The organism is Campylobacter sp. FOBRC14 (genome assembly GCF_000287855.1).
Taxonomy (GTDB): domain Bacteria; phylum Campylobacterota; class Campylobacteria; order Campylobacterales; family Campylobacteraceae; genus Campylobacter_A; species Campylobacter_A curvus.
Genome location: NZ_ALJJ01000018.1, coordinates 1 through 113445, shown reverse-complemented (window position 1 = coordinate 113445; position 113445 = coordinate 1). Strand labels below are relative to the sequence as shown.

The window sequence follows — 113445 nt, the reverse complement described above, 5'->3', positions numbered from 1 at the left end:
AAGGTTTTTGCAGGGATGCTATTCGCATTCTCTTGCTTTGAAAGTCGAAAATCAATACTTTGTCAGAACAGAACATTTTGATTTTTAGTGTCCGTAAGCCCTAAATTCTATCTCAAACCAGCCCGACTTTTAGCCTATGCTCGCTTAGGCTTTGAGGCGTATCGCCGTTTGCTAGCGCTATCAGCTCGCTTTGTCTAAGTATATAAAATCCGTCCAAATCTCTTCCGCAAAATTTCGATAGCTTTGCACTAAGAGTATCAAACATATAAAATTGCGCCTCGTTTAGGGCCAGTAAAAAGTCCGCCCCGCTATCAAACGCCTCGAATAAAATTTTACTTGCCAGCTTGTAAGCTAGCTCGTCATTTAGCCCCAACACATCAAACCCGCACGGTAGATTCGCGCTTTGTGGCTTTATAAATTTAGTTTTTAGCTTTTTTAGCTCGGGTGAGATCTCTCCTGTAAAGGCTATTTTAAACCCGTTAAAATCGTGCCTCATATCTAAAATTTTGCCCGTGTCGGGCTCTGATGCTAGAGCCTTTCTCTCACATTTTGGCTGCTTTAAATTTGAGCTTGCAAACTCTACCGCCGTATCGTAAATTTCGCTACCATGCACTATAAAATCGCTCAAATTTCGCGCTATCCAGACGCCCGTCTTTTTATCCGCGACAAGCTGTAAAATTTCATCTTTTTTTTGCGGGTATTTTTCGCATAGGATTTTGGCCAACATTATCGCGCTAGCTCCCACAAATCCGCTCTCGTAGTCCTTGATAAAATCGGCGTAAAAATATGGTGCGAGCTGCGCGTATGCCGCCTTGTCGCTTGCATCGCAAAATTTGGCGAACGGCTTAAATTTGTCCCAAAAGTCGCCATCGTCTATCGCCAGATCCTTGACGGCCCGCTTTGTGCTAAGCGGCTCGATCGTGAGCTTGTCGCCAAAACGTCTCAAGATATCATCAAAATCCCAATCTATCGGCACTACGACACCGTTTATTTTGATATGCGAACTCTTGCCGCACTCAAAAAACGGATCTTGCTTTTTGACCTCCTTTAGCAAAATTTCAGGCGTTTTAAAGCTCGGTTTATCAAAAAAATACGGTTTATAATATCTTAAAACGTCGTGTTTCGCGTCAAATCTAAAAATCCTGACTTCAAGCATGAGCGCTCCTTTTTTGGCTAATTTTAGCGGTTTTTGCTTTAAATTTAAAACCAAATTTAATATAATCGTCAAATGGATAAAGAAAATTTCACGATCGGATGCTTTGATAGCAAATTTATCGGCGATGACGGTGCGGCCATCGGTCGGCAGGTGTTTAGCAAGGATTTGTTTGCGCAAAATTCTCACTTTAAGCTGGGCTGGCTAAATTTAGAGCAGATCGGCTATAAGGCGATGATCGTAAATTTCTCCGACTGCGTCGTGATGAATGCAAGACCAAAATTTGCGCTGCTTGGGCTGTCTTTGCCGCGAAATTTCACGCGCGCGCAAATAACGGGACTCACGCGCGGTATAAAAAAGGCTTGCGATGAGTTTAGTGTGCAGGTCATCGGCGGCGATACGATCGGCTCTGACGCGCTAAATTTAAGCGTCACTATCGTGGGCGAGCTCGCGGGCAAGGCTGTGCGTCGAAGCGGTGCGAAAAAGGGTGACATCGTGGCTCACACGGGGTGGCTCGGAGGCAGTCTAAAAGGGCTTCGCGCGCTGCAAAATGGCGGGCAACTCGGGGCGAATTCGCGCTTTGTAAAGCCCGTGCTAAGAGAGAGATTTTTTTACGCAGCGGCAAAATTTATAAACGCCGCGATGGACGTCTCTGACGGGCTGGGGGCGGATCTAGCCAAGCTTTGTGCGGCTAGTGAGTGCGGAGTGAAATTTAGCCAAAAATTTAGCCAAATGCAGCTAAAAAGCGGCGAGGAGTATGAAATTTTATTTACTTTTAGTCCGCGTCACGCCGCTCGCGTCAAAAACGAAGCCAAAAAAGCCCGCGTCAGGCTAAATTTGATAGGAAAAATCACAAAAGGAAGATACAAAAATCATGCAAGAGGACACCATTTTTAAGCCGCTTTACACGCTCACGCACGCGCCGATAAACGCGCATTTTAGCAAAAATGCCGACGACTTCGTCGTGCGCGAGCTACCACTTTACAGTTTTAGTGGGCAGGGCGAGCACCTAATCATCGAGATTGCCAAAAAGGACATGACAACGCAGGAGGCGCTACGCGCGCTTAGCGACGCTACTGGCGTGAAGCTACGCGAATTTGGCTACGCGGGGCTAAAAGACAAGCAGGGCATGACGACGCAGTTTGTCTCGATACCGCGTAAATTTGAGGCGAATTTGGCAAATTTCAGCCACGAAAAGATAAAAATTCTAAGCACCGTCGCGCATGAAAATAAGCTTCGCGTCGGGCATCTGCGCGCAAATAACTTTTTCATCCGCTTAAAAAAGGTCATGCCAAGCGAGGCGGTAAAGCTGGAGGAGGCGATCAAAACGCTTGATGCGTCGGGCTTTGCGAACTATTTTGGCTATCAGAGATTTGGTAAATTTGGTGATAACGCCGCGAGCGGGCAAGAGCTGCTAAAATCGGGCACGCTAAATGGCAAGCGGCTGAAAAATCCAAAAATGAGCGAGTTTTTGATCTCGGCGTATCAAAGCGAGCTTTTTAACCGCTGGCTTAGCAAACGTATTGAAATTTCACGCTTTGCGCAGGATTTTAGTCTCGCTGAGTTAGCTGAAATTTATAAATTTATCCCGCGCGAGGAGCTAAAAAGCTTAAAGGCGCAAAGGCAGTTTTTTAAGCTGATCGCGGGCGAAGTTTTAGGGCATTATCCGCATGGCAAGTGCTTTTTGTGCGAGGATTTGGACGCGGAGCTGGCGAGATTTGCCCGCCGTGACATCACGAGCTGCGGGCTCATCGTGGGAGCAAAGGCCTACGAAGCGACCCGCACGGCGCGCGTGATCGAGGATGAGATTTTTAGTCAGGCGCGCGAATTTAACGCCAAAATGAGTGGCTCGCGGCGTTTTGCGTGGAGCTATCTTGAAAACGTGGAGTATAAATATATCCCTGAAAAGGCGCATTTTACGATGAGCTTTACACTGCAAAAGGGGTCGTATGCGACGGTGGTGTTAGAAGAGATTTTACATAAAAATATCTTTGAGTGATTCCCCGTAAATGACTGATTTTAAATTTTAATTCCCAAGCTCGGAGGATTTTGTTTGAAATTTTACTCTGCTTTCAATCACGGACGACCAGTCCGCTTATTCGCAGAGTAAAATTTCAAACAAACCAATTGCAATCTGTCTTGAATATTTTTAAAATCCTCCAAATTTTCGCTATAATTGCCTCGGCACGGCAAGTGATCGCTTGAAAAAGAGGAAAGTCCGAGCTGCGATAAGACAAAGTTCCATCTAACGGATGGCTAGGGCAACCTAAGGGAAAGTGTAACAGAAAGCAAACTGCCGCTAAACGCGGTAAAGGTGAAACGGCGGGGCAAGAGCCCACCAGCGCGCTTGGCAACTCGCGCGGCTTTATAAACCCAACTTGCAGCAAGAGGGGACGGTTTTAGTCTTATATTTAAACCCTTCGCTAGAGCTAAATTGTAAAATTTAGAGTAGATAAATGATCACTCACGACAGAACTCGGCTTATCGCCGTGCCTTAATTTTTTATGTATTTTTGAGCTTTTTGTAGCTTTGAAAGCTCTGCTTGGATGTGAGAGGATTTGCTTTCAAAAAACGATCTGGCTTGAGCTATCAGGGCTTGCGCCTCTTGCATATCCTCTAAATTTTTAAAGTCGCTCTCGTTAAATTTATCCGAAAGGGCTGTGATGGCGTCAAGGTCTTCGTTTAGCAAGGCTAGCTTCAGATCTTTGATCCACTCATTCATCTGCGGTCACCTCTCTCCAGGCCTCGGAGAGCTGTTTTACCACGTTTGTCACTTCATTTAGTGCGTTCATGTCGTTGTTTATGTTTGCCATGGCTAGAAGCTGCATCTGCCTCGCGTAGAGTCCGCTTAGGTAGTGAGCTACATCTCCTTGGCTGTAATCAAGCGAATTTAAAAGCTCTACGAATATCGCATTGGCGCGATTTATATAATAAACTTTTTTCTCTATATCGCCGACCTCTATGGCCTTTTTCGTGCGAAATATAAATTTTAAAATTCCGTCGTAAAGCATTTCGATGAGCTTAGTCGGGGACTCGATGCCCCCGAAGCTTGACTGAGCGTATGCATTATATGCTGCTGATTTCATCTATCTCTTTCTTATTTTTTGCTATTCATTTCTTGCTCGATCATCTGCTTTAGCGTAGAAAATTGATTTTCTAAATTTGCGATAATGGAGTTATATTTGATAAATCTATCTTTCATCGTGTTATATTTTTCATCTAGCAGCTTTTGAGTGTTTTCTTTGTCTGTTGTCAAAGACTCGCCTTCTTCTTTGAGCTGTTTAGCTAAAACGGTCAATGTGCCGTCTTTTCTATTGTCTATACCGACGATATCTTCTAGCTTTGAGCTCAAATTTGTAAAAAGTCCGGCCGTCTTAGTCGTCACTGCATTTACGGTAGCCGTGCTCATACCAAGCTGATTTAGAGCCGAGGCATCGCCTTTGATCTCGATATTTTGACCGTCACTTCGCTTTAGCACTATCCTCTCGCCGCTACTATCGAGGCTAGCGCTTACTCCCTCTATACCGGCGCTATTTATGGCTTGTTGAAGCGCTAGAGCGTTTTGTGCGGCAGTCGATCCTACTGCGGTTTGAAATTTCACGGCTTTGCCGTTTATAGAGAGATCACCCGTTTTAATGTCTAGCTGCCCGCCGGCGACTTTATTTACGCCCATGTAGCTTATCGGCTCGATCTTGCTTGAGCCCATGAAAAACTTTTGCACCTCTTCGAGATTTGAGCTTAGAGCTTTGCTTAGTGTATTCTTATCATCAAGCATCAATTTACCGTCTTTGTCGGTAATTATGCCGAATTTACTTAAAGCTTTGCCTTCGTCGTTTTGTCCGGTGACTAGGCGACTGACGGTTGAGCGGATACTCGTTATCTCGCTTCTTCCCTGAAAAGAGCCCGAGCCCTTTTCCTCATCGTAGTTTGTCGCTATACCTAAATTTGTTACCATCAGGTTGTAGTCTTTGATAAATTCTTCCACAGCCTTTGCAACGTCGGTAGTGTCTTGACCGATGCTAAAAGATGACTTTCCGGCCTCTTTTAGGGTGATAGTGACGCCTGGGCGCAGATCGTCGATCGTATTTTTGGTGCGCGTTACATTTACGCCGTTGTAGTTAAAGATCGCATCTTGCGCCGACATAAGCTTGTTTTTTTCTAAATTCGACGTAAATTTTTGCGTACCGTCGCTGTTGTATACCGGGTTGCCGCTATCGTCGGTCACCGGTATTTGGTTGCTGTCCCAGCCCAGCTTTTCTAAAACTCCGGCCGTGTCGTTTGAAAATTTTATCGTTTGAGTAGCTCCCGTGTCGGCTGATTGAAGCATTATTTGATAAGGGTTGCTTCCGCCTACGTTTAGGATACGAGCTTGTAAATTCCCGCCGCTGACTTCGTTTATCTTATCCACAATATCTTGATATGTCGTTGATTTAGTGACTCCGATAGAGTATTTATTTCCGTTTATTTCAACGTCGAAAGAGCCGTTTTGTGTGAGGCCGAGCAAGCTTGTAGAGCTATAAAATTTCGAGCTTTGATAAGTATCTCTTTGAGCTACTTGCTTGACATCAAGATCAAAGCTTTGTATGCTGACACCGCTTGCAGCCGTTATGCTAGCGGCCGTTCCAGTGGAGCTTACTTGCCTTTTTAGATACAAAGTCTCGCTTGCTAGCGACTTTGCACTGACATTGACGTTGCTGACGAGAGTTTTTAACGCAGCCAAGTCTTTTTGTCTTATCTCGTTTTTTTCTATGCGGCTTGTTATAGGCTTTATTTGAGCCTCTTCGTCGGCCTTTTTTAGCTTATTTACGAGCTCGTCGTTTAGTGCGCTGTTGTTTGTACCAAATCCTAAATTTGTTATGCTTCCGACTGCCATCTTAACTCTCCTTGTCAAAGAGTATGCCGATACTCTCTTTGAAATATTCGCTTATTTTTATCGCTTGTTTGCTTGGTAGCTGTGTCACTAAGTCGCCTGTTTTTGCGTCTTTTACCTGAACGACCATCAAATTTAGCGTATCGTTGTAGGCAAATCTCACGTTCGTATCGAGCTGCTCCATTTGGAAATTCAGCTTATCGGTCACTTCTTTAGTCCTTTTGGCGAGCTCTTCATTGCTGAGTCCGTCAAGCTCCTTGTCAAGTGCATCTTCAAGTTTTGATTTTTTATTGGCAGTGACGTTTTCTTCGATGTCCGTGTGCTCGATCTGTCTAGTTTCTATTTGATTTTGCTGCGACGGATTTATGTTCGCGTTCATCGCTTGATTCGCAGCCGCCTTGAAAATTTCCATAGTTTTACTCCTTAAAACTTCTATTTGCCTCTACATCGGATTTTTTTAAAATTCCTTTAGCTATTTAATGCAAATTTCTATAAATTTTAGTTAGAATGATACCAAATTTTGAAGGAAAGATATGAAAATTTCATTTGAATGCGAGTGTATTTTGCTGCAAAAAACATTGCTTTTGTTTTGTAAAAATGAAGCCGCTCATCACAAGGACTGTGACTTTGTCGTTTCCGATAGGCATATAAATACGCAAAAGCCGCTGTTTCTCATCAGCGATGATTCGCCATATCTTAGCGTGCCGTTTAGTAGGCAAACGCTTTTAAACACGTTTGAAGAATTTTACTCGGCCATTCAGATAAAGCAGCCAAATTTTGACGACGCTAAAAGCGAAGTAAGCCTGGAAGAGCGTATCGGCGAGCTTGTGGATAGCTTTAAAAAAGAGCTTATCGAGCTGATAAGGTCACGAGCTTGAGCAAAATTTTCACCGCTATTTCAAGCGGGAAATTTAAAGGTAAAAAGCTGGAGCTTCCAAGCCTTAGCACCACTAGAAGCACGAAAAATATCGTGAAGGGCTCGTTTTTTGATACGCTTAGAGATGAGCTCGCGGGCAAAATTTTCATCGAAGGCTTTGGTGGGAGTGCGGTGATGGCGTGTGAAGCGCTAAGTAACGGCGCAGATAGCGCGATAGCCATCGAAAAAGATAGGGTTGCCTTTAAGCTCACGGCAAAAAATATGGCGAGCGTAGATGAGCTAAATTTACGAGCCATAAACGGCGATAGCTTTGAAATTTTAGCTGATATCGTAAATTCTCAAACAAAACCGGTCTTGCTCTACTTGGATCCGCCATTTGATACGAGAGATGGTTTTAATGGCGTCTATGACGCACTTAGTAAGCTTATAGCGGACCTTAAGAAAGATAAAATTTTCATGATAGTGTTCGAGCATGCCAGCAGCTTTAAATTTAGTGACAAGATCGCAAATTTCACCCTTTTAAAATCAAAAAAATTCGGTGCTACCACGCTTTCTTATTTTATTTATAACGATAAGCTCGCTGATAAATTTTAGTTATGCTTGAGTGTTTAAAATTTAAATTTACTTTGGAACGTTTTTTGCTTTAAAAGCCATAAATAGCTAAATTTTAGGAAAAATGATGAATAAAATTTTATCTTTGGTTGTGGCTTCCTTGCTTTCAAGCGGTGCATTTGCCGCGCAAATAAAAGATATAGCTAGCGTCGTTGGCGTGCGTGACAATCAGCTCATCGGCTATGGTCTGGTCGTCGGACTAAACGGCACGGGAGACGGCTCTACATCTAAATTTACGATCCAGTCGATCTCAAATATGCTTCAAAGCGTGAACGTAAAGATAAATCCCGACGATATCAAATCAAAAAATACCGCAGCCGTCATGGTAACGGCGAAGCTGCCTGCATTTGCGAGACATGGCGACAAGATCGATGTCGTGATCTCATCTATCGGCGATGCTAAGAGCTTGCAGGGTGGCACACTTTTGATGACGCCGCTTAAGGGCGTGGACGGCGATATATACGCCCTCGCGCAAGGATCGCTCAGTATAGGCGGCAAGAGTGCCGGTAGAGCGGGCTCGGGGGGCAATCACGTGACCGCAGGCTCGATCCCGGGAGGCGCTTTAGTCGAGCGTGAGGTGATTTACGATATTTACAATCAAAACACTATAAATTTAAGCCTCAAAAATACGAATTTTAAAACCGCTATGGATGTTCAAAACGCCATCAACGCAAACATAGGCGATGATGTGGCAAGGGCGATAGACCCCAGGACGATCGTCGTTAAAAAGCCCGACGAAGCGGACATCATAGAGCTGATGAGCGGGATATTGGAGCTGCAAGTTGATTATAAAGCCGATGATAAAGTCGTGATAGACGAGCGCACCGGCACTATCGTAAGCGGCATCGATACGGTCGTAGACCCGGTCGTTTTGACTCACGGAAATATAACTCTTAAAATAGAACCTGACAGCTACCGCGAGCCAAACGATACCGACGTCGATATAGGCGGCGATACGGCTATCGCTCCAAATACGAACCTGCTTAAAATTTCGGGCGAGAAAACGACGGTGGCAAACGTAGCTAGAGCCTTGAACAAGCTTGGAGCGACGCCTACGGATATCATTTCCATACTTGAAAATTTAAAGCGTGTAGGCGCGATACATGTCGATCTGGAGATAATCTGATGCAAATAGATAATCAAATGGCGCTAAACTCATATAACGCCTTAGGCACGGACGTCATAACCAAAAAGCAAAATTTTAACAAGACGCAGCAAGATAAGCTTTTAAAAGAGCAGACCGATGCGTTTGAGGCGTTTATGATAAAGGCGGTTTTGGACATCGCGCTTAAAGAGGATGATAAAAATTCGCTCTTTCCAAAGGCTGCCGGCGAGGATATTTACCGCTCGATGTATAACGATACGATGAGCCGAGCGCTGAGTGGCGGGCTAGGATTTTCTCAGCTTTTATACGATTTTTTAAAGCGAGACTCTTAAGAAATTTCATTTTATGCCGATGTAATGGCATAGATATTTTATTTTAAGAGGTGTAAAATGATAAATTCACTAGGTTCAAGACCAAGTTTCGGGGCAAATACGCTGACAAAAAGCGCAGATGTCAAGAAAGAACAAGCTGTCCAAAACACGCAATCAAAGCAAAGCGACAAAGTAAGTCAGATCGCAGCTGCGATAGCTGATGGAAGCTACAAGGTCGATATCTCAAAAACCGCAAAGGCTATTGCAGATACGATCGCGTAAATTTAAGGAAGATAGATGCTAAAGAAGTATTTGGACGATGCGATAAAAGAGCTTGACGATCTGATAAATTTGACGATTCAAGACATCGCAAACATAAAAGAGGCTAAACATTCGACCGTCGATGAGAGCGTGAGAAAGAAAAATGCGCTCGTTCGCGAATTTGAAGCGACAAAAAAGGCTCTAGACAACGAGCTAGTGCGTGTTTCTAAAGAAAACGGCACGGCTACGCTTGCCGGAGTGCTCGACGAGGAGATAAAAGAGAGATTGGTCTTGATGCGTTCAAAGCTTGAAGAGCTGCATGAAAAAAACAAAGAGTATGCAAAGCATGTCGTCGTGGTGAAGGAATTTTTCGACTCTCTTAGCAAAAGAGTGTTTGGAACGCATGATAGCGAATACGGACAAGACGGCAATTCAAAAAATATTTATAAAACGAGGGTTTAAGTATGGCGAACATTTTTATGTCTTTAAATACGGGCGTTTCCGGGCTAAATGCCGCACAAACGCAAATCAGCACGACCGGTAACAACATAGCAAACGCCGATAGTGCTTATTACACAAGACAACGAGTCGTTCAGTCCGCTTCGCCAGCTATGAACACGGTCCCGGGAGGCGTAGGCACCGGTACGCAAGTAGATACCGTAAAGCGCATACATGATGAATTTACGTATTCAAGACTCAAAACCGCCTCGTCAAATTTAGAAAACACAGCATACAAACAAAGAATTTTGCAAGAGGTCACGAAATATTTTCCCGATCTTAACGACAAAGGCATGATAAAAGATATCCAAGAGTATTTTGGCGCTTGGAACGACTTCGCCTCAAACCCGGACGAAGGCTCTCAAAAGGTAAATTTGCTGAATAAAGCGAGCGTTTTGACATCAAATTTAAGCCAGTCCGCAAAGACGCTTTATGCGCTACAAACCAAAGTAGACGAAACCATAAAGATAAATATAAAAGAGATAAATTCCTTAGCAAAGCAGATCGCTAATCTAAACGCTCAGATCCAGCGCGTGGAGGCCGGTGCTGACGCGGGCATAAAGATAAACGCAAACGACCTTCGCGATAAACGTGACGAGCTCGAGCTTGCGATGTCGAAGCTAGTAAACGTCTCAAGCTTTAAAAGCGATCTAAAGAGCGACGCGACCGTGGATACGGGCATAACTGATCAGGGCAAATTTTACACTCTAAACATAGGTGGCGTAAATATAGTAGACGGTCCAAACTATCACGAATTATCAATGAGCTCTACCGATACGGGAGAATTTACTAAAATTTATTACGAGCGAGAAGACGGCAAACGCATACCGATGGAAGATAAGATAACAAACGGCAAGATCGGTGCGTCGCTGGACCTTCGCGGTAGAAACTACGACGTCAAAGAGCAAAAATTTACCGATGGGGCTATACAAAAATATATCGACAATCTCGATACCTTTAGCAAAACGCTGATAAATAGCACTAATAACATCTATGCCGAGTCTGCCGTCGAGAGGTCGAATTCCGATGAGATAAGCTACCTTGAAGACGATAAAACGCTTATGAATTTTAGCAACAGCATAAGAGAAGGCAGCTTTGAAGCCGTAGTATACGACAACAAAGGCAATGTCGTCGCCAGAAAAACGATAAACATAAACGGCACTACCACGATGAACGACACTACTTACGGAAATTCTATCGTGAGCGACTTTAATTCGGACTCAGATGACAACAACGATAACAATATGCTAAACGATGTAAATGACTATTTTCAGGCATCATACGACTACGACAAGACGACGAACAAGGGCACCTTTTCTTTGATACCAAAACAAGCTCAAGGGCTATACAGCATCTCTCTTGTCGATAAGGGCACGAATTTCCCTGGCGTAGTTGGAGTGAATAGATTTTTCAAAGGCACGGACGCTAAAAGCATCGGCGTAAATAACGACTTTGCGCAAGATCACACCAAGATAAGGGCATACTCAAAACCGGTAGTGGGCAATAATGAAGTAGCTAACAAAATGGTGCAGCTACAATACACCAAACAAACATTTTACTCAAATGGCACCGCACTTGATAGAGACGAGACGATAGAGGGGTATTATCGCTACTTCACGACCGATATCGCAAGCGATACGGAGGCAAACAACACCACTCACGATACAAATACCGCGCTGCAAAAGACTGCGGAAGAGGAATTTCAATCTATCAGCGGCGTAGATACGAACGAGGAGCTCACTAACCTCATACGCTTTCAAGCCAGCTACGGCGCCGCAGCAAAGATCATAACGACCGTGGATCAGATGCTGGATACGCTTTTGACACTTAAACAATAATGGATCTAAAAGCCCTACTTGAGGCCCATGTTTTGGTAAAAAATACCGACATCGGGCTTTTTACGGCTGCTGATCCACTGCAAGTAGCTACTAAATTTAAAGAGCCAAACATCGCTTTGATATGCGCATTGTTCGCTTACGGCAATGCAAAGCTCATCGTTAAATTTCTAAATTCGCTGGAATTTTCCTTGCTTGAGGAGAGCGAGAAAACGATAGCTTTAAATTTGCAAAATTTCAAATACCGCTTTCAAAGCTGCGAAGACGTGAGGCAGATCTTCATCACTCTTTCGCGCCTCAAAAAAGACGGCGACATCGAGGCTTTGGTGAAAAAAGGCTTCGAGAGGAACGACCTTATGCAAGAGGGCGTAAACGAGCTCATAAAATTTATCTATTCGCTCAACCCATACCGCTCGGACGGATACGAATTTTTCTTTGGCAGAGCGTATGAGGATAGGCCAAATTCACCTTATAAGCGCTACAATATGTTCCTACGATGGATGGTCAGAGATACCGACATCGACCTTGGACTTTTTAAAAATTTACCAAAGAGCGAGCTGCTTATGCCGCTTGACGTGCACACGCATAGAGTATCGCTAAATTTAGGACTCATAAAGCGAAAAAGCTATGACTTTGCGGCTGTTAGCGAGCTAACGCAAAAGCTACGCGAATTTGACGCTAACGATCCCATAAAATACGACTTTGCACTTTATCGCATAGGCCAAAGCGGCGAGCTGGAAAACATCATACGAAATTTTAAACGGTAGGTTTACAATCTTTTGATATAGTTACAAACAAGTAACTTTTTAAAAGGAGAAAGTATGAAAAAGATAGTTTTACTTAGTGCCGTGCTTTGCGGCTTGTTGTTTGCTCACGAGGGGCATCATTTCGATCCAAAAGACGGAAAACATCTAGTCATAGAGATGAACGAGCTTGGCGAAAAAGGCGATAAGAAAGTTGGTGAAGTCGTAGCGGTCGAGACAAACTACGGTGTAGCGTTTTTTCCGGATATTAAGGGCATTAAAAGTGGAATTCACGGATTTCACGTTCATCAAAACCCGGACTGCGGCGCGACTGGAAAAGGACTGGGCATGAAAGCCGGTGGGCACTGGGATCCGATGGATACAAAAATGCACTCTTTTGCATGGGACGACAAGGGGCATAAAGGCGACTTGCCTGCGCTTTACGTCGATAGCGAAGGAAACGCCGTTTATCCGGTCTTGGCTCCAAAGATCAAAAGCCTTGACGAGCTAAAAGGTCACTCTTTGATGGTGCACGTCGGCGGAGATAACCACAGCGACAATCCTAAAGCTCTTGGCGGTGGCGGAGCCAGGATGGTCTGCGGGATCATCAAATAAATTTTAGCCCGCTTAGGCGATGAGCGCTTTTGCGGGCGCTTAAATTTCATATCTGATTTAATTACTTCGTAAATTTTGCTTATCTTTGTAAATTTCTTTTATTTATCGGTCATAGCGCGAGTTAAATTTGGCTCTGTTATAATAAATAATTGACACTTGCTTCGCTTCTGCTTTGCAGTTGTGAACGAAGTGAAGCAAAAACCCTGTTCGCTCCAGGAGCGACCTAGCACAGACGCGAACAGCGTTTCAAGGAAATCTTTTTGCTTCGCAAAAAACTACTCAGCCCCTGCGGGCTTCCCTAATTTTTCGTTTCGTTGCACTCACGACTGCTAGCAGAAGTGCGGGAGCGAGTAGCCGTTCTCGAGCTTGCGAGAGTAGCGAGCGAAGCGAAACTAAGCCTTAGCACGATTTTTTCTGCTTCGCGTTGCTCGCAGCTTTTCAAGACGCTTCGTTGCACTCGCAACTGCGAGCAGACCGCGGTTAGCTACCGCTTCCCTGTCCTCGTAGCGAAGTTTTGCTTCGACTTCGTCTCGCAACTGCAAGCAGAACGTTACGAGTGCGTAGCACAAAGTAAAAATTGGCGGCGATAGCGTCGCTTCACAAGGTTTTTACAGGGATGCTGTTCGCATTCTCCTGCTTTGAAAGCTGAAAATAAATGAAATATTGTAATAGAGCCTAAAATTTATAAATTTTTTTGTAAAATCGTGCCTTAATTCAAAAAAAGAGCTTGAAATGGAATTTGACCTTCTTTCGTATCTCGTATTTTTTGTGGCTGCATTTTTAGGCGGCTTTATCGACTCTATCGCAGGCGGCGGAGGACTTATTACACTACCTGCCATTATGGCTATGGGTGTTCCGCCACATCTAGCGCTTGGTACGAACAAGCTTCAAGGCTCGTTTGGCAGCTTCACCGCGACTTTAAATTTTGCCAAAAAGGGGATGATAAATTTTAAAGAAGCCGGTCTTGGTATCGTTTTTACCTTTATCGGAGCCTGCGTCGGTGCGGTGCTTATTTTGTTTTTAAATCCCGATTTTCTAAGGCTTGTCATACCGTTTTTACTTATAGCTATTTTCGTATATACGATATTTATGCCAAAAGTTGGCGAGAGTGACCGCAGGGCTAGGATGGATAAAAGAATTTTCTACGTCGTTTTTGGTATGATTTTAGGCTTTTATGACGGATTTTTCGGGCCGGGAGCCGGGTCGTTTTGGACCTTTGCGATGATAGCGCTCATAGGAGTGAATATGAAAAAAGCGGTCGCTCACACGAAGCTTTTAAATTTCACGAGCAATGTAGTCTCGCTTGGCATTTTCATAATCGGTGGGCAAGTGCTTTGGCTAGTCGGTATCTTGATGGGCGCAGGCCAGATACTTGGCGCATATATCGGCTCAAATTTAGTCATCAAAAAAGAGGTGAAATTTATCCGAGCCATGTTTTTAGTGGTAGTCGCAGCGACGATTTTAAAGCTTGTTTACGATTATTTTGCCAAATGATTTTGAAATTTCGATCAATGGGCGTAAAATTTAGCGACCTTAAAAAAGGATTAATTAAAATTTCGCTATCATCACGTCAAAATTTATAAATTTAAGGTTAATGCATGAAAGATTTGTTTCTTTTTTCTGATCTGATCTACCACAACCATCTATTCGTTTATGCTTTTCACTTCTGCCTTGTCGCCATCATCGTCGTTTTAGTAGCAAAGCTCGCTACTTCTAAGATGCAGCTGGTGCCAAGAGGGCTTCAAAATATCGTCGAGGCTTATCTCGAGGGCGTCATATCTATGGGTCGCGATACACTTGGTAGCGAGGCTTTAGCAAGAAAATATCTACCTCTTGTAGCGACGATCGGCTTTGTCGTGTTTTTTTCGAACGCCATCGGCATAATACCTGGCTTCGAGTCCCCGACTTCTAGCTTAAATTTGACCCTTACGCTCGCTCTCATCGTGTTTTTTTATTATCATTTCGAGGGCATTAAAAAGAACGGATTTTTCAAATACTTCGGACATTTCATGGGCCCTAGCAAGGCGCTGGCTCCGCTGATGTTTCCAGTAGAGATCATCTCTCACCTTTCGCGCATTGTTTCGCTATCTTTCCGACTTTTTGGAAACATCAAAGGCGACGATTTGTTCTTACTAGTCATGTTGACTCTTGCGCCTTGGTTTGCGCCGCTACCTGCGTATGCGCTACTGACTCTTATGGCCGTTTTGCAAACGTTTATCTTTATGATGCTGACTTACGTTTATCTAGCCGGTGCCGTAGCCATCGAAGAACACTGAAATTTAAAGCCACGATTTCGTGGCTTTTAGATAACTTAAAACAAATACCTGATAAAATACACCTTTAAATTCGCATTTTAAGCATTAAAGGTTATCTATGTTCGAAGTCGTTATAGGACTTGAGGTTCATACCCAATTAAACACAAAAACGAAAATTTTCTGCTCTTGCTCTACCAGCTTTGGCGACGAGGCCAATACTCACGTTTGTCCGACTTGCTTGGCATTGCCGGGAGCTTTGCCCGTGCTAAATAAAGAAGCCGTAAAAAAGGCGATCAGCTTTGGCACGGCCATAAACGCTAAAATAAATAAAAAATCCGTTTTCAATAGAAAAAATTATTTTTATCCCGATTTGCCAAAGGCATATCAAATTTCGCAGTTTGAGATACCTATCGTCGAGGGCGGCGAGCTCATCATAGACGTAAACGGCGAGAAAAAACGCATCGGCATAACGCGCGCTCATCTCGAGGAGGACGCCGGTAAAAACATCCACGAAAGTGATCATAGTCTAGTCGATCTAAACCGCGCTGGCACACCGCTACTTGAGATCGTGAGCGAACCTGATCTAAGAAGCTCCGATGAAGCGGTCGCGTATCTGAAAAAGCTGCACTCTATTTTGCGCTTTTTAAACATCAGCGACGCAAATATGCAAGAGGGTAGCTTTCGCTGCGACGCAAACGTCTCGATCCGTCCAAAGGGCGACAGCAAGCTCTACACGCGCGTCGAGATCAAGAATTTAAACTCGTTTAAATTTATCCAAAAGGCGATCGACTACGAGGTAGAGCGCCAAAGTGCGGCGTGGGAAGATGGCAAATACGACGAGGAAGTCTATCAAGAGACGCGCCTTTTTGATACGACAAATTTGGTCACTCGCTCGATGAGAGGTAAAGAGGATAGCGCCGAGTATAGATATTTCCCGGATCCCGATCTACTACCGGTTTTGGTCGATAAAGCGATGTATGACGAGGTGATAAAGATCCCTGAGCTGGCCGATGAGAAAGTGGTGCGCTATCAAAAGGAATTTGGCGTCAAAGAGGATGACGCGCTAAATTTAGTAAGCACTATCGAGATGTCGCGATATTTCGAGGATCTGGTAAATTCCAAAATTTCACCAAAGCTTTGCGTGACATGGCTGCTTGTGGAGCTAAACGGACGCCTTAAAAATGGCGTCACCATCGAGACCAGCCCGATAAATAGTGCCAAGATGATCGAGTTTTTAAAGCGCATAGAAGACGGCACGATAAGCGGCAAAGCCGGCAAAGAGGTGCTTGACTATCTCATGGAGCATCCCAGTGAAGACGTCGATGCCGTCATAGAAAAGCTGGGGCTAAAGCAAGTCAGTGACGACTCGGCGATAGTAGCGATAATCGATCAAATTTTAGCCGCAAACGCCGATAAGGTCGCAGAATACAAAGCCGGTAAGGACAAGATGTTTGGCTTTTTCGTCGGTCAGGTGATGAAAGAGGGCAAGGGCGCGTTCAACCCTGCTAAAGTAAACGAGCTTTTAAAATCAAGGCTGGCTTGAGATTGAGATCGAAATTTAGGGCACGAAAATGAAAATAGCAGTGATTGGAGCGGGCAAATGGGGCAGTGCGTTATTTCACGCGCTCGGGCAAAACAACGACTGCGTGATCAGCTCCAGGACGCCGCGCGATATCCCAAATTTCGTCAGTCTTGAGGACGCTTTAGCCTGCGAATATCTAGTCTTTACGATCCCTACCCAGGCTACCGCCCAGTGGCTGGAGCAAAATTTCAAAAACAACGGACAAAAAATTTTAGTCGCTTCCAAGGGCATAGAGACCAAAAGCTCGAGGTTTCTTAACGAAATTTACGAAGGTTATGTCAGCGCGCAAAATTTAGCATTTCTTTCAGGTCCGACCTTTTCAAAGGAGGTCGAGAAAAAATTACCCTGCGCCCTTGTCATAAATTCTCTAAATTTAGACCTTGCAGCGCGATTTGCGAGCTTTTTCCCAAGCTATATCAAGGCCTACACCTCAGACGATGTCATCGGTGCTGAGGTGTGCGGAGCGTATAAAAACGTGATCGCTATCGCAGGCGGGATCTGCGACGGTTTAGGGCTTGGCAACAATGCTCGCGCCAGCCTCATCTCGCGCGGACTTGTCGAAATGGCTAGATTTGGCAAATATTTTGGTGCAAAGGATGAGACTTTCATAGGTCTTAGCGGTGCGGGAGATCTTTTTTTGACGGCTTCTAGCATACTTTCTAGAAACTACCGCGTAGGGCTTGGCATCGCCAGGAACGAGGAGCTCGAAAAAATTTTAAATGAGCTAGGAGAGGTCGCCGAGGGCGTGGACACCGCAAGGGCGATAAGCAAGCTCGCAAAAGAAAAAGGCATCTACGTGCCCATAGTCGATGAAGTAGTAAAAATGCTTGAGGGCAAAGACGTTTACGAGAGCCTAAAATCGCTTCTGGGGCGCAAATGAAATTTAAAATTTTAGCCGCCTTATGCTTTTTGACATTGAATTTATCTGCGGCGGACGTGAGCCTAAGGGCCAAGGCCTCGCAGATGGTGATGGTAGGCTTTAACGGCACTAGCACTAAAGATGCCAGTGTCAGAGCTATGCTCAGTGACATAGGATACGAGCGCTTTGGCGGCGTGGTGCTACTTGGCAGAAACGTAAAGGACAAGGCGCAGCTGCGAGCTCTGACAAAGGCGATCAAAGATAAAAATCCTAAAATTTTCATTGCTATAGACGAAGAGGGCGGCAACGTCACGCGTATGAAAGATGCGAGCTTTGGCGGGCCCTATCCTAGCGCGAAAGAGGTCGCAGCTACGCTTGACATAAAGCAAGCGGCTGAAATTTACGAGCAAATGGCCGATGAGCTAAAGCAAAGCGGCATAAATGTGGATCTAGCACCAGTGGTCGATCTGCACGATGAGGCGTCGCCGATCATCGGGGCTAAAGAGCGGGCTTTTAGCGAAAATGCAAGCAAAGTGATATTTTATGCAAACGCCTTTATGGACGCATTCAAAAGAGATGGCATCATCACGACGCTAAAGCATTTCCCGGGTCACGGCGGCTCAAAAGAGGACTCGCATAAAAGTAAAAGCGAAGTCGTGCTGACAAAAGAGGCGCTTTTGCCATATCGTGACGCCATAAGTACGAACCGAGCCAAGCTCATCATGGTCGGGCATTTGTATGTAAAAGAGCTTGACGAGGCCAATCCCGCGACCTTGTCTAAAAAGATCATAGGCGATCTTTTGCGCGGAGAATTTAAATATGACGGCGTGGTCATCAGCGACGACATGCTGATGAAAGGCGCTGGAGACGGGCCTTTAAAGGAAAAGATCATAAAATTTATAAACGCTGGCGGTGACATTCTCCTTTTTAGCGAATTCAAGATAGGCGAACGCAGGACTGCCGAGCTTGTAGTGCAGTATATCCTTGATGCGATAAATGAAAATAAGATAAGCAAAGAGCGTATAGACGAGTCTTATAAGCGTATAATGGCGCTTAAAGCCGCTCTTTGAAATAGTGCGTAAAATTTTATGTATTTTGATTGTATAGCCAGCTAAAATTTAAAAGGCTCTGTTAAAATATCTCATTAATTTTCGGCTTTCAAAGCAGGATAATGCGAACAGTATCCCTGTAAAAACCTTGCGAAACGACGCTATCGCCGCTAGAGCGTGCTACGCACTCGTAACGTTCTGCTAGCAGTCGTGAGTGCAACGAAACGAAAAATTAGGGAAGCCCGCAAGGGCTGAGTAGTTTTTTGCAAAGCAAAAAGATTTCTTTAAATGCTTGTTCGCGTCTGCGCTAGGTCGCTCCTGGAGCGAACAGGGTTTTTCTGCTTCGCGTTGCTCGCAGCCCAAAGGGACGCTTTACTTCGTTTGCAACTGCAAGGCAGAAGCGAAGCAAGCGTCAATGATTTATTATAACAAAGCCTTTAATTTCGCCCGTTTGAAGACAAAGGCACGGCGATAAGCCTATCGCAGCTTGGACTTTCCTATTTTTCGAGCGATCACTTGCCGTGCTAGAGCAATTATAGCAAAAATTTGAAGGATTTAAAGGGCGTTTTGCGACGACTGACTAAAATTTCAAAGCCTTGTAAATTCCTCTTTCAGACTCTCTCTGATTTTATCGTTCGTCTCTTTTGGCTCTTTGAAATTTTCATCTACCAGCCGCTCGATCCTGCCTAAAATTTCCATCAGCTCGCTCTCCCATTTGCCGCTGTCTTTGGTGTTTGCGTTCATCGTCTGCACGAAGGTCAGCTTCTTGCTGATATTGCTTAGCTCCTCTAGGAATTTCTCCTGCGTATCCTCGTTTTTTAGCGCTTTGTCGTAAAGGGCATGTTGCTTTAGCTCTCTTAGATGCGCGTCGATACTATCGCAAAATTTTTGATATTTTTCGCTGCTGTTTTGTAGTGTCAAAGCGCCTATTTGTGAGCGCGGAGCGCCAAATTCCGCTTCCTCTTCATCAAGCCTTTTTGTAAATTTTTGTATCTGCAGATAAAGCAAGACGCCAGCCACCACCGCGATGATTATGTAAATTTCCATTTGATTCATTGTGTTTTCCTTTTATAAGTGTAAATTCCTTGCAAGCTCATGATGCCAAGCGCTAGCCAGATCAGGCAAAACGACACGAGTTTATAAAATTCTACCTTTTCGCCGTATACGAATATCGCTAGAAGCATCGATATAGTCGGGTTTATGTATTGTAAATAGCCCATAAGGCTTAAATTTATGCGCGTCGCACCGGCTGTGAAAAACAAGAGCGGCACGATGGTGACCGGACCGCAAAGCATAAGCAAAGCGCCGTTTAGATCGGCTAGAAAGTGATTTTGCCCTGAGACGACGACATAGAAAATATAAACCAGGCCTATTGGCAAGATCAGTAAATTTTCTACGAACAAGCCCTCAAGCGCAGGCACTTTGACCTGTTTTCTTATTAGCCCGTAGGCTGCCACTATGAGCGCTAAAAGTATCGATAAAACTGGCAGCGAGCCGATAGCAAAGACCTGAACCATGATGGCTATAAAGACTATCGCGATCGAAATTTTAGCTCCGGTTGAAATTTTCTCTTTTAAAAGGGCAAATCCCAGCAAAATAGAGATCAAAGGGCTTATGAAATTTCCAAGGCTAGCCTGCAACACAAGGCTCGCATCCACGGCATATACAAATATACACCAGCTTGAAGCTAGTAAAAATCCGCTCGCAAACAGCCAAAAGCTCACGCGCAGATCAAGTAAAATTTTCCACGCTTTCTTAAGTCTTTTTAGCCACAGTAAAACGAAAAACAAAACGACTGCCGACCAGATGAGGCGGTGAGCGACTATCTCGTATGGATTTACGCCGTCAAACTGCTTGAAAAAGACGACTAAAAAGCCCCATAGCGTAAATGCGCTGATACCGTAAATAAGCCCCTTTTTCTCCTCGCTCAACGCCTTATCCTTCCTAGTGCGACGACAAGCAGCGCAAACCATATCAGGCAAAACGAAGCGAGCCTGTAAATATCTAGCGTTTCGCCAAAGACAAACACCGCGCAAAGCATGCCGATGCTGGGCGAGAGATACTGCAAGTATCCGATCGTGCTTAAATTTATGCGCACGGTCGCAGCGTTGAATGCCATGAGAGGCACGACCGTGACAAAGCTGGAGAGCACAAAGAGTATGGAATTTTGGTTTAGCCCGAAGTGGCTTTGCTCGCTTGCGACGAGATAAAAAACGTAGCATAAAGCAAAGGGTGCGACCAGCAAAGTCTCGATAAAAAGTCCGTCTAATGCGGCTATCTTGATGCTTTTCCTGACTGCTGCGTAAAAGGCGAACGACAAAGCCGAAAATATCGCCACTAGCGGCAAGTCGCCAAAATGAAGCACCTGAACGGATACGGCGAGCACGACCATGCAGACTCCAAAAATTTCCATTTTGCCTAGCTTTTCTTTAAAAATGATCACGCCAAGGAGCATATTTACCAAGGGGTTTATGAAAGAGCCAAGGCTGCTTTCTAAAATTTTGCCATTATTTACGGCATAGACATACACGCCCCAGTTTAGGCTGATCAGTGTGCCGCTTAGAAAGAGCATTTTTGCGGTTTTCGTATCTTGAAGCAAAATTTTGATATTTTTCGCCTTTTTAGACATCAGCAAGAAAGCAGCCATCAGTGCAAACGACCAGATGATCCTGTGGGCTAAAATTTCATACGCGCTTACGCCTTTACCAAAAAGGCCGAAAAACAGCGGCAAAAATCCCCACATCAAAAACGCCGATAATGCGTAGATGAAGCCTTTTGCTTGCTCGTTAGGCGTATTCATCGCGTTGCTCGTTTTGAAATTTTGATGTTGTTTAGGCTGTCTATCATCAGTAAAATGATAGCTGCGCTTAAGCAAAACATCAGAAAATAAGAGCTCTCATCAAGCTTTTCGCCTATCATGAACGAGACTGCGAACATAAAAATAGGCTCCAGATACGTAAGCAGTCCTAAAACGTTTATGGGCACCAGGATGCTGGAGATGATCTGAGAGATGAGTGCGGTGCCGCTGATGAGGCCCATGAGTACCAAAAGATAGTAAATTTTAGGGTTTTTAGAAAGGACGAAGTCCATATCGGCAAGCGTGATGAAATAAGATGAAAACAAAAACATGAAAAACATCTCGATCGCAAAGCTGGGGAAATTTGCTATACCGTAAAATTTCCTAAGCCCGAAATAGACCGGATACAAACAAAAAACGCCCGCGCTCTCCCACGATATCCCGGAGCTTGAGACTAGGCTGCTACCTACTCCCATAACGGCAAAGGATATCGACAAAAGCTTGATCTTTGAAAGGTGCTCTTTAAAAACGAGACGTCCGACGATGACCATCACGATAGGCAGTATCAAGTAGCCGATCGAGACTTTCAGCGCTGCACCGTTGCTTGGCGCCCAAAGATATAGCCACATCTGAAACGACGAGATCGAGGAGGTGACCAGTAAAACGGCGATGAGCTTTGGCTTTTGCTTTAGCGTGAGTAAAAATTCTTTGAAATTTCGCTTTTGTTTTAGTAAAAATATCGCCACCACGATCAAAGGCAGCGTGAAAAGCATACGATATCCAAATAGCGCCTCTCCGCCAAGTGGCTGCATGAAAACGGAGAGATAGTATATGCAACCAAACAAAAATGAGGCCAAAACGGAACACAAAATGCCTTTTAACATTAAATTTGCTCTTAGAGTTAAATTTGAATTCAGGATTATATGCCTTTTATGTTTAAGGTGCGATTAATGATTTCTGCTTGACTTTTTCAATTTTTGTTTAGCGTAGTCAAATCTTATGAAGCGACGCTATCGCCGCCGATTTTCAAGGAAGTCGTAAGGCTGACTGTGAAAATCGTGCTATATGTTCGGCGCTTTGCGGAGCAAATAAGATTTGCGAAGCTAATATGATAAGTGTCAGCAATGGTTTTTTGATTTAAGCTTGCCGTGATATAATCGGGATTTAAATTTAAAAAGAGGTGCGCTATGAGCTGGAGCCGTGAGAGCTGGAGAGAGTATAAAATTTTGCAACAACCCGTATATCCCGATGCCGCCGAGCTAAAGAGCGTCGAGACGAAGCTAAAAGGACTTCCGCCGCTTGTATTTGCCGGTGAGGCTAGGAATTTAAAGGCAGAGCTGGCCAAAGTCTGCGAGGGCAAGGCATTTTTACTTCAAGGCGGCGACTGCGCCGAGAGCTTTGCAAATTTTAACGCCAACAATATCCGCGATATGTTCAAAGTCTTGCTGCAAATGGCGATAGTACTTACCTTTGCCGGCGGCTGCCCGGTCGTGAAGCTGGGACGCGTCGCAGGTCAGTTCGCAAAGCCAAGGAGCAGCGATTTTGAGGAAGTAGGCGGCGTAAAACTACCAAGCTATCGCGGCGATATAATAAACGGCTTTGAATTTAGTGCGAGCGCCCGCGTGCCCGATCCAAAGCGCATGATAGAGGCTTATTATCAAAGTGCATCGACGATGAACCTGCTTCGTGCATTTTCACGCGGCGGTTTGGCGGATCTTCATCAGGTACATAAGTGGAATTTAGGCTTTGTTAAAAAGCCCGAGATCAGTGAAAAATACGCGAAACTAGCCGACGAGCTTACAAAAACATTATCTTTCATGGAGGCTTGCGGTATCACCTCGCAAAACACTCCTACGCTAAATCAAACCGCCGTTTATACCTCGCACGAGGCGCTTTTACTACCGTATGAGGAGGCGATGACCAGACAAGACAGCCTCACGAACGACTGGTACGACTGCTCGGCGCATATGCTTTGGATAGGCGAGCGCACCCGCGGCGTAAATGATGCGCATGTGCATTTTTTAAGCGGTGTGAAAAACGCACTTGGCGTAAAGATCGGCCCTACCGCCACTGCCGAGGACGTGATCGCCCTTGCAAACAGGCTAAATCCCGCAAACGAAGCGGGACGACTAAATGTTATCATACGCATGGGCGCTGAAAAGATAGAGAAAATTTTGCCTAAAATTTTACGCGAGCTAAAGCGTGAGGGGCTAAATATCCTTTATAGCATCGATCCTATGCATGGCAACACCGTAAAGACCTCAAACAACTACAAAACACGCGAATTTGACAAGATAATGAGCGAGGTCAGGAGCTTTTTTGAGATCCACCGCGCCGAGGGCACTCACGCAGGCGGCGTGCACCTTGAGATGACGGGACAGGACGTCACGGAGTGCACGGGCGGAGCCTCAAAGATAACCGAGCAAAATTTAAAACAGCGCTACGAAACACAGTGCGACCCACGTCTAAATGCCGATCAAGCTTTGGAGCTTGCATTTTTGATGGCCGATCTCTTAAAAAAGGCCTAAATTTAGGAAATTTAGGCTTGCAGTAAAGCTTTGCCGTCTCAAAAAGGCTTGGCTTTTAAGAGGCTAAAATTCATCTTTTTGCTTGCTTTGAAGCTTGAATTTCACGCTAAATTTCTTAAATTTTAATCTAAATTTGGATAGATTTAAAACAAAATTAAAGAAAATTATTGATTGGAGATACGATGGCAAATGTTTATGATCTCATCGTCGTAGGCGGCGGACCTTGTGGTATAGCCGCGGTCGTCGAGGCTAAAAGAAGTGGGTTGCATAATGTTTTATTGCTCGAAAAAGGCGACAACCATAGCCAAACGATACGTAAATTTTACAAAGACAACAAACGCGTAGATAAAGAATACAAAGGCCAAGACAGCACCATCCACGGCGTAGTGTCGTTTGAAGACGGTACGAAAGAGAGCACGCTTGATTATTTTGACAAGCTTTTAGACGACGAGAGGATCGAAGCTTTTTTCAACTCCGAAGTAGAAAGCATCAAAAAAGAGAGCGATCTCTTTCATGTTAGGACGGCATCTGCGGACTATAAAGCCAAAAACGTGATGGTATCTATCGGCAAGATGGGACGTCCGAATAAGCCGGACTACAAGATCCCGCCGTCATTAAACAATGTCGTAAATTTCAATCTCGATAACTGCACCAACGGCGAGAAGGTCGTCGTCGTAGGCGGCGGAAATTCCGCGGTCGAATACGCCATAGAGCTTTGTCAATACAATAAAACTACGCTTGCATACAGAAAAGATAAATTTAATCGCGTGAATGATACGAATTTAAGCGCGCTTTGGGAGCTTGAAAAGCTTGGCAAGATAAAGGTCCGCCTAAATCACGACATAAAAGAGATCGACAACGAGTCAGGCCGCGTAAGGGTGCATTATGCAAATGATAAAATTCGCGTTTATGACCGCGTCGTCTACGCCATAGGTGGCTCAAGCCCGATAGATTTTTTACAAAAATGCGGCATCGCCACAGATGAAAAGGGCACGCCTTTAGTCAATGAAAATTTTGAAAGCAACATAAAATGCCTTTACGTAGGCGGCGACATAGTGCTAAGAAACGGCGGCTCTATCGTGGTCGCGCTAAATCATGCACACACTGTGCTAAAAGATATACTCGCCCAAGGCTAGGATTTGGATATTTCTAAAATTTTACTTGCCGTTTTTTGCGTTTTGCTCGGGTTTGGCGGAGCTTGGTTCGTGCTTGAAAACCCGGTGATCCGTGCTGGCGGTGAGAGCAATCAGACGATCTTTAACATCACCTTTGACAATCTTCCTGAAGAAGAGAAGCAAAAATACATCAGCAAAGACGATCTTTACGAATACGGCGGATACATCACGCCCAAAAGCTACACTCAAAATTTCGTAGCAAAAGACGACAAGCCGCTGAGCTCAAATGTCGAGGAGCTTCAAAATTTAGTCCGCGAACTGGCTCAAAAAAATGAAATTTTAGCCGCTGACAATGTCGATATGAGCGAGAAAAATTTGGAGTTCATAAGCAAGATAAGCCAGATGAAAAAGGTGACGGACGAGGAGAAAAACGAGATCGTCGCGCATAACTCAAAGGTGCTAGGAGAGCTCGAGGCGCAGCATTTTGAAAATATCCAAGCCCTGACAAAACGCCTGAATGAAGCGCAAGCTGACATGATAGAAAGCTCCAAAGGCTATGAAAAAAAGATAGTCGATCTTGAAAATGCGATCAACGATGTAAAGGCGCACGACGAGCAAAATTTAAAGGCTCTAAACGATGAATTTGCAAAATTTAAAGATACCGCCGAGGCGAATTTCACGGCTTTAGATAAACAAAATACCCAGCTAAAAGAGCAACTTTCGCAAAAAACGTCTGCGCTTGAGCAGCTTGAGCAAGGCAGCCAAAGCCTCAATCAGCAAAAACAAAAGGAGCTTGACGCGCTAAAAACTGAGCTCGCAGCCAGTAGTGAGGATATGAGGACGCTTAGATTTTCACACGAAAAAGAGCTGGCGACTCTAAATGATGGCTTTGAGATGCAAAAAAGGACGATGGAGGACGAGCTGTCTAAAAAGTCAAATAAAATTTTAGACCTTCAAAGTGCGCTTGAAGCGAGTCAGGATGCGCTAAAAAACAGCACTTTCGAGCTTAACGAGATAAAGAAAAATTTAAACAGCAAAGATCTCGCGGTGGAAAATTACAGCGGTAAAAATTTAGAGCTGAACGCGAGCCTGGCGACTTTGCACAAGAGCTTTGACGAGCTAAAACAAAAGAATCTAAAAACCGAGCGCGAGCTAAAGAGTGGCCAAGAGACGATAGAAAATTTCAAAAAAGAGCTTGAAAAGAGCATGGTTAAAGCCAAAAAGCTTCTGGCTCAAAACGCCGACGCGAACGCCAGCATAAAGGAGCTTAGCCAAAAGCTGGCTACTAGCAACGAGGCGCTGAAAAACGCAAACAAAGAGCTGGCGCTTTTAAATGACAAAAATATGAAAAATATCAAAATTTTAGGCGAGCAAAACGCGACCATAAGCACTCAAAATCAAAAGATAAGCAGTACGGACGAGAGCCTGAAAACGCTCACTCAAAAGCTTGGTAGCAAGGACGCTAGCATCAAAAATCTAGAAAATAACGTCACCGAGCTAAACGCCAAACTGACCGCAAAGCAAAACGAGCTTGAAATGCAAAGACGAACGCTAAAGATCGACATGCAAAACTACGAAATTTTGCGCCAGCAGATAAATATGCTCGAAAAAAAGATCGTCGATACTTCGCTGATGTTCATGGACAGCAACAAAAGCGGCGTCAAAAACCTGATCGCCTTGCAAAACGAACTTGACGCTACAAGAAGCGCACTAAACGAGAGTAACAAGACGATACAAAGGCTGAATTTAAAGATAAATCAGCTAAGCTCCAGCGGCTCTAAAGAGCAGGTGAATGCCCAGATCGTCGAGCTTCAAAAAGATATCGAGCAAAATTTGAACAGGCAAGACGAGCTGGAAAACGAAAACGTGAATTTAAAAACGATACTTCAAGCGACTACGAAGCCCGAGACTCCGACCAAGCTCGTGCTGATCTCCAGCCTGCAGTGTGATGACATGGACGCCAAGGACAAGATAAGCATAATGTGCAAAAACAGAGTGAGCGAATTTTTGCAGCGCTTTAACTCGAACTATATCTACGAGATAATCCCTATCGTCGATAAGCGAAATTTCGTCATACCTAGCAGTATCGCTCAAGGCATCAAAAAAGACGACCTTGGCAGGCTGAACAACTACGTGAACTACGGCGTTGGTAAAGAGCGTGCGATGGCTGCGGCGGAGCTTATTAAAGATGAATTCGGCGATTTCGCACGTATCAGCTTTAGCTCCGAGGTCATCGTAAGAGACGTCACACGCGGCTTCGTGATAAAGGTGTATAGATGAGGCTGGCGCAGCTTGAAAACGGCTATCGCTACAACAGCGACACACTCGTGCTTTATGGCTTCATCAAAGATCGGCTCAATGCCTGGTTCAAGGGCGAGGTGCTCGACGTGGGCTGTGGGTGCGGCGTGCTGGGGCTACTTTTAAAGCGCGATTTTAAAGGCGCTAGCTTGAGCCTACTTGACGTGCAGGATATAAATCTTGAAATTTCAAGGCAAAATGCTAGGGCTAACGGACTAGAGGCTAAAATTTTAAACGCAGACTTTGCTGGGTTTAGAAGCGAGACGAAATTTGATCTCATCGTCTCAAACCCGCCTTTTTATCACGACGGCGTAAAGCAAAGCGCGGTGGAGCATCTAAAGCTTAGCAGATACGCAAGCGCGCTTAGTCTGTGTGGATTTATAGCCGGTGCAAATGCAAATTTAAAGCCAAAAGGCGAGCTGTTTTTTTGCTACGATACGGCTGAAGTGGCTGAAATTTTCGCAGCGCTAAAAGAGTTTAGACTAGCGCCCGTTTCGCTGAGATTTGTGCATGCCAAGGCGCAAAAAGCGGCAAATTTGGTTTTAGTGCATGCCAAAAAGGGCTCTCGCTCAAAGGCTAAAATTTTACCACCTCTTGTGATGATGGATGAAAACGGCTACACTAAAGAGGCCGCGGAAATTTTTGCCAAGGCCGCCACGAAAAGCGAAATTTACAAAGAGGCGAGCGCATGAGGGCGGACGGGTTTTGTTATGAATTCGACCCTGGCTTTTGCGGTGAGTGCGGCGGGAAGTGCTGCACAGGAGAAAGCGGCTATATATGGATAAACGATAGCGAGATAGCCAAATTTTGCGAGCATTTTGGGATAGACAAAAAGGCTTTCGAGCAAAAATTTTTGATCAAAGTCGGTACGAGATTTAGCCTCAAGGAGAAAATTTATGATGACGGATACGCCTGCATATTTTTTGACGAGCGAGACAAAAACTGCTCCGTCTACGAGCTGCGGCCGTCTCAGTGTGCCACTTTCCCGTTTTGGGATTATTTTAAGAAAAATTTAAAGGAACTTAAAAAAGAATGCATTGGCGTAAAATTTTTATAATAAATATCATATTTCTTGCCCTTTACGCGCAAAATTTATCGGCTCAGGCAAGCGCTGACAACGAAAACATAAATCTGCGCTTGTTGCAGGCCTTGATGCAGCAAAACAACTCCGATGCAAGCGGTGCTATCGCGACTTACAGGTCGCTTTATAACGAAACCAAGCAAAACACCTATCTAAAAGAGGCGATCAAACTCGCGTTCGTTTCGGCGGATCCTGGCCTGGATGAGCTCATGAAAGAGGGCGAAAACGTGCTTAAAAACGATAGCGAATTCATACGCATCAAGGTAGCCAGCCTAGTCAATAAAAACGATCTTTCTAAGGCTAGAGAGCTGATGAGAGAGCTAGTCAAAAAAGAGCCTAACGCCCAAAATATCTTGATATTAGGCACTATTTGCATGATGCAAAACGAAAGCTTGACAGCGTTAAAGTATTTTGAAGAGGCATACGCGCTAAACAGCAACGAGGAAAATCTCTTACGCGTGGTGGACGTGCTTTTAAACCGCATGGACAATCTCAAAGAGGCGGTAAGATATCTTGAAAATTTCCGTAGAGATTTTGGCTGCACGGTGAAAACTTGCGAGCTGTTAGCCGACATATACTCGCAGGGTGCAAATTTTCCAAAGGTCATCGAGCTTTACGAGGAGCTTTATGACATAACCAGAGAGGGCTCATATCTTGATAAAGTCTTGCAAATTTTCATATATGAGAAAAACTACAAAGGAGCGGCGGAGTTTCTCAAAAAGCACAGCTACAACGACGCGATGCTAATGGAAATTTACGCTGCGATGGGAAATTTCGGCGATGCATACGTGCTTGCGGCAAAGCTGTATAACGACAGCCGCGATCTAAATTTCCTAGCTAAAATGGCGATGTATGAATACGAAATGAACGCAAAAGATATGACCAAGCAAAAGCTTGATGACATTATAGATAAATTTGAAGCCAGCGTGACGAAGCTTGATAATGAAATTTATCTAAACTACTACGGCTACTTACTCATAGATCATGACATAGACGCGCAAAAGGGCGTGAAGCTAGTCAAACGTGCGCTTGAAATTTCGCCAAATTCGCCTTATTATCAAGACTCGCTGGCGTGGGGATACTTCAAGCTTGGCGAGTGTAACAGAGCCAAAGAGTATATGGTGCAGGCGATGAAGGATGTGGATTTTAAAAACGCTCCCGAAGCCAAAGAGCATTTACGTCTCATTGAGCGCTGTATCATAAATTTAAACAAAAGGCTTAAAAAATGATACTTGATGAGATCATAAAAAGGACGAAAGAGGATCTAAAAAAGCGCAAAAGTGACTATCCTGCGCAGTGGTTAGGCAGATCGCTGGCGTATAATCCTTACGTTCCAAGAGACGTGGCAAGCGCGTTAAGCTCAAGCGCTAAAGAGCCGCTTCGTATCATCGCCGAGGTCAAAAAGGCAAGCCCGAGCAAAGGTGTGATACGTGAAAATTTTGAGCCTATAAGGATAGCAAAAGAGTATGAAGATGCCGGAGCGAATGCGATCAGCGTGCTTACCGAGCCGCATTGGTTTAAAGGCGACATAGAGTATATCACGCAGATACGCCGCTACACGGCCACGCCGCTTTTAAGAAAAGATTTCATCGTAGACGAGTATCAAATTTTAGAAGCTTTAGTGTATGGAGCCGACTTCATACTACTCATCGCAAAGGCGCTTTCTAGCAAGGAGCTAAAAGGACTGCTAGCTTACGCGCATCATCTGGGGCTTGAGGTCTTAGTCGAGACTCACGACGCTCAGGATGTGAAAAAAGCGATCTTTGCAGGTGCAAATATAATCGGCATCAATCACAGGAATTTAGATGATTTTAGCATGGATATGAGCCTTTGCGAGAGGCTGATACCGCTTTTGCCAAACGGCAAGATAATAGTCGCCGAAAGCGGTCTATACGAGCACGAGCAGCTTAAAGAGTTAAACAGGATCGGCGTCGATGCTTTCTTGATCGGGGAGCATTTCATGAGGCAAGAAGATATAAAAACTGCCGTCAAAAATATAAAGGAGGGCTAGTTATGCAGCATCTTTGTGCACCTTGGAGAAGCGAATATTTCAGCGCGAAAAAAGAGGGTTGCGTCTTTTGCGGGGTCATAGCCAGTCCGCAAGACGACGATAAAAACGGAGTTTTGTTCCGCGCCAAGAGGTGCTTTGGGATAATGAATCTATATCCCTACTCACCGGGGCATTTCATGGTGATACCTCTGCAGCATACCGACAAGATCGAGGAGCTAGACGAGCAGACGTGGCTGGAGATGAGCCATTTCGTGCGTGAAGGGGTCAAAATTTTAAAGAGCGAGCTAAGGGCTGAGGGTGTGAATATCGGTATGAATTTAGGCGGTGCAGCCGGTGCTGGTATCGCCGAGCACGTGCATTATCACCTTGTGCCGCGCTGGAGCAGGGATACGAATTTTATCACCACCATAGCCGACGTGCGCGTAAATGGCGTACCGTTCCATCCGCTCTTTGAAAAGCTGAAAAAGGCCTTTAGTGCCGTTAGTTGAGCTTGGCGTCAAGGCATGGCTAGAGCAGCGGGATAAATTTGAAATTCTAATCGACGCCAGATCTCCCGGTGAATTTTGCTACTCACACATAAAAAACGCCAGAAATTTATACGCTCTAAACGACGAGCAATACAAACAAACCGGCACCATCTATAAACAAAACAGGCAGCTGGCGAAAGTAACTGGCGCTAAATACGTCTGCTCAAACCTGCAAAACGTCATCGACGAGGTTTATAGCGCGTGTAAGGTAGGCTCGCTGGTAGGCATCTACTGCGCTAAAGGCGGCATGAGGTCTTTATCGCTTGGCTCGGTGCTTAGTATGATAGGATACCGCGTGGTGCGCCTTGAAGGTGGATACAAGAGCTTTCGCGCTCATGTTTTAAACGAGCTTGCTGCGCCCTTGCAGACGAAATTTATCACGCTTTTTGGAAATACGGGAAGCTATAAAACAAAGCTCATCAGGGCGCTTGAGCCGTCTATCGACCTTGAAGCGATGGCAAATCATCTAGGCTCGGTATTTGGCGCTATAAACGGTGCTCAACCAAGCCAAAAACACTTTGAGGACGAGCTTTTCGAGCAGCTTAGCGGGCTTAAAAACGAAGTTTGCTTCATCGAAGGCGAAAGTCGTAAGATAGGCTCGCTAAATTTACCCGCCAGCCTTTATGAGGCTATGCGAGGTGGCGTTTGCGTGGAGGTAAAAGCTAGCCTAAACAAGCGCATAGAGTGTATAATGAGCGACTACAAAGGCGTTAAAAGCGAGTTTTTCTATGAGTGTATGGATAAAATTTCGCCATTTATCTCACGCGAGGCCAAGAGCGAGGCGATAAGCGCTTACGAGCTTGGCGATATGGCAAAGGTGAGTGAAATTTTGCTCGTCAAATACTACGACAAGGTCTATAAGAAAAATCAAAAGATCGATATCACGATAAATTCCGATGATTTTGACGAGGCTTTAGCAAGACTAAGGCAGATACGAGAGAGTATCAAGCCTTTTTAGCAGTTTTTGAGCCAGGTAGCCACAAAGCGCAAAGCTCGTCATCATGGCGATATGATCTGCGAAAAACAAAGCCAAATTTTCACCAAAGTCAAAAAATGCGAATTCATTTTTCAAAAGCATATAAGCGCCGATATATCTTTTATAAAAAGCATACGCCCCGTATATCGCCGTTACGAAAAATAGGGCTTTAAGGCAAAATTTCATAAAAATGCCGTTTCTCTTAAGCGTGCTTGAAGTCATTTTTGTAAGCGTATCGATATGAAGCCCGATATGTAGGCAAATAAACATAAAGCCCCAATACGCCGCTAGCAAATGCACCGTCCTGGCCGTAGATGCGCCGTTATGAAGCCCTAAGAAGCTAAAAACGTATTTTGAGACGAATAGGGCGCTAAAAAGTAGCCCGAGCAGGCAGATAAGGCTCGCTAAATTTATGCTAAGGCTTAAAATTTTACTAAGTTTCGGGCGAGTTTTGAATGCTGATTTTAGCCACTGTAAATTTAGCGTGCAATGAAAGCAGACGAGAGTTATCATCGAAATGCCCAAAATTTCATGAGTCGCCTCGCCGATGCGCTTATATGACATCAAAGCCACAAGAGCGCATATCATCATAAAAGCAAGAGTGCTTCTTATGTGTGTTTTGCGGCTTAGGTTTTTAAATTTTAGAGGATTTGGCATAAAATCAGTCTATAAAGCCTAATTTCTTTAGCCAGCTTTCCACCTCTTTTTGCGCTTCATCTTGTGAATTTTGCGCTATTTTACCCTGCATCACAAGAGGTGTCGATACCTTTGCGCCGGTTGCTTTAGCGATATTTCTATCCGTGCCTGAAAGTCCGCTACCTTCATGCGTGGCAAAGGGGATTATCGTCTTGCCCTTAAAATCATAACTTTGCAAAAATGTATATACTGCCATCGGCAGGTCGCTCCACCATATAGGATAGCCAAGAAATATCACGTCGTATCCGTCCATGTTTTCGAGCTTTGCGCCGAGCTCTGGACGGGCATTTTCGCGCTGTTCTTGTTTCGCGATATCAGTCGTTGGCTTGTATTATTTAGGATAAGGCTTTATAGTCTGGATATGAAAGAGCGGGGCGTTTATCTTGGCGGCTATCATTTGGGCTAAAATTTGCGTATTGTCTTTGGCTACGTAACCGACATCGTAGTTTTCATCCGCCCTTGAGAAAAATGCCACGAGCGCCTTTTTGCCTCTTAAATTTTGATCAGTTTGAGCCGATGTATCGGCACAGCCAAATACCGCAAAAACGATGGCTAGGAGTAAAGCCAAGCTTATTCTTTTCATTTTAAACCTTTCTAAGTTTATTTGAAAAGATTATGCCTAAAATTTGATAGTCATGAGTAGAACGATCCTACAAAATCCTTGCCTAATCCTACAAAATTTTATATTTTGATATGAAAGCCGAGCTGAGCGCAGAGGCTAAAGTGCCAGGATATTTTTTAGTATCACATAAAATAGGCCTGATGATATAGCAGCGACTGGTAGCGTGATGAGCCAGGCGAGGATGATAGGTTTTACCATTTTCCAGTTTGCATTTTTATTTACGATACCGATGCCAAGCACCGCTCCTATCAAGATGTGAGTCGAGCTAACGGGTATACCAAGCTTGGTGGCAAAGAGTATGACGATGCTAGCCGCGAGCTCCGCGCTAAATCCCGTCGTAGGTAAAATTTCAGCCAGCTTTGACCCGATAGTCGTGATGACCTCTTTGCCTAAGAACCAAAGCCCGATTATCAGTGCAATACCAAAGGTCACCATCGCTACGCTAGGTATCGGCGAGGACTCGTTTATGGAGCCTGTCTTTAGCACGTCTAGTATCGCCGCAAATGGACCAACGGCGTTTGCGATATCGTTTGCGCCGTGTGAAAATGCAAAAGAGGAGGCGGTAAATATCTGAAACCATGAGAAAATTTTATTTATGCTCTTTTCGCTATCGTTTTTACTCATCACGTTTATGATGGCAAAGCTCGCGAGATAGGCTAGCGCGCCGATGACAAAGATGATCCAGATGGTTTGTATGGCGCTAAAGCTGAAATTTAGATGCTGAAGCCCTTTAAAGAGCATCATCCCGGAGATTATCATCGCGGCAAAGCCCGCTACGAACGGGATATGCTTTTTCATCGCGCTAAACGTATCCACACGCTTTTCGCTCTCTTTCATCGCCCTTATGCGGGAGCGATATTCGCTGTATTCGGCGTTTTCTATCTCGTCCTCGTCGATGAGTGCGATGCGTGAGAGGGTGGCTATCTGCTCCTCTGCCGGGTGGCTTCTAAGCGATTTTATAAAATTTTCTTTGTAGGCTTTGCGCTCTGATTTTAGCGCTTTTAGCGAGGCCTTTAGCTCATGCGTCGGCTCTAAAATTCTCCTTTTTATATATCCGTAAATGACAAACGACATCACCCCGCCAAGTAACGGCGAGATGACCCAGCTCACGGCTATGCCGCCTATCTCGCTCCAAGAGACCATACTAAGGGCCTTTGAACTGTCGTAAGTCGTATAGCCCATCACCAGCCCCGCACCCACGATGCCGCCCACGATAGAGTGCGTCGTGGATACGGGTAGGCCCCTTTTGGTCGCGTAAAACAGCCAAAGTCCGGAGCTTAAAAGAGCCGAGATCATTATGGCCGCAAATATCATAGGATTTAGCGTGTCGATCGGAAAATTTATGATGCCGTTTCGTATAGTGTCCGTTACCTCCGAGCCCGCAAATATCGCGCCGCTAAGCTCGAAAATAGCTGCGATGACCAGCGCTTGTTTAAGCGTGAGCGTCTTAGCCCCCACGCTCGTGCCAAAGCTATTTGCGACATCGTTACCGCCGATATTAAACGCCATAAACAGGCCAAATGTACCGGCAATGAGGAATAAAACGAAGTTGTTTGTCGGGATATACTGGTATCCCCAAACGAAAAATCCGACGCTACAGACGATGAAAATAAATAGAGCTAGCAAGTTATCGCGCAACAAACGTGTCTCCTTTGGTAGGTTAGCGTAATTATAACTTGAAATTTATTAAAGTTTTTAGAATTTAACGGACGGAAATTTAGCCCTTTTGCTATATAATTGAATTTTATTTGACAATAGTATGTAAAATTTTATGTATTTTGTAAAATTTTGACAGGAGCTTATGCTTAAATTTAAAGGATAAAAAATGGTGATTTCGATCGATCTTGGCTCAAATACCTTTCGCGTAGCCTTGATAAGACGCACTGGCGAGGGCTTTGAAATTTTAAAGACCTTTGAACGCATAGTAGGCTCTGCGCGCGGGCTAAAACAAAGCGGACTGATCGGCGATGCGGCCAAACAAAGGATATTTGAGGCGATAAAAGAGGCTAAAGCGGAGTTTGATTTTAAAAATACGCCTTATGTGGCGGTGGCTACGCAGGCCTTTAGGATGGCAAAAAATGCAAGCGAAATTTTTAGTCAGATAAAGCGAAATTTCGGCATAGATTTTAAGATAATAAGCGGCGAAGCGGAGGCGAAATTTACAGCTATCGGGGTAAAAAATGCGCTTATTAGGCTAGACTTTCGTGATAAAAAATACGCTATCATCGATCTTGGCGGAGCTAGCACCGAGATAGGCGACGGGCAAAATTTTAAAAGCTTCGAGTTTGGCATCATCACGTTTTTTGAAAGCTGTATGAAGCTTGCGGCGATGAGAGAAAATGCCGCCGGCGTCACGAGCGAGGCGGCAAAATTTTTACACTCGCTTGAAAAGCAGATCATCGTGCTGACATCAGGAGTGCCCACGACGATGGCGGCGATGAAGATCGGGATGGATTATGCAGACTATGACGCTAGGGCGATAAACGCAAGTGAGCTTAAATTTAGTGATTTCAGGTATCTTGCGGACGAGCTTTTTGGGATCGATGACGAGAGGGCCGATATCATGGTCGGTAAAAACCGCAAAATGCCGCTCATTGCCGGCATGGCGCTGCTTCATTGTCTGCTTGAGGGTGAGCGAGCTAAATTTATCGTAGTCGATGACGGGCTCAGAGAGGGCGTGGGCGAGGCGTTTTTAAGCGGAGAATTTGAAAGTATCATTGGCTAAATTTGTGTGATTTTAGCTATTATTGGGTATCATTTGTGAAATTTTATAAAGGAAAGACATGAGCATAAGAGAGCAAATTTTAGCCGATATCAAAGAGGCGATGAAGAGCAAAAGCGAGTTCGTGCGAGATACGCTTCGCACTATAAATGCCGCGCTTAAACAAGTCGAAGTCGATGAGCGCATCGAGATGACCGATGAGGTCGTGCTACCGCTACTTCAAAAAGAGATAAAAAAGAGACAAGACTCGGTTGAGCTTTATCTAAAAGGCGGCCGCGAGGATCTGGCAAACAAAGAGCGAAGTGAGATAGACATCATCGTAAAATACCTACCAAAGCAGCTTAACGATAACGAGCTCGAGGAAAAGATAAAGCAGATAATCGCCTCCGTGGGAGCTAGCAGCATAAAAGAGCTGGGCGCCGTTATGAAAGCCGCAAAGGAGCAAATCGGCGCAAGTGCGGATGCTAAACGTATAAGCGAGGTCGTAAAGAGGCTTTTGTCTTAGCTCATTTTCTGTTTTCTGTCCGTGACCTTTGGCGTCAAGGGGAATTTGCGGGCTATTTTATAAGGAGCTTAGGCGAACCTTTTGCAGATATGCTAAATTTAGCTCTGTTTTTAAAAGCGTCGATCTTTTTGCAAAACGCTTTACAGGTCTTACTTACTACAAGGAGCGACACGGACGCGAGTAGCGTTTCAAGGAAATCTTTTCGCTTCGCAGTTGCGAACGAAGCGAAGCAGGGCCGAGCGTAGTTGGCTTACGTTCGGCCGTTTTTTAGCCTCTGGCTTCTTGTATCATTTGGTTATAAAGCTTAAATATCTCGGCGCTTAAATTTTCTATACGCTCAAACCTTGTAACGAAAGTATCTAAATTTTGCGCGTTGTAGCCCTTGTTGGCTTGCGTTAGATTTTCCTTGATGAGAGCGTTGAATTCTTCGATAAGTGGCTTTATCCTGGCGTAAGAGTGAGTCTTGCCAAATTTCTCGTGGCAGTCTTTTTCATACCAAGCAACGAGGTCATCGGCGGTCTTTTGCATCTCTTCGCCGTGATTTTTCTCGTTTATGACGTCTGAATACACGCTCGTTTTATAAACGATCTGAGAAATTTTAGCGATGATACCAAACGTCTTGTTCTCGATGTATTTTGATGTAGACGCCGTTACCTGCGCGTCTTGGTTGAATTTATCCAGAGTTTGTTTGAAGGCTTGCACGTTTGTGGCCGCCGCCTTTGCGATCTTGTCGATTTCTTCCGAGTTTGCGTTTATATCTTTAGCCTCTTGCTGAAGGGTCTGGATATTTATGCCGATCTCGTTTGTAGCCTTTTGGGTGTTTTCAGCCAGCTTTCTAACCTCGTCTGCCACGACGGCAAATCCGCGTCCATGCTCGCCGGCTCTTGCCGCCTCGATAGCGGCGTTGAGTGCTAAAAGATTAGTCTGCTCGGCTATGTCTTTTATGAGGCTCACGACCGAGGAGATGTCGTCTGTTCTGTTGTTTAGCGTGTGTATGGCATGGCTTGAATTGCTGATGAGTCCTTCAAGCGAGTTCATATTTGAGCTTAGCTCGTTCATGCTAGCTAGCGTCTCGCTAGCGGTTTTGGCCGTATCTTTGGCGATATTTGCCATTTTGCTTAAATTTTCTATACTTTCGTTTAGATCTTGTTGCACATCTTGCATGCCTTGGTTTCCGTTGCCGAGCTTGTCAAATTTCTCTGACAAAATTCCTCTCACCTTGCCTTTTTGCCCGGCTTTTATACCCTCTACGCCCTCGCTCATGGACATCGCATTTATATGAAATGTTCCGCGAAAACCCTCGGTAAATATGTTTCTATATCCTATGCCGCTTTGAACGGCATTTACGCAGGTCGAAATTTCACGTTGAAGCGCCTCGACTTGATCGAGCAGGTCGTTTATACCAAGGGCGATTTGATACATCGGATCTTTTTCGCTGATATTTACTATGCGAGGCTCTAAGACGCCGCTTCTTGCGGATTGGATGACAGATATGATCTCGTCGTAGTTTGCATTTGAATTTTTACCAAACATTTTAAAGCCTTTGTAGGTTATTGACTAGCTCGTCGTAAGTCGTATGTTTTTGCTCTAAAAGCTCGAAAAGCGCTTTAGAAGAAGCCTCCATGCCACCAGTTTTTTCAAGCTCTAAAAGCTTTTTGTAGATAGGCTCGATTATCTCGATAGCTTTTGGATTGGGCTTGCGTCTTACGGAGTAGTAGCCTACGATATTTTTGTTCGCATCAAGAGAAGCCGTGATGTTTGCAAACACCCAGTAATATCCGCCGTCAAAGCTTTTGTTTTTCACGTAGGCGAAAATTTCTCTTTTGCTTTTGACGTATTCCCAAAGCAGCTTGAATACTATGCGCGGCATATCCGGATGCCTGATGATGTTGTGAGGTTTGCCCAAGAGTTCGTTTTGCTTGGCTCCGACTATTTTTAAAAACGGCTCATTGCAGTAGGTGATACGCCCCTTAGTATCTGTTTTTGAAACTAAAAAAGCGTCCACGTCTACGATATGTTCTTTAGATGCGGACATTGAATTCCTTTCGTTGTTTAAAATAGTTTTGATTATATCACAAATTTAGCTCTATTTTTAAAAAATATTGATACCTCAAACGAATGCTTCGCAAATCTTATTTGCTCCACAAAACGCCGAACATGTAGCACGATTTTAGCGCTCACTTCGTTTCACTGAAAATCGGCGGCGATAGTGTCGCTTCATAAGATTTGGCTACGCTAGGATATTTAAAATTTCAAAAAATACTTTTTTAAAACAGAGCTTCTAGTTTTTAACCGCCTTGGCCATATCCCACATCGGCATGAAAATCCCAAGTGCGAGCAAGATGACGATACCGGCTATGAAAACGAGCAGTATAGGCTCGATGTAGCTTGAGATATTATCGATGATGTCGTTAAATTTCATCTTGTAATAATCAGTCACCTTCTCGGTCATACCGTCTAAGCTTCCGCTTTGCTCACCTGCGCTTATCATTTGTATGAGCATGCCTTCGTAAAGTCCCGTCTCCTTAAAGGCCTCTGTCAGGCTCACGCCGCGACCGACTAAAATTTTGACGCTGCTTAGTTTGTTTTTTATCTCGATGTTTGATATCGTGACGACTGCCGTATCAAGGGCGTCCGCCATCGGCAGTCCTGCTCGCACGAGCTCGGTAAAGACCAGATTAAAGCGGCTCATATTCGAGAAAAATATGATATTTCCTATGAGATAGACCTTTAGTAAAATTCCGTCCAGCTTCTCTCTGAAATCCTCGCTTTTAACGTAATATCTCCTGATCGCAAAGGCTAACACGACAAGAAAGCCAAGTATATAAAAGCCGTAGTTATTCATGGCGTATTCTATGCCTAGCAAAATTTTAGTTGGCAGCGGTAGTTCTGCGTTTAGCTGCTCGAAAATTTCTCTAAATTTTGGCACGACCATCGTCATCAAAACGATAAAAGCCAAGATGATCGCACAGATGACGGTTATCGGATAGCGTATGGCTTTTTTAAATTTTTGCTGGTTGTCCCAGACTTCTTGGAGGATGGAAGCTAGCTTGCTAAGCGAGTCAGCCATATTTCCAGTGCTCTCGCCAAGCCTTATCATCGCGATGCTGACATCTCCCATCTCCTGCTGAAAGGCTAGCATCGAGTCGGTCAGGCTCGCACCTTGGTTTAGATCCTCGTTTATGGTCTGAAATATCACTTTTAGCCGCTTGTCCTCGGTAGAATTTGCGACCTCTTTGATACTGTCATGTATCGATATGCCGGCGTTCGTCATTACGCTAAGCTGCCTGATAGTGGCGACTAATGACGGAATTTTGATCTTAGGAGCGAAAAAGGTCTTGCTTATTTTCTCCTTTATATCGCCAAACTGTTCTAAAAGCGGCATGGCCTGCGTCTCGCCGATCTTTACTATCATGCCGTGGTTTTTATTTTTGCTTGCGAGGCTTCTGGCCTCGACTTTGTTGTTTGCCTTTAGCGTCATTTTTTGACGTCTGCCGTTTTGTATGTATTCTACTTCAAAAAATTTCATATCTTAGCGACCCTATAAACTTCCTCTATCGTGGTTATGCCCCTTGCTGCGCGGACGATGCCGTCATGAAACATATCTATGAAGCCCTCGTCGTAGGCTACTTTTTTTATGTCGTCTTTGCTGGCGTTGTTTGCGACCATGCTGGCTATCGTATCGCTGATAGGTAAAATTTCGCTTATCATCTCGCGCCCCAAATAGCCTGTCTGAGAGCAGTTCGGACATCCGACGTGAGTGTAGAACTGATACTCCTCGGGTAGATATTTTTTGATCTCCTCAAGGGCGTTTTGAGGAGGTGTGATCTTTTGTTTGCAGTGCGGACAGAGTTTACGAACGAGCCTTTGAGCTTCTATACAAACGAGCGCACCGCTAACTAGATAAGGCTCTATGCCCATATCTATCATACGAGGTAGGGCGCTTATGGCATCGTTGGTGTGAAGCGTAGAAAAGACGAGGTGGCCGGTGAGGGCGGCTTGTATCGCGATACGAAGCGTCTCCTGGTCGCGGATCTCGCCTATCATTATGATGTCAGGATCTTGCCTTAAAATAGAGCGAAGCGCCGAGACGAAGGTAAGCCCCGATTTTTCATTCACATGCACTTGCTGGATCATATTTAGCTGATACTCGACCGGATCTTCTACGGTGATGATCTTTGTTTTTATGCTCTTTATGTCATTTAATGCGCCGTAAAGCGTAGTCGTCTTACCAGAGCCGGTAGGTCCGGTGACTAGGATGATACCGTATGGCGCTTTCATGGCTTTTTTAAATTTATTGAAATTTTGCGGATGCATGCCTAAATTTTCTAAATTTATGATGACCTTTGATTTATCAAGGATACGCAAAACTATGCTCTCGCCGTTTAGTATCGGCAGCGTGGAGATACGAAAGTCGTACTCTTTGTCTAAGATCTGTGCCGAGAAACGACCGTCTTGAGGGCGTCTGCGCTCGGCTATGTCCATATTTGAAAGTAGCTTCATACGGCTGACCATCGGTGGATAGATGTCTTTATCAAATATAAAGGTCTCGCTTAGCATGCCGTCTATCCTGCTTCTTACGATGCAGTTGGTCTCCGTGGGCTCTATGTGGATATCGCTAGCGCGGCTTTGGATCGAGGTTTTTAAGATGACTTCGATGAGTTTTAAAATTCCCGAGCTTTCTGTGTTCGAGCTACCGCTAGCAGAGCTTGAGAGCTCCTTTCTGATCTCGGCGATGATATCTTTTATGCTTTCGTTCAGTGCTAGCTTGTTTGTGTATTTTTCTATTTGTGAGGGCTCGGCGGCGACTACTTTTAGCAGCTTTCGGTTGAAGAAATTTTGTACCTTATCTTGCGCCATCACGTCAAATGGATTTTTAAATGCCACATAAACGCTGATCTCGTCCTCTTTGACAGGCAGCGCGCCATACATTTTTAGCTGATTGGTACTGATCTTTTCGCAAATTCTATAATCTATATCTACATCGTCAAGGTTGAAAAACTCGATCTTAAATTTAGCGCAGACATATTTTAAAAAGCCCTTCACATCAAGCTCGAGCTCTTTTGAGATCGCGTCTATATCGATGCGTCCGCGCCTATAAAGCTCGGCTGAAATTTGCATAAAGTCATCTTCGCTGATGAAATTTTGCTCGATCAAAATTTTGATCAAAGGCTGATGCGTGCTTGATTTTAAATTTATGATTTGTGCGATCTGCTCTTTGTTTAGCTTTTCGCTTTGTTCAAATATCTTTATAAGGGTCGATTCGGCCGTATTCATCACCAGTACTCTATTTGTGATTTTAGCTCGTCGTTTTTGAAAATTTTGAGCACGAGCTTTGGTATGTCCTTTTCCTGCGAGACGCTAAGCTCGTAGTGAGTGTCGGAATTTGGCTCTTTGAAGATATATATGTCGATGTCTTGGATATACTCTTTTTTGACGAATTTATCAAAGATGAAAGATAGTATGTAGTCGCTTCTTGGAAGTCTCGCGTAGCTGATGTCTACGTCGTCTACTAATGCGTAGTAAAGCAGCTTTTTCTTAAGCAAGATATCTGCGAAGTAGGCTGCATTTTCGCGTGCGTTTTTGCTTCTTACCAGCTTTGAGATCGGCAGGGCGAGCCTGTTTATCTCGTGTATGCGAAGACAAGCCATGCCATAAAGGCTTATCAGCTCCTCGTTACTAGAGTCTTTTAAAAAATTTTCAGTCTGTGACGAGCAGACCTTTTTAAATTCGCCGCCATTAAACCAGCCTTGGATATCAGCGCCGCTAATGGCGAAAATTTGCACGCTAAAAGCTAAAAGTATTATAAATTTTTTCATAACGCATCGTTCTCTATTTGCCTGATGAGCTCGCCTATCGAGCTTTTGTTCGCATTTTTGTTGTATTCTCTAAGCGCCCTTAGAGCGTCGTCCTTTTGTTTTAGTTTATATTTTGACTTTGCAAATATCACCCACGACTCTTCTAGGTTATTGTCTATCTCGTTTGCCGCTAGCGACCATTTCAGCGCCTCTTGATATTTTTGCTCTCTGAAATTTATACGTGCAAGATCGAGTGCGAAAGCAGGATTGTTCGTCCTTATAAACTGCTCTTTTAGCGCGCTTTGTTCGTCTTTGGCGCTTGAAACTTCGATATTTATCTTGGCTTTTTTAGCAGGCGGCTCTGAAGGATCTAGCATGATCTTTTCCTCTCTTGGTAGAGGGATACTTTTCATCGTATCGTCTCTCTCGTCAAAAAAGTCTTTGCCGTCTTCACTGTTTATGAAATTTAGCCTTAGCCAACCTTGTTGCGAGCCGTCTTTTTGTCTATTTTGTGCTTTTGGCTTAGATGAGGTCTCCTCGCTGCCGTTTTGCTCGCTGGTTTTTAGCGTCTGTTCTATCTTTTGTGCTATTTTATCGACTAATTCGTCTTGTTTTTTATTGTCCTCAAAGCGCATCTTGGCCTGTGCGCTTTTTTCTTTTACTTCGCTGATGGTGGATTTGGTTTGATTTTGCTCTTTTGGTGCACTTGTGACGGCTATTTTTTGCTGCGGGCTGTCTATGCTTAAAAGAACCAGCACGACGACTAGAGTCACGATAGCAAGCAGCTCGGCGATCAAAATTTTAGAATTTTTATTGAGGCTTGGCAGCTTTTTAAATATGCTTCTATGCTTGCGCGCGTAGGCTTCATAGCGCTCTTCTAGCTTTTTTATCTCGGCCGTATCAAGCATCTATGATCCCCGTATCGATGGCCGCCATAGTTAAAATTTTATTGTTAGCGGTCTCGTTTGTAAGCTCTGATGGCTCAAAATGATCGTAATACTCGCAAATTTCAAAAAATTTATACATCATTTTGTTTAGCGTTCGTAAATTTCCGTCGCAAAGCGAATACGCCAGCTCATAATCTTTTTTATTGAATTTTAGATATTTTTCAAGCCCTTTTAGAGCCAGCTTCCTTTGTAGATAGATGATTATCTCGCCCATATTTACGGTCTTTAGCTCTATGCTCTCCCAGATCCTGGTCTGAAAGTAGTCTTTTGCCAAGATGTCTTCATCGTCTGTTTTATGTATCGTAAATAAAAATTTAAAGCACCTGGTATCTGCCATGAGGCGTATCTTCTCGATGAGATCTTGCGGATAAAGCTGCGCCTCGTCAAGGATCACGATCACTTGATTTTGTAAAATTTCCTCTCTATCTTTAAATTTCTTGCCGTATTCTTTTATGAAAATTTCAAAATTTTCTATCCCGTCTTTTTTCTCGCCAAAGAGCCTCTCGCAAAGCGCCCTGATAAACGTCGCTTCGTTGAAAAAAGGGTGCGGGAAAAATATTATATTTTGCTGTTCGCTTAAATCGGCTGTGATTTTATTTAGCAAAAAGGTCTTGCCGCTTCCTGGCTTGCCGTAAAACAAGATGAGCTTGAGCGGCTTTTTTAAAACGGATACTATTTTATTGTAGCAGTTTATGGATTTGTCTAAATTTACGAAATTTTTGACGTCGTCTTCGTTCATGAAGACCTCTTTTACCTGCGTGTAAATATTCGTTTCGTTGTTATTACTCATAAATCGACTTTGAAAATCCTAAATCTTTAAGCGATTGCTGAACCGGTTTAGCACCGTCTAGATCGACGACCCTAGGCGTTATCACAAATATCAGCTCTGTCGTTTTGACCGCATCTTTCGTGCTTTTAAAGGCATTTCCAAGTAGCGGGATATCCGCCAAGATAGGTACGGCCGTATTTTGCTTATTTTTTGTCTGACCGATAAGCCCGCCAAGCACGATCGTATCGCCGCTATTTACCTGAACGACTGTCGAGAGCTTCTTTTGTATCGTATCGGGAGCTATCTCTCTGATGTTTGTATTTTGGGCTCTGACGTCGTCTTCTTGGTATTTGAAACTACTTAGCGACGGATTTATGCGAAGCATGATCTTGTTGTTGTCAGACACTTCCGGGAGTAAATTTAGCAAAATTCCTATAAAAACGGAATATTGTTTGTAAGTCGTCTTTACCCTGTCGTTTAGTGCGTTGGCGCTGTCTGTTTGCTCCATGACGCGGTAGTTTATGTTATCGCCCACTGATATCAGGGCTTGTTGGTTGTTTAGAGTCGTCACTTTCGGGCTTGAGATGACCTTGGCTTTGCCGTTGGTCTCCAAGAAATTCATCATCCCGTCAAGGCTGAAATTTAAATTCGCCGCGATGTTTAACGTCTGACCAAAGCCAGCGCTCAGGCCGTTGCCTCTATTGTTCCAGCCAGCATTTGATGGCTTAGTCGGATCGCCGCCTAAGTATGAGTTGAAACCAAGCTCGAATTTGCTCCAATCCACGCCTTGTTTATATTCGTTGTTTAGATCGACTGCGATGATAGAAACGTCTATGATGACTTGTTTTTTAAGGCGCCTTTGCACCTCGTTTATATAGCTCTCGACACGCCTTAGCTGAGATGGGGTGCCTGTGACCGTGATGAGACCGGCATTTGAGTTGATGATAGGATCTGGCGCAGATACATGCTCGCTCGTGTTGTTTAGTATCGCCTTAAGCTCGGTGTCTAGCTTCTCCCAAAAGTCGAATTTCTCTACGCTTCTTATCAGATTGTTCGAGTTTTGGATATCGCCGCCCTCAGCATCGTCTTTTTCATCGCCCACTTCGACAGGAGAGGCGTCTACCGAGGCCTTTGTCACCGCTGTGCCCTCGCGGACGGAGGTTATATAGTCGATTTTAAATATCCTTGTTTGCAGCGATGAGATTTTTAATACGTTATTTGAAAATTCATAGCTTAAATTTTTCTCGTTTAGCAACAAGTCAAAGACTTCGTTTAAAGACATATTCCTGATATTCACGCCAAAAACGTGATCCTTCAGCTCTTGTTTGCTAAGATTATCTTTTGCCACGATGCTAAAGTCGCACATATCGGATAGTTGATTTAGCACGTCGCCAAGCGCGATATCGTCTGAAATTTTCATACTGAAATTTTTACCCAGACAGCTGCTAGCTTTTGCCTGCGCACCTACGAAACTTAAAGACAGCAGCAAAATAGCCGCTATGAATTTGATCTTATTTGATTTTAATGCCAACATTTTTACTTCCATTTGCAAGAGAAAGCTCCTGCTTTTCGTTATTTTTTATCATCGTTACTTTTGAGTGGGTGATCCTCGCGATACTGTATTCGTCCACGATATCTCCGACGCCGTACCATTTCCCGTTTATGTTTGCTCTATTTTGCATGATAGCCTTGAGTGCAAGAGCGTTGCCCGTAGGCTCCAAGCGCGTAGTAGAATTTTGATCTGAAGCGACCTTTTTAAATGGCGTTTTAAGGCTTGCTATCTGCTCTTTGCTGATCCCTTGTCGGTTGTCTTGGATCTTGGCGAACATAGCGTCAAATTTAGCTATCTCGTCCTCAAACTCACCCCCGAAAGAGTAGAGGCAAAAGGCTAGGATCAGACTGTATTTTAAAATTTTCATCAATATTTCATCCCCCATACAGATATGGTTATATTCGCTCCTAGCTCGTTTTGAGTGGAATTTATGTCCATTTTGTGCAAATCAACCACCAGTTTTGACTCCTCCAAGCTATTTATGTAGCTTATAACGTTTTTAAAACCGCCCAAGAATTTCACGTTCACATTTAAAATTTGCTCGATCTTTTGATAGTTTGGCTCTTTTATATCGCTTTTTAGCTCTAAAATTTTGATATTGTTTTGTTTTGCCAAAAAGACTATGCTGTCTAGGAAATTTGCCCAGTTTTGATCGTTAAAGAGTAAAAACGACAGCTCTTTTAGCTTCATATCGAAGTATCCGTTAAATTTCAAAACGTCGTTATATTTTGCCTTTAGATCTTCAAGCGTTTTTGTCTCTCTTGCGATCGCAAAATTCCTATCTCCGTCGGGCGAGCTGACGGAATCGAGATAATTTTGCGTGTTTTGAAGCTGAGCGCTGACATTGTTGTGAGCGTCTAGTTTTTCGTTATAAAAAATTTCAGACGGATCAAAGCAAAGCATATAGGCCAGGTAGGCGATGACTAGCGCACAGCCGCCAAATATGATGAAAACTTCGCTTGGCTTTTTGAGCTCAAAATATCTATCGATCTTGTTTAATGTATCTTGTTTCATTGTTTTATCTCTATGCTGATATTGCTCTCGTAGTTGCGTTTTAGCTCGTCCGAGTAAATTTTCTTAGTATTTACCGAGTATTTTGGTGTCTGTGCGATGGCTTTTATGAGCTCGGTTATCTTCTTTTCGTTATCGCTCGTAGCTGCGATAGTGAGGTTCCTGTCGTCGTTCGTGACGCTTGTTATTTGCACGTCGTTATCGTTTATGATGTTTGTTAGCTCGAAAAGATTCACACCTTTCATCGCGTAGCTGTTTTTCTTGGACTGTATCTCGTCTAGCAGACTTTTTCTAAAGTCCAGCTTCTCTTGCTCTTTTGCAGTAAGCCCTTTTACCTCGTCTTGCTCTTTTGAAAGCTGTGCCAGCTTTTGTTTGATCTCGTTTGCCTGTGCGTTTAGCTCGGTTAGTTTATTATCTAGTCTTTGGGAGTCCTGCTCTAAAATTTCGCCTGCAATGTAGTTATATATAGGATACGCAAGGCTTATACCAAGCGCAATCAAGCAGGTGAGTATGAACTGTCCGCTCTTTCGCTTAGCAAAAGGCTCCGGGCGCATCATCGTGGAGAAGTTAAATTCCTCCTCGTAGCCCTCGTCTTGATAAAGCTTGGCAAACAGCGCCATCATGTTGTGCTGCTGGGAGATATTGAAATGTTTACTGTTTATCGTGATGTTTGCATTTAAGATGCTGGTTTTTATACCCAGCTTGCTATGCGTGAATTTATCTAAATTTGCAATACCCTCACCGCTGCAGTCGATGTAGATGCTATTTACGTTTATGAAGTATATGCGGTTTATGATATTTATGGTGTCGTTTATGTAAAACAAGCAGTCTTCAAAAACGGTGTTTAGATCGGGGTTGAAATTTTCATTTTCTCTATCAAGCTCCAGGCCTTTGGTAGCCAGCATTTTGAAAAACGCTTCGTCGCTGGTGCGCTCGCCGCTTTGCTCGACGTATTTATCTTTTATGTAGTTTAATGTATATCTAAGAGGGCGAGAAGTGAGATACTCGCCACCTGAATATACCGCCAAAAACGCATCATCGTCTTGCAAGCAGACGAAACAGTCCACATCCACGCTTGGCAGTAGGCTTCTTTTATAGACCGCACCGTAAAGAAGTGGAGCAACCGCGAGATAGTCTATATAAGGTATCTTTTTTGATATGTCTTTGAAATTTTTATTTATAAGGTCGTTATTTACGACAAAGACGTTAAAAAGCCTATTTTCGTTTTGGCTTTGCATCTCGGCATACGTGATCTTATAATCGACCGCCGCATCAAGCGAGAGCTCCTCGTATGTTTTGATGGAGATGATGTTGGTGAGCTCATCTTCGCTTGTATTTCTTGGCAGGTTTATGGTCGTTGTTATGATGTCTTTAAATTTCAGATACGAGATGAAGAAATTTTGCTTTTGGGCAGTCTTGTTTACATCAAGGATATCGACTTCGTTATTTTGAAATTTAAAACCAGTTTGCTCGTAAGGATCTATGGTAACAATTGAAATTTCGTTATTTTTTTTATTTTTAAACATTTATTTTAAACCTTCCTAGAAACCTAGGCGGATATTTTAATACGTTTAAAATAAAAAATCAATAGCCGATTAACTTTTTTATAATCTTTTCGTCTTTACTCCAGCCTCTTTTAACGACTACATCGAGCTTCAAGTAGATTTTACAATTTGTTAAATTTTTGATTAACTTTCTGGCAAAGATGCCTATGCGTTTTATAGTTTCGCCATTTTTTCCGATTATCATAGATTTGTGCGTGTCTTTTTCGGTGATTATCGTCGCAAAAATTTCAGTGATGCCGGCTTTTTCTACGACCTTATCTACGCTGACATCGCTAAGATACGGGATCTCGTCGCTTAAATTTTCATATATCGCCTCAAGTATGAAGTCGCGGAAAATTTCCTTTTCGTTCGTATCGGTCAAAAACTGGGGATCGTAAAAATATGCGTGCTCGGGCAAAAGCTTGCAAATTTCATCAAGTAGTGGCTTTTGATAGCTTTGCTTTTTTATGCTAAAGGGCACGAGAGCGGTGAAGCGGCTTTGAAAATTTTGATATTGCATCATTTTTTTCAAAAGCTTTTCGTTGCTCACCTCATCGACCTTGCTCAAGACGAGAATGTGCGGCTTTTTAGGGTTTAAATTTAGAAATTTTTCATAATCGCTCGTATCGTCATGCACGGAGGCTATAAATATCATGGCGTCGCAGTCGCCCATCGATTTTACGGCCTCGTTTATCATCAGCTTGTTTAAAATTTTCTCGCTTTCGTGAAGTCCCGGAGTATCTACGAAGATGATCTGATCGCCTTCATTCATCACGATGCCGTTTATCTTGCGCCTGGTGGCGTTTTGCTTATGTGAAACGATGACAATCTTTTCGTTTAAAAGGGCGTTTAAAAGCGAGCTTTTGCCCGCGTTCGTCCGCCCTATGATACTGACAAATCCGGACCTCAAAGGATATACCTCGCAAGGTCTTGATCCTCTACCACATCGTTTAGACGCTCTTTTACCAGCTCTTTTGTGACATTTACCTTTTCGCCACTTTTTTCACTGGCCTCAAAGCTGATGTCCTCTATCACGCGCTCGATCACGGTATGTAGGCGGCGAGCGCCGATATCTTCCATCTTTTCGTTTGCCGCTTGCGCGATCTTGGCTATCTCGTGTATCGCTTCGTTATCAAATGCAAGCTCTACATTTTCGGTGGAGAGCAGGGCGATGTATTGCTTTAGGAGTGAATTTTTAGGCTTAGTCAGGATCTGATAAAGCGCTTTTTCATCGAGGCTATCAAGCTCCACTCGAAGCGGGAAGCGTCCTTGTAGCTCCGGGATAAGGTCGCTTGGCTTGCTGATATGAAAGGCTCCTGCCGCGATGAAAAGGATGTGATCGGTCTTTAAATTTCCAAATTTCGTCGAGACGTTCGAGCCTTCTACTATCGGTAGCAAATCGCGCTGCACGCCCTCTTTGCTAGGATCTTGCCTGCTTGAGCCAGCGGAGCTTACCGCGACCTTGTCTATCTCGTCGATAAAGATGATGCCTTCGTTTTCAGCGCGTCTTATCGCCTGCGTTTTTATGCTCTCTATATCTAAAATTTTATCGTTAGCCTCGTTTTCAAGGGCTTTTTTGGCGTCCTTTACCTTCATCTCTTTTTTGACGTTTTTGCTTCCCATGCCGATGATTTTTATGAAACTCTCTTGCATCTGAGCCATATCGGGCGGGACGTTTGAGCCGGTTTCTAGCGAATTTTGCTGGATCTCGATCTCGACTGTCAGGTCGTCAAGATCACCGTTTCTAAATTTAGCCAGCATTTTTTCGTAGCTTCGCTCGTAGTCCGCCGTCTTCTCCTCGCTAGCACCTTTTGGCAAAGGAGGGAGTAGCTTTGAGACGATCTTTTCTTCTATATAGGCGTTTATTTTATCTTGATTTTTTTCACTTTGCTCGGCTTTTACGAGGTTAAAAGCGGCCATAGCGAGATCTCTGACCATACTCTCCACATCGCGGCCTACAAAGCCTACTTCTGTGTATTTGCTCGCCTCTACCTTGATAAAAGGCATGCCCATCATCTTTGAAAGTCGCCTTGCGATCTCGGTCTTGCCCACGCCGGTCGAACCTATCATCAAGATATTTTTTGGCATGATGTCATCTTGCATCGCCTTTTCCAGCTTCATCCTGCGGTAGCGGTTGCGAAGCGCGATCGCGATTATTTTTTTGGCATCTTTTTGACCGATGACATAATCATCGAGAAATTCAACGATCTGCTTTGGTGTCATATTCATTATTTTTCATCCTCGATTACGTAAGTTTTGATGTTCGTGTTCGTGTAAATGCAAATTTCGCCGGCGATCGTGAGGCTCTCTTTTACCAGCTTTTCCTCGTCGATATCGGCAAATTTATCCAGCGCACGAGCCGCTGACAGGGCGAAATTCCCCCCGCTTCCTATAGCCGCTATCTTGCCGTCCTCAGGCTCCACCACGTCGCCTGTGCCGCTTAAGAGGAAAATTTTCTCGCGGTTTAACACCAACATCATGGCTTCCAGCTTTCTTAAGTATTTGTCTTTACGCCACGCCTTGCTAAATTCTATCACCGCTTTTAGCAAATCGCCCTTTGCGTGCTCTAAATTTTCCTCGAACATATCAAAAAGATTAAACGCATCAGCCGTGCTGCCCGCAAAACCCGCCAGCACCTTGCCGTCTTTGATCTTACGGATCTTGACTGCGTTGCCCTTAAGCACGGTGTTGCCAAAGCTTACTTGCCCGTCGCCGCCGATCACGGATTTGTTTTTGCCTTTATAGGCTAAAATGGTCGTTGCGTGAAACACTTATTCTCCTTGCACGTCTACTTTTAATGTAGCTGATATAGCGTGTCCGAGCTTTACTTGAACGTCGTAAAGACCGACTGCTTTGAGGTGATTTTTATCTATCTCGATAGCCTTTTTATCGACTATGAGATGGTGCGCTTTTTCAAGCTCCTCGGCGATCTCCTCTTTTGAGACGGAGCCAAAGAGCGAGCCGTTAGCGCCGAGCGTTTTTTTGATTACGAGCGTGATCTTTGAGAGCTCGTCTTTTAGCTTTTCTAAATTTGAAATTTCATATTTCAGCTCTTCTTCTTTTCGTTTTTGAGCGGCTTCGTATTGGCGTATGACATCAGGAGTGGCCGCTTTTGCTAGACCTTTGCCGATCAAGAAGTTGTTGCCGTATCCGTCTTTGACCTCTTTGATCTCTCCTGCTTTTCCCAGTGATTTTACATCTTTTATGAGTAATACTTTCATATCTTTCCTTTGTATTTGGCTTAAAATTTTGGTTTAAAAATGTGGAATTTTAAAATTTGGCAGACCGCGAAAGCGGCCCGCTGTCAAATTTAAAATTTTCGTCCGTTTTTGCTAGCGATAATGAAGCGAAGTGCGTTTAGTTTGATGAAGCCGTCGGCGTCTTTTGGGTTATAAACGCTGTCTTCTTCAAAAGTGCAGTATGCCTCGCTAAATAGATTATCGTCCTTGCTCGAGCGCCCAAGGATCGCGACGTTTCCTTTGTAAAGCTCGACTCTGACCTCGCCGTTTACGTGCTCCTGGCTCTTATCTATCGCAGCTTGAAGCATCAAGCGCTCAGGCGAGAACCAAAATCCATTGTAAATAAGCTCTGCATAGCGCGGCATCAGCTCGTCTTTTAGGTGTGCCGAACCGCGGTCTAGTGTGATACTCTCTATCGCGCGGTGAGCTTTTAGCATTATCGTGCCGCCCGGTGTCTCGTAGCAGCCGCGGCTCTTCATGCCTACGTAGCGGTTTTCGACGAGATCGAGGCGCCCGATACCGTGTTTTGCGCCGAGGCGATTAAGCTCGGTCAAAATTTCAGCCGGACTTAGCTTTTTACCGTTTATGCTCACCGGATCGCCTTTTTCGTAGCCTATCGTGATTATCTCGCTCTCGTTTGGAGCGTCCTTTGGACTGACGCACCAGCGCCACATGTCGTTTTCAGGAGCGTGGTTTGGATCTTCTAGCACAAGCCCTTCGTATGAGATGTGAAGTAGGTTTGCGTCCATCGAATACGGGCTTTTGCCGGGCTTTCTAGTGATATCGATACCATTTTTCTCTGCGTATGCCAGCAGTTTTTCACGAGAATTTAGATCCCACTCGCGCCATGGTACGATGACTTTTAAATTCGGATTTATCGCGTAGTATGCGAGCTCGAAACGCACTTGATCGTTTCCTTTACCAGTCGCTCCGTGGCTGACGCCGTCTGCGCCTGTCAGCTTGGCTATCTCGGCTTGTCTTTTTGCTATGAGCGGACGAGCGATAGATGTGCCTAGCAGATATTCGCCCTCGTAAATGGCGTTTGCGCGAAACATCGGAAATACATAATCTCTTACAAATTCTTCTCTTAGATCTTCGATAAAAATATTTTCAGGTTTTACGCCCAGAGCCAAGGCTTTTTTACGTGCGGGCTCGAGCTCTTCGCCTTGTCCGATGTCGGCGGTGAAGGTCACGACTTCGCATTTGTATTCATCTTGAAGCCACTTTAAAATAATGCTCGTGTCAAGTCCGCCAGAGTAGGCCAGAACGACTTTTTTAACATCTTTTTTCATTTTTGCCCCTTTATTTTTAAGATGGCTAATTTTAGCCAAATTTTTTTAAATTTTGATTGAAAGGCGGTGAATGACGCATATTATTTATTCTATTTTATATTGATAATTAATTTTGATTTAATTTATCAATTGATAAGATTGCATTTAAAATTTAAGGGAGCAAAAATGTCAAAAAAATTTAACACTTTCGCTTGTTGCATGCGCGCTTTGCTGCCAGGTTTTCGCCGCTGAAAACGTAAAGCTTGATCAAGTCGTCGTTACCGCAAGCGGTTTTAGTCAAAATATCAAAACAGCCCCAGCCAGCATCTCTGTAATAAAGCAAGATGAGCTTACAAACGGGGCTTTTACCTCGCTTCACTCTATCGCGTCAAAAGTGCCCGGAGTGAGCGTGATAGCAGGCGATGACGGCGCGGCGAGCGGACTTTCGATACGCGGTATGGAAAGCTCTCAGACGCTGGTACTCATAGACGGCAAACGCGTGAGCGCAAGTGCTGCCAACCCAAAAGGCGGCGCTGGCGATATGAACTCAAATTTCATCCCGCCGGCAGAGGCGATCGAGCGCATAGAGATCATCAGAGGCCCGATGAGCTCGCTATATGGTAGCGACGCGGTGGGCGGCGTGATAAATATCATCACGAAGAAAAATTTTGCTAAATTTACAGGCTCGATGAGCATTTCAGCGATGTTTCAAAACCACGACGGCATCGGCGATCAAAGGCAGGCGGATTTGTATTTGGCTTCGCCGCTTTGGCAGGACAAGCTCAGCCTTCAACTTTGGGGCTACAAAAAGCTACGCGACGAGGACGAATACAAGGGCGGCTACCAAGAGAGCGATAAGAAAAATTTGACCGCGAAGCTTTGGATAACGCCTGATGAAAACAATAAATTTTACCTGCAAGGCTCAAAAGAACATCACGACTACAAAAGGACGGTGGGCAAGACCGCGACCACAAGGACAAACCGCGTGCTAAACGCCTACGACTACACCAAAAATACCTACGGTGCGGGCTATGTGGGCACATTTGACGCTCTAAACGCCGACGTGAGCTACACATACGACAAAACCAAGCGCACGAGCCTTTTTGACTCGCTCACACCTGCTAGCGTGAAAAATCATAATTTTAACTCCAAATTTAGCACCTTCCTAGGCGCGCATACGCTCACGTTTGGCTATGACTTTCACAAAGAGACCGTACAGACGACATTTATCGTCTCAAACAACAACAAGACAAATTTAAGAAAGCCTTCTCCTTACTCGATGAAGGAGCACGCGGCGTTTTTAGAAGATGAGTGGGAAATTTTAGACGACGCGCTTTATCTCACGCTGGGCGGACGCTGGACGCATAATGAATTTTTCGGCAACCACTTCTCGCCGCGCGCGTATTTGGTCTATAACCTAAGCGACAACTGGACGCTAAAAGGCGGCGTGGCGACAGGCTATAAAACGCCAAATGTAAATGAAATCTCATCAGAGGTCGGCACTATCCAAGGCGGCTGGCGTATCATAAATTTTGGCAACAGCGAGCTAAAACCTGAAAAGAGCGTGACTTATGAGGTCGGCGCGTATTACGATAATAGCGACGATCTGCGTGCGAGCGTGACGCTGTTTAGGAACGAATTTAAAGATAAAATCCTAGACACCGACGGTAGCAACCTAAACAAGATCCCCGCCCACTCTGGCTGCACGGGCGCTCCGCACGTGAATTGCCCGGGCTGGGGAACATACTTTAACATCGACGGCGCGGACGTTTGGGGCGTGGAGCTAGCGACTGATTACGACATCCTCAAAAACCTAAATTTGGCCGCGAACTACACCTACAATCACTCAAAAATAAAAACCGGCAATCCAAGCATAAATACGCCAAATGGCAGCGTAAATTTCGACCAGACCACGCTCTCGCGCCTAGATGGCAAGTCCTTGACCGCCACGCCAAAACACAACGCAAATTTAACGCTCACGTATAAGCCGATCGCCAGCGTCTCGACCTTCGTCGGCGCAAACTACCAAAGCGCGCTTACGAGCGTGAAATTTGGCCCCGGTAACAAAGTAAGCGAAAACGACAAAGAGTTATTTACGCTCGACATGGGCGCACTCTGGGAGGTAAATAAAAATTTATCCCTAAATTTCACCGCTTACAACGTATTTGACAATATCCGCTACGACGAGGGGCTGGCAGATGATGGCAACTACTACTGGTATCCAGAGCAAGGCAGGAGATTTTGGTTTAAAGTCAGTGCAAAATGGTAAAATTTCTAATGGCACTCTTGCTTAGTGCGGCGGTCTCTCTTGCCGCTCCAAACCAAACCGTAGAGCCCATCTCGCCGCAAGTGCACGAAAATTTTGACATCAGTAGCGAAATTTTAAAGAGCGAGCAGGGGCAAATTTATAAAATTTTCTATGCCGTCCCAAAAGGCGTGAAAAAGCAGGACAAAATTTTATTTATGACCGACGGTAACACGCAGTTTGCTACCTTGCTAAATTTATACGAAAAAGGCACAACACCGCTCATAATAGGCATCGGCTATGATACAAATTTAGCCTACGACGTTGCTAACCGCACCCGCGACTACACGCCAAAGGCCGCTGGCGAGGAGTTTAGCAAGGGCGGCGGGGCGGACAAATTTTATAAATTTATAAAAGAAATTTTACTGCCGCGAGTGGAGGCTAAATTTGACGCCAAACAAAGTGAGAAATGCCTCTACGGGCACTCATTTGGCGGACTTTTCGCGCTCTTTGTCCTGCTGCAAAACGAGGGCATTTTTGATGAGTTTTTCATCGCATCGCCTTCGCTTTGGTGGGGCGACTCCGAGATTTTAAAAGACGCGGTGCAAGGGGGCAAATTTAAAGAGCCGCTCAAAGCAAAATTTGTCTGGCTTGGCGTGGGAGAGCTCGAAAAAAGGGCTGGCAAGACCGACCGCGAGGGCATATTAAGCGCGCGCGATCTGGCGAAAATTTTAGACGCGAGCGGCGTGAAAAACGAGTTTAAAATTTACGAAGGTCAAACGCACGGTGGCGTCATACCGCTGGCGTTAAAAGATGTTTTGAAGCATTTTGCGAAGTAGATTAAGGATTTGTTTTAAATTTGGCTAGATTTACCCGCACGGCGTGGGTTCAAATTTTTAGGCTCTGTTATAATAAATCATTGACACTCGCTTCGCAAATCTTATTCGCTCCACAAGACGCCGAACATATAGCACTAAAATCACGGTCAGCTACCGCTTCCCTGGTTTTTTGCTTCGCCATGCTCGCAACTGCAAGCAGAGAGGCGGCGATAGTGTTGCTTCATAAGATTTGACTTCGCTTAAATTGTCAAAAATTATTAAAACGCGAATAATCTAAATTTTAAGCCGTTTTTAGCTAAAATCCCCGCCATGAGAGTAGATAAATTTTTAAATACGGTAAATATCACAAAGCGTCGCGCCGTGAGCGAAGATATGTGTAAAAGCGGCGTGGTGAGCATAAACGGCGTCGTCGCAAAGCCTGCAAAAGAGGTCAAAGTGGGCGACGTGATAACGATAAAATTTCTCGTCCGTGAGGCGCGCTACGAGGTGCTGGCGATCCCCGTAACCAAAAGTATTTCCAAACCCGCCCAGAGCGAATACGTAAAAGAGCTATGAGGCGAATTTTCAACCTAAATTTAAACGAGCTTGACGAGGTGGTGGGAATTTTGCCAAAAAGCGGCGTCATCATCTTGCAAGGAGACCTAGCCAGCGGCAAAACCACACTCGTAAAGGCTATAGTAAAGGCTCATGGTATCGACGCAGACGTCACTTCGCCGACCTTTTCGGTCATGCAAAGCTACGGGGATAAAATTTTTCATTACGACATTTATCAGAGCGGATTTGAGGGTATTTTAAAAAACGGGCTTTTTGAAAATTTGCTCGAAGATGGGCTTCATCTGGTCGAGTGGGGCGACGAGAGCCTAGAAAAAATGCTCACAAAATTTGGCGAAAAATATGTAAAAATAATAATTAGCCCGAGCGCAAACGGGCGAAAATACGAGGTTTATGGTGCATAAGTTAGAAATAAAAGAGCTACAAAAAACGATAAAAAAGACAAACATCATAAAAGGCATCTCGCTTGATGTAAAAAGCGGCGAAGTCGTGGGGCTGCTTGGACCAAACGGAGCGGGCAAGACGACGACGTTTTATATGATTTGCGGGCTCATCTCGCCAACGAGCGGGGGCGTATTTTTAGACAGCGTCGATGTCACGAACGTCGCCCTTCATAAGCGCGCGCAGATGGGTATCGGCTATTTACCGCAAGAATCAAGCATCTTTAAAGACCTCTCAGTCGAGGAAAATTTGCTGCTGGGAGCTGAAATTTTATACAAAGACGAAGAGGAGTGCGCCAAAAAGGTCGATGAAATGCTAAATTTGCTAAACATCGAGCCGATCCGCCTAAGGAAGGGCGTGAGCCTAAGTGGCGGCGAGCGCAGACGCTGCGAGATCGCACGAAGCCTCATGATAACGCCAAAATTTTTGCTGCTTGACGAGCCGTTTGCCGGCGTCGATCCGATCGCGGTAAGCGACATCCAAAGTATCGTGCGCGACCTCAAAAACCTAGGTATCGGCGTGCTCATCACCGACCACAACGTCCGCGAGACGCTAGCTATCTGCGACCGCGCCTACGTCATCAAAGACGGTGCACTTTTAGCAAGCGGTAGCGCAAAAGAGGTCGCAAACGATAAAAACGTGCGAACGCACTATCTGGGTGCTGAATTTAAGCTTTTAGAGTAGTAGATGCTGCGTCAAAAAGAGGCTCTAGCGCCAAAAAATAAGCTAAATCATACGCTTCGTAGCTGGTTGCCGATACTTCAAAGCGGGCTTGACGAGCTAAAAGAGACGCTTGAGCCCTTTGCCGCGAGCAATCCTTTCGTCAGGATCGAACATAAAAATTTAGCCGACGGCGCCGATACGATGCCGACGAAAAAGCGGAATTTTTTCGCCGAATTTAGTAAAAATTCCGTCTCCGAGGCCATAGAGGCCACCAGCATCTATAAACAAAGTCTTCACGAAAAGCTAGAAGAGCAGATCAACCCGCCGCTTTTCCCGACGCAAAAATCGCAGCTTATCGCCTACAAGATCATAGAGTGCTTGAGCGATGAGGGCTATTTTGAGTATGACGATGGAATTTTAAAGGGATTTAGTCTGGATGAGATCGAGCGAGTTAGGGCGCGTTTTGCTTATTTGGAGCCTGCCGGCGTGGGAGCTAGGGATTATAAAGAGAGCTTTTTGTTCCAGCTTGATGAGAGTGGGGCGAGCGGGGAAATTTACGAGTGCGCTAAAAAGATAATCTGCGAATTTGAAAACATACAAAATCTAACCAAACTGAAATTTTACGAGTCGGCGCTAAAGATCATCAAAAAATTTAAAAACCCGCCTGCCATCGAGTATCTTGAGGACGAGCCGCCGCTGACACCGGACATATTTATCGACACGAACGAAAGTGGCATAAGTGTGCGCGTGAACGACGCGTTTTACCCGCAGGTCGTGCTGGATATCGAGGGGCAAAGCCAAAATGATGAATTTATCGGTGTAAAGGTGCGTGAAGCGCGCGAGCTGGTCGATGCTCTGGAGATGCGAAAATCCACGCTTTACAAGATCGGGCTGATGATCGTGGAGTATCAGTATGATTATTTTTTTGGCGGCGATATAAAGCCGATGAAGCTAAAAGATATCGCCGGCGATCTGGGGCGCAACCCCTCGACCATCTCGCGCGCGATAGCAAACAAATACTTAGAGTGTTCACGCGGCACGATAGCGCTTAAAAGCTTTTTCGCCGCGGCGCTTGATGAGGAGACCTCAAATACGGCGATCAAAGACTTTTTACTGGAGCTTATCAACAAAGAAAACCCGGCCAAACCGCTGAGTGATCTTAAAATTTTAAATCTTATCCAAGCGAAATTTAACATAACCATCGTTCGTAGAACTATCACGAAGTACCGAAAGACCCTAAATATCGCAAGCTCGAGCGAGAGAAAGAAAATCTATCAGATACAAGGCTAAATTCATCCGACCTTGACAAAGGCCTCTTGAGTTTTAAAGAAAGGCTTTAGGCTCTCGTAGGCGTTTTGAATTTTTTCAAATTTCTTGCGGTATTCGTTTTTTATGTTTTCTGGCTTGTTGTTGTGGCGGTCTGGGTGGTAGATCTTTACTAGAGCGAGGTAGCTTTCGCGTATTTGCTCGAGGCCATCGCCTTTCTCGCAGCCTAAAATTTCAAAATTTTCTTCCAGCAGCGTGGCTAGCGCGGAGAAGCGGTTTATAAATTTAGATGAGTTTTGAACCTTGAAATTTCGCTTGAAATTTTGAAATTTCGCCTCGTCAAAGTTAAAATCCACTATGAATTTCAGATGTTCTCGCCTGGAAAATAGCATCGAAAGCACGTTAAAATCACTCTCGTTTTTGATTTTTATATGAAGGGTATTCGTTTTTTCATCGAGACTACTTGCATTGTCTTTGAAGCTTTGTAAAATGTAGCTTGCAAATACCTTTGGAGCGCTGTTTAGCGAGAAATTCACCTCATCTTTTATAAAGCTTACATCGATGCTTAGCAGATTTGCCAGAGCGTTTTTGGGCGCGTATCCGAGTTTTATAGTTTTGTATTCGGCGAATTTTATATCAAGCTCGTCGCTGTTTTGCTTCTCGTAAAGCCTTTTTATAAATTTTAAAAAACACCTGCGCTGAGGCATCTCGTTCTCTTCGTAAAAGGATATGATCTTGCCTTTGTTGGCGAGAGTTTTGCTGAAATTTTTGCTTATCAGGTCGCGAAGCTCGCAAAATAGCGCGTCATCGTCGGTTTGGATACTTAAAGACTCGAGCGTATGGGTTATGTTCATAAAATTCTCCGTTTAAATATGCAAATTTTAAGCAATAAACGTTCCAAGATTAAAAATTTTAGGCTAAAATTACGAAAATTTAAAGGATAAAAATGAGACGAAAAGACAGGCAGCTAAGCGACGAAGATGCACTAGAGATAGTCGATGACTGCGAATACGCGACCATAAGCTTGATAGATGACGAGGGCGAAATTTTTAGCATCCCTATCTCGATAGTGCGCGAAGATATGAGCATTTTTATACACGGTGCTAGGAGCGGCATGAAAAGCGAGCTGCTAAAAGACGGACGCGATGTGACGATGGTTTGTGTGAGTTACAACCATGTCCCGCAGCCAAGCCAAGCGGAATTTGAGGCGATAAAAGACGACGGCAGGGCGCTTGGAAGTAAAATTTTCACGACCGAATACAAAGGCGCGATACTAAAAACAAAAGTATATGAAGTCGTAGACGACGAGCGAAAGATACACGCTCTAAAAATACTTTGCGAGAAATACACGCCGCGATATATGAGTGGCTTTGATACCGCGATAAAAGCGTCGCTTGACATCACTAGGATATATGAATTCAAGATACAAAGTATGAGTGCGAAGGCTAAAATTTTACATTAAATTTTTCTGATATCGCTGTTTTTTATATATGCTAGAAACTCGTCTTTTAGCCTGTCTTGTTTGTGTTTGATGGCTTCTTCTTTCGTGTGAGCTTGGCTTTGTTTTGCTGTCTTCGGGGTTAAATTTTGCTCCTTTGCAAGCTCCTTTTTTATCTCCTTTAAACTATCGAAAAAATCGTTCATCATTGCTCCTTTATTTGCGTAAAGATACTTATTTTTGCCTAAAAGCGCAATAAAATTTTAATATATGCGTAATTTAAGAAAACTTTGGCTAAAATCACAACTTCTTTATGATGCGCTCGTAGCTCAGCTGGATAGAGCATTTGATTGCGGTTCAAAAGGTCAGGGATTCGAATTCCTTCGGGCGCACCATTTATACAATTATTTCTTACCCTTTTACAAAATTTATAGTAAAATACGCAAAAAATCAAAGAGAAGAGATGGACTACAAAAATATAAAAGACCAAGTTGATGCGCTCAACGAAAAGCTTGATATCCTCGAAAACAACGGGCTTGAAGAGGTCGAGCCTTGCATAGATGTATTTGAGTTTAATTCAAACGCCGAGAGGCTGAAGAAAAAGATCCAAGGCGGCGAAAAAGAGAGCGTTTTTTTCAAAAACGTATTTGATACGGACGATTATTACGAAAATATCAGCTCGTATCTGCAACAAACCAAGACCAGCATATATTATAAAATAGAAAAGGCTGGAGTGAGCCTTGATGCGAATAAAAATCTCCAAGAGAGCCTAAAAAACATACAAAACATAATGGAAATTCTAGTCGTCGAGTATCAAATCCTGGTAAAAAATAGCAAAAAAAGCCTATTTTTCAAAGATGCTGCGCAAAAAGCCAAGATAAAATCTTTGCTAGCCGGGCTTTTAAAGCTAAAAAGCAGGATGAAAAAGATACTGCATCTTGACTCGCAAGTCATCTCAAACGTCGTGCTTGAAAATTTCAAGACCATTTTCACGTTTTTCTCAAACTGCATAATCATCGCCAAAAAAAGAGACGACGAGCTTTTGCTAGTCGAGATAGCGGGCATCACGGACAAGATAATGGCGATGATAAATCCGGTATTTAGCGGCAAAAGTCTAAGGACGAACGAGCTGATATATCACTATCTGATATATGAGTTGCGCGAGCTAAAGGCCACTGCGATAGGCGAAAATTTAGCCTAAATTCGGCTCGTGATCTTATCTATTATCTGCTTTGCGCCGTTTTTACCGATCATGGTGCTTAGTGCTTGCGAGCTTGCGTGTATGTCAAACCCTTCTATAAGCTTTAAAATTTCGTCGCTATCCACACTGTCGCCATTTTGCAGACAAATTTTGGCGATATCTTTTTGCAGTAAAAATTTAGCATTGTGATACTGATGATCGCCTGCCGCATACGGAAAGGGCACGAATATCGCCGGCAGAGCGTTTGCGCAAAGCTCCCAAAGCGAGCTCGCTCCTGCGCGGCTTATGGCAAGGTCGGCCTTTTGCATTTTAAGCTCTATCTCTTTGCTAAAGTCAAACAGCTCGACATCGCTAGAATTTAGCCCAAGAGCCTCGTATCTTTCTTTTAGCTCGGCAAATGCGTTTTTGCCGCATTGATGAATGATCTTTACGCCTCTTTGCTTTAGCTGGGTGGCTAAATTCAAAGCCAGTTCGTTTATCGCTTTTGCGCCTTGAGAGCCGCCTAAAAATAGTATAGTCTTAAGCTCGCTCCTGATCCTGGCTTTATCAAAAAATTTCTTCGCGACAGGGTAATCGCAAGGACTAAGCTCGTCGTAAGAGCTATAAAAGCCTTTGGCGTATGGAGCTAAAATTTTATTTAGCTTGCCGGTCACGGCGTTTTGCTCGTGTATGAAAAGTGGCACGCCAGAAAGTATAGCCGCAAATGCAGCCGGAGCAGCCGAATATCCGCCGACACTGATCACGGCTCGCACCTTGTTTTCTTTAAAAATTTTACGGCATTTAAAGGCTAAATTTATGATATTTAGCAGCGAGGCGAGCTTTGCAAAGCCTCGTTTGTTTACCACGCCGCTGCTTTTTAGGAAAAATTTCATAGCGAAATTTTCATCGTTTTCAAACCAAATTTTATCCTGACCTTGAGTCGAGCCGATAAATATAGGCTTTTCGCCGCGCGAATTTAGCTCCTCACAAAAGCTTTTCGCGATGGCTAGATGTCCGCCCGTGCCGCCTCCGCTGATGACTATCATAGATTGGCTCTTTTGCTGACCATCAGCACCATGCCGATGCCGATACAAATAGCTAGGATCGAGCTTCCTCCGTAGCTTAAAAAGGGCACTGCGATACCTTTTATCGGGGTTATGGACGTGATACCGTAGCTGTTCATCAAAAACGAAAACGAGATGATGAGGCCGACACCAAGCGAAAAGAGATGATAGACCTTGTTCTCGCTGCGGGCTGAAATTCTAAAGATCCTATAAAGCAAGGTGAGTAAGATCGCTACGATACAAAGTATCCCAAATACGCCTATCTCCTCGGCGATGCCGGCTAGCACGAAGTCCGTGTGAACTTCGCTTAAAAAGCCAAGCTTAAATATCCCGGCTCCCAGCCCCTCGCCAAAGAATTCTCCGTGCTTTATCGCATTTAGCGAGTGTGAAATTTGATAAGGCTCGGGAGCGTCAGCCACGCGCAAGACGTCAGCCACGCTATCTGGCAGCAGGGAAAGGACCATGCCTTGTATCGTGCCCCACCATGACTTGATACGTAAAATTCTGTGCTCGGAGCTTACGATCGCGATCGTCATGATAAAGGCCGCGCCCAGGATCCCGATACTGAAAATTTTAGCGCTAGCTCCGGCAAAAAGTGCCATCGTGACAAAAGTAAGCGCCAGGACGATCACTTGGCCAAGGTCGTTTTGAAGCACGGCGATCAGATAAACCACGATGAGAAAGACGCAGATGTAGGGCAAAAGCAGCTTGAGCTCGTCTTTTAGGCTCTTTTTGCTATCGTCTATCTTTCGCGTAAAGCTCCATGCCAGAAAATAAACGAAGCCGATCTTAAAAAACTCGACCGGTGCGAGCGAAAAGCCGGGCAGCCTGATCCAGCGTCTGGCACCGCCCGCGTCAGTCACCATAGAGGCGGGTAGGGCGTGCATGAGCCCCATCGCGATGATGCAAAGCCCAAAGAGTCCAAACCCTATCCAAACTAGGGCCTTGTCCGGATTTAGCCGCGAGAGCCACCACATCAAAAATACTCCGATGCAGCCGACGGCAAACTGACGGATGAAAAAGTGATACTCCTCGTAGTTGAAAAAAAGTACGGTAAATACGGGCAGTGAGAGCGAAAATATGATGCTGATCGTGATCAGTGTGACGCAAAGGTAAAAGATTATCTTATCGACTGCCAAAATTTACTCCGATTTTTTATAGCTAGCGAGTATAGTGAAAAATGACTTACAAACATATTATTCACTAAGATCCTGCGCTACCTGCGCGGCCAGCTTGAGCTTGTCGTTGTCAAAGTGAGTGTAAATTCTAGAGGTGTTTAGGCTGGCGTGACCGAGCGCTTCTTGCACCAGCACGAGGTCTTTTTGCTTTTTATAAAGCAGCGTAGCAAAGGTGTGGCGCAGCATATGAGCGCCGTTTTTTTCTTTGCGGATGCCAGCGCGAAATAAAATCTGCTCAACGATGCGGCTGACATACGCTTGTGTCAGGCGTGTGCCCTTTTTATTTATAAAAAGATAGCCCTCTTTGTTGATGTAGTTTATGGCGATCATATCTAATAGATCCTCTATGAGCGCCCTTTTTATCATCACGATGCGATATTTGTTGCCTTTACCGCGGATCCTGATGACGTAAAGCTCGCCGTCTTCGCTGATGTCTTTTCGTTTCAAATTTAGCGCCTCGCTAACGCGAATGCCGGTAAAGACGATGATTTTTATGATTAGACGGTTGCGATTCGTATTTACTTTAAAGTCCGCCGTATCGATGGCGTTTAGAAATTTCTTGACCTCCTCTTCGCTCATAAATTCAGGCAGCTTTTGCCCCTTTGAGCCGCTTATGCCGCCCCAGTGTTTTAAATTTACGTCAAAGACATGCGACTTGCCGTCCTCTTCGTTTTGCTTGTCTAAAAAGGAGAAGAAATTTATGACTGAAATTCTATAATTTTTCTTACTCGCGTCGCTCAGCCCGCCGGTAACGCTAGCTAAAACCTCGCTCAAAAGCTCCTCATCTATGCGCTTTAAGCTGTCAAGCTCATAAAAGCAAAGCGCCTCATAAATTTTTTTAAGCGGATTGAAGTATGTGTTTATGCCCGTTAGCCCGGCATTTCTGGCTGTTTTTACGAGTCCGTCAAGCTCGTTTATCGTTTTTATCTCGCGGTTTAGCGCGTAGTTTACAGAGGCTAGAGTGGCGGGCTCTCTTAGCTCCTTATTTGAAAGCGAGCTAAGCTTAAATTTCACGTATCTAATAAGCCAAAAAAGCATAGACTTTTCAAAACTGCCTTTGCAGTCAAGTGCGTATTTCAAACGATTTTCCTTTGAAAATTTAGAATTTTGAAAATTATAGCGGATTTTATCTATCTTTGGGTTATAATAACGACTTTCAAAGGAAAATTTATGAAAATAGGGATATTCGACTCCGGCCTTGGCGGCCTTAGCGTATTGAACGAAGCGCTAAAAAAGCTGCCAAACGAGGAGTTTTTATATTATGCGGACAGGAAAAACGTCCCTTACGGACTAAAAAGCAAAGATGAAATTTTAAAATTTAGCTCTCATGCGGTGAAATTTTTGATCGATCAAGGCGCAAACGCCATCGTCATCGCCTGCAATACCGCAACAAGCGCCGCGATAAACGAGCTTAGAGCGAAATTTGACCTGCCGATCATCGGCATGGAGCCTGCGGTGAAAAAGGCCGCTGACCTAAACCGCGAAGGCGAAAATTCAGCCTCATTGCGCACCTTAGTCATCGCTACGCCCCTCACCGTGCAAGGAGCGAAGCTAAAAGAGCTTATCGAGCGCGTGGATAGCGAGCATTTGGTAGATGTGCTAGCACTTCCTCGTCTCGTGGAATTTGCTGAAAATGAAAATTTTGCTTGCGACGAGGTGAAAGAGTATCTGCGCGAGGAATTTGCGAAATTCAAGCTTCAAAACTACTGTGCGCTCGTGCTTGGCTGCACGCATTTTAACTATTTCAAAGATAGCCTGCGCGAAATTTTACCGGCCGGCGTGAGCCTGATAGATGGCAACGAAGGCACGATAAATAAGCTGATAAGCGAGCTTTCAAGGCTAAATTTAGCCCATGGCAAGGGGCAAAGCGTGGAGTATTTTTACTCGGACGCTAAAATTTATGATAATGGCGAGCTGGCACGAATAGGGCGCTATCTGGCTAGGCTCAATAAAATGCTTGAGATAAAGTGAAATTTTGCTATCAAGTTGCGTAAATTTAAAATCGGCTCTATCTTTAAACGAACATTTCCCAAATCTTGCTCGCTTCATAAAGGGGCGTTACTTTGCTGGCAGAACACGCCCACTTTGTTTCGCTGCTTCGCAGTGCGATCTCGTTGCAAACGCATAGCGTAAAGTGCTTTGAAAAGGGAAAATGCGAGTAGCGTTTGAGTAGCAATGCAAAGAAGAAAATTAAATTTTATTTAAAAATCGCACCGCTCTTGCTTTTGCGGCGTCTATTTCGGTGGTATTTAGCTCGTCAAGTGCACGCTGGAATATGCCGAGCTTTGTTTTGCCTATCTGCCTTATGGCATCCAGTATGCAGGCCAGCACGAAGGTGTCATGCTCGATTTCAAGGGCTTTTTGAAAGCTTTCAAAGGCGGTCTTTTTTAAAATTTCATCCTCTTTTCTAAACCACATCTGCATGAAAGATGATGCGCTCCATGCCCTACATTTGGCGTTTTCGTCGTTTAGTAGATGCGCTCTTAGCAAGCTCAAGTCTTCGCGTCCGCCAAGCCAGCCAAGCACGATGAGAGCCGTTTGTCTTAGCCCATCGTCACTGCTTTTGGTAAATTCGCGCGCGAATTTGAGAGTTTCACTCCTATGAAATTTAGACTCCGCACCCAGCATAAATAAAATTTTAGCTCTCATTTCATCATCTGTAGCGTTTTGAAGCTTTTCAAGCAGCATATCTTCACCCGCTTTAGCGTGGAGTTTAAATTTTGTCTCTAGGCTAAGTCTGAGATCATCACTCAAATTTTTATCAAAAAGCAAGCCATAGTGATAGGAAATAAATTCGCTTTTTCCCAAAACGTCGGCAAATTTTAGCTCATCATCTCTTTTACCGTTTTTTATCTCTTCTAGCCACGCCCTAAATTCGTCCAGACTTTGACAGCCCATCTCGCAAGGTATCTCCTTCATTTTAGCTCGTAAAATGTCAGCAAAGTGCCATTTGACGTTTTGTTCGCATAGCCCACGAATATCCGCTTTTCCAGCCACTTGTATTTTGGCGAGTATGTTTCAAATTTAGGTATCGTCACGAAGTAGCGACTACCATCGGCGTTTGTCCTGATGATGCCGGCATTTTCGACGTAGATGCTCTCGCCGTCATCAAGCGCGAGGCCGTATTTGGCGAGGATATTTTTCGAGCTATCCTTGTTTTGCTTTTGGATATCTACGCCGTGGCTCATCGCCACACCTTTTAGCTCGCCGCTCACCTTAAGCGTGAAAGGCACGAAAATGCGTTCTTTCTCGCCAAGATATAGCCTGTCTTTACTGCTTTTTATGAGGATAGAAAAGACAGGCCTTAAATTTGGCTCTTTTATGCTTTGAGCGCTCATTTGCCGGGACGGCTTGGTCGGTGCACCGGCCGCACAACCAAAAACGCCCAGACAAATGAGAGTAAAAATGATAAAATTTAGCGCCTTTCTCATCATTTCACTTCGTAAAATTTAAGCAAGACTTTATCCGGCAAGCGCACGGCATAGCAGACAAATATCGCGCGCTCTAGCCATTTATATTTTGGCTCGTAGGTCTCAAATTTCGTGACAGTCGCGAAATAGACGTATTTTGGATCGACGATCTTGCCTTTTGCAGCCTCTTTTGCGACCTCAGGATCGGTGATGTGCCTGATGCCGCTGTTATCGATGTAAATTTGCGCACCGTCATCGAGCTTTATCGCGTATCTTGCAGTGAGCTCGGTCAGCCCGTCAGGACGGACGATCTGACTATCCACGCCGTATGGCAGCACTTCGCCGTTTAGTTTGCCGCTTACTTTACCGCCTTTTATGGCGATGAGCCGCCTTAATCCGTGCTCGCTATCTTTACCAACGGTCAGGGGCTTTTCGACTTCGATGTCAATCATGAAAGCAAGCTCAAGGCGTGGCTCTTTGACATCTTTTGCTGAAATTTCAGCTGCGTTTAGGTTGAAACCAAATATCGCTAGCAAAATAGCGCCAGTAAAAGCCTTTTTAAACATGGTCGCTCCTTTTAAAGATATAGTAAGTTATATTATAAGAGCTTTTATAAAATAAGGCTTAAAATTTTAATGTAGATTTATGATTTATTTTTTGGCTCTGTTATAATATAAATCATTGACACTTGCTTCGCAAACCCTGTTCGCTCCGCAAGACGCCGAACATATAGCACGATTTACGCGGTCAGCTACCGCTTCCCTGTAAATCGGCGGCGATAGCGTCGCTTCACAAGGTTTGACTTTGCTCTTGAAAGCTGAAAATCAATGAAATATTGTAACAGAGCCTTATTTTATTGTATCGAGTATTGCTGGATAGGGCGTGATGCGCGTAAATTTTGTAGCGTATATAAAGGAATTTCCCGAGGTAGGCTCGGGAAATTTGCCTTACAGTGCTTTTAACATTACCTTTGTGAGTAGTTTGCTAAATTCCGCAGGATTTTCAAGGCTCATGCCCTCATTTAGCTTCGCCATGTCAAGAAGTAGCGGTGCGATCTCATATGCCATCGCTTCGTTAGCTTCGAGCTTGGCAAAAATTTCGTGTCCGCCATTTATCTCGAGGATCGGCTTTATCTTTGACATATCTCCGCCTTGTCCCATTTGCTTAAGCATAGCTTGCATAGCGTAGTCAGGGTCGTTTTTGTCGTATATCAGCACAGCAGGGGAGTCTGAAAGTCTCGAGCTTAGTCTGACGTCTTTGATCTCGTCTTTTAAAATTTCGCGCATTTTTACGAGGGTTTTTGCGACTTTGCTCTCGTCGACTTTGGCTTCATCGCCTTTTATCTCCTCGTTTATGTCATCGTGTGAGATCGATTTTAGAGGCGTTTTGTCAAATTCATATACCATCGGCATCACGATAGTGTCGATCTCCTCGTCCATTATGAGGACTTCGATGTCGTTTTTCTTAAAGTTCTCTAAAAGCGGAGAATTTCGGAGCATATTTTCGTTGTTTCCGCTGATGTAGTAGATGCTCTTTTGATCCTTTTTCATCGCCTCTTTATACTCTTTTAAGCTGACTAATCCCTCGCGCTTGCTTGATTTAAAGAGCACTAGGTCTAAAATCTGCTCTTTGTCGTTGCCAAAGCCGTAAAGCCCTTCTTTTAAGACTTTACCAAATAGTTTGTAAAATTTTATGTATTTTTCTCTATCTTTGTCTTTTAGTTTGGCTAATTCACTCAAAATTTTCTTTACGCTTTGCTCCTTGACGCTCCTCATTATGGCGTTTTCTTGTAAAATTTCACGGCTGACGTTAAGCGGCAAGTCCTCTACGTCGATGACACCGCGTATAAATCTCAAAAATGGCGGCAAGAGTTCCTTTGCATCGTCAGTGATGAACACGCGCTTTACGTAAAGCTTCACGCCGCTTTGATAATCCACGCGAAACAGATCAAACGGCTCGGTGCTTGGCACGTAAAATAGGGTAGAGTACTCGATCTTGCCCTCGGCTTTTGTGTGGATGTATAAAAGCGGATCGGCGCTGTCGTGGCTGATTTGCTTATAAAAGTCGTTGTATTCTTCCTCTTTGATATTTGCTTTATTTATTCGCCAAAGCGCGCTGGCCTTGTTGATCTGCACGTTTTTAGTCTCGTAAGTGCCGTCTTTTTCACCTTCTTTTGGCGCTACATACTCCTCTTTATCCATAAAGATAGGATACGGGATGTGATTGGAGTATTTTTTGATGATATTTTCAAGCTTCCAGCTGTCTGCAAACTCGTCATCGTTTAAAAATAGCGTGATACTAGTGCCATGAGCCTCTTTTTTAGCCGTGGCTATCTCGTAGCTTTTGGCGTCGGACGTCCATTTGTATGCTTCATCGCTTAGAGCTTTACGGCTGATCACTTCGATCTTTTTTGCGACCATGAATGCGGAGTAAAAGCCCACGCCAAACTGCCCGATCAGTGAGCTGTCTTTTTTTGCGTCACCACTTAGGTTGTTTAAAAAGCCCTTTGTGCCACTTCTGGCGATCGTGCCTAGGTTTGAGATCAGCTCGTCTTTGCTCATGCCGATGCCGTTATCGCTGATCGTGATCGTTTTTTTCTTTTTGTCTATGGAGATATCTATGCGAGGTGTATAGTTTAGTGCCTTGTATGCGTCATCTGTGAGACATAGGTAGTTTAGTTTATCAAGTGCGTCGCTTGCGTTTGAGATGAGCTCTCTTAGGAAAATTTCCTTATTTGAGTAGAGTGAATGGATCATTAAATTTAAAAGATCGTTCACTTCGGTTTGAAATTCGAATTTTTCTGCCATTTTGAGTTCCTTTATTTAAATTTGGCTATTTTCTTATTAAAATATTGATAAAATTTAAAAGCTTCGCAAATAGGATAAGCTTGCGACAGAGTGCCTAACGTATAGCACGAAAATCGCGGTCAGCCTTACGGCTTCCTTGATTTTCGGAGGGCAATGTCGCCGCTCATCCTATTTGACTACGCTTAAATTTCAAGAAATCAACGCTTAATAGAAAAGGGCTTTAAAATTTTTAGCAGATTATATCACAAAGTGCTAAAAAAATCTTTAAAGTTGATAGTATTTGTATCAATGTTTTAATGATTTTATATTTAATGTTGTGCATGGATGATGTGGATTTTGGCTTTGCTTCACTGAAATTCACCCGAATATGCCAGTATTAGGCCGTTAAAAATTTGTGACATTATGTTAAAACAGAGCTGTTTTTAGTTAAATTTCTGCTTATATTTTGATAATGATTTTAATAAACTATTAATATTTAAGATGATAAAATCCGCCATTATCACGTAAGGTAAATGCGTCAAGGATAGTTTTTAAACAGATGAATTTCAAAAAGCTCACATATAAAATCCACACTTATATATCTCTTATCTTTTCTATCCCGTTTATCATCGTGTGTCTTAGCGGTTCTTTACTCGTTTATAAAGATGAGATAAACGATATCTTGGCTCCGAACGAGATAAATATCTCGCTACCTCCCGGCGGGCAAAATTCTAGATTAGGATTTGACGAGCTTAGGCGGATCATAAGCACTAAATTTCCTGACTACGAGATAGTCGGCTGGAATATCGATAAAAATCCCCAAAAGAGCGATAAAATCTGGCTCATAAAGCATAACGGCAAAGAGTGGGAATACATCTATCTTAACGCTTTTAGCGGCGAGATAAAAAGCGAGCCTACGCCACATGATAGCGGCTTTATGGGCGTGCTGGTCGAGCTACACGAAAATTTACTCTTTGAAGAGCACGGTCAAATTTTTGTAGGTATCGTCGGAGTTGTCGCCTTTGTCATCGCTATCAGCGGCTTTATCGTTTACCGAAATTTTTGGAAAAATTTATTTAAACTGCGCTTTGCCAGGCTCGCCATTTTTATGAGCGATATACATAAATTTATCGGCGTTTTCTCTACTCCGATAATGCTCATCATCGCTCTTAGCGGGGCTTGGTGGGAGCTTAGGTTTTTGTTTTCAAAGCCCTTTGATACGAGCGAATTTACGATAAACAGCCAAATCTACAACAAAAACCTATCGCTTGATGAGATCGTGCAAAAAGCCAAAATCGATCTGCCAAATTTCGAGCTTCACTATATATCTTTACCTTTTCGTAACGCAGCGGACATATCGCTCTTTGGCTACAAAAGGGGGCAAAATTTCTTATACAACGAGTACTCCAGCATGCTCACATACAGCAGGCAAAATGCAAATTTACTCCAGATAAAGGACATCGATGAGGCGGATATCACGGAGCGATTTTTGGCTACGTTTAGAAAAGCTCACTTTGGCTATTACAATCAGATCACGAAATTCATCTGGTTTCTAGTCGGCCTCACGCCGTTTGTTTTGAGCGTTTCAGGGATATATCTATGGATAAAAAGATCAAATTTTAAAAGGAGAAAAAATGAAAGGTAAAATTCTACTTTCAAGCATGGTAGCTCTAAATTTGCTGCCGATCACGCAAATTTTAGCGAGCGAGACCAAGAATCTAGAAACAGTCGAGATCACGAGCGAGGAGAGGCGAGACGATCTAAACTACAACGCAAAAGAGCTTGTAAAAAGCACCACGAGGCTAAATTTGACCTCGCGCCAGACGCCGCAATCCTTGACCGTCATAACCGAGGCGAAGCTAAAGGATCTAAACATCAACGACTATCAAGTGCTTTTGCGAAACGTGCCGGGCGTTACGCTAAACAAATGGGACGAGCGCGTTTATCCGACGGCTCGCGGCTTTGCGATAGATTATTACCTGCTTGACTCGATGCCTAGCTTTGGCGGCTTTAGCCTAGGGGCAAACGATATGAGCCTGCTACCATACGAGCGCGTCGAGGTCGTAAAGGGCGCGAACGGCCTGCTAGCAGGTGCCGGCAATCCCGCTGCGAGCCTAAATTTCATCAGAAAAAGGGCGAATTCAAAGGAGCTTAAAGGAAGCTTCAAGCTAAGTGCGGGCTCATACGACAGATACGGCGTCAGCGGTGATGTGCAAACACCGGTAAATAGCGATGGTACCGTGCGCGCCAGACTTAGCTTCATGCACGAAGACGCCAGGTCTTATATGGATTATTACGACCGTAAAAACAGCGCGATCTACGGCGTGGTAGATACCGACATCGGTGATAGCTCGTGGCTCAGCCTTGGTAGCTTTTATCAAAATTTAAAGCGCCATGGCGTGCGCTGGGGCGGCATGCCGGCGTTTTACACGAACGGCTCTAGGACGAGCTTTGGCAAAAATGAAATTTTCTCTCAGCCTTGGACTAGGTGGGATATAAAAACTCTCGATTTTTACGCTGATTTTAGACATTACTTTGCAAACGAGGCAAGCCTCAATCTATCCTACTCGTATAGGAAAGCAAAGACGGATTCAAATTTGCTCTACTACGGCGGCACGGTCAATGCAAACGGGACCGGTAATATCGCCGATCTAAGCGTGTACGCTAACAAACGAGAGGAAAATATCCATAACGTCGATGCGTATGCAAATTTACCGTATGAGGCGTTTAGCTTGCAGCATGAATTCGTCTTTGGCGCGATGTATAACAACTATAAAAAAAGCGCAGATGATGTCAGTAGCTACTGGAATAGCCGAAACACTCCTGCCGGACAGGCGTTTGCTAACAGGACGACTATAAATTTCAACAACCTTCACATAGAAGACCCAAGACTTCCTTACGTCAATCAAAACAACGCCGACAAGACGATACAAAAGGCCGTTTATTTTGCGAACAAGCTATCTTTGAGCGAGCCGCTTAAATTTTTAGTCGGGGCGAGGATGAGTTATTATAAATATAGGATCACGGGTGGCGACGGCAACCGAAATTTCACTCAAGAGCTAACGCCTTATTTTGGCATCACATACGACATAAACGACAACCACACGCTCTATGCGAGCTATACTAGTATATTTAAGCCCCAAAGCGTCAAGGATATAAATAACAAATACCTTGATCCTATCGAGGGCAAAGACTATGAAGCGGGCATAAAGGGCGAGTATTTTGACGGCGCGTTGCAGGCGTCTTTTGGAGTCTTTAAGATCATCCAAGACAAGCTAGGAGCTAACACGGGAGTGAAGATCCCCGGCACGACCACCGACGCTTACGAGGCTAAAAAGGGCGTGACCAGCAAAGGTTTTGAGCTCGATCTAAACGGCGAAGTGAATAAAAATTTGATCCTTAGCTTCGGGCTTACTCACTTTAATGCCAAAGACGCTGACGGCAAGAAATATAGTACCGACGCCTCAAGGACCACGGCCGATATCTTTGCCAAATACACCATATCAAACTTTAGAACCGGGGTCGGCGTGCAGTATAAAAGTAAAATTTACACCGGTAGCGGGGCTAAAGAGATCGAGCAAAAGGCTTATGCCTTGGCGAACGTGATGTTTGGCTACAAGATCGGTAAGAATTTTGACATCCAGCTAAATATCGACAATGTGTTCAACAAAAAATATTACGAAGGCATCGGAAATAACAAAATGGTTTATGGCGATCCGCGGATATTTAACCTAAGCTTTACGTATAGCTTCTAAATTTAACCATAAAGGAGGAGAGATGAAAGGTGAAATTTTACTTTCGGCGGCGGCTTTAAATTTGCTGTTTGCGGCGGAAATTTTAGCCAAAGAGGCTAAGCTAGAGACGGTGGATATCGTGGAGCAGGTGCGTCATGACGAGAGGGATTACGGTGCAAAGGAGCTGGTAAAGGGCACGACGAGGCTAAATTTAACGGCTCGCCAGACGCCTCAATCAGTAGACGTCATCACCCAGGCCAAGCTAAAAGATATGAATATCAAAGACTACCAAACGCTACTGGCTAATATCCCGGGTGTGACGCTAAACCGCATGGACGAGACCATACGGCCGATGTCAAGGGGCTTTTTCATAGATTATTATCTGATCGACTCAATGCCTAGCCTGGGCGGCTTTGGGCTGGAGGCTACCGATATGAGCATGATAGCTTATGATCGTGTTGAGGTCGTGCGCGGTGCGAACGGCCTGCTGGCAGGTGCTGGCAATCCTGCGGCAAGTCTAAATTTCATCCGTAAAAGAGCCGACTCAAAAGAGCTGACCGGTAGCCTCGGCGTGGAGGCCGGCTCGTATGATAAATACGGCGTATATGGTGATGTGCAAACCCCGATCACGGCCGATGGCGACGTGAGGGCGAGGCTAGCCTTTATAAAAGAAAAGGCCGGCTCGTATATGGACTTTCACAAGCGTGAAAATTTATCCATTTATGGCGTCGTCGATAGCGATATAGGCGATAGCTCGTGGCTCAGCCTGGGAGCTTCGTATCAAGATCTCAAGCGTCGAGGTATCAGATATGGCGGCATGCCCGCTTTTTATACGGATGATAGCTTGGTAAAATTTTCCAGAAAGAGGATATTCTCTCAGCCTTGGACGAAGTGGGATATAAAAACGCTCGATCTTTACGCTGATTTTAGACATTACATAGGCGAGGATGCGAGCGTGAATCTCTCCTACTCGTATAAAAAGGTAAAAAGCGACATAAAGATGCTTTACTACGGCGGCAAGGTAAATCCAGATATGACAGGAGATAGCAACGACGTGCTGATCTGGGGGTCAAAAAACGACTCTGATATACATAACCTCGATGCTTACGCAAATTTACCTTACGAGCTGTTTGGCTTGGGGCATGAGTTTGTGCTAGGGGCGATGTATAATGACTTTAACGAGGGCTCGTATAGGCTTACAAATTTTGATGATTACAAACAAACTCCTGCTGGACTAGCCTATCTAGCGGATATGAGAGTGGATTTTAACAACCTACATATTGACGATGTGGATATGCCCTATGTCGATCAGAAAAATCCGTCCAAAACAAAGCAAAGGGCGGTGTATTTTGCCAACAAGCTCTCTTTGAGCGATGAGCTGAAATTTTTAGTGGGCACCAGGGTGAGCTACTATAAACGCAACCAAACCGTAGGCAACGTCGATCAAAAATTTACTCATCAGATCACCCCGTATGTAGGACTGACCTACGACGTGGGGCAAAATCATACGCTTTATGCTAGCTATACGAGTATATTTAAGCCACAAGACGTCAAAGACATAAACGGCAAATATCTTGATCCTATCGAGGGTAATGACTATGAGCTTGGCGTCAAGGGCGAGTATTTTGACGGTGCATTGCAGGCCTCTTTTGGCGTTTTTAAAATCATCCAAGATAATGTCGGCAAAGCGACCGGAGAGCAGATAGGCTCAACCGGTGAGGACGCATACAAAGCGGTAAAGGGTGTGACCAGTAAGGGCTTTGAGCTCGATCTAAACGGCAGGGTGACTGACAATCTTACTTTAAGCTTTGGCCTGGCGCACTTTCAGGCTAAAGATGCTAGCGGTAAGAAATTTAACACAAACGCCGCAAGGACTAGCGCCGATCTCTTTGCCAAGTATGAATTTAGAGACTTCAGAGTGGGCGCCGGACTGGGATATAAGAGCAAGACCTACATCTATAACGCCGATAACGATGTGACGATCACGCAAAAGCCGTATGCGCTGGCAAATTTGATGTTTGGCTACAAGATCGGTAAGAATTTCGACATCCAGCTAAATATCGATAATGTCTTTGACAAGCGATACTACGAGGGCATCGGTAGCGATGAGATGATCTATGGCGATGCCAGGACGTTTAATCTAAGCTTTACGTATAATTTTTAAATTTACGGCGGGGTAAATTTAGAATTTAGCTTGCGCGCTCTTTGTCTAAAATTTCTTGCATTTTAGCTCGCGTGTTTTCGAGCCAGTCCTTGTCGCTAGTATCGACTAGATCGAGGCAAAATACCTTTATCTCGCCGTTTTTGAAGCTGAAATTTTTCACGTCCATTATGTCAGAGCCCACAAGGACGATGGGCTGGACCTTTAAATTTAGCTTATTCGCGACTATCTTTGCACCGCCTTTAAACGGCAAGAGCGTATGCGTCTGTGAGCGAGTGCCCTCGGGAAATATCGCCAAAACGCGTCCGTTATTTACTCTATCCTCGGCGTCTTTGACGAGCTTTACGAGCGAGTGCTTGTTCTCGCGCTCGACTGATATCATCTTTGGTAGTTTTATTATGTTGCCTATAATAGGCAGGTCATCGATCTGCTTTTTTGCTATCCAGCAAAGGTTTTTAGGGTGGATCTCCTCTAAAACGACAATATCTAGCATACTTTGATGATTTATCAGTATCATGTTGGCTTCGTCCCTAAATTCTCCCGTCACTTTTATGGAGTAAAATCCAAAAAGCCTTTGGCTCTTAGCCCATATTTGCCTGATACGGCGATTTTTTTTAGGGAAAAGCCACATGAAGATTATCACCAAGATAACGCTGATGATGAATTCTACTGCAAAATATACGGCTTTAATTTTTGACAAGATCATCTTTTTTCACCCAGCCTATCTTACCGTCGTTGAATAAAATTTTGCGGTAGTCGTCCTTGTCGGCTAAAATTTCGATATTTTCCTGCGCTCTTGAGGTGTAAAATACGGTCGAATTTTTAGTAGGCAGTATGCTCACGCTAACGTCAGGTTTTAGCACCGCTTTGCCAAAAGGATTGTAGGTATAGACCCCAAGCGCTATAAATACGGCCGCAACGAAAAAGTAGCTAAATTTCCTCCTCCAAAGTGCGAGGGCGAAAAATATCGCTGCGAACGAATAGACCGCCACGTCTTTATAGGTGCTGAATTCGCTTTGCTTTGGATTTAGGCCTATTTGTGTGCTGACGTCATCGTCCTCGACGCTCACAGGCAAGGAAAACGTCTCAAATTTAGCCTTTTTGAGGTTGTAGTAGTTAAAGTCAAGCGTCTTTTTGTTTGGCTTGAATACCGCAAAATAATAAGCACTTTGCGAGCCAAAATCGCCTGTTATCGTATCTACGCCTTGCTTTAGGATCGTTTTGTTTTCGAGATTAAATGAGCTTAGATCGACGTTGTTTCCGTATAGTTCGACGACCATGATGTTGTTGATATCGTCAAATTTCGTTGTTTTAAATTTCTTTACTTCGAGATTGTCCGCTACGATGTGGTTGAAATTCTCGTCGCTCCTTAGCTCCTTAAGCTTTGGCAAAAATATATTGATATTCGAATTTTGATAGTCCTCGCTGTTTCGCTTTAAATTTAGGCTCACACGAAGGCTCTTTGCCTCGACATTTTTAGCCTCCAGATAAAACGTCGCCATATAAACGCCGCTATCGGCTTTTACCCACTGCAAGGTCTTTTTATTGAGCCATTTTACGTTCGTCTCGTCAAGCTCGGTGTTAAAAACAAATTCAAATTCGCTTTGCGTATCGGCTATGACATCGAGGCTGAAAATTTCACCTACGATGGCGTTTTTTGGGATATTTGTCGCTTTGAGGATGAGATCCTTCGCCTTTACTCTGTCGTAAATCTGAGAGTCGGGCAGGGCGATGTCAGGCTCGTTAGTCGGGACGATGTTTCGCATTTGCTCCGGAGTAATGCGCTCTGGCTGCGGCGCAGTGAGCTTTGAGCTGATGTCTAAATTTATCGTGCCTTGTGGATTTTGCTGAGTTTGATTTGTCGGTGCATTTTGAGTGCTCGGTGCAGACGGCAGCTTTGGCTGCTCGTTTACGAGCTTGTCCTCTCTAGCCTCGTTCATCATGTCAAATACGCTGACCTCGTTAGTGTTTGCACCGTATAAATTTAAAACGAGTAAAGCGAGTGTTAAAAATCTTACCAAACTAGACCTTTTAACATTTTCATACCATCGTCGGTACCTAGAATTTTCTCGCAGGCACGCTCTGGATGAGGCATGAGTCCAAATATCTTTTTGTCCTTATCGCAGATACCGGCGATGCTATCCACTGAGCCGTTTAGATTTAACTCGTTGCCGTTTTTATCGCAGTATTTGAGTAGGACTTGCTCGTTATCATAGAGTCTTTTTAGTGTGTCGCTATCGGTGTAGAAATTTCCCTCGCCGTGAGCTAGCGGGATATTCACTACTTCATTTACGCTTAAATTCGATAAAAATTTATTGCTATTTGATACGACTTTTAGATGGTGATATTTTGAGACGAAGCTTAAATTTTCGTTTCGTCTCATCGCACCTTCGAGTAGCCCAAGCTCCAAAAGCATCTGAAAGCCGTTGCAGATACCAAGTATGTATCCACCTTTTTTAGCGTGTTTGAGGACTGCGCTCATGGCAGGGCTAAATTTAGCGATAGCCGCGGTCCTTAGATAGTCTCCATAGCTAAAGCCTCCCGGCAAAACGATCAAGTCCGCATCGGTCTTGTCCTCTTTATGCCATATTATTTGTGTCTGGCAGCCAAGTAGATCAAATGCGTATTTGGTGTCTTGTTCGCAGTTCGTGCCGGGAAAAAGGACGACAGCTACCTTCATAGCACTATCTCGTAGTCTTCGATGACGGGGTTGGCTAATAGCTCTTCGCACATAGTTTTTAGCTGCGCCCTTGCTTCCTCTTTGTCTTTTGCCTCGATGTCAAGGACGATCTGCTTTCCTATCCTCACGTTTGAGGCGTTATTAAAGCCAAGCGAATTTAGCGCATGTTCGACCGCTTTGCCCGCCGGATCGAGGACGCCGTTTCTTAGTGTTATATTTACGACAGCTTTCATCTTTATCCTTATGATAAAATTCTTCTCAAGACCTCTTCGTAAGCGACCTTTACGCTTCCTAGGTCTTGCCTGAATCTATCTTTGTCCAGCTTTTCGTTTGTGTCTGCGTCCCAAAAACGGCAGCTATCAGGGCTTATCTCATCTGCTAGCAAGATATTTCCGTCCTTATCCATGCCAAATTCTATTTTGAAATCGACAAGTTTTAGCTTTCTTTCTTCAAAAAATTTAAATAAGATGGAATTTATCTCCCTTGCCAGATGTCTTAGCGTCTGAAGGTCTTTTTCGCTTTTTACCAGACCCATTACGAGGCAGTGCTCATCAGTGACCAAAGGATCGTGGAGCTCGTCGTTTTTAAAGTAAAATTCTACCAACGGGAAAGGCAAAACCGTGCCTTCTTTGATCGCAAGACGCTTTGTGAGTGAGCCGGTCGCGATGTTTCGCACGACTACTTCAAGAGGTATGATCTCGCATTTTTTGACGAGCTGCTCGGTATCGCTGATAGTTTCGACGAGGTCGGTCTCTATGCCTTTTTCTTTTAAAATTTTAAAGATCTGAGTGCTGATTTTATTGTTTAACGCGCCTTTTCCGGCCTCATTGCCTCTTTTTTGCGCGTCAAAGGCGGTCAGATCGTCTTTAAATTCCGCAATAAGCAAATTTGCGTCGTCAGTCGCGTACATCTTTTTGCCTTTGCCTTCGTAAATAAGCTCTCTTTTTTGCATAGTCTCTCCTTTATTGTTTGATTTTTAAGACTTTTATCGCATCTATCGCTGTTTTCAACTGGATATCTTCGCCTACTTTTTTCTGTGTTATGATCGTTTTTTCGTCCTTACTTTCGGTTTTATTTGCCTCGGCCGTTACGTTTATCTTACTAAGTTCGTTTTGCAAATGCGCCTTTAGCTCGCTCTCTTTTATGTTAAACGCGCTATCCTCGCTTTGAGGTACTTTGCCGGGATGGACTATCACGTCAGGCGTGACGCCTACTGCTTGGATGGTGCGGCCGCTTGGCAGATAGTATCTTGCTATCGTAAGTCTAAGCGCCTCGTTGTCATCTATCGGTAGTATGACCTGGACGCTTCCCTTGCCAAAGGTATTTTCTCCTACGATGACGGCGCGCTTATGATCTTGTAACGAGCCGCTTACGATCTCGCTCGCACTAGCACTTCCGCCATTTACCAAAACGACTAGAGGAAGCTTCGTGAGCGTCGCTCCTGCACTTGCTTTGTATTCTGCATTTTCAGAGGCTTCACGCCCTTTTTGTGAGACTATTATGCCACTATCGACGAAAAGATCGACCAGATCGACCGCTTGGTTTAAAAGTCCTCCGGGATTGTTCCTTAGATCAAGGATGATGCCGTTTGCTTTAGGGTATTGTTTGATGTATTCTTTTACCTTGCTTACGACATTTTTATCGAAATTTGTGACACGGATATATAAGATATTTTCATTTTCTATCGTTTTAGCGTAGACAGAATCAACTTTTATGATGTCTCTTATGATCTTTACGTCAAACGGCTTTTGTTCGCCTTTGCGTAAGATCGTGATGGTTATCGGAGTTTTTGGTTTGCCGCGCATTTTATTTACGGCTTCGTCTATCGTAGTGCCGATGGTTGCGTTGCCATCTATCCGTAGGATGATATCACCGGGTTTTATGCCGGCTTTATCGGCCGGAGTATCCTCGATCGGCGAGATGACCGTAAGTGCACCGTCTTTCATGCCTACGGTTATGCCAAGGCCGCCAAATTCACCATTTGTCTGTACCTGCATATCTTTAAAGGCCTTTTCGTTTAAAAAGCTCGAGTGAGCGTCTAAATTTTGCATCAAGCCGCTTATGGCTTTGTCTATTATCTCTTTAAATTTTATATCGTCTACGTAGTATTTTTCTACCGTTGAGATCGTCTTTGTAAGCTTTGAAAGCGCCTCAAGCCTTATGCTGGCGTCATCTTCGTTTTTTGCGCTTAGACTGCTTGCAGCGATACCCGACACTATCAGTGCGCCCATAAATTTCAAAACTAAAAATTTTCCGCTTTTGTTCAAAATTTCTCCTAATTTTTAAATACGCTCAATTCTATTAGCTTTTGCCTAAAAAAAGTATAAATTTTGAGAATTCCGAGCTTATTTTTTGAGGTCGTAAACATAAGCTATTTTGAACGAAATTTTAACTAAAATAGCTCATCGGTTCAAAGATATTTACGTGATAAATTTTAGCACTGCAATAACTAGTCTGCTAAATTTTATTTAAAACTTGACATTACTTGACTAAAGTTATATAATGCGCTCATTATAAAATAATAAGGAGAAAATATGGCAAATATAGGTGAAAGCTTGACCGCTCAAATGCAAGAAAGTCTCGAAAAGGGCGTGAGTCTGGCGATACACAGCAAAAATCCGCAAGTCGTACCGCTTCACGTATTTTGGAGTCTGGTTGCAGACGACGCGTCGATATTAAATCAAGTATTCAACAAAATGTCCGTCTCAAAGGAGGCCGTAGAGCTTGAAGTAAAGAGCAAGGTTTCAAATTTACCCACTAGCTCGAACGTCAGCAAGGAAAACGTGCAAATTTCACGCGAGCTTTTAAATTCGCTTGAAAGTGCAAAAGCCCTGATGACTAGCATGGGAGATAGCTTCATCGCCGTTGATACGTGGATCATGAGCGCGCTTGAACTGCCCGAGATCAAAGAAATTTTAGCTAAATTTACCGACATCTTAGAGATCAGGAAAAATTTAGAAAGCATCAGAGCGGGGCGAAAGATCGACACTCAAACGGCGGACGAGACACTAGATAGCCTTGAAAAATTTGGCATCGATCTAACTAAAAAGGCGTTAAACAAGGAGCTTGACCCGGTCATCGGGCGCGATGAGGAGATCACGCGAATGATGCAAATTTTAATAAGAAAGAGCAAAAATAATCCGATCTTGCTGGGCGAACCGGGTGTCGGTAAAACGGCGATCGTGGAGGGGCTGGCGCAAAAGATCGTGGCAAATGACGTGCCAACGAGCCTTGCAAATAAACGCGTCATTGCGCTTGATATGAGTGCATTGATCGCTGGGGCGAAATACCGCGGCGAGTTTGAAGACCGCCTAAAAGCCGTTATCAACGAGGTCAAAAGTGCGGGCAATATCATCCTTTTTATCGATGAAATTCATACGATCGTGGGTGCTGGTGCGAGCGAGGGCAGCATGGACGCGGCAAACATCCTAAAACCGGCTCTTGCGCGCGGTGAGCTGCATGCCGTGGGAGCTACGACGCTAAAAGAATACCGAAAATATTTTGAAAAGGACGCCGCGTTGCAACGTCGCTTTCAGCCAATCGACGTCAAAGAGCCAAGCGTAAATGAAGCGCTTCAAATTTTGCGCGGTATAAAGGAGCGTCTGGAAGTCCATCACGGCGTAACGATCACCGATAGCGCGCTGGTCGCGGCTGCAAAGCTAAGCGATCGCTACATCTCGGGTAGATATTTACCGGACAAGGCGATCGATCTCATCGACGAGGCGGCTGCCGAGCTAAAAATGCAGATAGAAAGCGAGCCATACGAGCTAGCCCGCATTAAGCGCGAGATCGTGACGCTGCAAGTCGAAAAAGAGGCGCTAAAAATGGAGGACGAAGCCAAAAATGCACCGCGCCTGGCCGAGATCGAAAAAGAGATCGCAAATTTAAACGAGCAAAAGCACGGGCTTGACACTAAATTTGAAAATGAAAAAGCTGTATTTAACGGCATTTCAAATGCGACAAAAGAGATCGATAGCCTAAAAAGCCAGGCAGAAATCGCCCGCAGAAACGGCGATCTGCAAAAGGCTGCCGAGATAGAATACGGCAAAATTTTAGAAGCCGCCAACCGCAAAAAAGAGCTAGAAGCCAAGTGGGAGGAGATGAAAAAAGTCGGCGTGCTGCTCAAAAATCAAGTCGATGAGGAGATCGTGGCTGAAATTTTGAGCAAATGGACGGGCATCTCGGTCTCAAAAATGCTGACTAGCGAAAAGCAAAAATACCTGATGATAGAAGAGCACCTGCGCGGTAGCGTCGTGGGTCAGGATGCCGCGCTGCACGCATTAGCACGCGCTATCAAGCGAAATAAAGCGGGGCTAAACGAGGGCGTGCGACCAATCGGCTCATTCCTCTTTCTCGGGCCTACCGGCGTGGGCAAAACACAGTCTGCAAAGGCGCTGGCTAAATTTTTATTTGACGACGAGCGCGCGCTCATACGCTTTGATATGAGCGAATATATGGAAAAGCACAGCGTCTCTCGCCTGCTCGGTGCGCCTCCTGGATACGTGGGCTACGACGAGGGCGGACAGCTGACGGAGGCGGTCAGAAGGAGGCCATATAGCGTGATACTTTTTGATGAGATCGAGAAGGCTCACAAGGACGTATTTAACGTGCTTTTAGGCATCCTCGACGACGGACGCGCGACTGATAATAAAGGCGTGACGGTCGATTTTAAAAACACGATCATCATTTTAACGTCAAACATCGCGTCAAATTTCATAATGGATCTTGAAGGCGAAGCGCGAAACGAAGCGGTCAAAAACGAGCTTAAAAACTACTTTAAGCCAGAATTTCTAAATCGCCTCGACGACACGATAATCTTTAATCCATTGACAGAGGACGGGCTCATAGAGATCGTGGAAATTATGTTTAAAGAGCTTGAAAAAACGCTGCTAAATCGGGGCATAAAAGCCGTGATGAGCGAAAGTGCGAAGAAATTTATCGCAGGTGCTGGCTTTGACATCGTTTATGGTGCCAGACCGCTACGCCGCGCACTTTACGAGCTAGTCGAGGACCGCTTAGCTGACATGATACTAAGCGACGAGCTGGCAAGTGGCGATGAGATCGTGATAGACGCGGATAAAGAAAAGATCGTCATCAACGTAAAACGCTAAATTTTAAAAATGGCGAGCCTAAATTTGGCTTGCCATTTATCCAGTAGAATAATTTGACTTCGTTACAGTATTTCATTGATTTTTAACCTTTAAAGCAGAAGAATACGAGCAGTATTCGAGTAAAAACCTTGCTAGCGAGCTTATCACCGCCGATGTTTCTGCTTCGACTTTGTCTCGCAGCTTTTCAAGACGCTTCGCTGTCGCTCGTGACGAGACTACGCTACGAAGCAGAAGCTACAGGCTGAACGCGGTCTGCTCTGCTTCACTTCGTTGTAACTGCAAGGCAGAAGCGAAGCAAGTGTCAATGATTTATTATAACAGAGCCAATAAATTTTAACCTCTTTCGCAAAATTTTCCTGACATATCGCTTTGTCCGTGTTGAGACATAGCATTTGTTTTGACCGTTAAGCACGTTGCCTCTAAGTCGAAACTACGAGGCGGCTAATTTTTGCTTCGCTGCACTTGCATTCGCAACTTACAAAGAGTATCAACACTATGTTTTAACAGGGCTATGGCTTTGTAATATCTTATTTTATTTATATAGAATTTACTTTCAGAAAGATGGCGTAGATTTTTCATTTTTATCGGAATAATGAAAGCCATTTGCAAAATATAAAATTTTATATAAGATGCCTATATTTTTATAAAAATACGAAAAATACAATAATCCAAATAAGCATATAACTTTAACATAATTATTTATTAAAATAAAAAATTAATATATTTTTTTAATATCGCTCTTTTATAAAGTGGGGTAATATTTCACCGAATTATATTCCAAATCAAGGAGCTTGTATGGTTCATAACATACATGAAAAGGCAAATAGGCGTCTAAACGAGCTTAGTCTTTTACCAAAGATCAAAGAAAACGGCACTATTGCGAAAATTTTAGAGCAAAATGGCTTCACAAGGCGTGATTTTATGAAATGGGCGGGAGCGATGACCGCGTTCATGGCGCTTCCGGCTTCGATGACACCGCTCGTTGCGCGTGCAGCCGAGCTTAGCGACAGACTGCCTGTCATTTGGCTGCATATGGCAGAGTGTACCGGCTGTAGCGAGAGCTTGCTCCGTACCGACGCACCTAGTATCGATAGCCTCATCTTCGACTACATCAGCCTTGAGTATCACGAGACGATCATGGCGGCTGCAGGCTGGCAGGCAGAGGAAAATTTAGAGAGTGCGATCGAAAAATACAAAGGTCACTACGTCTTGCTTGTGGAAGGTGGCATCCCTACCGGCGAGACGGAGAATTTTCTGACCGTCGGACCGCATGGAACGACAGGTAAAACGCATGCCGTTCACGCTAGCGAAAATGCAGCTGCGATATTTGCCATCGGCACCTGTTCCAGCTTTGGCGGTATCCAAGCGGCCAAGCCAAATCCTTCAAATGCCGTTAGTCTAGGCAAAGTCACAAGCAAGCCGGTGATCAACGTCCCAGGCTGTCCTCCAAGCGAGAAAAATATCGTCGGCAACGTGCTTCATTTCATTTTATTTGGTACGCTTCCCGCACTTGATGTATTTAACAGACCAAAATGGGCTTATGGCCTTAGAATTCACGATCTGTGCGAGCGTCGCGGTCACTTTGACGCGGGCGAATTCGTCCAAGCCTTTGGCGATGAGGGCGCTAAAAACGGCTATTGTCTTTACAAAGTAGGCTGTAAAGGGCCATATACCTTCAATAACTGCTCGCGCGAAAGATTCAACCAACACACCAGCTGGCCAGTGCAGGCCGGTCATGGCTGTATAGGCTGCTCGGAGCCCGATTTTTGGGATACGATGGGACCTTTTGAGGAGCCGATGGGCGATAGGCTTTTTGACACCGTTTTGGGTCTAGGAGCCGATAACGTCAGCGACAAGATAGGCATAGGGATTTTAGCGCTCGCAGGCATCGGTATAGCCGCGCATGCAGCGATAGCAGCCATGAGCAAAGATAAAGAATAAGGCGGTTGATATGAGTGAAAAAAGAATAGTTGTAGATCCGATAACTCGCATCGAAGGACATCTTCGTATCGAGGTCGTAGTAGATGAGAACAATGTCGTAAAGGAGGCGTATTCGGGCTCGACGCTTTGGCGCGGCTTGGAGCAGATAGTTAAAAACAGAGACCCGCGCGACGCAGGCTTTTTTATGCAAAGGATCTGCGGCGTTTGCACATTCTCGCATTATAGAGCGGGCATCGTAGCGGTCGAAAAAGCTCTTGGCATCACGCCTCCGTTAAATGCCGAGCTGACACGCACGCTGATGAACGCAGCGCTTTATTTGCATGATCATATCGTGCATTTTTATCAGCTTCACGGGCTTGACTGGGTCGATGTCGTCTCGGCTCTTAGCGCTGACGAGAAAAAAGCCAGCGACGAGGCCTTTAAATATGTCCAAATTCCATATGCGACCGGAGCTGATAGGCTAAAAGAGGTCAAAGAGCGAGTGGGTGCGTTTGTGAAAAAGGGAAATTTAGGGCCTTTTGCAAACGCTTACTGGGGACACAGCACCTATAAATTTACACCGGAGCAAAATTTGATCGCACTTTCGCACTATCTCGAGTGTCTAAGCGTTCAAAGGACTATTGCGCAGATGATGGCGATATTTGGCGCGAAAAATCCTCATCCGCAGAGCCTGACCGTGGGTGGAGTGACCTGTATCATGGACTTGCTAGATCCGGCAAGGCTGGGCGAGTATCTATCTAAATTTAAAGAGATAGAGCAGTTCGTAAGCCGTGCATATCATGCCGATATCTTGATGGCAGCAAAGGCTTATGGCAACGAAGCTAGCGTATTAAACGACGTTGGCGTGTCAAATTTGCTTTGCTACGACGAATTTTTAGTCGGCAAGAACGACCATCTGTTTAAAGGCGGTATCATCTTAAGCGGTGATATCAGCAAGGTCTATGATGTAGACGACGCCAAGATAACCGAGGAAGCGACTCGCTCGTGGTATAAAAACGACGCTCCGCTTCATCCTTACGACGGACAGACCGATGCGAACTACACAGGTTTGATAGACGGCGAGAGTGTAGGGCCTGACGGTCAAATAACGCATGGCAAAATTTTTGACACTAAAGGCAAATACAGCTGGATAAAAGCGCCAAGATATGACGGTATGCCGATGCAAGTAGGCCCGATAGCCAGTATCGTGATAAACTATGCAAGAGGCAACGAAAGAGTCGTGCCTGTCGTAGATAAATTTCTAAAAGATAGCGGACTGCCGCTAAGCGCGGTATTTTCTACTCTTGGTAGGACGGCTACCAGGATGCTTGAAGCTACTGTCGTTTCTCAGCACACGCTAACGGCATTTAACTCTTTGATCGAAAATTTAAAGACCGATCAAGAGACATGCGCTAAATATGTCATCGATAACAACAAAGAGTATAAAGGCTATTTTGCCGGCAACGCTCCTCGCGGCGCGCTTAGTCACTGGTGCAGGATCAAAAACGGCGTGATAGAAAACTGGCAAGCCGTCGTGCCTAGCACGTGGAACGCATCGCCAAAAGACGCTAAAAATCAAATGGGAAGCTACGAGGCGTGCCTGATAGGGCTAAAAATAGCCGATCTTAGTAAGCCGCTTGAGATAATACGTAAAATTCACTCTTACGATCCTTGTATCGCGTGCGCCGTTCATGTGATGGATACTAAGGGCAATAACTTGAGCGAATACAAAATAAATCCGAATCTATAAAGGAGAATTTATGCCAAAACACGGACCTGATCGTATCAGCGAATACGAATTCTCCATCGGGCTTAGACTAACGCACTGGATAAGGTTTTTTGCCATCACGTTTTTAGTCGTGAGCGGATTTTACATATCTTACGTTTTCGTAAGCCCAGAGATAACGAGCGAGCCGGTAAATTTCATGAACGCCAAATGGCGCCTAGCGCACCAAGTAGCGGGCTTTATCCTGATAGCGGTCACGATATTTAAGCTCTATCTTTTTATCTTTGACAAACACAGCAAAAAAGAGTGGATCAGTATCGTTGATTTTTTCAATCCAAAAGTTTGGATAGCACAGATCAAATACTATATCTTTTTAGGGCCTCACCCGCATCTAAAAGGGGTCTATAACCCGCTTCAGTTCGCGTCGTATCTGTTTTTTTACCTGGTGCTTGCCGTGATATGCCTCACCGGGCTCGTGCTATACGTGCATGTTTATCATAATGGGCTTGGCGGGTTGCTTTATGAGCCGATGAGATATCTTGAGAGGCTCATGGGTGGACTGGCAAACGTAAGGACGATCCACCGTATCGCTATGTGGGTCATCATCATCTTCGTGCCGGTGCATGTCTATATGGCGGTTTTTAATGCCATTAAAGGCAAAAACGGCGCGATGGACGCGATCGTAAGCGGATATAAATTTGTAAAAGAAGAGCACTGATATATGAGAGTGCTCGTTCTTGGCATCGGTAATGTGATGTTTGCCGACGAGGGCGTGGGCGTGCATTTTGTAAAGATGATCGAGAGTAACTATAAATTTAGCGGAGCAAACGAGCTTAAATTTATAGACGGCGGCACGCTGGCTCTCGCGCTAACGCCTATCATAGCCGAGTTTGATCACTTGATTGTGGTCGATTGTATCAGTGCCGGTGATGCCAAGGTCGGCGACGTTTTCTTTTTTGACTTTGAAAATGTACCGAATTTCGTGCGCTGGGACGGCTCAGCGCATGAGATAGAGATGCTTCAGACTCTTCATCTGATGGATCTAGCAGGAGATCGTCCGAGCTGTAAAATTTTAGGTATCGTGCCAAAGCGCGTGGAGCCAACAGGCTTTGAGCTCTCAAAAGAGGTCGTAAATGGCGTTAAAATAGCCGAAGATACGCTTTTAAATTATCTTGGCTCGATCGGTTTTTGTCATGAAAAGGTGGCGGAATTTAGCCTGCAAGAGATCGCGGATCGTTACGCTACAAAAGGGCTCAAATGACGCTCGCTTTTCATTTTGAGTGCCTAAAAAACGGCGAAATTTTATCCTTTTTACTGCAAAATTTCGCCCGAAATTTACCTCATGCCATAGAGCGAAACGGCGAAAACATCACGCTTTTCGTTTCGGGCGAGGAGGGCGAGCTGGGCTCGTTTGCCGATCATCTGGCTAAAAATTTGCCCTTTAGCATTTTTGTAAAAGAGAGTAAGGTCCTTGCGGCTAAAGATCTGCCCGCAGGTGGCCAAAATACGCAAAATTTAAGCCTAAATAATATAACACCTTCTCAGATAGAAAAATTCCTGCGAGATTTAGAGCCTTGCGAAAATGAATTTAGCGTTTTGAGCGATATTTGCGTGAGTGATCAAAGCGTAAATTCTAAAAATTTCAGCGCTCTTTTAGAGGAGTGCGTATCTAAGATCAAAGGCGGTCAAGGGCTAAATTTAAAGGATAAAAGCTGCGAATACGAGCTTAAAGCGTTTGAAAATTTTAAAGATATCCACTTTATCATACCCACAAATTTAAAAGCGCTGCCAAAGGTTTTTGTAGCTGACGAGAGGTCGCAGATTACGCTGGCTAGCTTTGAAAAGCCCATCATCAGCCTAAAGACGAATTCTATTTACAGGCAAAATCACTCGCAAGCGCCAAGCTTTTTTGACGTCAAAGCGGCGAAAGACCTCTTTATTTATGCGCTTGGTATGAAGCTTTCACAGCTAGGCGTCAATTTCCTGGGAGCTAAAATTTTAAAACAAAAAGAGCCGCCTTTAAAGCTAATCCAGCTTGAAAATTCATCCGTCGCGCTTAACAATTTTTCGTATTTTAAAATGGCTGATAGCGAAATTTTAGGCGATGGCGGTCTAAATTTAGAGATATTGCTTTGTAAATTTAGTGACGATAAGATAAACTTAGCGCGTAAAAACGATAAGACAAGCGTGCTTTTCGTGCCTAAATTTTCAAATTTCAGCGAAATTTACGACGAAATTTCAAAAGATGAGGGCGGGGCTAAGCTGCTTGAGAGCTATCGTTTGGCTTACGGCTTGCCGGAGGGCGACATACCTAGGCGCGAGAGCTTTTTCTCGCTTCTATGTGTTGCCGGCAGGATATTTGGCTTTAGCGATGATTTTTTGAAAAGCGGTGAAATTTTGCTCGCAAATGCGATGGACTTTAACGGCGCAAAGGGCGTGCGCATAGACTGCAAGATGAAAAGCAAGCTTGAATTTGACGCGGTGAAATTTATAAAAAGCGGCATGAGCTTTTATCTAGCGGGTGCGGGAGAGCGCAACATAAGCTTTGGCTACATCGAGTCGATGGCTTATTTTTTGAGCGATTTTTCGTTCGAGCTTAGAGATGAGTTTGGCGTGCAAAACGTGCTGCTTGGCGGCTCGCTCTTTGAGTGCAAAACCGCTAGCAACCTCATAAAAAAACATCTAAATCCAAATATAAAAACAAAATTTGACATTGGATTTGGTATTGAAGTCTTCGTATAGATATGAAATTTCAGGACTCGTCCAGGGCGTAGGCTTTCGCCCGTTCGTTTATAATCTGGCGCTTAGGTTTGGGCTTTTTGGAGAGGTTTATAACGACGATGAGGGTGTGAAGCTGTGCCTTTTTGGCGAGACCTCGGATATAGCAAAATTTGAAAAAGCCTTGTTTGACGAGCTGCCCGAGCTGGCGCGCATAGATGAGCTTAAAAGATTTGGCAGCAAGCTGGAATTTAGTGATTTTAAAATAATCTCCTCAAAAAGCGCTAAAAAACAAGCGCCTATCCTGCCCGACTTTGCCCTATGTGCCGACTGTGAGAGGGAGTTTTACGACCCTGCAAACCCGCGATATCACTACGCTTTCATAAACTGCACTAACTGCGGACCGAGATTTTCCATCATAAAAAGCTTGCCATACGACAGGTCAAACACGACGATGAGTAAATTTAAAATGTGCGGATTTTGCGAGGGCGAATACAAAGACCCCTTAAACCGCCGATATCACGCTCAGCCCGTATCTTGCCCAAACTGCGGGCCTAGGCTCATGCTAAAAGATAAAACAGGCAAAATTTTAAGCAAAGATGACGAGGCGGCAAAGCAGGCGGCAAGGCTCATAAACGAGGGTAAAATTCTGGCTGTCAAAGGGCTTGGCGGCTTTCATCTAGTCTGTGACGCACACGACGAAAACGCCGTAAATTTACTGCGAAAACGCAAGAATCGCCCGAGCAAGCCGTTTGCCATAATGAGTAAAAATTTACAAAGCGCACGAAATTTAGCGCACATTTCAGACGCACAGGCAAAGCTTCTAAGCTCAAATTTAAAGCCGATCGTTTTGCTACAAAGTGCTAAAGATTCGCCGCTTGCTCCCAGCGTAGCGCCAAATTTGAACAAAGTAGGCGTCATGCTGGCCTTTAGCGGCATACACCTTTTGCTCTTTGAGTATCTAAACCACGACATCGTAGCCACTAGCGCAAATGTCTCCGGCGAAGTGGTGATATATGATGAAAAGCAACTACAGGGTAAGCTTGGGGGCGTATTTGATTATTACCTCGACCATGACCGCGAGATCTACTCGCCAAGCGATGACAGCATCGCCTTTGTGGCGGACGACGAGCCTATCTTTATACGCACTAGCCGTGGGCTAAATCCAAAATTTTTCCGCTCGAAATTTAGTCAAAAGGGGACGTTTTTAGCCCTTGGTGCGGAGCTAAAGGATCAGTTTACGATCTATAAAGACGGCGAAGTGATGATGAGTCCTTATATCGGCGATTTAAAAAATATCGCCGTTTTTGAGCGATTCGAGGCTATTTTAAAGCTTTTCGTCTCGACATACGAGCTTAAATTTGACGCTATCATAGCCGATATGCATCCACATTTTTTAAACGTCAAATGGGCAAAAGAGCAGGGATTCACGCCTATTTGCGTGCAGCATCACTACGCGCATCTGCTTTCTGTCATGTTTGAAAACGACCTGCCAAGAGAGCGCAAATTTTTAGGATTTTGCTTTGATGGCACCGGCTACGCGCCAAGCGGCGAGATCTGGGGCGGCGAGGTCATGATAGCGGACGCACGCGGCTTTGAGCGGATATATCATTTTGATGAGTTTGCATTGATAGGCGGCGAGAGCAGCATAAAGCATATCTGGCAGATCGCATACTCGATCATCTTAAAATACGGCCTAGAAGCGCAGGCAGAAAATTTCCTAAAAAGCCACGATGAAAAGAGCCTGAATAATCTAAAAATCATCGCGCAAAAGGGGATAAACTCGCCTCAAACGAGCTCGCTGGGGCGGATATTTGACGCGTTTGCGAGTATCGTTTTATCAATGAGCGAGTCTAGCTACGAGGGCGAGAGCGGCATGAGATTGGAGGCGCTTTACGATGAAAATTTGGACGTTTCCTATAAATTTAGCCTGCAAGATGGGGTGATAAATTTCAAAGAGGCCATGAAAGGCGCACTAAAAGATGAGCCAAGGCTCGCTGCTACGGCCTTTATAAACGCACTGGCAAATATCGTCTGCGAGATAGCAAAAGAGCGAAATTTACCCGTTTTGCTCTCCGGTGGCGTGTTTCAAAATGCTACGCTTCTAAGAAAGATCGTGCGAAATTTCAGGCGCGACGGGGTGGAATTTTATCTAAATAAAAAATTTTGCAGCAACGACTCGGGCGTTAGCTTGGGTCAATTGTATTATTATTTATGCTCCTTTTAAGAGTGTTTGCCTATAATTTGTTTAACTTTTATTTTATCAATCACAAAGGAAGGGTAAAATGGACAATATCATACGTTTCAGCGTTTCTTTACCGTCGCAGTTGCTTGACGAGCTCGACAAAAAGGTGGGTGAACAAGGTTACGCCTCAAGGAGTGAATTTACGCGTGATCTCATCCGAGAAAAGATCGTGAATGACAGCTGGAAAGACGCCAAAGAGGAGCTTATCGGCGTTCTCACGCTCATTTACGTGCATCATCAAAACGATCTCATCAACAAAATGATGGATATCGAGCATGACGCTGATGTCACTATCATCTGCACAAATCACGTCCATGTCGACCATCACAACTGTCTGGAGACCATCACTTTGCGCGGGGAGGCTGCAAAGATAGAGCATTTCTCAGACAGGATAGCAGGGCTAAAGGGCGTGAAATTCGCAAAGCTCACTAAAGCCGCCGTGCCTAAATTTTAACGGGCAAGGCGGTTTATGTGTAGCGAGAATTTTAAAAAATTTCTTGTCAGTGAGGCTAGCGGCGGTATATTTTTGATCGCTGCAGCCGTCATTGCTATGGTGTTTCAAAACGGCTTTTTAAGTGAATTTTACAACTCTTTTTTACATATCGACATGGGCTTTAAATTTGGCGAGTTTTTGCTCCAAAAGCCGCTCATTTTATGGGTCAATGACGGACTGATGGCGATATTTTTCTTTGTTTTAGGGCTTGAGCTGAAGCGTGAAATTTTAGAGGGTGAGCTTCGTAACCCCGCTCAAGTCGTACTCCCGGCTGTCGGTGCGATAGGCGGCATCGTCGTGCCAGCGTTCATATTTTATTTATTCAACCACACAGACAGCTTTGCCGCAAGAGGCTGGGCGATACCTACTGCGACCGATACGGCGTTTGCACTTGGCATCATAATGATACTTGGTGCCAGAGTGCCTGCCAGTCTCAAAATTTTCCTAGTTACGCTAGCTATCATCGACGATGTGTGTGCGATCCTCATAATGGCTATATTTTATAGCGGCGATCTTTCGCTTATCTCCTTTGGTGTAGCGGCTATCGTCATTCTGGGGCTTTTGGCGTTAAATTTACTAAATGTCAATAAAAAATCCTTTTATCTCATACTTGGTATCATTTTATGGATAAGCGTGCTGAAATCCGGCGTCCACGCTACGCTAGCTGGCGTCATCTCCGCATTTTTCATACCGCTAAAATGCAAAAATAGCGATAAATCGCTTTTAAAAGAGATAGAGCATGATCTGCACGGCTATATTACTTATTTCGTTTTGCCGGTCTTTGCTTTCGTGAATGCCGGCATTTCGCTTAAAGGTATAGGTCTGGAACAGCTGACGCATCCAGTCTCGCTTGGCGTGATCTTGGGACTATTTTTAGGCAAGCAAATAGGCGTCTTTGGCTTTTGCTTTGTCGCGATAAAGCTTGGCTTTGCGAAGCTGCCTAAATACTCTTGCTGGATATCGTTTTACGGGCTTTGCATACTAACAGGTATCGGCTTTACGATGAGCCTTTTTATAAATTCTCTCTCTTACAACGATACCGATAAATTCGCCTACGCCGATAAGCTCTCGGTCCTGATAGCCTCTGTGATATCGGGAGTGCTTGGCTATATCGTGCTTTATATAGCAAGCGTGAGAAAAGAAAAGATCGAAGTGAAGGCGCAAAATGAATCCTTTTAATAAAGATTTTCTCTCTGGTGAGATCGTGAAATGGCGTGATAAAGGCATCATCGACACCCAGACCGCGCAAAAGATAGCCTCTCTTTACAATATAAATTTAAACAGCACGCATGACACTACGAGCTTTATCCTTAAACTAGTAGCCTATCAGTTTTTTTCGCTTGCGTTTTTTACGCTTATCGGAGCTAACTGGGAGGAGATACCGCGTTTTGGTAGGCTTTTGATCGTTCTTTTCGTGCTCGCTCTTGTAAATTTAGGCGGCTTTTTCACACTTAAAAAGGGCAAAGAAAATAGCGCTACGGCGTTATTTTTACTTGGGAATTTCTGCTACGGAGCGGCGATAGCCTTGATAGCTCAGATCTATCATTTGGGCGAACATATGGCTGATGGCGTGCTACTTTGGGCGGTGGGCTCTTTTGCGCTATCCTTTGCCGTAGGCAGATCGATCCTGATCGCTCAAAGCCTTGCTATAGCGCTTTTTTGGTTTGTCATGGAGATAGAATTTGGCCTTGTGATGCATGGCTTTTTGATATTTGTCGCCATCAGCTGCTATGTGCTTTGGCGCGATAGCTCGAGGATACTCACAGGGCTTATTTTTATCAGCGTTTTCGTATATTTGGTGTTTGCCATCTTGCGAGCTACGCCCGTAGAGTTGCTAGATAGCATATTTATAATAAGCATCGTGTTTTTTGCGCTATCGTATTGTATGTTGTGTGTATCGGTCGCGCTTGTGGTGGAAAATTTTGGCAAATTTCATATCGCCGAGTATCTAAAAACGATGTCTATCACTTGCGGAGTCGTGGTATTGCTCGTGTCGATGACGTTTTATGATCTTGACCTCCTTCTCTTTCAGACGGATATGGAGTCGGTCGTATTTTATAAAACGGTGTTTGGCTACGTGGCAGCCGCATTTATCGTGATCTGTGCGTTGATATTTGCTAAATTTAGGAGATATTACTCGTTGCTTCTTTGCGTGGGGCTATTTTTGCTACCGATCTTGATCGAAAATTTCAGTGATTATTCAAAGGCGATATTCTCGTTCATAAGCGTGTTGGTAGGCATCGTGCTCATCAAGCAAAATTATCTGAATTTTGGCCTTATAGTGATATTTTGTGTCGCTATCGTCAGATATATCGATCTGATAGGAGACTATATCGGAGCTAGCTTGCTATTTATGGCCTTTGCCGTGACTGTGCTCGTGATGTCTCGAAAAAGGAGGGCTAAAAATGAGGCTTAAGCTGGTCCTCGGTGCTGTGATATTTCAAATTTTAGCTTTGCTAGCGATGCTGGTAAATGCCTTTGCACCGCTTTATTTTGGCAAAGATATACGCGTGGATGTCAGCCTTTATGATCCGCGCGATCTTTTACGCGGAAACTACGTGAGCTTGCAGTATGATTTTACCAGGAATTTGCCTATATTTCACGGAGCTTATGACGAAGAGGTCGATGAAAACCAAAGCATAGGCAAAGATAAAATTTACGTTAGTCTAAAGCCCGATGAAAACGGAACGTATCAAAGCGACGGATATAGCTTTGAACGACCAAAAGATGGCGTTTTTATAGTAGGCTCGATGGATTATGAAGGAGCGAAATTTGGCATCGAGGCGTTTTTCATGCCGCCTCAAAAAGCCATACAAATGGAAAAGGATATAAGAGAGAGCGGAGCGTATGCCATTTTAGCCGTGATGGATAACGGCAAGGCGCGCGTCAAAGATATAGTGCCTAAGGGCAAATTTTATATTAAATTTTAAACCTAAGCTTTATTTAATATTTAAGAGTTAGAATTCAGACAAATTTAGAAATAAGGAAGAAAAATGTGTAAAGATTGCGGTTGTTCTATGGGTAACCACGCCCACGAACACACACATAAAGACGGAGTGACACACTCTCACGCTCACACGCATGATGCGGCAGTCCCTCACGAAAGAGACGATCATTCTCACGAGCATCACAGCCATGTCCACACTCACGCTGACGGTACGACGCATACGCATGAGCATTCACATGAAAATTTAGCCTCTCACGAGCAAGACAAGCACGATCATCAGCATGAGCATGCTCATCCGGTGCTAAACGAGAGCAAAACGATAGACGTGATAGAAAAAATTTTATCTGCAAACGACGCCGAAGCGGCTCACAATAGAGCTCACTTGGACGAGCTTAAAATTTTATGCGTAAATTTGATGAGTAGCCCGGGTGCCGGCAAGACCACGCTTTTAGAATCGACCATAAAAGGCTCAGACTTTAAGATCGGAGTCGTCGAGGGTGATCTGGAGACCAACCAAGATGCCGACCGCATCGTAAAGGCCGGAGCTAGCGCCTATCAGATAAGCACCGGTCAGACTTGCCATTTGGACGCTTTCATGGTGCATGAAGGGCTTCATCATCTGCCTTTGAACGAGCTTGATATCGTCTTTATCGAAAATGTCGGAAATTTAGTCTGTCCGGCTAGCTACGATGTGGGTTCGCATTTTAACGCGGTCTTGCTCTCTGTGCCGGAGGGCGATGACAAGGTCAGCAAATATCCTGTCATGTTTCGTGCGGCGGACGTCGTTTTGATAACTAAAATTTCACTCGCTCCTCATTTTGACTTTGATGTCGAGCGCGTGAAAAATGACGCCAGGAAGCTAAACCCGAAGGTCGATATTTTCACGATCGACAGCAAGACAGGCGAGGGCGTGCAGCAATGGATAAACTATCTTAAATTTAAAAAAGAGCTAAGATAATGTGCCTATCGATCCCATCAAAAGTAATAGAAATAGACGCCGATAACGTCGCTCTAGTCGAAACTCTAGGCGTGCAAAGGCGCGTTAGTCTAGATCTCATCTCTGAGCCCGTCAGTGTGGGCGAATACGTCCTCATCCACGTCGGATACGCGATGCAAAAGATAGACACGGCGTTTGCACTTGATAGCTTAGAGGTTTACCGCCAGATAGCCGAGGATATGAAAAACGGCGTCATAGACGAGAATGAGGGCGATATGGGGCTAAAGGATCTGCGTGGATCTAATTAACGATTTTCGCGATAAAGAGCTCATTTTAAGCCTATCAAAGCTCATAATCCAGCGTAGTAAAAAGCCGCTAAATATAATGGAAATTTGCGGCGGTCATACGCACTCCATCATGAAATTTGGCCTACCGCAGCTTGTGGGAGAGCATATAAATTTCATCCACGGACCGGGCTGTCCTGTCTGCGTGATGCCAAAAACACGCATAGACGAGGCCTGTAAACTAGCCGCGATGCCGGGCGTGATATTTTGCACGCTAGCTGACATGCTGCGCGTACCGGGCTCTGCCACCAGCTTGCAAAAGCTTCGCGGCGAAGGACACGACATCAGAGCGCTTTATAGTCCGCTTGATTGCATAAAGATCGCTCAACAAAACGAGGATAAAAAGGTCATATTTTTTGCTATCGGCTTTGAGACTACGACGCCGATGAGCGCAAATTTAGTGCAAAAAACGCTAGAACTTGGCATAAAAAATTTATATTTTCATATCAACCATGTGACCGTGCCGGCTCCCGTGCGAGCGATAATGAGCGATGAAAACGTTAAGATAGACGCATTTTTAGGGCCTAGTCATGTTAGTGTGATAACAGGAAGCGCTATCTATGAGGAGCTGGCTAATGAATTCAGGCGGCCTATCGCTATAAGCGGCTTTGAACCGCTTGATATAATGGCCAGTGTGCTAAATTTAGTCGATCAGCAAAACGCAGGCACATTTGAAGTCTATAACGAATACGCGCGCGCCGTGCGAAAAGAGGGAAATTTAAAGGCAAAAGAGCTCATCGCGCGCTACTTTGAGCCGTGCGATTTTGAGTGGCGCGGACTGGGCGTGATAGCAAAAAGTGGCATGAAACTAAAGTCCGAATTCGCAAGCATCGACGCTAGAGAGCAGTTTGACTGCGATGTGAGAAGCGCTAATGAGAGCAAAGCCTGCATCTGCGGCAAAATTTTGCGCGGCCAAGCCAAACCGCCGGAGTGTAAGGTCTTTGGTAGAGCCTGCACACCGCAAAACCCGATAGGCTCGTGCATGGTCTCTAGCGAGGGCGCATGCGCGGCATATTTTAAATACGCAAGAGTGGGCTAAAGGATAAAATTTGAAAAAAATAATGCTCAGCCACGGCGGTGGCGGCGAAGAGATGAATTCTCTCATAAATGAAATGATATTTAATATCTTCGATAATGAAATTTTACGCGACAGCAACGACTCGGCGATACTGAATTTAAACGGCAAAACAGCCTTTAGCTCGGACAGCTTCGTCGTCACGCCGATATTTTTTTCAGGCGGCGACATAGGCAAGATCGCAGCCTGCGGCACGATAAACGACCTGGCGATGGTAGCGGCCAGCGCAAAGTATCTAAGCTGCTCTTTGATCATCGAAGAGGGGCTTGAGACATCGGAGCTTGAGACCGTTTTAAGCTCGCTGGCAAAGGTTTGTAAAGAGGCTGACGTAAAGGTCGTTTGCGGCGATACGAAGGTCGTACCCAAGGGCAAATGCGATAAAATTTTCATAAACACGGCCGGCATAGGCGAGATAGTTTGCGAGGGCGTGGAGCTTAAAAATCTAAAACCGGGCGCTAAAATTTTACTCTCGGGCGACATCGGCAGACATGGTGGCGTAGTGCTTGCAAATAGAGAAGAATTTGAGCTTAGCTCAAATTTGACTAGCGACTGCAAGAGCCTAAAGGGCGTCGTCTTAAAGCTCTTAAAAGAGGGTGTGAAGCCTCAATGTATGCGCGATGCGACGCGTGGAGGGCTTAGCGCGGTGCTAAACGAGTGGGCGAAATTTACTAGATCTGACATCTTGGTCTTTGAGGAAAAGATAAGGGTGAGCGACGAGGTCACCGGCATCTGCGAGCTTTTTGGCTTTGAGCCTTACGAGCTTGCAAACGAGGGGACTTTCGTGCTGGCAGTAGATGAAGCGCAGGCTGATAAAGCGCTTGAAATTTTAAGAGAATTTGACGAAAACGCCACTATTATCGGCGAGGTTTTGAGCGAGCAAAATTCTCGCGTCGTCATTGAAAACGCCTATAAATCACGTAGGTTTCTCGAGCCGCCAAAGGGCGAGCTACTGCCTAGGATCTGCTGATGCACGAGCTTAGTATAGTTCAAAATTTAGTCACTTTATGCGAGCAAAACGCCGCTAAACAAAATGCCAAAGAGGTGCTAAGGCTCGAGATAAAGGTAGGGCGGCTAAGCGGAGTCGAGCCTCACTATCTGCAAAGCGCCTTTGACGTCTATAAAAACGGTACTATCTGCGAAAACGCCCAGCTCGTGATAAATCTACAAGGCATCGTCGTAAAGTGCGAAGAGTGCGGATTTGACGGGGAGCTGGAAGAAAACGATTTCACCTGCCCAAAATGCAAAAGCCAAAATTTAAGAGTGCTTGACGGCGAGGATATGTATCTCATGAAGCTTGAGATGAGATAGATTTTTAGTCTTCGATGACTCTGTATTCTATCTTGTCTTTATCAAAGTATAAAATGTCTATCAGATAATCGCTTATTTTCATCTGTTTGCGCTCTTTGTTGTGCACGATCTTTAGGTTTTGAAACGACGGTCTATCCTCGTAATAAGAATACCTGTCGGTAAAAAGCAATGATTTATCGTTCATTCCGTCATAGATGATCGAGCGGGTCGAGACGATGCGGTCTGACTCGTCTATGAGCTGAGCTTGCATGATCATATCTTTTGGCTCATACTCGTAGCTCCAAAGCACCTCGACGAATTCGCCGTCGCTTGAATACCTTATGACCTTATTTTGCAGCTTGCCGTCAGTATCCACTAAAAATGCGACATCTTTTAGGCTAGGATGATGGATAGCCATGTAGCCTTTATAAAAGCCCAATACTTTGAAATTCGCGCTTGATTTGAATTTAAGAGTACCGTTAAATGTAAAATCCTTGCTTGGTTTCATATAGCCGGTGTACTCGGCCTCTTGCTTCTCTTTGGTGACTTTTATCATCGCTTCGCCGACCTTTGCCGTTTGGATACGATCTATCTCGTAGTTACGCCAGATCGTTGTTTTTTGAGGCTTAAAATTTGCCTCCGTGAGCTTTGTAGAGCAGCCGACGAACAAAAGCGCGACTGCTATGATGAGACTTGAAATTTTCATGAGATATCCTTAAATTTACTCAAATATCAAAAATGGCGCTTGCAAGACGTTTCTTATCAGCTTTAGCGGCGAGAGCAGGGTGTCTTGGAGCACTTGCGTCGAGTATTCTGGCTTATCGGTCGTTCCGCGGATGGCGATGACGGTCGAGAGGCTGCGATCTTTGCCCAGGATTATTTGATTTACGAGCGGGATCTTGTCGATTATGCTACTTGCATCCTTTAAAATTTTAAGCTCCAGATCGATATTTATCTTTTTGGTGGCCAGATCGATCGTGCCGCGACCACCGATGTCAGCGCTGCTTCCGACAAGCTCGATGGCTAGGAAATTTATAACGGAGCCGTTTTTTTCAAACAAAATTTTACCGTTTTCTATCGTGAAGCCCTTGTCGTTAAAATCAGGCGTCTTTAGGCTAAGTAGCGACGGGATCGAGTTTAAGAAGCTCAAAAGCCTTTGATAAAATATATAATCCCTAAGGTGCGTGCCGTAAAATCTAGCCTCGCCCTTAAATTCCTTAGTGCCAGAGCCCACGATCTTTAGCCTGAATTTCCCGCCTTCAAAGCTTTGGATACCAAAAAGCTGATTTACGAATTCGCCTGAAATGTCCGTAGCATCGAGGTTTAGACTCTTTTTATCTTTAAATAGCCCGACTCTGCCTTGCTTTGGTAGTCCGTTTAGCGATATGCTAGAGCCCTTTTTTGTCGCGCTGAAATTTACGAAAGGCAGGGTCTTGTTTATGTCGGCGATGACGATGTCTGCGTTTTTGGCGTGTAAATTTAGAGCGAAATTTTGCTCTTTCGTCTCGTCAGTCGAATTCGTATCCACTCTTAAATTTAGATCGTTCGTCGTGATATTGACGTCTTTGTTTTGAGCGATAAAGCGAGCGTTGCCGCTGGCTGTGAGTCCGCTGACAGCGTTTTTGCCGACTTTTATCGTAAAGTCGTCGCTATCATATCTGCTGCCGTCTTTTTTGTAAAACGGCAGATCAAATTTCACTCCTTTAGCCTCGATATCTAAATTTTCAAAATCCTTGGTTTTTACGTTTAAATTCGCGAGATTTTTTACGCCCACATTTTGTAAAAGAGGCGAATATTTTAAAAGCTCGTCGCCGTTTTGAGCGCTTATCGTGTTTTCATCGCCAAAGCTCATATCAACGCCGAAATTTACGAGCTTTAGCTTCGTTTCTTTGCCGCTAAAGTCAAGCTGCGCGTCAAGCTCTTTATCTTTTAGCGCCAAGATCTCCTCGCTACCGCCGTTTAGAGCAAGCTCCTTGATCATTCCTTTTATGTGTCCCGTGCTGGTGTTTAGATCTAACATCGTGCGCGCGTCAGCCTTGAAAAAGTCCATGCCAAAGTCTTTTGCTACGATGCTTAGACGGTCACTGTTTATGAGCTTCACGTCCGCGCTTTTACTCTTAAATTTCGCCCCGGCTATGTCGATAGTCGCGTCGGTGGGCTTAAATTCGCCGTTTGCGATGACCTGCGAGGTGTCAAATTTTATATCTAAATTCAGATCCGCGTCCATTTTGCCGGCGGTTTGATTTATCGGGATCTTTATGCCATAGGCTTTTAAGATGTCGTTTATCACGCCGTCATACAAGGATCTGGTTTTGATATTTAGGCTAAGGCCGGCTGTTTTTTCGTCAAAGATATTGTAGATCACCAGATCAGAGCCGTTTAGCTGGCGCTTTTGATACACGGGATTTATGAGGTCAAAATGAAGCTTGCCGTCTTTTAGTGTGATGTTTGCCTGCTCGACATCGACTGCATCGAGTGTTTTTTCAAATTTTACCTTGAGGTTTTTAGCGACTGCGGTCGCGTTTAGGTCGTTTAGGTAAAAATTTTCGTTTTTAAGGTCAAATTTGCCGTTCATCTCATTTACCGTGTATTCTTGCGCGATTATATAGCCATATATCCAGTTTTTGACATCGTCGCTTAGATCGAATTTCTCATCGAGTGCGGCGATGAAATTTTTGAGTGAATCGGCCTTGATATCAAGGGCGCGGTATCTTACGATCTGGTTTGCTAGAGCTATCTCTATTTTGCCGCTTAGCTCGTGCGAGACGAAGTCGCCGACAAAGGCGTATTTTTTATGTTTGATGTCTGCACTTCCGCTACCGTTTATCGTGACGTTGAAGTCTTTGAGCGCTAAATTTTGCACGCTGAAGGTATCCACGCCGTTTTGACTCTCTTTGCTAAATCTCACGTCGATGCCAAAATACGGGCTATCTACGAAAAAGATATCGTCTTTATATAAAATTTTGATTTTGGCATCGCCGATTTGAACGTTATTTAGTGAAATTTCCTCAAAGAGCCTATCCAGCCAAACGGCGCTGTCGGTGATGCTAAGCAGATAGTCGCTCGAGTCTTTTTGCTCCTCTTTTTTGATACTTGGTATCTTTATGTTTTGCGCCCGCACAATCAATTTTTTATCTAGTTTTATGTATAATTGATCCAAATTTACGCCGCCAAGCTCGAAGCTGCCGACTTTGATGCCGTATTTTAAGAGTATGATGAAAGAAATAAAAAGTATGATAAAAAATTTTATAAAAAAGCCGTATCTAGCCATCTTTTTCGATATCGTTTTCATATTTTTCCTAAGCGTTTTTGCGTATTTGGCTCGCCCGATAAGCACGAGTGAAGTCGTCTTTATCCCTAAAGGAGGCGTCGGCGAGATTATATCTTATTTAGCTAATCGCAACTTTAATCTAAGCAAGATCGACAAATACGCACTTTCTTTCATCGGCTCTCCGCAGTCTGGCTGGATAAACATGCAAAGTACGCATCTTAGCAGGATCGATTTTTTATACAAGCTAACAAAGGCAAAGGCCGCGCTGCAAGAGATCACACTCATACCCGGTGAGACGACGATCATTTTTTTAAACCAGATCGCAAGCGAGCTAAAGCTGGACGCTAAAAAACTAAATGCCGAGTATAACGCACTCGCACCGCTACCGGACGGATTTTTAGTGCCAAATACCTATAAAATTCCGATCGGTATAAGCGAGCGGCATTTGGCGTATTATCTGGTAAATTCCTCAAAAAAGGCGCAGTCCGAACTAAGCAATAAAATTTTTGGCGAATACAACGAAAAAAAATGGTATAAAATTTTGACTATCGCCTCGGTCATACAAAAAGAAGCCGCAAACAACGACGAGATGCCCCTTGTCGCCTCGGTCGTCTATAACCGCCTAGATAAAGGCATGAGACTGCAAATGGACGGGACGCTAAACTACGGCGTTTATTCGCACGATGTGGTGACTCCTGAGCGCATAAAGACCGATATGAGCGAGTTTAACACCTATCTAAACGACGGTTTGCCGCCTACACCGATCTGCACGGTCTCCATAAACGCCATAAAAGCCGCTATAAACCCTGCTAAGACGGAGTTTTTATACTTCGTGCGCGACAAAAAGACGAAAAAGCATAAATTTTCAAAAACGCTGATAGAACACAACGAAAACGTGTCGCAGCAAAGATAAAATTTCACTGAAAATATGCCCTAAAGCCTATCTTACAAGTGTTTTTAATCTAAAAAGTGATAAATTCTACAAATTTTATTTTGACAAGGCGAAAAATGAGCGATATCATCTGGACCAAGACCGACGAAGCCCCGCTGTTTGCGAGCTATTCGTTATTTCCTATCGTACAAAGCTTTTTGAAAAAGGGCGGCATAGAGATAGAGCAGGTGGATATATCGCTTGCTGGCAGGATACTGGCGGCGTTTGACGATATCTTGGACGGCTCGCACGAGGACGGACTGAAAATTTTAGGCGAGCTTACGACCAGCAAAGAGGCGAACATCATAAAGCTGCCAAACATTTCAGCCACTATCCCGCAACTAAACGCCGCTATCAGCGAGCTGCGCTCTCTTGGCTTTAATATACCGACCTATCCAAACGAGATAAAAAACGAAAACGATAAGAACGTAGCAAGCAGATACGCAAAAGTGCTTGGAAGTGCGGTAAATCCGGTGCTACGACAAGGAAATTCCGATAGACGATGTGTCCGTGCCGTAAAGGAATTTGCAAGATCAAATCCTCACGACATCGGTAAATGGAGTAAAGAGGTAAAAACACGGGTCGCATATATGCAAAAGGGCGATTTCTACGCTAACGAGCGCTCGATCATAAGCGAACGAGACGATACCTTTTTGGTGAAATTTAAGGGCGAGGACGGCACGGAAAAAACGCTAAAAGAGCTTGAAATTTTACGAGGCGAGGTCGTGGACGCCACTTTTATGAGCGTAAAAGAGCTTGATAAATTTTACGAAAAAGCTTTTAAAGAGGCCAAGCAGCAAGGCTTGCTCGTGAGCCTTCATTTAAAAGCTACAATGATGAAAGTAAGCGATCCTGTCATATTTGCCCATGCCATTGAGGTGTTTTTTAAAGAGGCGTTCTTAGAATTTGGCGAAATTTTTGCAGATCTTGGCGTAAAAGCGCAAAACGGGCTAAAGGATATCTTCGCCAAAATTTCCAGCCTGAATGAGCCGCTTAGAGCAAAGATACTTGCGAAATTTGGTGAAATTTTAGATGATTCCGCCAGTCTTGCGATGGTGGATCCTAGCCAGGGTATCACGAATTTTCACGTTCCAAACGACGTCATCATAGACGCCTCGATGCCTGCGATGATACGAAATTCAGGCAAGATGCGCGGCAAAGACGGCAAAGAGGAGCAAACGCTCGCCATCATCCCCGATCGCACCTACGCGACGCTTTATGAGGCGTGCATAGAAGAGCTAAAGGAAAACGGCGCACTAGATGTGCGAACGATCGGCAGCGTCTCAAACGTCGGACTGATGGCTAAAAAGGCCGAGGAATACGGCAGTCACGACAAGACTTTCATCGCGCAAAGTGACGGAGAATTCATCGTTTCAAGCAAAAATGGCGATGAAATTTTTAGATTTGGCGTGCAAAAGGGCGATATTTTTAGGATGACGCAGGCTAAGGACGATGCGATAGAGGCGTGGATAAACCTGGCTCTAAAGCGTGCTAAAGAGGCCAAAGAGCCGCTCATTTTTTGGCTAGACGCCGCCAGAGCGCATGATATAAATCTAATAAAAAAGCTCAAAAGACGCCTCGGCGAATTCGAGGCGGCAAATATAAAATTTGAAATTTTAGACTATGCTGCGGCCTGCAAAAAGACGCTTGAAACGATCAGAAGCGGTAAAAACGTCATAAGCGTGAGCGGAAACGTCCTGCGTGACTATCTGACCGATCTTTTCCCGATCTTAGAGCTTGGCACAAGCTCAAAAATGCTCTCGGTAGTACCTCTTTTAAGCGGTGGAGCGATGTTTGAGACCGGTGCCGGCGGGACTGCGCCGATGCTGGCTAGAGATATGATCGCTAGCAATCACCTTGACTGGGACAGTCTGGGCGAATACCTCGCTCTCATCGCATCGCTTGAGCATTTGAGCGCTAGCAGGGGCGAGAAAAAGGCTGAAATTTTATCAAGGACGCTAAATGGCGCCGTCGCAGCCTATCTAAAAAACAACAGATCCCCAAAAAGCGGCGTCAAAAGCCCTGATGCTAGAGCGAGCCACTTTTATTTGGCGCTTTACTGGGCTGATGAGCTGGCGCGAAACGGCGCAGAGCTGGCTGGAAAATTCAGGCAAATGGCTCAAGATTTAAGCCAAAATGAGGCTGAAATTTTAAAGGAGCTTTGCGATGTGCAGGGCATTAGCGTCGATTTTGGCGGGTATTTTATGCCAGATGAAGTAAAGGCTGCGCAGATAATGCGCCCGAGTAAAATTTTAAATCAAATCATAGGATAAAACATGAAAATAAGTGTCATCGGAGCTGGAAATGTCGGTGCGAGCATCGCTTATGCGCTTGGTATGCGTGGAGTTTGCGACGAGATCGCGTTAGTGGATATTTTTGGCGATGTAGCGCGTGCAAAGGCGATCGATATCGCGCAAGCCGACTGCGTATTTTGCGGCTGCTTGAGCGCGGCAGGCGGAGATGATTTCGCGCTGATAGAGGCTAGCGACATCGTCGTAGTAACTGCCGGAAGCCCTAGAAAAGAGGGTCAAACCAGAGAGGATCTGCTGCTTAAAAATGCGCAAGTCGTAAAGCAAACGGCTCAAAATATTGCGAAATTCGCTCCAAATGCTATCGTCATCATCGTGACAAACCCGCTTGATGTCATGGTCTGGACGGCGCTAAGATACAGCGGCTTTGATAGATCGCGCGTCATAGGCATGGCAGGCGAGCTTGATAGCGCGAGATGTCGCTACGAGATCGCGAGCCTAAAGGACATCAGCGCCAAAGATGTGAGCGCCAAGGTGCTAGGGGCGCACAACGACAAAATGATAGTCTCGGCTAAAAATTTAAATCAAAATTTAAGCCCGCTGGAGCTTGAAAAGATAAAGCAAGAGACCAAAACCGGCGGTGCAAAGATAGTGAGGCTGCTTGGCACGTCGGCGTATTACGCACCGGCTGCTGCGGTAGTCAAGATGTGCGAGGCGATAAAAAATAACAGCGATGAAATTTTAGCTGCGAGTGTGATTTTGTCAGACGAGCTTGCATGCGGAAGGCTGGTAAAGCTCTCAAAAAGCGGCCTAAAGGAAATTTTGCCTCTAAATTTAGAGGGCGAGGAGCTAGACGAGCTTGAAGCGAGCGAGGCTGAGATCAGCGCGAATATCAGGTTTTTAAAAGAAAATTTAGCATGAATATCCATGAATTTCAGGCCAAGGAAATTTTAAAACGATACGGCGTAAATGTCGCAAAAGGCGCAGTGGCTGAAAATTTAGAGCAGGCGAGCGAAATTTTAAACGATCTTGAAGGCGAGATTTTTGCCCTCAAAGCGCAGATACATGCCGGTGGGCGCGGTTTGGCCGGCGGCGTGAAGATAGCGAGCTCTCGCGAGCAGGCGATACAGTTTGCATCAAAGCTGCTAGGCATGACGCTCATCACGCCTCAAACGCCTAAAAACGGGATATTGGTGCGTAAAATTTATATCGAGGAGGGGCTAAATTTCAAACAAGAAATTTACCTCAGCCTCGCCTTTGACAGAAATAGCGAAAAAATCAGCCTCATCGTCTCTAAAGACGGCGGCGTCAGCATCGAAGAGACCGCCAAACAAAACCCGCATCTCATAAAAACCATAAGCATCGACCCGCAGATCGGACTTTGCGGTTTTCACACCAAAGAGCTCATAAATTTCTTACAGATCGATAAAATTTTATGGAGCAAGCTAGATACGTTGCTACAAAATCTTTATAAAATTTACATCTTTAAAGACGCGAGTTTAATAGAGATAAACCCTCTCGTGCTGACGCAAGAAGATGAATTCTACGCACTTGATGCAAAGATGAGCTTTGATGATAGCGCGCTCTTTCGTCATGAGGATATCAGAGCTTTAAACGACGAGACTCAAACTGACGCTAGTGAAAACGAAGCCAAGGCACAGCGCCTAAACTACATCAAGCTTGAGGGTAGCGTGGGCTGCGTGGTAAATGGCGCGGGGCTCGCGATGGCTACGATGGATATCATCAAAGAGCTTGGCGGCGAGGCGGCAAATTTCCTAGATGTAGGCGGGGCGGCGACAGGCGAGGGCGTAGCGAAGGCTTTTAGGCTGATTTTAAACGATCGGCGCGTGAAGGTGATATTTGTAAATATATTTGGCGGTATCGTTCGCTGCGATCGTATAGCTGCGGGCATCATCGAGGCTTGCCAGAGCACACCGCTTGGTGTGCCTGTGGTCGTGAGGCTTGATGGTACGAACGCTAAAGAAGCGCTTGATATGCTAAAAAATTCCGCCCTGAAGGGGCTGCATACGAGCGGCGATCTATTTGAGGGAGCAAGGCTGGCTGTCATGCTCGCAAAGGGCGAAAAATGAGTATATTGATAGATAAAAGCACGCGTGTCATCGTGCAAGGCATCACGGGCAAGGAGGGTAGCTTCCATACTCAAAGCTGCATGGATTACGGCACGCAGATAGCTGCCGGCGTGACGCCGTTTAAAGGTGGACAGACGCATCTTGGCGTTAAAATTTACAACACCGTGAAAGAGGCCAAAGACGCTAGCGGGGCGGATGCTAGTATGATATTCGTGCCGGCCGGCTTTTGCAAAGACGCTATCATCGAGGCTGCAGACGCGGGCGTAAAGCTATGCGTCGTCATAACCGAGCATGTGCCGGTGCTTGACATGCTTGCCGCAAAAGCCTACGCGAACAAGCGTGGTATGAAGATCATAGGGCCAAACTGTCCGGGCGTCATAAGCGCCAACGAGTGCAAGCTAGGCATCATGCCAAGCGTAGTGTTTAAAAGAGCGAGCCTAAATATCGGTATCATCTCAAAGTCAGGCACTCTCACATACGAAGCGGCAAATCAAATTTGCGAGCAAGGATATGGTATCTCGACAGCCATCGGTATCGGCGGAGACGCGGTGATTGGCATGGCTTACGATGAAATTTTGCCCCTTTTTGACGAGGACGAGGATACTAAAGCCGTCGTGATGATAGGCGAGATAGGCGGGGAGCTAGAGAGTAGAGCCAGTCAGATCATTCAAAATTTCAAAAAGCCCATCGTCGCTTTCATAGCCGGTGCCAGTGCGCCAGAGGGACGTAAAATGGGACACGCCGGAGCGATAATAAATTCCAAAAACGCGAGTGCGAAGGCTAAATTTGAAGTCTTGAGAGCAACCGGCGCTCATATCGTCACGAATCCCGCAAAAATAGGCGAAAAACTAAAAGAGATATTAGGATGAGGAAAATTTATGATCGTTAGAGATGATGTGGCCGTTTGGGTCGATGAGAGCAGGTGTAAGGCCTGTGACTTGTGCGTGAGCTACTGTCCTGCGGGCGTGCTGGCTATGAGGTTGGAGCCTCACGCCGTGCTTGGCAAGATGATAGAGGTAGTCTATCCTGGCGCCTGTATAGGCTGTCGCGACTGTGAGCTTCACTGCCCCGATTTTGCGATCTATGTCGCCGAAAAAGGCTTTAAATTTGCCAAACTCACAAACGAGAGCAAAGAGCGAGCCGAGACGGTCAAGGCAAATAAATTTGCAAAGCTGGGGGAGTGAGATGAGAGAGATCATATCGACGGGAAATGCCCTGGTAGCAAGGGCTGCGGTCGAATGCGGCTGTAATTTCTTCGGCGGCTATCCTATCACGCCAAGTAGCGAGGTAGCGCACGAGCTAAGCGTGCTTTTGCCAAAATTTGGCGGCACGTTCATACAGATGGAGGACGAGATCGCCGGTATCTCGGTCGCTCTTGGCGCTGCGATGAGCGGAGCAAAGGCGATGACGGCCAGCTCCGGTCCTGGTATCTCTTTAAAAGCCGAACAGATCGGACTTGGCTTCATCGCTGAAGTGCCCTTGGTCATCGTAAACGTCATGCGTGGCGGACCATCGACAGGGCTGCCTACGCGTGTATCTCAAGGCGACGTGCTTCAGGCAAAGACGCCAAGCCACGGCGATATAAATATGATCGTGCTGGCGCCTTCTAGCCTAAAGGAGTGCTATAAATTCACCGTTCAAGCCTTCAACCTAGCCGCTGGCTTCATGACACCCGTGATGCTACTGCTGGACGAGACGATCGGGCATATGCAGGGCAAGGTCGTCTTGCCTGAAATTTCAGAGCTTGAGATCTGGCATAGGGCTGAATTTACAGGCGATGTAAAAGAGTATAAGCCCTATGCGATCAGCGAGGATAAGCCCGCGGTCTTAAACCCGTTTTTCAAGGGATATCGCTATCACATCACGGGGCTTCATCACGGCGAGACGGGCTTTCCGACCGAGGATGGCGTCATCGTGGATAAAAATATCAAACGCCTTTTCAATAAAATCGATCTACACACGCACGAGATAGAAGCGAGTGAAAATTTCATGCTAGATGACGCGCAAATTTGCATCATCGCCTACGGCAGCGTCGCTTTAAGCGCAAAGCAAGCGGTGCTGAATTTACGCGAGCGCGGCGTCAGGGTCGGACTGTTTAAGCCTATATCGCTCTTTCCCGCTCCAAGTGCGAAGCTAAAAGAGCTGGCGGCAAAATTTAGCAAAATTTTGGTTTGCGAGCTAAATTTAGGCCAGTATAGCGGCGAAATTTCAAAGATCATCTTGCGAGATGATTTTGCCAGGCTCTTAAAAGCAAACGGTAGACCGCTTAGCCCAAGCGAGATAGAGGCGAAAATAATGGAAATTTTAGGAGAGAGCGATGGCTTTTGATTACGATAAATATCTAAGAACGGACAAGATGCCTACGCTTTGGTGCTGGGGATGCGGCGATGGGGTGATACTAAAAAGCATGATCCGCGCGATCGACGCTGTGGGCTGGGACATGAACGATGTCTGTGTGGTCTCTGGCATCGGCTGCTCGGGACGCTTTAGCTCGTATGTCGATTGCAACACGATCCATACCACGCACGGCAGAGCTATCGCCTATGCCACAGGCGTGAAGCTGGCAAACCCCGATAAGCACGTGATCGTGATAACAGGAGACGGCGACGGGCTGGCTATCGGTGGCAACCACACGATCCACGGCTGCAGGCGTAATATCGGGCTAAATCATATCCTGATAAACAACTTCATCTATGCGCTGACAAACTCTCAAACCAGTCCGACCACACCTCGCGGGATGTGGACGGTCACGGCGCAATACGGTAACATCGATCCAAGCTTTGATGCGTGCAAGCTGGCGACTGCCGCCGGAGCGACCTTTGTAGCGCGCGGCAACGTCATCGAGCCAGAAAAGCTCACGAAGCTTTTCGTGCAGGGCTTCAAGCACGACGGATACAGCTTTTTTGACGTATTTTCAAACTGTCATATAAATTTAGGCCGCAAAAATAAAATGGGTGAGGCGGTGCAAAATTTAGAGTGGATCAAAAAGCGCACGATGAATAAAGCTAAATTTGACGCTCTAACGGACGACGAGAGGGCGCAGCTTGGCGAGATTTACCCGCTTGGCGTGCTTCATGAAGATACCGGCAAAACCGAATACACAAAAGCCTACGCAAAGGTCATCGCGGCTGCACGTGACGGCGTTAAGATCGATTTTAAGGAGCTGGTGTGAAAAAGCAACTTAGGTTTGTCGGCGTGGGTGGTCAGGGCGTCATCCTGGCGGGTGAAATTTTAGCCGCGGCAAAGATAAAGGAGGGCGGATACGGTGTAAAGGCATCGACCTATACCTCGCAGGTGCGTGGAGGCCCGACGAAGGTCGATATCATCTTAGATGAAAAGGAAATTTTATATCCTTACGCGAACGAGGGTGAGATAGACTTTATGCTAGCGACCGCGCAGACTAGCTACAACCTCTTTAAAGATGGCGTAAAAGATGGCGGCGTGATCGTCGTCGAGCCAAATTTAGTCACTCCTAGCGACGAGGACAAAAGGCGCTGGAAAATCTATGAGATCCCGATCATCTCGATCGCAAAAGACGAGGTCGGCAACGTCATCACCCAAAGCGTAGTCGCTCTTGGCGTAGCCGTCACGATGAGCGAGTGCATGGATGCAGACGTGGTCAAAAACGAGATGCTCTCATCGGTCCCGCCAAAAGTGCGCGAGGCGAACGAAAAGGCCTATGAGCTAGGCATAAAATACGCAAAACAGTGTCAAATTTAAGCTAAACGGAGTAAAATACTCTTTTATTTTCAAAGGAGAAACGATGAGTAAAATAGGAATTTTCTACGCTACAGGCAAAGGCGATACGCAAAAAGCTTGCGAATATCTGGCATCTAAGCTAACAGCTGAAATTTTGCCGGTAAAAGACGCCGGTAGCGAGGATTTTTTAAAATTTGATCTTTTGATACTAGCGAGCCCTAGTTATGGGTTTGGTGAGCTCCAAAAGGACTGGGAAGCAAAGCTAGAGACGCTCAAAAATGCCGATCTAAGCGGCAAAAAGGTAGCCATACTGGCCGTAGGCAATCAAGAGCGTCATCCTGATAGCTTTTGCGGTGGTGCGGTCGAGTTTCTGCCATACATCAAAAAGGCTAGACTGATCGGAGCTATGCCAAATGATGGCTATAAATTCGATCATTCGCAGTCTTTCATAAACGGAAAATTCATCGGTCTGGCTATCGACACCAAAGGCGACGCAGCCTACGAAGCAAAGCTAGATAAGTGGGCGAAGCAGCTAAAAGCCGAGCTTTGATTTATTTATAGCCGGTTGATTTACCGGCTATAAATTTTATAATGTTTTAATAAGAACTAAGCAAAATCTTACTATTTATTTGCCCACTCGCTCCCGCACAAAATCTCATGAAAAAATCATCTTTCACATAGTCTGTCATTTATGATAGTTTCTGAAATTTTATAAAAAAGATAAAATTTTTATATTTATAGACACATTAAGAGAAGTCTAATAATTTGATTAGAATTTATTATAAAATCATGCTATATACGGTATTTGTCGATTATCATATATGATTTGATACTGAATACCAAAAACGTAAATTTTTAAAATTTAAAAATATATAATTTTATATAAAAGCGCTTACGTAAGCAATCCTTATTAGAATTTTTGAAATTTACTCTCATATCAATTAACTTATCTTTTTGATAAAACCTTAAGTAAATTTACTGTAACATCCAAACCTTAGTTGTAAAGATTAATTTTTAAAAAAAATATAATTTTTATGATGTGAAATTTCAAAGGAGCCGGTGGGTCGATTTAAAATTCTAAAACAAAGTGGAGATGGCATTTGCCAAGCGGTGCATAAACGATTTTATGCTTGTATTTTTATTTTTATTAAATAGGAAATATCAATGAGTGAACAATTTACCAGAAGAGAATTTCTACAAACAGCCTGTATTAGCGTTAGTGCATTAGCCGCTAGCTCTAGTGCGACAAGCGTCCTAGCGGCTGATATGCCAAAAGGAAACGAAAACGGCCTTCCATCTTGCGATGTGCTTGTCATTGGCTCTGGTGGCGCCGGACTTCGTGCAGCCGTAGCCGTAAGGAAAAACAACCCAAATCTGACCGTCGTCGTGGCGACTAAGATGATGCCTTCACGTAATGCGACCTGTATGGCCGAGGGCGGCATCAACGGCGTTACTGACTTTAGCAACGGTGACTCATACAAGCTTCACGCCTATGACACCGTAAAAGGCGGTGCATATTTAGTCGATCAAGACGCCGCTTTGAAATTTTGCGAGCTAGCCGGCAAAGCGATATTTGACATGGACTACATCGGCACCTTGTTCTCAAGGACCGATAAAGGCGGCGTGGCTCAACGCTTCATGGGTGGCGCATCTAAAAAGCGCTGCAACTACTCAGCCGACAAATCAGGACATATCCTTATGCATGCCTGTCTTGACGAGGCTATCAGCAACGGCGTGAAATTCTTAATGGATCACGAGCTTCTTGAGATCGGCGTAGATGAGGGCAAATGCGAAGGTGTCGTGCTTCGCAATATCCAAACAGGTGAAATTTACCCTGTGCTTTGTAAGGCTCTTGTCGTTGCGACCGGCGGATATACGAGAATTTTTTATAACCGCACATCTACTCCGTATATAGCGACAGGAGACGGCGTAGCAGCTGCTCTTAGAGCGGGGCTTGGCTTTGAGGATCCTGAGATGCTTCAGTTTCACCCGACAGGCGTAGCAAACGGCGGAACGCTCATAACAGAGGCGGCTCGCGGCGAGGGCGGATACCTTTTAAATAACAAAGGTGAGCGCTTTATGAAAAACTACCACGAAAAAATGGAACTAGCTCCTCGTGACGTAGTGGCTC

Annotated in this window: 113 protein-coding genes, 1 tRNA gene and 1 other RNA gene; 68 read left to right on the top strand and 47 right to left on the bottom strand. The window is 44.7% G+C overall.

From position 1 onward, the window contains the following. Positions 1-112: 112 nt before the first annotated feature. The gene (locus tag HMPREF1139_RS09520; RefSeq protein WP_034966527.1) at positions 113-1156 is read right to left on the bottom strand and encodes an HdrB C-terminal domain-containing protein; all 1044 of its coding nucleotides are present in this window, start codon (positions 1154-1156) and stop codon (positions 113-115) included. 72 nt (positions 1157-1228) lie between these two features. Here HMPREF1139_RS09520 and HMPREF1139_RS09515 point away from each other — a divergent pair, with 72 nt between their 5' ends. The 3 genes from HMPREF1139_RS09515 (at position 1229) to rnpB (ending at position 3653) form a co-directional block, all read left to right on the top strand. After that, positions 1229-2050, top strand: coding sequence for a thiamine-phosphate kinase (locus HMPREF1139_RS09515; protein ID WP_009651104.1), 822 nt, complete (start codon positions 1229-1231; stop codon positions 2048-2050). After that, entirely contained in the window at positions 2028-3152 is a 1125-nt protein-coding gene (gene truD / locus HMPREF1139_RS09510) for a tRNA pseudouridine(13) synthase TruD (protein ID WP_009651396.1), read from the top strand. The genes HMPREF1139_RS09515 and truD overlap by 23 nt, the downstream gene beginning before the upstream one ends. Before the next feature lie 182 nt (positions 3153-3334). Further along, an RNA gene (gene rnpB, locus HMPREF1139_RS11135) (RNase P RNA component class A) lies at positions 3335-3653 on the top strand. Here rnpB and HMPREF1139_RS09505 read toward each other — a convergent pair. From HMPREF1139_RS09505 to HMPREF1139_RS09490, 4 genes are read right to left on the bottom strand one after another with little or no spacing between them, the layout of a single operon-like run. Next, positions 3648-3875, bottom strand: a complete 228-nt coding sequence (locus HMPREF1139_RS09505) for a hypothetical protein (RefSeq protein ID WP_009651159.1) — start codon at positions 3873-3875, stop codon at positions 3648-3650. The genes rnpB and HMPREF1139_RS09505 overlap by 6 nt on opposite strands. Beyond that, positions 3868-4239, bottom strand: coding sequence for a flagellar export chaperone FliS (fliS, locus tag HMPREF1139_RS09500; RefSeq protein ID WP_009651471.1), 372 nt, complete (start codon positions 4237-4239; stop codon positions 3868-3870). Before fliS ends, HMPREF1139_RS09505 begins: the two co-directional genes overlap by 8 nt. 11 nt (positions 4240-4250) lie before the next feature. Continuing rightward, positions 4251-6026: a flagellar filament capping protein FliD gene (gene fliD, locus HMPREF1139_RS09495; protein ID WP_009651450.1), complete on the bottom strand. Its 1776-nt coding sequence runs from the start codon at positions 6024-6026 to the stop codon at positions 4251-4253. 1 nt (position 6027) lies between these two features. Next, the gene (locus tag HMPREF1139_RS09490; RefSeq protein WP_009651343.1) at positions 6028-6435 is read right to left on the bottom strand and encodes a FlaG family protein; all 408 of its coding nucleotides are present in this window, start codon (positions 6433-6435) and stop codon (positions 6028-6030) included. 121 nt (positions 6436-6556) lie between these two features. Between HMPREF1139_RS09490 and HMPREF1139_RS09485 the strand changes: the two genes are divergently transcribed. The 14 genes from HMPREF1139_RS09485 to HMPREF1139_RS09420 all read left to right on the top strand — a co-directional run bounded on the left by HMPREF1139_RS09485 (position 6557) and on the right by HMPREF1139_RS09420 (position 18646). Then, positions 6557-6901: a hypothetical protein gene (locus HMPREF1139_RS09485; protein WP_009651224.1), complete on the top strand. Its 345-nt coding sequence runs from the start codon at positions 6557-6559 to the stop codon at positions 6899-6901. After that, the gene (gene rsmD, locus HMPREF1139_RS09480) at positions 6898-7494 is read left to right on the top strand and encodes a 16S rRNA (guanine(966)-N(2))-methyltransferase RsmD (RefSeq protein ID WP_009651314.1); all 597 of its coding nucleotides are present in this window, start codon (positions 6898-6900) and stop codon (positions 7492-7494) included. Before HMPREF1139_RS09485 ends, rsmD begins: the two co-directional genes overlap by 4 nt. An 85-nt stretch (positions 7495-7579) precedes the next feature. Beyond that, complete coding sequence (locus tag HMPREF1139_RS09475) at positions 7580-8638, top strand: flagellar basal body P-ring protein FlgI (RefSeq protein ID WP_009651185.1); 1059 nt, start codon at positions 7580-7582, stop codon at positions 8636-8638. Beyond that, positions 8638-8949 carry a rod-binding protein gene (locus HMPREF1139_RS09470; protein WP_009651377.1) on the top strand — a complete coding sequence of 104 codons (312 nt, stop codon included), beginning with the start codon at positions 8638-8640 and terminating at the stop codon, positions 8947-8949. Before HMPREF1139_RS09475 ends, HMPREF1139_RS09470 begins: the two co-directional genes overlap by 1 nt. Before the next feature lie 57 nt (positions 8950-9006). Then, entirely contained in the window at positions 9007-9210 is a 204-nt protein-coding gene (locus tag HMPREF1139_RS09465) for a flagellar biosynthesis anti-sigma factor FlgM (RefSeq protein WP_009651324.1), read from the top strand. A 15-nt stretch (positions 9211-9225) separates the two neighbouring features. Beyond that, on the top strand, positions 9226-9651 hold the full coding sequence (gene flgN, locus HMPREF1139_RS09460) for a flagellar export chaperone FlgN (protein ID WP_009651437.1): 426 nt from the start codon (positions 9226-9228) through the stop codon (positions 9649-9651). A 2-nt stretch (positions 9652-9653) separates the two neighbouring features. Then, positions 9654-11525 carry a flagellar hook-associated protein FlgK gene (gene flgK / locus HMPREF1139_RS09455; RefSeq protein WP_009651138.1) on the top strand — a complete coding sequence of 624 codons (1872 nt, stop codon included), beginning with the start codon at positions 9654-9656 and terminating at the stop codon, positions 11523-11525. After that, the gene (locus HMPREF1139_RS09450; protein WP_009651186.1) at positions 11525-12289 is read left to right on the top strand and encodes a TIGR02757 family protein; all 765 of its coding nucleotides are present in this window, start codon (positions 11525-11527) and stop codon (positions 12287-12289) included. Before flgK ends, HMPREF1139_RS09450 begins: the two co-directional genes overlap by 1 nt. 54 nt (positions 12290-12343) lie before the next feature. Next, on the top strand, positions 12344-12880 hold the full coding sequence (locus tag HMPREF1139_RS09445; RefSeq protein WP_009651317.1) for a superoxide dismutase family protein: 537 nt from the start codon (positions 12344-12346) through the stop codon (positions 12878-12880). Between the two features lie 732 nt (positions 12881-13612). Further along, positions 13613-14374 carry a TSUP family transporter gene (locus HMPREF1139_RS09440; protein ID WP_009651262.1) on the top strand — a complete coding sequence of 254 codons (762 nt, stop codon included), beginning with the start codon at positions 13613-13615 and terminating at the stop codon, positions 14372-14374. A 104-nt stretch (positions 14375-14478) separates the two neighbouring features. Then, on the top strand, positions 14479-15156 hold the full coding sequence (locus HMPREF1139_RS09435; protein ID WP_009651173.1) for a F0F1 ATP synthase subunit A: 678 nt from the start codon (positions 14479-14481) through the stop codon (positions 15154-15156). A 97-nt stretch (positions 15157-15253) separates the two neighbouring features. Next, a complete protein-coding gene (gene gatB / locus HMPREF1139_RS09430) occupies positions 15254-16678 on the top strand; it encodes an Asp-tRNA(Asn)/Glu-tRNA(Gln) amidotransferase subunit GatB (RefSeq protein WP_009651478.1) in 1425 nt (474 codons plus the stop codon). Positions 16679-16706: 28 nt separating this feature from the next. Then, positions 16707-17597, top strand: a complete 891-nt coding sequence (locus HMPREF1139_RS09425) for an NAD(P)H-dependent glycerol-3-phosphate dehydrogenase (protein ID WP_009651238.1) — start codon at positions 16707-16709, stop codon at positions 17595-17597. After that, the gene (locus HMPREF1139_RS09420; protein ID WP_009651283.1) at positions 17594-18646 is read left to right on the top strand and encodes a glycoside hydrolase family 3 protein; all 1053 of its coding nucleotides are present in this window, start codon (positions 17594-17596) and stop codon (positions 18644-18646) included. The genes HMPREF1139_RS09425 and HMPREF1139_RS09420 overlap by 4 nt, the downstream gene beginning before the upstream one ends. Positions 18647-19213: 567 nt before the next feature. Here HMPREF1139_RS09420 and HMPREF1139_RS09415 read toward each other — a convergent pair. From HMPREF1139_RS09415 to rarD (HMPREF1139_RS09400), 4 genes are read right to left on the bottom strand one after another with little or no spacing between them, the layout of a single operon-like run. After that, positions 19214-19681, bottom strand: coding sequence for a hypothetical protein (locus tag HMPREF1139_RS09415; RefSeq protein ID WP_009651117.1), 468 nt, complete (start codon positions 19679-19681; stop codon positions 19214-19216). Next, complete coding sequence (gene rarD, locus HMPREF1139_RS09410; RefSeq protein WP_009651397.1) at positions 19678-20556, bottom strand: EamA family transporter RarD; 879 nt, start codon at positions 20554-20556, stop codon at positions 19678-19680. Before rarD (HMPREF1139_RS09410) ends, HMPREF1139_RS09415 begins: the two co-directional genes overlap by 4 nt. Then, positions 20553-21425, bottom strand: a complete 873-nt coding sequence (gene rarD, locus HMPREF1139_RS09405) for an EamA family transporter RarD (RefSeq protein WP_009651264.1) — start codon at positions 21423-21425, stop codon at positions 20553-20555. The genes rarD (HMPREF1139_RS09410) and rarD (HMPREF1139_RS09405) overlap by 4 nt, the downstream gene beginning before the upstream one ends. After that, positions 21422-22306: an EamA family transporter RarD gene (rarD, locus tag HMPREF1139_RS09400; RefSeq protein WP_009651239.1), complete on the bottom strand. Its 885-nt coding sequence runs from the start codon at positions 22304-22306 to the stop codon at positions 21422-21424. Before rarD (HMPREF1139_RS09400) ends, rarD (HMPREF1139_RS09405) begins: the two co-directional genes overlap by 4 nt. 303 nt (positions 22307-22609) lie before the next feature. Here rarD (HMPREF1139_RS09400) and HMPREF1139_RS09395 point away from each other — a divergent pair, with 303 nt between their 5' ends. From HMPREF1139_RS09395 to mnmH, 9 genes are all read left to right on the top strand, one after another. Continuing rightward, positions 22610-23950: a class II 3-deoxy-7-phosphoheptulonate synthase gene (locus tag HMPREF1139_RS09395; protein WP_009651129.1), complete on the top strand. Its 1341-nt coding sequence runs from the start codon at positions 22610-22612 to the stop codon at positions 23948-23950. Between the two features lie 182 nt (positions 23951-24132). Continuing rightward, entirely contained in the window at positions 24133-25086 is a 954-nt protein-coding gene (locus tag HMPREF1139_RS09390; protein ID WP_009651339.1) for an NAD(P)-binding domain-containing protein, read from the top strand. 3 nt (positions 25087-25089) lie between these two features. Next, complete coding sequence (locus HMPREF1139_RS09385; protein ID WP_009651209.1) at positions 25090-27345, top strand: vesicular transport factor Uso1p; 2256 nt, start codon at positions 25090-25092, stop codon at positions 27343-27345. Then, positions 27342-28055 carry a tRNA1(Val) (adenine(37)-N6)-methyltransferase gene (locus HMPREF1139_RS09380; protein ID WP_009651120.1) on the top strand — a complete coding sequence of 238 codons (714 nt, stop codon included), beginning with the start codon at positions 27342-27344 and terminating at the stop codon, positions 28053-28055. Before HMPREF1139_RS09385 ends, HMPREF1139_RS09380 begins: the two co-directional genes overlap by 4 nt. After that, positions 28052-28420: a YkgJ family cysteine cluster protein gene (locus tag HMPREF1139_RS09375; protein ID WP_009651403.1), complete on the top strand. Its 369-nt coding sequence runs from the start codon at positions 28052-28054 to the stop codon at positions 28418-28420. Before HMPREF1139_RS09380 ends, HMPREF1139_RS09375 begins: the two co-directional genes overlap by 4 nt. Beyond that, positions 28396-29673, top strand: a complete 1278-nt coding sequence (locus HMPREF1139_RS09370) for a hypothetical protein (protein ID WP_009651307.1) — start codon at positions 28396-28398, stop codon at positions 29671-29673. The genes HMPREF1139_RS09375 and HMPREF1139_RS09370 overlap by 25 nt, the downstream gene beginning before the upstream one ends. Continuing rightward, on the top strand, positions 29670-30455 hold the full coding sequence (gene trpC, locus HMPREF1139_RS09365; RefSeq protein WP_009651501.1) for an indole-3-glycerol phosphate synthase TrpC: 786 nt from the start codon (positions 29670-29672) through the stop codon (positions 30453-30455). The genes HMPREF1139_RS09370 and trpC overlap by 4 nt, the downstream gene beginning before the upstream one ends. Positions 30456-30457: 2 nt before the next feature. Continuing rightward, positions 30458-30943, top strand: coding sequence for an HIT family protein (locus HMPREF1139_RS09360; protein WP_009651223.1), 486 nt, complete (start codon positions 30458-30460; stop codon positions 30941-30943). Then, positions 30930-31940 (top strand): tRNA 2-selenouridine(34) synthase MnmH, encoded by a 1011-nt coding sequence (gene mnmH / locus HMPREF1139_RS09355; protein ID WP_009651306.1) that lies wholly within the window; start codon positions 30930-30932, stop codon positions 31938-31940. The genes HMPREF1139_RS09360 and mnmH overlap by 14 nt, the downstream gene beginning before the upstream one ends. Here mnmH and HMPREF1139_RS09350 read toward each other — a convergent pair. From HMPREF1139_RS09350 to HMPREF1139_RS09340, 4 genes are all read right to left on the bottom strand, one after another. Beyond that, positions 31905-32615 carry a DUF4405 domain-containing protein gene (locus tag HMPREF1139_RS09350; protein ID WP_011992343.1) on the bottom strand — a complete coding sequence of 237 codons (711 nt, stop codon included), beginning with the start codon at positions 32613-32615 and terminating at the stop codon, positions 31905-31907. The genes mnmH and HMPREF1139_RS09350 overlap by 36 nt on opposite strands. Before the next feature lie 4 nt (positions 32616-32619). Next, positions 32620-32967 carry a flavodoxin gene (locus HMPREF1139_RS11920; protein WP_269479238.1) on the bottom strand — a complete coding sequence of 116 codons (348 nt, stop codon included), beginning with the start codon at positions 32965-32967 and terminating at the stop codon, positions 32620-32622. Between the two features lie 18 nt (positions 32968-32985). Continuing rightward, positions 32986-33237 (bottom strand): flavodoxin domain protein, encoded by a 252-nt coding sequence (locus HMPREF1139_RS11915; protein WP_009651435.1) that lies wholly within the window; start codon positions 33235-33237, stop codon positions 32986-32988. Positions 33238-33372: 135 nt separating this feature from the next. Beyond that, positions 33373-34917 carry an inorganic phosphate transporter gene (locus tag HMPREF1139_RS09340; protein ID WP_009651319.1) on the bottom strand — a complete coding sequence of 515 codons (1545 nt, stop codon included), beginning with the start codon at positions 34915-34917 and terminating at the stop codon, positions 33373-33375. Positions 34918-35101: 184 nt separating this feature from the next. On the opposite strand from HMPREF1139_RS09340, the gene HMPREF1139_RS09335 reads away from it, so the two are divergent. Further along, on the top strand, positions 35102-36001 hold the full coding sequence (locus HMPREF1139_RS09335) for a Ppx/GppA phosphatase family protein (RefSeq protein ID WP_009651232.1): 900 nt from the start codon (positions 35102-35104) through the stop codon (positions 35999-36001). 58 nt (positions 36002-36059) lie between these two features. Further along, positions 36060-36503 (top strand): GatB/YqeY domain-containing protein, encoded by a 444-nt coding sequence (locus HMPREF1139_RS09330; RefSeq protein ID WP_009651345.1) that lies wholly within the window; start codon positions 36060-36062, stop codon positions 36501-36503. A gap of 267 nt (positions 36504-36770) precedes the next feature. On the opposite strand, the gene HMPREF1139_RS12150 is transcribed toward HMPREF1139_RS09330, so the two are convergent. From HMPREF1139_RS12150 to HMPREF1139_RS11405, 17 genes are all read right to left on the bottom strand, one after another. Further along, positions 36771-37541, bottom strand: coding sequence for a methyl-accepting chemotaxis protein (locus HMPREF1139_RS12150; protein WP_432431987.1), 771 nt, complete (start codon positions 37539-37541; stop codon positions 36771-36773). Positions 37542-38037: 496 nt separating this feature from the next. Continuing rightward, positions 38038-38538 (bottom strand): PAS domain-containing protein, encoded by a 501-nt coding sequence (locus HMPREF1139_RS09320; RefSeq protein WP_009651398.1) that lies wholly within the window; start codon positions 38536-38538, stop codon positions 38038-38040. Positions 38539-38784: 246 nt separating this feature from the next. Further along, positions 38785-40032: a type II secretion system F family protein gene (locus HMPREF1139_RS09315; RefSeq protein ID WP_009651183.1), complete on the bottom strand. Its 1248-nt coding sequence runs from the start codon at positions 40030-40032 to the stop codon at positions 38785-38787. Further along, the gene (locus tag HMPREF1139_RS09310) at positions 40029-41780 is read right to left on the bottom strand and encodes a GspE/PulE family protein (RefSeq protein WP_009651480.1); all 1752 of its coding nucleotides are present in this window, start codon (positions 41778-41780) and stop codon (positions 40029-40031) included. Before HMPREF1139_RS09310 ends, HMPREF1139_RS09315 begins: the two co-directional genes overlap by 4 nt. Continuing rightward, positions 41780-42322 carry a hypothetical protein gene (locus HMPREF1139_RS09305; RefSeq protein WP_009651358.1) on the bottom strand — a complete coding sequence of 181 codons (543 nt, stop codon included), beginning with the start codon at positions 42320-42322 and terminating at the stop codon, positions 41780-41782. The genes HMPREF1139_RS09310 and HMPREF1139_RS09305 overlap by 1 nt, the downstream gene beginning before the upstream one ends. Next, positions 42319-43209 carry a CDC27 family protein gene (locus tag HMPREF1139_RS09300; protein WP_009651444.1) on the bottom strand — a complete coding sequence of 297 codons (891 nt, stop codon included), beginning with the start codon at positions 43207-43209 and terminating at the stop codon, positions 42319-42321. Before HMPREF1139_RS09300 ends, HMPREF1139_RS09305 begins: the two co-directional genes overlap by 4 nt. Further along, positions 43202-44038, bottom strand: coding sequence for an ATP-binding protein (locus HMPREF1139_RS09295; RefSeq protein WP_009651341.1), 837 nt, complete (start codon positions 44036-44038; stop codon positions 43202-43204). The genes HMPREF1139_RS09300 and HMPREF1139_RS09295 overlap by 8 nt, the downstream gene beginning before the upstream one ends. Next, positions 44031-45551, bottom strand: a complete 1521-nt coding sequence (mshL, locus tag HMPREF1139_RS09290; RefSeq protein ID WP_009651254.1) for a pilus (MSHA type) biogenesis protein MshL — start codon at positions 45549-45551, stop codon at positions 44031-44033. Before mshL ends, HMPREF1139_RS09295 begins: the two co-directional genes overlap by 8 nt. Beyond that, positions 45529-45936 (bottom strand): hypothetical protein, encoded by a 408-nt coding sequence (locus tag HMPREF1139_RS09285; RefSeq protein WP_009651197.1) that lies wholly within the window; start codon positions 45934-45936, stop codon positions 45529-45531. The genes mshL and HMPREF1139_RS09285 overlap by 23 nt, the downstream gene beginning before the upstream one ends. Next, positions 45936-46583: a hypothetical protein gene (locus tag HMPREF1139_RS09280; RefSeq protein WP_009651395.1), complete on the bottom strand. Its 648-nt coding sequence runs from the start codon at positions 46581-46583 to the stop codon at positions 45936-45938. Before HMPREF1139_RS09280 ends, HMPREF1139_RS09285 begins: the two co-directional genes overlap by 1 nt. Further along, positions 46580-48106, bottom strand: a complete 1527-nt coding sequence (locus tag HMPREF1139_RS09275; RefSeq protein ID WP_009651310.1) for a C4-dicarboxylate ABC transporter — start codon at positions 48104-48106, stop codon at positions 46580-46582. The genes HMPREF1139_RS09280 and HMPREF1139_RS09275 overlap by 4 nt, the downstream gene beginning before the upstream one ends. 58 nt (positions 48107-48164) lie before the next feature. Continuing rightward, positions 48165-49034 carry a GTPase Era gene (era, locus tag HMPREF1139_RS09270; protein ID WP_009651236.1) on the bottom strand — a complete coding sequence of 290 codons (870 nt, stop codon included), beginning with the start codon at positions 49032-49034 and terminating at the stop codon, positions 48165-48167. Next, positions 49031-50353, bottom strand: coding sequence for an HslU--HslV peptidase ATPase subunit (gene hslU, locus HMPREF1139_RS09265; protein WP_009651179.1), 1323 nt, complete (start codon positions 50351-50353; stop codon positions 49031-49033). Before hslU ends, era begins: the two co-directional genes overlap by 4 nt. Beyond that, positions 50353-50895, bottom strand: coding sequence for an ATP-dependent protease subunit HslV (hslV, locus tag HMPREF1139_RS09260; protein ID WP_009651446.1), 543 nt, complete (start codon positions 50893-50895; stop codon positions 50353-50355). The genes hslU and hslV overlap by 1 nt, the downstream gene beginning before the upstream one ends. Continuing rightward, the gene (gene rplI, locus HMPREF1139_RS09255) at positions 50896-51345 is read right to left on the bottom strand and encodes a 50S ribosomal protein L9 (protein ID WP_009651461.1); all 450 of its coding nucleotides are present in this window, start codon (positions 51343-51345) and stop codon (positions 50896-50898) included. A gap of 89 nt (positions 51346-51434) precedes the next feature. Further along, positions 51435-52655: an argininosuccinate synthase gene (locus tag HMPREF1139_RS09250; protein WP_009651404.1), complete on the bottom strand. Its 1221-nt coding sequence runs from the start codon at positions 52653-52655 to the stop codon at positions 51435-51437. Positions 52656-52833: 178 nt separating this feature from the next. Continuing rightward, positions 52834-53013 carry a hypothetical protein gene (locus HMPREF1139_RS11405; RefSeq protein ID WP_083845036.1) on the bottom strand — a complete coding sequence of 60 codons (180 nt, stop codon included), beginning with the start codon at positions 53011-53013 and terminating at the stop codon, positions 52834-52836. Between HMPREF1139_RS11405 and HMPREF1139_RS11585 the strand changes: the two genes are divergently transcribed. The 6 genes from HMPREF1139_RS11585 to HMPREF1139_RS09215 all read left to right on the top strand — a co-directional run bounded on the left by HMPREF1139_RS11585 (position 52939) and on the right by HMPREF1139_RS09215 (position 58664). Beyond that, positions 52939-54903: a TonB-dependent receptor domain-containing protein gene (locus tag HMPREF1139_RS11585; protein ID WP_198003122.1), complete on the top strand. Its 1965-nt coding sequence runs from the start codon at positions 52939-52941 to the stop codon at positions 54901-54903. The two genes, HMPREF1139_RS11405 and HMPREF1139_RS11585, sit on opposite strands and share 75 nt — an antisense overlap. Continuing rightward, positions 54897-55718: an alpha/beta hydrolase gene (locus HMPREF1139_RS09235; RefSeq protein WP_034966466.1), complete on the top strand. Its 822-nt coding sequence runs from the start codon at positions 54897-54899 to the stop codon at positions 55716-55718. Before HMPREF1139_RS11585 ends, HMPREF1139_RS09235 begins: the two co-directional genes overlap by 7 nt. A 309-nt stretch (positions 55719-56027) precedes the next feature. After that, on the top strand, positions 56028-56273 hold the full coding sequence (locus HMPREF1139_RS09230; protein ID WP_009651423.1) for an RNA-binding S4 domain-containing protein: 246 nt from the start codon (positions 56028-56030) through the stop codon (positions 56271-56273). Beyond that, the gene (tsaE, locus tag HMPREF1139_RS09225) at positions 56270-56674 is read left to right on the top strand and encodes a tRNA (adenosine(37)-N6)-threonylcarbamoyltransferase complex ATPase subunit type 1 TsaE (protein ID WP_009651124.1); all 405 of its coding nucleotides are present in this window, start codon (positions 56270-56272) and stop codon (positions 56672-56674) included. The genes HMPREF1139_RS09230 and tsaE overlap by 4 nt, the downstream gene beginning before the upstream one ends. Then, the gene (gene lptB / locus HMPREF1139_RS09220; RefSeq protein ID WP_034966522.1) at positions 56667-57395 is read left to right on the top strand and encodes an LPS export ABC transporter ATP-binding protein; all 729 of its coding nucleotides are present in this window, start codon (positions 56667-56669) and stop codon (positions 57393-57395) included. Before tsaE ends, lptB begins: the two co-directional genes overlap by 8 nt. A gap of 3 nt (positions 57396-57398) precedes the next feature. After that, a complete protein-coding gene (locus tag HMPREF1139_RS09215) occupies positions 57399-58664 on the top strand; it encodes an RNA polymerase factor sigma-54 (protein ID WP_009651277.1) in 1266 nt (421 codons plus the stop codon). A 2-nt stretch (positions 58665-58666) separates the two neighbouring features. On the opposite strand, the gene HMPREF1139_RS09210 is transcribed toward HMPREF1139_RS09215, so the two are convergent. Next, positions 58667-59494 (bottom strand): adenylosuccinate lyase, encoded by an 828-nt coding sequence (locus tag HMPREF1139_RS09210; RefSeq protein WP_009651244.1) that lies wholly within the window; start codon positions 59492-59494, stop codon positions 58667-58669. A 92-nt stretch (positions 59495-59586) separates the two neighbouring features. On the opposite strand from HMPREF1139_RS09210, the gene HMPREF1139_RS09205 reads away from it, so the two are divergent. Beyond that, positions 59587-60102 carry a pyridoxamine 5'-phosphate oxidase family protein gene (locus tag HMPREF1139_RS09205; RefSeq protein ID WP_009651253.1) on the top strand — a complete coding sequence of 172 codons (516 nt, stop codon included), beginning with the start codon at positions 59587-59589 and terminating at the stop codon, positions 60100-60102. Here HMPREF1139_RS09205 and HMPREF1139_RS09200 read toward each other — a convergent pair. Beyond that, positions 60099-60284 (bottom strand): hypothetical protein, encoded by a 186-nt coding sequence (locus HMPREF1139_RS09200; protein WP_009651470.1) that lies wholly within the window; start codon positions 60282-60284, stop codon positions 60099-60101. The two genes, HMPREF1139_RS09205 and HMPREF1139_RS09200, sit on opposite strands and share 4 nt — an antisense overlap. Positions 60285-60396: 112 nt before the next feature. Here HMPREF1139_RS09200 and HMPREF1139_RS09195 point away from each other — a divergent pair. Then, a tRNA-Arg gene (locus HMPREF1139_RS09195) sits at positions 60397-60473 on the top strand. Between the two features lie 68 nt (positions 60474-60541). After that, positions 60542-61279, top strand: a complete 738-nt coding sequence (locus tag HMPREF1139_RS09190) for a hypothetical protein (protein WP_009651115.1) — start codon at positions 60542-60544, stop codon at positions 61277-61279. On the opposite strand, the gene murG is transcribed toward HMPREF1139_RS09190, so the two are convergent. From murG to HMPREF1139_RS09175, 3 genes are read right to left on the bottom strand one after another with little or no spacing between them, the layout of a single operon-like run. Further along, entirely contained in the window at positions 61276-62304 is a 1029-nt protein-coding gene (gene murG, locus HMPREF1139_RS09185) for an undecaprenyldiphospho-muramoylpentapeptide beta-N-acetylglucosaminyltransferase (protein WP_009651445.1), read from the bottom strand. The two genes, HMPREF1139_RS09190 and murG, sit on opposite strands and share 4 nt — an antisense overlap. Next, positions 62301-63461, bottom strand: coding sequence for an FtsW/RodA/SpoVE family cell cycle protein (locus HMPREF1139_RS09180; protein ID WP_009651206.1), 1161 nt, complete (start codon positions 63459-63461; stop codon positions 62301-62303). The genes murG and HMPREF1139_RS09180 overlap by 4 nt, the downstream gene beginning before the upstream one ends. A gap of 57 nt (positions 63462-63518) precedes the next feature. Continuing rightward, positions 63519-64580, bottom strand: a complete 1062-nt coding sequence (locus tag HMPREF1139_RS09175) for a tyrosine-type recombinase/integrase (RefSeq protein WP_009651130.1) — start codon at positions 64578-64580, stop codon at positions 63519-63521. A gap of 90 nt (positions 64581-64670) precedes the next feature. Here HMPREF1139_RS09175 and murI point away from each other — a divergent pair, with 90 nt between their 5' ends. Continuing rightward, the gene (gene murI, locus HMPREF1139_RS09170; protein WP_009651414.1) at positions 64671-65471 is read left to right on the top strand and encodes a glutamate racemase; all 801 of its coding nucleotides are present in this window, start codon (positions 64671-64673) and stop codon (positions 65469-65471) included. 219 nt (positions 65472-65690) lie between these two features. On the opposite strand, the gene HMPREF1139_RS09165 is transcribed toward murI, so the two are convergent. The 4 genes from HMPREF1139_RS09165 to htpG all read right to left on the bottom strand — a co-directional run bounded on the left by HMPREF1139_RS09165 (position 65691) and on the right by htpG (position 69717). Beyond that, on the bottom strand, positions 65691-66419 hold the full coding sequence (locus HMPREF1139_RS09165; RefSeq protein ID WP_009651167.1) for a HEAT repeat domain-containing protein: 729 nt from the start codon (positions 66417-66419) through the stop codon (positions 65691-65693). Then, positions 66416-66934, bottom strand: a complete 519-nt coding sequence (locus HMPREF1139_RS09160) for a DUF3237 family protein (protein ID WP_009651248.1) — start codon at positions 66932-66934, stop codon at positions 66416-66418. Before HMPREF1139_RS09160 ends, HMPREF1139_RS09165 begins: the two co-directional genes overlap by 4 nt. Further along, entirely contained in the window at positions 66931-67476 is a 546-nt protein-coding gene (locus HMPREF1139_RS09155; protein WP_009651457.1) for a DUF3237 domain-containing protein, read from the bottom strand. Before HMPREF1139_RS09155 ends, HMPREF1139_RS09160 begins: the two co-directional genes overlap by 4 nt. A gap of 381 nt (positions 67477-67857) precedes the next feature. Next, on the bottom strand, positions 67858-69717 hold the full coding sequence (gene htpG / locus HMPREF1139_RS09150) for a molecular chaperone HtpG (protein ID WP_009651433.1): 1860 nt from the start codon (positions 69715-69717) through the stop codon (positions 67858-67860). A 538-nt stretch (positions 69718-70255) separates the two neighbouring features. Between htpG and HMPREF1139_RS09145 the strand changes: the two genes are divergently transcribed. From HMPREF1139_RS09145 to HMPREF1139_RS09135, 3 genes are read left to right on the top strand one after another with little or no spacing between them, the layout of a single operon-like run. Further along, positions 70256-71341, top strand: a complete 1086-nt coding sequence (locus HMPREF1139_RS09145; RefSeq protein WP_009651330.1) for a PepSY-associated TM helix domain-containing protein — start codon at positions 70256-70258, stop codon at positions 71339-71341. After that, positions 71331-73451 (top strand): TonB-dependent siderophore receptor, encoded by a 2121-nt coding sequence (locus tag HMPREF1139_RS09140; RefSeq protein ID WP_009651211.1) that lies wholly within the window; start codon positions 71331-71333, stop codon positions 73449-73451. The genes HMPREF1139_RS09145 and HMPREF1139_RS09140 overlap by 11 nt, the downstream gene beginning before the upstream one ends. A 22-nt stretch (positions 73452-73473) precedes the next feature. Next, entirely contained in the window at positions 73474-75594 is a 2121-nt protein-coding gene (locus HMPREF1139_RS09135) for a TonB-dependent siderophore receptor (protein ID WP_009651163.1), read from the top strand. 25 nt (positions 75595-75619) lie between these two features. Here the strand turns inward: HMPREF1139_RS09135 and HMPREF1139_RS09130 are convergent, their stop codons facing one another. From HMPREF1139_RS09130 to HMPREF1139_RS09105, 6 genes are read right to left on the bottom strand one after another with little or no spacing between them, the layout of a single operon-like run. Beyond that, positions 75620-76297 (bottom strand): lysophospholipid acyltransferase family protein, encoded by a 678-nt coding sequence (locus HMPREF1139_RS09130; protein WP_009651166.1) that lies wholly within the window; start codon positions 76295-76297, stop codon positions 75620-75622. Next, positions 76278-77612 (bottom strand): hypothetical protein, encoded by a 1335-nt coding sequence (locus HMPREF1139_RS09125; protein ID WP_009651469.1) that lies wholly within the window; start codon positions 77610-77612, stop codon positions 76278-76280. The genes HMPREF1139_RS09130 and HMPREF1139_RS09125 overlap by 20 nt, the downstream gene beginning before the upstream one ends. After that, complete coding sequence (gene purQ, locus HMPREF1139_RS09120; RefSeq protein ID WP_009651228.1) at positions 77606-78271, bottom strand: phosphoribosylformylglycinamidine synthase I; 666 nt, start codon at positions 78269-78271, stop codon at positions 77606-77608. The genes HMPREF1139_RS09125 and purQ overlap by 7 nt, the downstream gene beginning before the upstream one ends. Then, entirely contained in the window at positions 78268-78504 is a 237-nt protein-coding gene (gene purS, locus HMPREF1139_RS09115; protein WP_009651249.1) for a phosphoribosylformylglycinamidine synthase subunit PurS, read from the bottom strand. The genes purQ and purS overlap by 4 nt, the downstream gene beginning before the upstream one ends. Positions 78505-78512: 8 nt before the next feature. Beyond that, the gene (purC, locus tag HMPREF1139_RS09110) at positions 78513-79223 is read right to left on the bottom strand and encodes a phosphoribosylaminoimidazolesuccinocarboxamide synthase (protein WP_009651333.1); all 711 of its coding nucleotides are present in this window, start codon (positions 79221-79223) and stop codon (positions 78513-78515) included. A 10-nt stretch (positions 79224-79233) separates the two neighbouring features. Further along, on the bottom strand, positions 79234-80502 hold the full coding sequence (locus HMPREF1139_RS09105) for a S41 family peptidase (RefSeq protein ID WP_231931876.1): 1269 nt from the start codon (positions 80500-80502) through the stop codon (positions 79234-79236). Positions 80503-80805: 303 nt separating this feature from the next. Here HMPREF1139_RS09105 and HMPREF1139_RS09100 point away from each other — a divergent pair, with 303 nt between their 5' ends. From HMPREF1139_RS09100 to hypA, 16 genes are all read left to right on the top strand, one after another. Next, a complete protein-coding gene (locus HMPREF1139_RS09100) occupies positions 80806-83382 on the top strand; it encodes an ATP-dependent Clp protease ATP-binding subunit (RefSeq protein WP_009651342.1) in 2577 nt (858 codons plus the stop codon). A gap of 795 nt (positions 83383-84177) precedes the next feature. After that, on the top strand, positions 84178-85323 hold the full coding sequence (locus tag HMPREF1139_RS09095) for a hydrogenase small subunit (protein ID WP_009651157.1): 1146 nt from the start codon (positions 84178-84180) through the stop codon (positions 85321-85323). 10 nt (positions 85324-85333) lie between these two features. Then, positions 85334-87052, top strand: a complete 1719-nt coding sequence (locus HMPREF1139_RS09090) for a nickel-dependent hydrogenase large subunit (protein WP_009651226.1) — start codon at positions 85334-85336, stop codon at positions 87050-87052. A 10-nt stretch (positions 87053-87062) separates the two neighbouring features. Further along, a complete protein-coding gene (gene cybH, locus HMPREF1139_RS09085) occupies positions 87063-87746 on the top strand; it encodes a Ni/Fe-hydrogenase, b-type cytochrome subunit (protein ID WP_009651176.1) in 684 nt (227 codons plus the stop codon). Between the two features lie 3 nt (positions 87747-87749). Next, a complete protein-coding gene (locus tag HMPREF1139_RS09080; protein WP_009651418.1) occupies positions 87750-88289 on the top strand; it encodes a HyaD/HybD family hydrogenase maturation endopeptidase in 540 nt (179 codons plus the stop codon). Further along, positions 88286-89770: a hypothetical protein gene (locus HMPREF1139_RS09075; protein WP_009651312.1), complete on the top strand. Its 1485-nt coding sequence runs from the start codon at positions 88286-88288 to the stop codon at positions 89768-89770. Before HMPREF1139_RS09080 ends, HMPREF1139_RS09075 begins: the two co-directional genes overlap by 4 nt. Beyond that, positions 89754-91973, top strand: coding sequence for a carbamoyltransferase HypF (hypF, locus tag HMPREF1139_RS09070; protein WP_009651384.1), 2220 nt, complete (start codon positions 89754-89756; stop codon positions 91971-91973). Before HMPREF1139_RS09075 ends, hypF begins: the two co-directional genes overlap by 17 nt. A gap of 58 nt (positions 91974-92031) precedes the next feature. Further along, complete coding sequence (gene nikR / locus HMPREF1139_RS09065) at positions 92032-92445, top strand: nickel-responsive transcriptional regulator NikR (RefSeq protein WP_009651460.1); 414 nt, start codon at positions 92032-92034, stop codon at positions 92443-92445. A gap of 15 nt (positions 92446-92460) precedes the next feature. Further along, a complete protein-coding gene (gene nhaA / locus HMPREF1139_RS09060) occupies positions 92461-93663 on the top strand; it encodes a Na+/H+ antiporter NhaA (protein ID WP_009651491.1) in 1203 nt (400 codons plus the stop codon). Beyond that, a complete protein-coding gene (locus HMPREF1139_RS09055; RefSeq protein ID WP_009651359.1) occupies positions 93650-94900 on the top strand; it encodes a DUF2157 domain-containing protein in 1251 nt (416 codons plus the stop codon). Before nhaA ends, HMPREF1139_RS09055 begins: the two co-directional genes overlap by 14 nt. Further along, complete coding sequence (locus HMPREF1139_RS09050) at positions 94890-95414, top strand: GDYXXLXY domain-containing protein (protein ID WP_009651487.1); 525 nt, start codon at positions 94890-94892, stop codon at positions 95412-95414. Before HMPREF1139_RS09055 ends, HMPREF1139_RS09050 begins: the two co-directional genes overlap by 11 nt. Positions 95415-95477: 63 nt before the next feature. Then, entirely contained in the window at positions 95478-96389 is a 912-nt protein-coding gene (hypB, locus tag HMPREF1139_RS09045) for a hydrogenase nickel incorporation protein HypB (RefSeq protein WP_231931821.1), read from the top strand. Beyond that, the gene (locus HMPREF1139_RS09040; protein WP_009651279.1) at positions 96389-96676 is read left to right on the top strand and encodes a HypC/HybG/HupF family hydrogenase formation chaperone; all 288 of its coding nucleotides are present in this window, start codon (positions 96389-96391) and stop codon (positions 96674-96676) included. The genes hypB and HMPREF1139_RS09040 overlap by 1 nt, the downstream gene beginning before the upstream one ends. Further along, positions 96663-97751 (top strand): hydrogenase formation protein HypD, encoded by a 1089-nt coding sequence (gene hypD, locus HMPREF1139_RS09035; RefSeq protein WP_009651196.1) that lies wholly within the window; start codon positions 96663-96665, stop codon positions 97749-97751. The genes HMPREF1139_RS09040 and hypD overlap by 14 nt, the downstream gene beginning before the upstream one ends. A gap of 10 nt (positions 97752-97761) precedes the next feature. Next, positions 97762-98754 carry a hydrogenase expression/formation protein HypE gene (hypE, locus tag HMPREF1139_RS09030; RefSeq protein ID WP_009651439.1) on the top strand — a complete coding sequence of 331 codons (993 nt, stop codon included), beginning with the start codon at positions 97762-97764 and terminating at the stop codon, positions 98752-98754. Beyond that, positions 98754-99095, top strand: coding sequence for a hydrogenase maturation nickel metallochaperone HypA (gene hypA, locus HMPREF1139_RS09025; RefSeq protein WP_009651291.1), 342 nt, complete (start codon positions 98754-98756; stop codon positions 99093-99095). Before hypE ends, hypA begins: the two co-directional genes overlap by 1 nt. A gap of 4 nt (positions 99096-99099) precedes the next feature. Here the strand turns inward: hypA and HMPREF1139_RS09020 are convergent, their stop codons facing one another. Continuing rightward, positions 99100-99780 carry a hypothetical protein gene (locus tag HMPREF1139_RS09020; protein WP_009651221.1) on the bottom strand — a complete coding sequence of 227 codons (681 nt, stop codon included), beginning with the start codon at positions 99778-99780 and terminating at the stop codon, positions 99100-99102. Positions 99781-99795: 15 nt separating this feature from the next. Next, positions 99796-102366, bottom strand: a complete 2571-nt coding sequence (locus tag HMPREF1139_RS09015) for a YhdP family protein (RefSeq protein ID WP_232209621.1) — start codon at positions 102364-102366, stop codon at positions 99796-99798. Between HMPREF1139_RS09015 and mltG the strand changes: the two genes are divergently transcribed. The 11 genes from mltG to HMPREF1139_RS08960 form a co-directional block, all read left to right on the top strand. After that, on the top strand, positions 102308-103258 hold the full coding sequence (gene mltG / locus HMPREF1139_RS09010; RefSeq protein WP_009651485.1) for an endolytic transglycosylase MltG: 951 nt from the start codon (positions 102308-102310) through the stop codon (positions 103256-103258). The genes HMPREF1139_RS09015 and mltG overlap by 59 nt on opposite strands. 95 nt (positions 103259-103353) lie before the next feature. Continuing rightward, complete coding sequence (locus HMPREF1139_RS09005) at positions 103354-105549, top strand: NADP-dependent isocitrate dehydrogenase (RefSeq protein WP_009651227.1); 2196 nt, start codon at positions 103354-103356, stop codon at positions 105547-105549. A 3-nt stretch (positions 105550-105552) separates the two neighbouring features. Beyond that, entirely contained in the window at positions 105553-106446 is an 894-nt protein-coding gene (locus HMPREF1139_RS09000; protein ID WP_009651146.1) for a lactate/malate family dehydrogenase, read from the top strand. After that, positions 106443-107615 carry an ADP-forming succinate--CoA ligase subunit beta gene (sucC, locus tag HMPREF1139_RS08995; protein WP_009651405.1) on the top strand — a complete coding sequence of 391 codons (1173 nt, stop codon included), beginning with the start codon at positions 106443-106445 and terminating at the stop codon, positions 107613-107615. Before HMPREF1139_RS09000 ends, sucC begins: the two co-directional genes overlap by 4 nt. Then, on the top strand, positions 107612-108484 hold the full coding sequence (sucD, locus tag HMPREF1139_RS08990; protein WP_009651326.1) for a succinate--CoA ligase subunit alpha: 873 nt from the start codon (positions 107612-107614) through the stop codon (positions 108482-108484). Before sucC ends, sucD begins: the two co-directional genes overlap by 4 nt. 9 nt (positions 108485-108493) lie before the next feature. Beyond that, a complete protein-coding gene (locus tag HMPREF1139_RS08985) occupies positions 108494-108799 on the top strand; it encodes a 4Fe-4S dicluster domain-containing protein (RefSeq protein WP_009651294.1) in 306 nt (101 codons plus the stop codon). A gap of 1 nt (position 108800) precedes the next feature. Continuing rightward, entirely contained in the window at positions 108801-109943 is a 1143-nt protein-coding gene (locus HMPREF1139_RS08980) for a 2-oxoglutarate synthase subunit alpha (protein WP_009651362.1), read from the top strand. Further along, positions 109933-110787 (top strand): 2-oxoglutarate ferredoxin oxidoreductase subunit beta, encoded by an 855-nt coding sequence (locus HMPREF1139_RS08975; protein WP_009651499.1) that lies wholly within the window; start codon positions 109933-109935, stop codon positions 110785-110787. Before HMPREF1139_RS08980 ends, HMPREF1139_RS08975 begins: the two co-directional genes overlap by 11 nt. Further along, positions 110784-111335, top strand: a complete 552-nt coding sequence (locus tag HMPREF1139_RS08970; protein ID WP_009651218.1) for a 2-oxoacid:acceptor oxidoreductase family protein — start codon at positions 110784-110786, stop codon at positions 111333-111335. Before HMPREF1139_RS08975 ends, HMPREF1139_RS08970 begins: the two co-directional genes overlap by 4 nt. Positions 111336-111378: 43 nt before the next feature. Continuing rightward, complete coding sequence (locus HMPREF1139_RS08965; RefSeq protein WP_009651369.1) at positions 111379-111864, top strand: flavodoxin domain-containing protein; 486 nt, start codon at positions 111379-111381, stop codon at positions 111862-111864. A gap of 614 nt (positions 111865-112478) precedes the next feature. Further along, positions 112479-113445, top strand: a 967-nt coding sequence (locus HMPREF1139_RS08960; protein WP_009651278.1) for an FAD-binding protein, incomplete at its 3' end; no start/stop codon positions are given.

What these genes read in the sequence shown, in the direction of transcription:
- HMPREF1139_RS09520 (WP_034966527.1), bottom strand. Translation starts at nt 1,156, where the DNA reads ATGCTTGAAGTCAGGATTTTTAGATTTGACGCGAAACACGACGTTTTA.
- HMPREF1139_RS09515 (WP_009651104.1), top strand. Translation starts at nt 1,229, where the DNA reads ATGGATAAAGAAAATTTCACGATCGGATGCTTTGATAGCAAATTTATC.
- truD (WP_009651396.1), top strand. Translation starts at nt 2,028, where the DNA reads ATGCAAGAGGACACCATTTTTAAGCCGCTTTACACGCTCACGCACGCG.
- HMPREF1139_RS09505 (WP_009651159.1), bottom strand. Translation starts at nt 3,875, where the DNA reads ATGAATGAGTGGATCAAAGATCTGAAGCTAGCCTTGCTAAACGAAGAC.
- fliS (WP_009651471.1), bottom strand. Translation starts at nt 4,239, where the DNA reads ATGAAATCAGCAGCATATAATGCATACGCTCAGTCAAGCTTCGGGGGC.
- fliD (WP_009651450.1), bottom strand. Translation starts at nt 6,026, where the DNA reads ATGGCAGTCGGAAGCATAACAAATTTAGGATTTGGTACAAACAACAGC.
- HMPREF1139_RS09490 (WP_009651343.1), bottom strand. Translation starts at nt 6,435, where the DNA reads ATGGAAATTTTCAAGGCGGCTGCGAATCAAGCGATGAACGCGAACATA.
- HMPREF1139_RS09485 (WP_009651224.1), top strand. Translation starts at nt 6,557, where the DNA reads ATGAAAATTTCATTTGAATGCGAGTGTATTTTGCTGCAAAAAACATTG.
- HMPREF1139_RS09475 (WP_009651185.1), top strand. Translation starts at nt 7,580, where the DNA reads ATGAATAAAATTTTATCTTTGGTTGTGGCTTCCTTGCTTTCAAGCGGT.
- HMPREF1139_RS09470 (WP_009651377.1), top strand. Translation starts at nt 8,638, where the DNA reads ATGCAAATAGATAATCAAATGGCGCTAAACTCATATAACGCCTTAGGC.
- HMPREF1139_RS09465 (WP_009651324.1), top strand. Translation starts at nt 9,007, where the DNA reads ATGATAAATTCACTAGGTTCAAGACCAAGTTTCGGGGCAAATACGCTG.
- flgN (WP_009651437.1), top strand. Translation starts at nt 9,226, where the DNA reads ATGCTAAAGAAGTATTTGGACGATGCGATAAAAGAGCTTGACGATCTG.
- flgK (WP_009651138.1), top strand. Translation starts at nt 9,654, where the DNA reads ATGGCGAACATTTTTATGTCTTTAAATACGGGCGTTTCCGGGCTAAAT.
- HMPREF1139_RS09450 (WP_009651186.1), top strand. Translation starts at nt 11,525, where the DNA reads ATGGATCTAAAAGCCCTACTTGAGGCCCATGTTTTGGTAAAAAATACC.
- HMPREF1139_RS09445 (WP_009651317.1), top strand. Translation starts at nt 12,344, where the DNA reads ATGAAAAAGATAGTTTTACTTAGTGCCGTGCTTTGCGGCTTGTTGTTT.
- HMPREF1139_RS09440 (WP_009651262.1), top strand. Translation starts at nt 13,613, where the DNA reads ATGGAATTTGACCTTCTTTCGTATCTCGTATTTTTTGTGGCTGCATTT.
- HMPREF1139_RS09435 (WP_009651173.1), top strand. Translation starts at nt 14,479, where the DNA reads ATGAAAGATTTGTTTCTTTTTTCTGATCTGATCTACCACAACCATCTA.
- gatB (WP_009651478.1), top strand. Translation starts at nt 15,254, where the DNA reads ATGTTCGAAGTCGTTATAGGACTTGAGGTTCATACCCAATTAAACACA.
- HMPREF1139_RS09425 (WP_009651238.1), top strand. Translation starts at nt 16,707, where the DNA reads ATGAAAATAGCAGTGATTGGAGCGGGCAAATGGGGCAGTGCGTTATTT.
- HMPREF1139_RS09420 (WP_009651283.1), top strand. Translation starts at nt 17,594, where the DNA reads ATGAAATTTAAAATTTTAGCCGCCTTATGCTTTTTGACATTGAATTTA.
- HMPREF1139_RS09415 (WP_009651117.1), bottom strand. Translation starts at nt 19,681, where the DNA reads ATGAATCAAATGGAAATTTACATAATCATCGCGGTGGTGGCTGGCGTC.
- rarD (WP_009651264.1), bottom strand. Translation starts at nt 21,425, where the DNA reads ATGAATACGCCTAACGAGCAAGCAAAAGGCTTCATCTACGCATTATCG.
- rarD (WP_009651239.1), bottom strand. Translation starts at nt 22,306, where the DNA reads ATGTTAAAAGGCATTTTGTGTTCCGTTTTGGCCTCATTTTTGTTTGGT.
- HMPREF1139_RS09395 (WP_009651129.1), top strand. Translation starts at nt 22,610, where the DNA reads ATGAGCTGGAGCCGTGAGAGCTGGAGAGAGTATAAAATTTTGCAACAA.
- HMPREF1139_RS09390 (WP_009651339.1), top strand. Translation starts at nt 24,133, where the DNA reads ATGGCAAATGTTTATGATCTCATCGTCGTAGGCGGCGGACCTTGTGGT.
- HMPREF1139_RS09380 (WP_009651120.1), top strand. Translation starts at nt 27,342, where the DNA reads ATGAGGCTGGCGCAGCTTGAAAACGGCTATCGCTACAACAGCGACACA.
- HMPREF1139_RS09375 (WP_009651403.1), top strand. Translation starts at nt 28,052, where the DNA reads ATGAGGGCGGACGGGTTTTGTTATGAATTCGACCCTGGCTTTTGCGGT.
- HMPREF1139_RS09370 (WP_009651307.1), top strand. Translation starts at nt 28,396, where the DNA reads ATGCATTGGCGTAAAATTTTTATAATAAATATCATATTTCTTGCCCTT.
- trpC (WP_009651501.1), top strand. Translation starts at nt 29,670, where the DNA reads ATGATACTTGATGAGATCATAAAAAGGACGAAAGAGGATCTAAAAAAG.
- HMPREF1139_RS09360 (WP_009651223.1), top strand. Translation starts at nt 30,458, where the DNA reads ATGCAGCATCTTTGTGCACCTTGGAGAAGCGAATATTTCAGCGCGAAA.
- HMPREF1139_RS09350 (WP_011992343.1), bottom strand. Translation starts at nt 32,615, where the DNA reads ATGCCAAATCCTCTAAAATTTAAAAACCTAAGCCGCAAAACACACATA.
- HMPREF1139_RS11915 (WP_009651435.1), bottom strand. Translation starts at nt 33,237, where the DNA reads ATGAAAAGAATAAGCTTGGCTTTACTCCTAGCCATCGTTTTTGCGGTA.
- HMPREF1139_RS09335 (WP_009651232.1), top strand. Translation starts at nt 35,102, where the DNA reads ATGGTGATTTCGATCGATCTTGGCTCAAATACCTTTCGCGTAGCCTTG.
- HMPREF1139_RS09330 (WP_009651345.1), top strand. Translation starts at nt 36,060, where the DNA reads ATGAGCATAAGAGAGCAAATTTTAGCCGATATCAAAGAGGCGATGAAG.
- HMPREF1139_RS12150 (WP_432431987.1), bottom strand. Translation starts at nt 37,541, where the DNA reads ATGAACTCGCTTGAAGGACTCATCAGCAATTCAAGCCATGCCATACAC.
- HMPREF1139_RS09320 (WP_009651398.1), bottom strand. Translation starts at nt 38,538, where the DNA reads ATGTCCGCATCTAAAGAACATATCGTAGACGTGGACGCTTTTTTAGTT.
- HMPREF1139_RS09315 (WP_009651183.1), bottom strand. Translation starts at nt 40,032, where the DNA reads ATGAAATTTTTTGAAGTAGAATACATACAAAACGGCAGACGTCAAAAA.
- HMPREF1139_RS09310 (WP_009651480.1), bottom strand. Translation starts at nt 41,780, where the DNA reads ATGAATACGGCCGAATCGACCCTTATAAAGATATTTGAACAAAGCGAA.
- HMPREF1139_RS09305 (WP_009651358.1), bottom strand. Translation starts at nt 42,322, where the DNA reads ATGAAAAAATTTATAATACTTTTAGCTTTTAGCGTGCAAATTTTCGCC.
- HMPREF1139_RS09300 (WP_009651444.1), bottom strand. Translation starts at nt 43,209, where the DNA reads ATGCTTGATACGGCCGAGATAAAAAAGCTAGAAGAGCGCTATGAAGCC.
- HMPREF1139_RS09295 (WP_009651341.1), bottom strand. Translation starts at nt 44,038, where the DNA reads ATGAGTAATAACAACGAAACGAATATTTACACGCAGGTAAAAGAGGTC.
- mshL (WP_009651254.1), bottom strand. Translation starts at nt 45,551, where the DNA reads ATGTTGGCATTAAAATCAAATAAGATCAAATTCATAGCGGCTATTTTG.
- HMPREF1139_RS09285 (WP_009651197.1), bottom strand. Translation starts at nt 45,936, where the DNA reads ATGAAAATTTTAAAATACAGTCTGATCCTAGCCTTTTGCCTCTACTCT.
- HMPREF1139_RS09280 (WP_009651395.1), bottom strand. Translation starts at nt 46,583, where the DNA reads ATGAAACAAGATACATTAAACAAGATCGATAGATATTTTGAGCTCAAA.
- HMPREF1139_RS09275 (WP_009651310.1), bottom strand. Translation starts at nt 48,106, where the DNA reads ATGTTTAAAAATAAAAAAAATAACGAAATTTCAATTGTTACCATAGAT.
- hslU (WP_009651179.1), bottom strand. Translation starts at nt 50,353, where the DNA reads ATGAATATGACACCAAAGCAGATCGTTGAATTTCTCGATGATTATGTC.
- rplI (WP_009651461.1), bottom strand. Translation starts at nt 51,345, where the DNA reads ATGAAAGTATTACTCATAAAAGATGTAAAATCACTGGGAAAAGCAGGA.
- HMPREF1139_RS09250 (WP_009651404.1), bottom strand. Translation starts at nt 52,655, where the DNA reads ATGAAAAAAGATGTTAAAAAAGTCGTTCTGGCCTACTCTGGCGGACTT.
- HMPREF1139_RS09235 (WP_034966466.1), top strand. Translation starts at nt 54,897, where the DNA reads ATGGTAAAATTTCTAATGGCACTCTTGCTTAGTGCGGCGGTCTCTCTT.
- HMPREF1139_RS09230 (WP_009651423.1), top strand. Translation starts at nt 56,028, where the DNA reads ATGAGAGTAGATAAATTTTTAAATACGGTAAATATCACAAAGCGTCGC.
- tsaE (WP_009651124.1), top strand. Translation starts at nt 56,270, where the DNA reads ATGAGGCGAATTTTCAACCTAAATTTAAACGAGCTTGACGAGGTGGTG.
- HMPREF1139_RS09215 (WP_009651277.1), top strand. Translation starts at nt 57,399, where the DNA reads ATGCTGCGTCAAAAAGAGGCTCTAGCGCCAAAAAATAAGCTAAATCAT.
- HMPREF1139_RS09210 (WP_009651244.1), bottom strand. Translation starts at nt 59,494, where the DNA reads ATGAACATAACCCATACGCTCGAGTCTTTAAGTATCCAAACCGACGAT.
- HMPREF1139_RS09205 (WP_009651253.1), top strand. Translation starts at nt 59,587, where the DNA reads ATGAGACGAAAAGACAGGCAGCTAAGCGACGAAGATGCACTAGAGATA.
- HMPREF1139_RS09200 (WP_009651470.1), bottom strand. Translation starts at nt 60,284, where the DNA reads ATGAACGATTTTTTCGATAGTTTAAAGGAGATAAAAAAGGAGCTTGCA.
- HMPREF1139_RS09190 (WP_009651115.1), top strand. Translation starts at nt 60,542, where the DNA reads ATGGACTACAAAAATATAAAAGACCAAGTTGATGCGCTCAACGAAAAG.
- murG (WP_009651445.1), bottom strand. Translation starts at nt 62,304, where the DNA reads ATGATAGTCATCAGCGGAGGCGGCACGGGCGGACATCTAGCCATCGCG.
- murI (WP_009651414.1), top strand. Translation starts at nt 64,671, where the DNA reads ATGAAAATAGGGATATTCGACTCCGGCCTTGGCGGCCTTAGCGTATTG.
- HMPREF1139_RS09165 (WP_009651167.1), bottom strand. Translation starts at nt 66,419, where the DNA reads ATGAAGGAGATACCTTGCGAGATGGGCTGTCAAAGTCTGGACGAATTT.
- HMPREF1139_RS09160 (WP_009651248.1), bottom strand. Translation starts at nt 66,934, where the DNA reads ATGATGAGAAAGGCGCTAAATTTTATCATTTTTACTCTCATTTGTCTG.
- HMPREF1139_RS09155 (WP_009651457.1), bottom strand. Translation starts at nt 67,476, where the DNA reads ATGTTTAAAAAGGCTTTTACTGGCGCTATTTTGCTAGCGATATTTGGT.
- htpG (WP_009651433.1), bottom strand. Translation starts at nt 69,717, where the DNA reads ATGGCAGAAAAATTCGAATTTCAAACCGAAGTGAACGATCTTTTAAAT.
- HMPREF1139_RS09145 (WP_009651330.1), top strand. Translation starts at nt 70,256, where the DNA reads ATGAATTTCAAAAAGCTCACATATAAAATCCACACTTATATATCTCTT.
- HMPREF1139_RS09140 (WP_009651211.1), top strand. Translation starts at nt 71,331, where the DNA reads ATGAAAGGTAAAATTCTACTTTCAAGCATGGTAGCTCTAAATTTGCTG.
- HMPREF1139_RS09135 (WP_009651163.1), top strand. Translation starts at nt 73,474, where the DNA reads ATGAAAGGTGAAATTTTACTTTCGGCGGCGGCTTTAAATTTGCTGTTT.
- HMPREF1139_RS09130 (WP_009651166.1), bottom strand. Translation starts at nt 76,297, where the DNA reads ATGATCTTGTCAAAAATTAAAGCCGTATATTTTGCAGTAGAATTCATC.
- purQ (WP_009651228.1), bottom strand. Translation starts at nt 78,271, where the DNA reads ATGAAGGTAGCTGTCGTCCTTTTTCCCGGCACGAACTGCGAACAAGAC.
- purS (WP_009651249.1), bottom strand. Translation starts at nt 78,504, where the DNA reads ATGAAAGCTGTCGTAAATATAACACTAAGAAACGGCGTCCTCGATCCG.
- purC (WP_009651333.1), bottom strand. Translation starts at nt 79,223, where the DNA reads ATGCAAAAAAGAGAGCTTATTTACGAAGGCAAAGGCAAAAAGATGTAC.
- HMPREF1139_RS09105 (WP_231931876.1), bottom strand. Translation starts at nt 80,502, where the DNA reads ATGGGCGCACTGATAGTGTCGGGTATCGCTGCAAGCAGTCTAAGCGCA.
- HMPREF1139_RS09100 (WP_009651342.1), top strand. Translation starts at nt 80,806, where the DNA reads ATGGCAAATATAGGTGAAAGCTTGACCGCTCAAATGCAAGAAAGTCTC.
- HMPREF1139_RS09095 (WP_009651157.1), top strand. Translation starts at nt 84,178, where the DNA reads ATGGTTCATAACATACATGAAAAGGCAAATAGGCGTCTAAACGAGCTT.
- HMPREF1139_RS09090 (WP_009651226.1), top strand. Translation starts at nt 85,334, where the DNA reads ATGAGTGAAAAAAGAATAGTTGTAGATCCGATAACTCGCATCGAAGGA.
- cybH (WP_009651176.1), top strand. Translation starts at nt 87,063, where the DNA reads ATGCCAAAACACGGACCTGATCGTATCAGCGAATACGAATTCTCCATC.
- HMPREF1139_RS09080 (WP_009651418.1), top strand. Translation starts at nt 87,750, where the DNA reads ATGAGAGTGCTCGTTCTTGGCATCGGTAATGTGATGTTTGCCGACGAG.
- HMPREF1139_RS09075 (WP_009651312.1), top strand. Translation starts at nt 88,286, where the DNA reads ATGACGCTCGCTTTTCATTTTGAGTGCCTAAAAAACGGCGAAATTTTA.
- nikR (WP_009651460.1), top strand. Translation starts at nt 92,032, where the DNA reads ATGGACAATATCATACGTTTCAGCGTTTCTTTACCGTCGCAGTTGCTT.
- nhaA (WP_009651491.1), top strand. Translation starts at nt 92,461, where the DNA reads ATGTGTAGCGAGAATTTTAAAAAATTTCTTGTCAGTGAGGCTAGCGGC.
- HMPREF1139_RS09055 (WP_009651359.1), top strand. Translation starts at nt 93,650, where the DNA reads ATGAATCCTTTTAATAAAGATTTTCTCTCTGGTGAGATCGTGAAATGG.
- HMPREF1139_RS09050 (WP_009651487.1), top strand. Translation starts at nt 94,890, where the DNA reads ATGAGGCTTAAGCTGGTCCTCGGTGCTGTGATATTTCAAATTTTAGCT.
- hypB (WP_231931821.1), top strand. Translation starts at nt 95,478, where the DNA reads ATGTGTAAAGATTGCGGTTGTTCTATGGGTAACCACGCCCACGAACAC.
- HMPREF1139_RS09040 (WP_009651279.1), top strand. Translation starts at nt 96,389, where the DNA reads ATGTGCCTATCGATCCCATCAAAAGTAATAGAAATAGACGCCGATAAC.
- hypA (WP_009651291.1), top strand. Translation starts at nt 98,754, where the DNA reads ATGCACGAGCTTAGTATAGTTCAAAATTTAGTCACTTTATGCGAGCAA.
- HMPREF1139_RS09020 (WP_009651221.1), bottom strand. Translation starts at nt 99,780, where the DNA reads ATGAAAATTTCAAGTCTCATCATAGCAGTCGCGCTTTTGTTCGTCGGC.
- mltG (WP_009651485.1), top strand. Translation starts at nt 102,308, where the DNA reads ATGATAAAAAATTTTATAAAAAAGCCGTATCTAGCCATCTTTTTCGAT.
- HMPREF1139_RS09015 (WP_232209621.1), bottom strand. Translation starts at nt 102,366, where the DNA reads ATGAAAACGATATCGAAAAAGATGGCTAGATACGGCTTTTTTATAAAA.
- HMPREF1139_RS09005 (WP_009651227.1), top strand. Translation starts at nt 103,354, where the DNA reads ATGAGCGATATCATCTGGACCAAGACCGACGAAGCCCCGCTGTTTGCG.
- HMPREF1139_RS09000 (WP_009651146.1), top strand. Translation starts at nt 105,553, where the DNA reads ATGAAAATAAGTGTCATCGGAGCTGGAAATGTCGGTGCGAGCATCGCT.
- sucC (WP_009651405.1), top strand. Translation starts at nt 106,443, where the DNA reads ATGAATATCCATGAATTTCAGGCCAAGGAAATTTTAAAACGATACGGC.
- sucD (WP_009651326.1), top strand. Translation starts at nt 107,612, where the DNA reads ATGAGTATATTGATAGATAAAAGCACGCGTGTCATCGTGCAAGGCATC.
- HMPREF1139_RS08985 (WP_009651294.1), top strand. Translation starts at nt 108,494, where the DNA reads ATGATCGTTAGAGATGATGTGGCCGTTTGGGTCGATGAGAGCAGGTGT.
- HMPREF1139_RS08980 (WP_009651362.1), top strand. Translation starts at nt 108,801, where the DNA reads ATGAGAGAGATCATATCGACGGGAAATGCCCTGGTAGCAAGGGCTGCG.
- HMPREF1139_RS08975 (WP_009651499.1), top strand. Translation starts at nt 109,933, where the DNA reads ATGGCTTTTGATTACGATAAATATCTAAGAACGGACAAGATGCCTACG.
- HMPREF1139_RS08965 (WP_009651369.1), top strand. Translation starts at nt 111,379, where the DNA reads ATGAGTAAAATAGGAATTTTCTACGCTACAGGCAAAGGCGATACGCAA.